76 protein-coding genes are annotated in these 89,974 nt (G+C 72.9%); 54 read left to right on the forward strand and 22 right to left on the reverse strand.

Annotated elements, in window-relative coordinates; genetic code table 11:
- Positions 1-115 precede the first annotated feature (115 nt).
- Positions 116-919 (forward strand): inositol monophosphatase family protein, encoded by an 804-nt coding sequence (locus ACZ58N_RS34700; RefSeq protein ID WP_471168313.1) that lies wholly within the window; start codon positions 116-118, stop codon positions 917-919.
- Positions 920-1,166: 247 nt separating this feature from the next.
- On the opposite strand, the gene ACZ58N_RS34705 is transcribed toward ACZ58N_RS34700, so the two are convergent.
- Positions 1,167-1,334: a hypothetical protein gene (locus ACZ58N_RS34705; RefSeq protein ID WP_471168315.1), complete on the reverse strand. Its 168-nt coding sequence runs from the start codon at positions 1,332-1,334 to the stop codon at positions 1,167-1,169.
- 253 nt (positions 1,335-1,587) lie between these two features.
- Here ACZ58N_RS34705 and ACZ58N_RS34710 point away from each other — a divergent pair, with 253 nt between their 5' ends.
- The 4 genes from ACZ58N_RS34710 to ACZ58N_RS34725 all read left to right on the forward strand — a co-directional run bounded on the left by ACZ58N_RS34710 (position 1,588) and on the right by ACZ58N_RS34725 (position 5,117).
- Entirely contained in the window at positions 1,588-2,241 is a 654-nt protein-coding gene (locus ACZ58N_RS34710) for a response regulator transcription factor (protein WP_281206972.1), read from the forward strand.
- A 5-nt stretch (positions 2,242-2,246) separates the two neighbouring features.
- Entirely contained in the window at positions 2,247-3,494 is a 1,248-nt protein-coding gene (locus tag ACZ58N_RS34715; RefSeq protein WP_471168318.1) for a sensor histidine kinase, read from the forward strand.
- A gap of 383 nt (positions 3,495-3,877) precedes the next feature.
- On the forward strand, positions 3,878-4,174 hold the full coding sequence (locus tag ACZ58N_RS34720) for a DUF4193 domain-containing protein (RefSeq protein WP_249768165.1): 297 nt from the start codon (positions 3,878-3,880) through the stop codon (positions 4,172-4,174).
- 10 nt (positions 4,175-4,184) lie between these two features.
- Entirely contained in the window at positions 4,185-5,117 is a 933-nt protein-coding gene (locus ACZ58N_RS34725; protein ID WP_471168322.1) for a hypothetical protein, read from the forward strand.
- A gap of 30 nt (positions 5,118-5,147) precedes the next feature.
- Here the strand turns inward: ACZ58N_RS34725 and ACZ58N_RS34730 are convergent, their stop codons facing one another.
- Positions 5,148-5,618 carry a DUF3093 domain-containing protein gene (locus ACZ58N_RS34730; protein WP_471168325.1) on the reverse strand — a complete coding sequence of 157 codons (471 nt, stop codon included), beginning with the start codon at positions 5,616-5,618 and terminating at the stop codon, positions 5,148-5,150.
- A 58-nt stretch (positions 5,619-5,676) separates the two neighbouring features.
- On the opposite strand from ACZ58N_RS34730, the gene ACZ58N_RS34735 reads away from it, so the two are divergent.
- The 7 genes from ACZ58N_RS34735 (at position 5,677) to ACZ58N_RS34765 (ending at position 12,340) form a co-directional block, all read left to right on the forward strand.
- Entirely contained in the window at positions 5,677-6,261 is a 585-nt protein-coding gene (locus ACZ58N_RS34735) for a PaaI family thioesterase (RefSeq protein WP_389701331.1), read from the forward strand.
- The gene (dut, locus tag ACZ58N_RS34740; protein ID WP_389701332.1) at positions 6,261-6,806 is read left to right on the forward strand and encodes a dUTP diphosphatase; all 546 of its coding nucleotides are present in this window, start codon (positions 6,261-6,263) and stop codon (positions 6,804-6,806) included. Before ACZ58N_RS34735 ends, dut begins: the two co-directional genes overlap by 1 nt.
- 1 nt (position 6,807) lies before the next feature.
- On the forward strand, positions 6,808-7,590 hold the full coding sequence (locus tag ACZ58N_RS34745) for a DUF3710 domain-containing protein (RefSeq protein WP_471168326.1): 783 nt from the start codon (positions 6,808-6,810) through the stop codon (positions 7,588-7,590).
- 219 nt (positions 7,591-7,809) lie between these two features.
- On the forward strand, positions 7,810-10,479 hold the full coding sequence (locus ACZ58N_RS34750; RefSeq protein WP_471168327.1) for a DUF4118 domain-containing protein: 2,670 nt from the start codon (positions 7,810-7,812) through the stop codon (positions 10,477-10,479).
- Positions 10,476-11,162: a response regulator gene (locus tag ACZ58N_RS34755; protein ID WP_471168330.1), complete on the forward strand. Its 687-nt coding sequence runs from the start codon at positions 10,476-10,478 to the stop codon at positions 11,160-11,162. Before ACZ58N_RS34750 ends, ACZ58N_RS34755 begins: the two co-directional genes overlap by 4 nt.
- A 24-nt stretch (positions 11,163-11,186) precedes the next feature.
- Positions 11,187-11,606 carry an OB-fold nucleic acid binding domain-containing protein gene (locus tag ACZ58N_RS34760; protein ID WP_471168332.1) on the forward strand — a complete coding sequence of 140 codons (420 nt, stop codon included), beginning with the start codon at positions 11,187-11,189 and terminating at the stop codon, positions 11,604-11,606.
- 2 nt (positions 11,607-11,608) lie between these two features.
- Complete coding sequence (locus ACZ58N_RS34765; protein WP_385573227.1) at positions 11,609-12,340, forward strand: DUF3159 domain-containing protein; 732 nt, start codon at positions 11,609-11,611, stop codon at positions 12,338-12,340.
- A gap of 124 nt (positions 12,341-12,464) precedes the next feature.
- On the opposite strand, the gene ACZ58N_RS34770 is transcribed toward ACZ58N_RS34765, so the two are convergent.
- A complete protein-coding gene (locus ACZ58N_RS34770; protein WP_362878018.1) occupies positions 12,465-13,127 on the reverse strand; it encodes a potassium channel family protein in 663 nt (220 codons plus the stop codon).
- On the reverse strand, positions 13,124-13,792 hold the full coding sequence (locus ACZ58N_RS34775; protein WP_471168335.1) for a potassium channel family protein: 669 nt from the start codon (positions 13,790-13,792) through the stop codon (positions 13,124-13,126). Before ACZ58N_RS34775 ends, ACZ58N_RS34770 begins: the two co-directional genes overlap by 4 nt.
- 198 nt (positions 13,793-13,990) lie before the next feature.
- On the opposite strand from ACZ58N_RS34775, the gene ACZ58N_RS34780 reads away from it, so the two are divergent.
- Together ACZ58N_RS34780 and ACZ58N_RS34785 are read left to right on the forward strand one after the other, a co-directional pair.
- Complete coding sequence (locus ACZ58N_RS34780) at positions 13,991-16,066, forward strand: APC family permease (protein ID WP_471168338.1); 2,076 nt, start codon at positions 13,991-13,993, stop codon at positions 16,064-16,066.
- Between the two features lie 118 nt (positions 16,067-16,184).
- The gene (locus tag ACZ58N_RS34785) at positions 16,185-17,516 is read left to right on the forward strand and encodes a class I SAM-dependent RNA methyltransferase (protein WP_471168340.1); all 1,332 of its coding nucleotides are present in this window, start codon (positions 16,185-16,187) and stop codon (positions 17,514-17,516) included.
- Positions 17,517-17,750: 234 nt separating this feature from the next.
- Here the strand turns inward: ACZ58N_RS34785 and ACZ58N_RS34790 are convergent, their stop codons facing one another.
- Positions 17,751-21,638, reverse strand: coding sequence for a caspase, EACC1-associated type (locus ACZ58N_RS34790; RefSeq protein WP_471168343.1), 3,888 nt, complete (start codon positions 21,636-21,638; stop codon positions 17,751-17,753).
- Positions 21,635-22,051, reverse strand: a complete 417-nt coding sequence (locus ACZ58N_RS34795; RefSeq protein WP_471168346.1) for an effector-associated constant component EACC1 — start codon at positions 22,049-22,051, stop codon at positions 21,635-21,637. Before ACZ58N_RS34795 ends, ACZ58N_RS34790 begins: the two co-directional genes overlap by 4 nt.
- A 279-nt stretch (positions 22,052-22,330) precedes the next feature.
- On the opposite strand from ACZ58N_RS34795, the gene ACZ58N_RS34800 reads away from it, so the two are divergent.
- Entirely contained in the window at positions 22,331-23,557 is a 1,227-nt protein-coding gene (locus ACZ58N_RS34800; protein ID WP_471168348.1) for an ATP-grasp domain-containing protein, read from the forward strand.
- A 46-nt stretch (positions 23,558-23,603) separates the two neighbouring features.
- On the opposite strand, the gene ACZ58N_RS34805 is transcribed toward ACZ58N_RS34800, so the two are convergent.
- On the reverse strand, positions 23,604-24,572 hold the full coding sequence (locus ACZ58N_RS34805) for a glycosyltransferase family 2 protein (RefSeq protein WP_471168351.1): 969 nt from the start codon (positions 24,570-24,572) through the stop codon (positions 23,604-23,606).
- 228 nt (positions 24,573-24,800) lie between these two features.
- Between ACZ58N_RS34805 and ACZ58N_RS34810 the strand changes: the two genes are divergently transcribed.
- The 4 genes from ACZ58N_RS34810 to ACZ58N_RS34825 are packed head-to-tail and all read left to right on the forward strand — an operon-like array spanning position 24,801 to position 31,852.
- Positions 24,801-26,081, forward strand: a complete 1,281-nt coding sequence (locus ACZ58N_RS34810; protein WP_471168353.1) for an FAD-dependent oxidoreductase — start codon at positions 24,801-24,803, stop codon at positions 26,079-26,081.
- The gene (locus ACZ58N_RS34815; RefSeq protein ID WP_471168356.1) at positions 26,078-27,910 is read left to right on the forward strand and encodes an aminotransferase class I/II-fold pyridoxal phosphate-dependent enzyme; all 1,833 of its coding nucleotides are present in this window, start codon (positions 26,078-26,080) and stop codon (positions 27,908-27,910) included. The genes ACZ58N_RS34810 and ACZ58N_RS34815 overlap by 4 nt, the downstream gene beginning before the upstream one ends.
- The gene (locus ACZ58N_RS34820) at positions 27,910-30,405 is read left to right on the forward strand and encodes an HAD-IIIC family phosphatase (protein ID WP_471168359.1); all 2,496 of its coding nucleotides are present in this window, start codon (positions 27,910-27,912) and stop codon (positions 30,403-30,405) included. The genes ACZ58N_RS34815 and ACZ58N_RS34820 overlap by 1 nt, the downstream gene beginning before the upstream one ends.
- Positions 30,398-31,852: an SDR family NAD(P)-dependent oxidoreductase gene (locus tag ACZ58N_RS34825; protein ID WP_471168362.1), complete on the forward strand. Its 1,455-nt coding sequence runs from the start codon at positions 30,398-30,400 to the stop codon at positions 31,850-31,852. The genes ACZ58N_RS34820 and ACZ58N_RS34825 overlap by 8 nt, the downstream gene beginning before the upstream one ends.
- A gap of 8 nt (positions 31,853-31,860) precedes the next feature.
- On the opposite strand, the gene ACZ58N_RS34830 is transcribed toward ACZ58N_RS34825, so the two are convergent.
- Positions 31,861-32,592, reverse strand: a complete 732-nt coding sequence (locus tag ACZ58N_RS34830) for an HAD family hydrolase (RefSeq protein ID WP_471168364.1) — start codon at positions 32,590-32,592, stop codon at positions 31,861-31,863.
- 59 nt (positions 32,593-32,651) lie between these two features.
- Here ACZ58N_RS34830 and ACZ58N_RS34835 point away from each other — a divergent pair, with 59 nt between their 5' ends.
- The 4 genes from ACZ58N_RS34835 to ACZ58N_RS34850 are packed head-to-tail and all read left to right on the forward strand — an operon-like array spanning position 32,652 to position 37,403.
- On the forward strand, positions 32,652-34,571 hold the full coding sequence (locus ACZ58N_RS34835; RefSeq protein WP_471168367.1) for an amino acid adenylation domain-containing protein: 1,920 nt from the start codon (positions 32,652-32,654) through the stop codon (positions 34,569-34,571).
- Positions 34,568-34,813: a phosphopantetheine-binding protein gene (locus ACZ58N_RS34840; protein ID WP_471168369.1), complete on the forward strand. Its 246-nt coding sequence runs from the start codon at positions 34,568-34,570 to the stop codon at positions 34,811-34,813. The genes ACZ58N_RS34835 and ACZ58N_RS34840 overlap by 4 nt, the downstream gene beginning before the upstream one ends.
- Before the next feature lie 12 nt (positions 34,814-34,825).
- Positions 34,826-36,154, forward strand: coding sequence for a condensation domain-containing protein (locus ACZ58N_RS34845; protein ID WP_471168372.1), 1,329 nt, complete (start codon positions 34,826-34,828; stop codon positions 36,152-36,154).
- Positions 36,138-37,403: an MFS transporter gene (locus ACZ58N_RS34850; protein WP_471168375.1), complete on the forward strand. Its 1,266-nt coding sequence runs from the start codon at positions 36,138-36,140 to the stop codon at positions 37,401-37,403. The genes ACZ58N_RS34845 and ACZ58N_RS34850 overlap by 17 nt, the downstream gene beginning before the upstream one ends.
- A 33-nt stretch (positions 37,404-37,436) precedes the next feature.
- Here the strand turns inward: ACZ58N_RS34850 and ACZ58N_RS34855 are convergent, their stop codons facing one another.
- Entirely contained in the window at positions 37,437-37,892 is a 456-nt protein-coding gene (locus ACZ58N_RS34855; protein ID WP_389701377.1) for an Lrp/AsnC family transcriptional regulator, read from the reverse strand.
- 124 nt (positions 37,893-38,016) lie between these two features.
- On the opposite strand from ACZ58N_RS34855, the gene ACZ58N_RS34860 reads away from it, so the two are divergent.
- Positions 38,017-39,018, forward strand: coding sequence for an asparaginase (locus ACZ58N_RS34860; protein ID WP_471168378.1), 1,002 nt, complete (start codon positions 38,017-38,019; stop codon positions 39,016-39,018).
- A 100-nt stretch (positions 39,019-39,118) separates the two neighbouring features.
- Here ACZ58N_RS34860 and meaB read toward each other — a convergent pair whose 3' ends face one another.
- The 4 genes from meaB to ACZ58N_RS34880 all read right to left on the reverse strand — a co-directional run bounded on the left by meaB (position 39,119) and on the right by ACZ58N_RS34880 (position 45,495).
- Entirely contained in the window at positions 39,119-40,108 is a 990-nt protein-coding gene (gene meaB / locus ACZ58N_RS34865; RefSeq protein WP_471168381.1) for a methylmalonyl Co-A mutase-associated GTPase MeaB, read from the reverse strand.
- A 12-nt stretch (positions 40,109-40,120) separates the two neighbouring features.
- The gene (scpA, locus tag ACZ58N_RS34870; RefSeq protein WP_471168383.1) at positions 40,121-42,307 is read right to left on the reverse strand and encodes a methylmalonyl-CoA mutase; all 2,187 of its coding nucleotides are present in this window, start codon (positions 42,305-42,307) and stop codon (positions 40,121-40,123) included.
- Positions 42,304-44,166: a methylmalonyl-CoA mutase family protein gene (locus ACZ58N_RS34875; protein ID WP_471168385.1), complete on the reverse strand. Its 1,863-nt coding sequence runs from the start codon at positions 44,164-44,166 to the stop codon at positions 42,304-42,306. Before ACZ58N_RS34875 ends, scpA begins: the two co-directional genes overlap by 4 nt.
- 144 nt (positions 44,167-44,310) lie before the next feature.
- The gene (locus ACZ58N_RS34880; protein WP_471168388.1) at positions 44,311-45,495 is read right to left on the reverse strand and encodes an ROK family protein; all 1,185 of its coding nucleotides are present in this window, start codon (positions 45,493-45,495) and stop codon (positions 44,311-44,313) included.
- A 970-nt stretch (positions 45,496-46,465) separates the two neighbouring features.
- On the opposite strand from ACZ58N_RS34880, the gene ACZ58N_RS34885 reads away from it, so the two are divergent.
- The 6 genes from ACZ58N_RS34885 to ACZ58N_RS34910 all read left to right on the forward strand — a co-directional run bounded on the left by ACZ58N_RS34885 (position 46,466) and on the right by ACZ58N_RS34910 (position 52,500).
- Entirely contained in the window at positions 46,466-47,413 is a 948-nt protein-coding gene (locus ACZ58N_RS34885) for a TauD/TfdA dioxygenase family protein (protein ID WP_471168390.1), read from the forward strand.
- A gap of 42 nt (positions 47,414-47,455) precedes the next feature.
- Positions 47,456-48,013: an NADPH-dependent FMN reductase gene (gene ssuE, locus ACZ58N_RS34890; RefSeq protein WP_471168392.1), complete on the forward strand. Its 558-nt coding sequence runs from the start codon at positions 47,456-47,458 to the stop codon at positions 48,011-48,013.
- Positions 48,014-48,054: 41 nt separating this feature from the next.
- Positions 48,055-49,092 carry an ABC transporter substrate-binding protein gene (locus ACZ58N_RS34895; protein ID WP_471168395.1) on the forward strand — a complete coding sequence of 346 codons (1,038 nt, stop codon included), beginning with the start codon at positions 48,055-48,057 and terminating at the stop codon, positions 49,090-49,092.
- Between the two features lie 11 nt (positions 49,093-49,103).
- Positions 49,104-49,925 (forward strand): ABC transporter ATP-binding protein, encoded by an 822-nt coding sequence (locus tag ACZ58N_RS34900; protein WP_471168398.1) that lies wholly within the window; start codon positions 49,104-49,106, stop codon positions 49,923-49,925.
- The gene (locus tag ACZ58N_RS34905) at positions 49,922-50,977 is read left to right on the forward strand and encodes an ABC transporter permease (RefSeq protein WP_471168401.1); all 1,056 of its coding nucleotides are present in this window, start codon (positions 49,922-49,924) and stop codon (positions 50,975-50,977) included. The genes ACZ58N_RS34900 and ACZ58N_RS34905 overlap by 4 nt, the downstream gene beginning before the upstream one ends.
- Positions 50,978-51,168: 191 nt before the next feature.
- Positions 51,169-52,500 (forward strand): LLM class flavin-dependent oxidoreductase, encoded by a 1,332-nt coding sequence (locus tag ACZ58N_RS34910; protein WP_385682986.1) that lies wholly within the window; start codon positions 51,169-51,171, stop codon positions 52,498-52,500.
- A 243-nt stretch (positions 52,501-52,743) separates the two neighbouring features.
- Here ACZ58N_RS34910 and ACZ58N_RS34915 read toward each other — a convergent pair whose 3' ends face one another.
- The 3 genes from ACZ58N_RS34915 to ACZ58N_RS34925 all read right to left on the reverse strand — a co-directional run bounded on the left by ACZ58N_RS34915 (position 52,744) and on the right by ACZ58N_RS34925 (position 55,181).
- Positions 52,744-53,664: an NADP-dependent oxidoreductase gene (locus ACZ58N_RS34915; RefSeq protein ID WP_471168404.1), complete on the reverse strand. Its 921-nt coding sequence runs from the start codon at positions 53,662-53,664 to the stop codon at positions 52,744-52,746.
- A 70-nt stretch (positions 53,665-53,734) separates the two neighbouring features.
- Positions 53,735-54,469: a DUF2470 domain-containing protein gene (locus tag ACZ58N_RS34920; protein WP_471168407.1), complete on the reverse strand. Its 735-nt coding sequence runs from the start codon at positions 54,467-54,469 to the stop codon at positions 53,735-53,737.
- A 40-nt stretch (positions 54,470-54,509) separates the two neighbouring features.
- Positions 54,510-55,181 (reverse strand): TetR/AcrR family transcriptional regulator, encoded by a 672-nt coding sequence (locus tag ACZ58N_RS34925; protein WP_471168410.1) that lies wholly within the window; start codon positions 55,179-55,181, stop codon positions 54,510-54,512.
- Between the two features lie 98 nt (positions 55,182-55,279).
- Between ACZ58N_RS34925 and ACZ58N_RS34930 the strand changes: the two genes are divergently transcribed.
- The 4 genes from ACZ58N_RS34930 to ACZ58N_RS34945 all read left to right on the forward strand — a co-directional run bounded on the left by ACZ58N_RS34930 (position 55,280) and on the right by ACZ58N_RS34945 (position 58,457).
- On the forward strand, positions 55,280-55,675 hold the full coding sequence (locus tag ACZ58N_RS34930; RefSeq protein WP_362878053.1) for a cell division protein SepF: 396 nt from the start codon (positions 55,280-55,282) through the stop codon (positions 55,673-55,675).
- 474 nt (positions 55,676-56,149) lie between these two features.
- Complete coding sequence (locus ACZ58N_RS34935; RefSeq protein WP_471168483.1) at positions 56,150-57,394, forward strand: AAA family ATPase; 1,245 nt, start codon at positions 56,150-56,152, stop codon at positions 57,392-57,394.
- 122 nt (positions 57,395-57,516) lie between these two features.
- Complete coding sequence (locus tag ACZ58N_RS34940) at positions 57,517-57,849, forward strand: nucleotide pyrophosphohydrolase (protein ID WP_471168486.1); 333 nt, start codon at positions 57,517-57,519, stop codon at positions 57,847-57,849.
- 122 nt (positions 57,850-57,971) lie between these two features.
- Entirely contained in the window at positions 57,972-58,457 is a 486-nt protein-coding gene (locus ACZ58N_RS34945; protein ID WP_471168413.1) for a DUF6099 family protein, read from the forward strand.
- A 229-nt stretch (positions 58,458-58,686) separates the two neighbouring features.
- Here the strand turns inward: ACZ58N_RS34945 and ACZ58N_RS34950 are convergent, their stop codons facing one another.
- Complete coding sequence (locus ACZ58N_RS34950) at positions 58,687-58,950, reverse strand: hypothetical protein (protein WP_471168416.1); 264 nt, start codon at positions 58,948-58,950, stop codon at positions 58,687-58,689.
- Between the two features lie 204 nt (positions 58,951-59,154).
- Between ACZ58N_RS34950 and ACZ58N_RS34955 the strand changes: the two genes are divergently transcribed.
- The 7 genes from ACZ58N_RS34955 to argF all read left to right on the forward strand — a co-directional run bounded on the left by ACZ58N_RS34955 (position 59,155) and on the right by argF (position 68,541).
- Positions 59,155-60,078, forward strand: coding sequence for an LLM class F420-dependent oxidoreductase (locus tag ACZ58N_RS34955; protein WP_471168419.1), 924 nt, complete (start codon positions 59,155-59,157; stop codon positions 60,076-60,078).
- 21 nt (positions 60,079-60,099) lie between these two features.
- A complete protein-coding gene (gene mmuM, locus ACZ58N_RS34960; protein WP_471168421.1) occupies positions 60,100-61,002 on the forward strand; it encodes a homocysteine S-methyltransferase in 903 nt (300 codons plus the stop codon).
- A 128-nt stretch (positions 61,003-61,130) separates the two neighbouring features.
- The gene (locus ACZ58N_RS34965; RefSeq protein WP_471168424.1) at positions 61,131-62,648 is read left to right on the forward strand and encodes a 3' terminal RNA ribose 2'-O-methyltransferase Hen1; all 1,518 of its coding nucleotides are present in this window, start codon (positions 61,131-61,133) and stop codon (positions 62,646-62,648) included.
- The gene (locus tag ACZ58N_RS34970; protein ID WP_471168426.1) at positions 62,645-65,233 is read left to right on the forward strand and encodes a polynucleotide kinase-phosphatase; all 2,589 of its coding nucleotides are present in this window, start codon (positions 62,645-62,647) and stop codon (positions 65,231-65,233) included. Before ACZ58N_RS34965 ends, ACZ58N_RS34970 begins: the two co-directional genes overlap by 4 nt.
- A gap of 438 nt (positions 65,234-65,671) precedes the next feature.
- Entirely contained in the window at positions 65,672-66,139 is a 468-nt protein-coding gene (locus ACZ58N_RS34975) for a hypothetical protein (protein WP_471168429.1), read from the forward strand.
- Positions 66,140-66,194: 55 nt separating this feature from the next.
- Positions 66,195-67,421 carry an arginine deiminase gene (locus ACZ58N_RS34980; RefSeq protein ID WP_471168432.1) on the forward strand — a complete coding sequence of 409 codons (1,227 nt, stop codon included), beginning with the start codon at positions 66,195-66,197 and terminating at the stop codon, positions 67,419-67,421.
- A gap of 109 nt (positions 67,422-67,530) precedes the next feature.
- The gene (argF, locus tag ACZ58N_RS34985) at positions 67,531-68,541 is read left to right on the forward strand and encodes an ornithine carbamoyltransferase (protein WP_471168434.1); all 1,011 of its coding nucleotides are present in this window, start codon (positions 67,531-67,533) and stop codon (positions 68,539-68,541) included.
- Here the strand turns inward: argF and ACZ58N_RS34990 are convergent, their stop codons facing one another.
- On the reverse strand, positions 68,542-68,991 hold the full coding sequence (locus tag ACZ58N_RS34990; RefSeq protein WP_471168437.1) for an ATP-binding protein: 450 nt from the start codon (positions 68,989-68,991) through the stop codon (positions 68,542-68,544). It abuts the gene before it with no gap.
- 257 nt (positions 68,992-69,248) lie between these two features.
- Here ACZ58N_RS34990 and ACZ58N_RS34995 point away from each other — a divergent pair, with 257 nt between their 5' ends.
- Positions 69,249-70,076 carry an enoyl-CoA hydratase family protein gene (locus ACZ58N_RS34995; protein WP_471168439.1) on the forward strand — a complete coding sequence of 276 codons (828 nt, stop codon included), beginning with the start codon at positions 69,249-69,251 and terminating at the stop codon, positions 70,074-70,076.
- A 4-nt stretch (positions 70,077-70,080) separates the two neighbouring features.
- Complete coding sequence (locus tag ACZ58N_RS35000; RefSeq protein WP_471168442.1) at positions 70,081-72,366, forward strand: bifunctional salicylyl-CoA 5-hydroxylase/oxidoreductase; 2,286 nt, start codon at positions 70,081-70,083, stop codon at positions 72,364-72,366.
- A gap of 19 nt (positions 72,367-72,385) precedes the next feature.
- Here the strand turns inward: ACZ58N_RS35000 and ACZ58N_RS35005 are convergent, their stop codons facing one another.
- The 3 genes from ACZ58N_RS35005 to ACZ58N_RS35015 all read right to left on the reverse strand — a co-directional run bounded on the left by ACZ58N_RS35005 (position 72,386) and on the right by ACZ58N_RS35015 (position 75,786).
- The gene (locus ACZ58N_RS35005; protein ID WP_471168445.1) at positions 72,386-72,877 is read right to left on the reverse strand and encodes a GNAT family N-acetyltransferase; all 492 of its coding nucleotides are present in this window, start codon (positions 72,875-72,877) and stop codon (positions 72,386-72,388) included.
- Positions 72,878-73,370: 493 nt separating this feature from the next.
- Positions 73,371-74,171, reverse strand: coding sequence for a PaaX family transcriptional regulator (locus ACZ58N_RS35010; protein ID WP_471168447.1), 801 nt, complete (start codon positions 74,169-74,171; stop codon positions 73,371-73,373).
- Between the two features lie 4 nt (positions 74,172-74,175).
- Complete coding sequence (locus tag ACZ58N_RS35015; protein WP_471168450.1) at positions 74,176-75,786, reverse strand: AMP-binding protein; 1,611 nt, start codon at positions 75,784-75,786, stop codon at positions 74,176-74,178.
- A gap of 128 nt (positions 75,787-75,914) precedes the next feature.
- Here ACZ58N_RS35015 and ACZ58N_RS35020 point away from each other — a divergent pair, with 128 nt between their 5' ends.
- A complete protein-coding gene (locus ACZ58N_RS35020) occupies positions 75,915-77,039 on the forward strand; it encodes an acyl-CoA dehydrogenase family protein (RefSeq protein WP_471168453.1) in 1,125 nt (374 codons plus the stop codon).
- Positions 77,036-77,434, forward strand: a complete 399-nt coding sequence (locus ACZ58N_RS35025; protein WP_471168456.1) for a RidA family protein — start codon at positions 77,036-77,038, stop codon at positions 77,432-77,434. Before ACZ58N_RS35020 ends, ACZ58N_RS35025 begins: the two co-directional genes overlap by 4 nt.
- A gap of 63 nt (positions 77,435-77,497) precedes the next feature.
- On the opposite strand, the gene ACZ58N_RS35030 is transcribed toward ACZ58N_RS35025, so the two are convergent.
- Positions 77,498-78,880 (reverse strand): aminopeptidase P family protein, encoded by a 1,383-nt coding sequence (locus ACZ58N_RS35030; RefSeq protein WP_471168459.1) that lies wholly within the window; start codon positions 78,878-78,880, stop codon positions 77,498-77,500.
- Positions 78,881-79,052: 172 nt separating this feature from the next.
- On the opposite strand from ACZ58N_RS35030, the gene ACZ58N_RS35035 reads away from it, so the two are divergent.
- From ACZ58N_RS35035 to ACZ58N_RS35075, 9 genes are all read left to right on the forward strand, one after another.
- Positions 79,053-81,470: a collagenase gene (locus tag ACZ58N_RS35035; RefSeq protein WP_471168461.1), complete on the forward strand. Its 2,418-nt coding sequence runs from the start codon at positions 79,053-79,055 to the stop codon at positions 81,468-81,470.
- A 91-nt stretch (positions 81,471-81,561) separates the two neighbouring features.
- Positions 81,562-82,698 (forward strand): NAD(P)/FAD-dependent oxidoreductase, encoded by a 1,137-nt coding sequence (locus ACZ58N_RS35040; protein WP_471168464.1) that lies wholly within the window; start codon positions 81,562-81,564, stop codon positions 82,696-82,698.
- 113 nt (positions 82,699-82,811) lie between these two features.
- Complete coding sequence (locus ACZ58N_RS35045) at positions 82,812-83,126, forward strand: (2Fe-2S)-binding protein (protein WP_471168488.1); 315 nt, start codon at positions 82,812-82,814, stop codon at positions 83,124-83,126.
- A complete protein-coding gene (locus tag ACZ58N_RS35050; RefSeq protein WP_471168467.1) occupies positions 83,107-84,642 on the forward strand; it encodes an FAD-dependent oxidoreductase in 1,536 nt (511 codons plus the stop codon). Before ACZ58N_RS35045 ends, ACZ58N_RS35050 begins: the two co-directional genes overlap by 20 nt.
- Positions 84,643-84,729: 87 nt before the next feature.
- The gene (locus ACZ58N_RS35055; RefSeq protein ID WP_471168469.1) at positions 84,730-85,659 is read left to right on the forward strand and encodes a dihydrodipicolinate synthase family protein; all 930 of its coding nucleotides are present in this window, start codon (positions 84,730-84,732) and stop codon (positions 85,657-85,659) included.
- Positions 85,660-86,059: 400 nt separating this feature from the next.
- Positions 86,060-87,064 (forward strand): proline racemase family protein, encoded by a 1,005-nt coding sequence (locus ACZ58N_RS35060; RefSeq protein WP_471168472.1) that lies wholly within the window; start codon positions 86,060-86,062, stop codon positions 87,062-87,064.
- Complete coding sequence (locus ACZ58N_RS35065) at positions 87,061-88,080, forward strand: proline racemase family protein (RefSeq protein WP_471168475.1); 1,020 nt, start codon at positions 87,061-87,063, stop codon at positions 88,078-88,080. Before ACZ58N_RS35060 ends, ACZ58N_RS35065 begins: the two co-directional genes overlap by 4 nt.
- The gene (locus tag ACZ58N_RS35070; protein WP_471168478.1) at positions 88,077-89,102 is read left to right on the forward strand and encodes an ornithine cyclodeaminase family protein; all 1,026 of its coding nucleotides are present in this window, start codon (positions 88,077-88,079) and stop codon (positions 89,100-89,102) included. Before ACZ58N_RS35065 ends, ACZ58N_RS35070 begins: the two co-directional genes overlap by 4 nt.
- A 65-nt stretch (positions 89,103-89,167) precedes the next feature.
- A complete protein-coding gene (locus tag ACZ58N_RS35075) occupies positions 89,168-89,884 on the forward strand; it encodes a GntR family transcriptional regulator (RefSeq protein WP_471168480.1) in 717 nt (238 codons plus the stop codon).
- Positions 89,885-89,974 lie beyond the last annotated feature (90 nt).

Raw genomic sequence — 89,974 nt, forward strand, 5'->3', positions numbered from 1 at the left:
GCACTCGGCCTGCTCGGACCCGCCCACGACCTGTGCGCCGTGGGCTGCTGCCCCGCCCGCGCACCACGACCGGCGGCCGCCGGCGCCGACAGTCCTTACGCCTAGGGGAGAAACGTTGATTTCCGAAGAGCTCAAGGCAGAACTGCTGGACGTGGGCCTGGAGGCGGCCCGGCGGGCCGGGGCGCTCCTGCGGGACGGCCGCCCGGCGGACCTGTCGGTGGCCGCCACCAAGAGCAGCCCGATCGACGTGGTGACCGAGATGGACATCGCGGCCGAGAAGCTGATCACCGGCATCCTCGCGGAGCGCAGGCCCGCGGACGGGCTGCTGGGCGAGGAGGGCGCCGACAGCCCCGGCACCAGCGGGGTGCGGTGGGTCATCGACCCGCTCGACGGCACCGTGAACTACCTCTACGGGCTGCCCAGCTGGGGCGTGTCCATCGCGGCCGAGTACCGGGGCGAGACCGTGGTGGGCGTCGTGGAGGCGCCGATGCGCGGGGAGACGTACCACGCCGTACTCGGCGGCGGTGCCCGGCTGGGCACGACCCGGCTGGCCTGCCGGGCCGCCGCACCGCTGGACCAGGCGCTGATCGGGACCGGCTTCGGCTACGTCCAGGCCCGACGGGCCCACCAGGCCGAGGTCGCGGCGCGCATCATCCCGCTGGTGCGCGACATCCGCCGGGGCGGCTCGGCGGCCCTGGACCTGTGCGACGTCGCCGCCGGACGCCTGGACGGGCACTACGAGCGCGGGCTGAACCCCTGGGACCTGGCGGCGGGTGACCTGATCGCCCGCGAGGCGGGCGCCCTCAGCGGGGGCCGGCCGGGCGAACGGGCCTCCGGGGAACTGGCACTGGTGGCCACGCCGGCCGTCTTCGCCTCGCTCCAGCCGCTGCTGGAGGAGGCCGGGGCCTGGCACGACTGACGTACCGGGCGGCGGGACGTCCCCGGACCGCGCGACGGGCCGACCCGGACCGCATCGGGGAACGAGTCGGCCCCGGCCGCCGAATGTGGCGGCCGGGGCCGGAAGCTCCGGGTCAGGAGGTGCTGCGGTGCTGCGGCTCTCGTCGGTGCGTACTGCGGTGGAGCGGTGATGCGGTGGTGCGGAACTGAGGTCGTGCGGGGTTCCGTGGTCCGTGGGGCGGATGCCCCGGGGTGGGGTGCTGCGGGGGTCAGGCCGCCGTGACGGCGACGCCGTGCTCCGCCGCGAGCCGCTGGAGATCTTCCAGTTCGGCCTGTTCCACGTCCGCGAGGTGGTCGTCGCCCGTCTCCCGGGCCTTGCTGAGGTCCGACTGGGTGTTCCTGATGCGCTGCAGGAGACCCGCGCTGAATGCGTCCATGATGGGTGCGCCCCCTCTTCGTGGGTCGGCGACGGATGAGCGCGTGTCAATCCGCCGTCAAGGAATGGTTGGGGTGTGGTGACGTCCTCCCCGGCACCCTGGGCACAGAAACCTCGTAGGACGAGGGAATCCTCACGTCCACTCCGCCCCCCGCGGGCCCGCAAGGGCGCCTTACAGCCGGTTTACGGAAGAAACCGGCAGGATGGGCGGGCCATACACGTGTGCCCTCCTGGGCTCGAAGGAAGGAAACGACGTGCGCGTACTCGTCGTCGAGGACGAGCAGCTGCTCGCCGATGCGGTGGCCACCGGCCTGCGCCGGGAGGCCATGGCCGTGGACGTCGTGTACGACGGCGCCGCCGCCCTGGAGCGCGTCGGGGTGAACGACTACGACGTCGTCGTGCTCGACCGGGACCTTCCGCTGGTGCACGGCGACGACGTCTGCCGCAAGATCGTCGAGCTGGGCATGCCCACCAGGGTGCTCATGCTGACCGCCTCCGGGGACGTCAGCGACCGGGTCGAGGGACTGGAGCTCGGCGCCGACGACTACCTGCCCAAGCCCTTCGCCTTCACCGAGCTGACCGCCCGCGTGCGCGCCCTCGGACGGCGCACGACGGTCGCCCTGCCGCCCGTACTGGAGCGGGCCGGCATCAAGCTCGACCCGAACCGGCGCGAGGTGTTCCGCGACGGCCGGGAAGTGCAGCTGGCGCCCAAGGAGTTCGCGGTGTTGGAGGTCCTCATGCGCAGCGAGGGGACCGTGGTGTCCGCCGAGCAGCTCCTGGAGAAGGCCTGGGACGAGAACACCGACCCCTTCACCAACGTGGTCCGGGTGACCGTCATGACCCTGCGACGCAAGCTCGGCGAGCCGCCGGTCATCGTGACCGTCCCCGGTTCGGGATACCGGATCTGACGCGGATGGCAGCGACCCCGGCGCCACCGGCGGCGCCACCGAAACCGACCTGGGACCCCGGCCAGCCCGAGGGTCCCTTCCCGTGGCTGCGCCCGACCATCCGGATACGGCTCACGCTGCTGTACGGCGGCATGTTCCTCATCGCGGGCATCCTGCTGCTGTCGATCATCTACCTGTTGGCCGCACAGGCCCTGCGGGAGGGCAACGCGCTCCCGTTCAAGATCGTCGGCGGGCAGAAGGTCGAGGTCTCCAGCAGCACCTGCCCGGGCGTGGTGGGCATCGACCAGTCCTTCGACCAGTTCAACGCCGCCATCGGCAAGTGCATCCTCGAACAGCGCCGGCACGCGCTGGACGACCTGCTGAGCCGGTCGCTGATGGCTCTGCTGGGCCTCAGCATCATCGCCTTCGCCTTCGGCTACGCGATGGCCGGCCGGGTGCTGTCGCCGCTGGGCAAGATCACCCGTACCGCCCGTCGGGTCGTCGGTTCCGACCTGACCCGGCGGATCGAGCTGGACGGGCCGGACGACGAGCTGAAGGAGCTCGCCGACACCTTCGACGAGATGCTCGACCGCCTGGAGCGGGCCTTCACGGCGCAGCAGCGCTTCGTGGCCAACGCCTCGCACGAGTTGAGGACCCCGCTGGCCATCAACCGGACGCTGCTGGAGGTGCACCTCTCGGATCCCGGGGCGCCGGTGGAACTCCAGCAGCTGGGCAAGACGCTGCTGGCCACCAACGAGCGGAGCGAGCAACTGGTCGAGGGCCTGCTGCTGCTGGCCCGCAGCGAGAACCAGATCGTCGAGCGCAAGCCCGTGGACCTGGCGGAGGTCGCCTCGCGCGCCATCGACCAGGCGCGCGGGGAGGCCCAGGCGAAGGGCGTGGAGATCCGTGGCGAGCGCGCGCTCGCGGTGGTGCAGGGCAACGGCGTCCTGTTGGAGCGGATCGCCCTCAACCTGGTGCAGAACGCCGTCCGCTACAACGTCGCGGAGGGCGGTTGGGTGGAGGTCACGACCGAGGCGCAGCACGGCCAGGCGGTGCTCCTGGTATCGAACACGGGTCCCGTTGTTCCCGCGTACGAGGTGGACAACCTCTTCGAGCCCTTCAGGCGGCTGCGTACGGAGCGAACGGGCAGCGACAAGGGTGTGGGGCTGGGTCTGTCGATCGCGCGCTCCGTGGCGCGCGCTCACGGCGGGCGCATCCAGGCGACGCCCCGCGAGGGCGGTGGCCTGGTGATGCGTGTCACGTTGCCCCTTTGATCCACTCGGGGTCGCGTTCGCTGTGAGCGGAACGGACTGGAGGGATGATGGATGGGAGTTGTGTGATCGATCACATTGTCGAGTGTCGGGTCATGTGCGTTCAGTGACCCCTGGGCGGCCGGAAAGCCCGGGAAGTCCGGGTTTCCGGCCCCCCTGATGGCGGGAAATACACGGGGTGGCGTTTGTGCAAGACGGCCCCCGGACCGTGTACGGTCCCGGTCGTCATCCCAGCTACAAGCCCTTCGGGCGTGCGGCTGGGTGTCGATTGAGTAACAGACCTTGATGTGAGGCAAAATCTCCGCCTCAGGTCGGGCACAAGTCCGGCCTCTCGCGCGTTACGTGCGCTGAGACACCGCTAAATCCCAGAGGGGGAGAGCGAAAAAATGGCAACGGACTACGACACCCCACGCAAGACCGACGACGACGTCGACAACGACAGCATTGAGGAGCTGAAGGCCCGGCGCAGCGAGAAGTCCTCGTCCAGCGTCGACGTCGACGACTTCGACGGGGCCGAGAGCCTCGAACTGCCCGGCGCGGACCTTTCCAACGAGGAACTGGCCGTCCGGGTCCTTCCCAAGCAGGCCGATGAGTTCACCTGCATGAGCTGCTTCCTGGTGCACCACCGCAGCCAGCTGGCGCGCGAGAAGAACGGTCAGCCGATCTGCCGCGACTGCGACTGAGGCCTCGGCCGTGACGGGCTCGACGCCATTTCGGAAGCGACGCTTTCGTAAATCGGGTGGTCAGGCGGAGACGCAGGCGGCAGCCACGGACCCGGAAACGGGTCCTGGGGCCTCCGGCGGCTCGGCCATCGAGAGGACTGCCGTGCCCAGCGACACCGCCCCCGCGGTGCCGTCGGACACGGACGTCGGCGACAAGCCCCGACGCGTCTCCGGGGTGCGTCCGGTGCAAGCCGTCAAGAACGGTGTACGCAGGGGCGGCGAGAGCGCGAAGGCCGTCGCCCTGTACATCGCGGACCGGGTCATCGAGAACGCACCGCGCGTTCCGGTACGGGACCTCGCGACACTGCGCGCGCAGTTCCCGGGTATGGGTCCCGATCAGCTCGCCGACAAGCTGATCGCCGGGGCCGCCAACGCCACGTCCACCGTGGGCGCGGGCATCGGGGCCGCGGCGATGCTGCCGGTTCCGCCCGCGATGCCGGCGGAACTGGCCGCGGAGATCACGGGCGTGGCGGTGATCGAGCTGAAGCTCATCGCCGAACTCCACGAGGTCTACGGACTCCGCCCCCCGGGGAACCTGAAGGACCGCAGCCTCGCCTACCTCACGTCGTGGACGGAGGAGCGCGGGGTCGACCTGACCAAGCCGACCACGCTGAACGTGGCGCTCGGCGGTCAGATGAAGCGCGAACTGCGCCAACAGATCATGAAGCGGATGTTCCGCAACCTGCCGAACCTGATGCCCTTCATGGTGGGCGCCGCCGTCGGCGCCGTCATGAACCGCAAGGACACCAGGAAACTCGCCGAGAAGGTGCGTGGGGACCTGCGCGGCCGCGCCGTGCCCTGGAGTGCCCTCACGGCCCTGCCGCCCCTGGAGCGGCCCACTGAGCCCCTTCCCGAGGCCGCCAGGATCGCACTCGAAGGCCCCCCGGCACGCGGCGACGACTGAGGCCGCCCCGGAGGGCGCCGGCCCGCCCCCTCAGACCCCCGCAGGGGTCTCCTTCGCCGCGCGGATCGCCGCGGACAGGGCCTGCGGCTCGCGGGTGGAGACGTAGACGTACGGGGTCGGGTCCGTCGGGTCCGTGACCTCGACGCGGACCGCCGTGGGGACGTAGCTGCGCATCAGCATGAACGCGCGGGTGTCGGCTTTGTACGTGCGCCAGGCGCGGGCTTCCTCCGCCTCCAGGACCTCGGGCTCGCCCAGGGCCGTCACCGGGATCCGGGCGGTGCCCGCCGCCAGCGCACCGTTCACCACGCGCACGCGGGCGGAGCCGTACTGACTCACCAGCAGTCCCGTCAGCGCCGAGCCGCCGATCAGCCCCACGAGCAGGGGCGTCGTCCCGAGCGGGAAGAGCATCAGCGCGCACGCGATGCCCGCCAGCACGACGATGCCCCACCAGGAGCGGGGGGCGGACAGGCGTTCGTCGTGGTGCGCGGAGGAGAGCTGCATACGGGCAAGCCTGCCACGAGGCGACCGGCGGGTAGCCGCGCGGGTAAGGTCTGCGGCTGTGAGTGGACGAAACACAGCGTTGACGCCCCCGGCGGATGCCGCCGCACCGGTCCGGCACCCCGACGCGCCGGCACCCGGCGAACTCCTCGGCGCGCACTACGAACACTGTTTCGGGTGCGGCGGCGGACAGCCGCACGGCCTCCACCTGGAGGCGCGCGCCGGCGAGGGCGTGCGCGTCACCGCCGAGTTCACCGTCCGCCCCGCTCATCAGGGAGCCCCCGGACTCGCCCACGGCGGCGTCCTGGCCACCGCGCTCGACGAGACGCTGGGCTCCCTGAACTGGCTGCTGCGGCTCATAGCCGTGACCGGCCGGTTGGAGACCGACTTCCTGCGGCCCGTCCCCGTGGACACCGTGCTGTATCTGGAGGCCGAGGTCACCGCCGTGGCCGGGCGCAAGATCTACTCCACGGCCGTGGGCCGGATCGGCGGCCCGCAGGGCCCGGTCGCGGTCCGCGCGGACGCCCTCTTCATCGAAGTGAAGGTCGACCACTTCATCGACAACGGTCGACCCGAGGAGATCCGGGCGGCGATGGCCGACCCGGACCAGGTCAGGCGCACCCGCGCCTTCGAGGTGAACCCCTGATGTCCCAGAACACCCATGCGCCCCGCCATGACGTCGACGTGCTGATCCGCCGCGTCGACCCCGAGGTGCCCCTGCCCGCCTACGGTCACCCCGGCGACGCCGGCTGCGACCTGGTCACCACCGTGGCCGCGGAACTGGAGCCCGGGGAGCGGGCCGTGCTGCCCACCGGTGTCTCCATCGCCCTGCCCGACGGGTACGCCGCGTTCGTCCACCCCCGCTCCGGCCTGGCCGCCCGCTGCGGGCTCGCGCTCGTGAATGCCCCGGGGACGGTGGATGCCGGGTACCGTGGGGAAATCAAGGTGATCGTGGTCAATCTCGACCCTCGCGAGAGCGTCAGGTTCGAGCGTTTCGACCGCATTGCCCAGCTGGTTGTCCAGCGGGTCGAGAAGGTGCGCTTCCACGAGGTGGAGGAGCTTCCCGGCTCGGCCCGGGCCGACGGGGGGTTCGGCTCCACCGGCGGTCATGCGGCCGTGGCCGGATCCGGCGCTGGTCAGCAGGGTGGGAATGGCTACGCTTCGGTCGTAACCGACCGGGAAGGACAGTGACGTGTTCGGACGTCGCAAGAAGAACGACTCCGTCAAGGACGGCGGCGCGGCCGAGCAGGTCGACGGCGTGCGCGCCGATGAGCCGGACGACGCGGGCGAGCTCGACTCCGCCAAGCCGCGCAGGATGAACCTGCCCCCGGCCCCCCGGCCCGACGGCCCCTGGGACGTCGCCGAGGTGCTCGGCGAACCGACCGACGGCCGCGTCGACCTGGGCGGCATCCTCGTGCCCGGCGTCGAGGGCATGGAACTGCGCGTCGAGGTCGCCGGTGACGCGATCGTGGCCGCCACCGTGGTCCTCGGGGACAGCGCGGTGCAGCTGCAGGCCTTCGCAGCCCCCAAGAAGGAGGGCATCTGGGGCGAGGTCCGTGACGAGATCGCCACGGGCATCACCCAGCAGGGCGGCATCATCGACGAGGTCCAGGGCCCCCTCGGCTGGGAACTGCGGGCCCAGGTGCCCGTACCCCTGCCGGACGGCCAGACCGGCGCCCAGCTGGTGCGCTTCATCGGCGTCGACGGTCCCCGCTGGTTCCTGCGCGGTGTCATTTCCGGCCAGGGCGCGGTGCGCCCCGAGTCGGCCGGCGTGCTGGAGCAGATCTTCCGGGACACCGTCGTGCTGCGCGGCGACGGCCCCATGGCCCCCCGCGACCCCATCGTCCTGAAGCTGCCGAACGACGCCCAGATGGTGCCGGACGGCGTGCAGACGGCCGAGGACCAGGAGGGCTCCCGCTTCTCCGGCGGCATGGGCCAGCTGGAGCGCGGCCCGGAGATCACCGAGGTCCGCTGATCCCACGAGCAGTCCGCCGACGACGGGCGGGTCGCGTTCCTCCGGGGGCGGGGCCCGCCCGCGCGCGTTCGCGGCGGTCCGCCCCTCCGGCGGCGCGGGTCGCCGCAGGCCGTGGCCGGCCCGCGCGAGGGGGCGCGCCCGCGTCAGGGATGCGTCAGGGATGGGCGGACGGCGGCCCATCGGTGCGTGAACCACGTGGAAGTCCCCGAGAATGAGCGCATGGGACGCGGCACGCTAAGGATCTATCTCGGCGCGGCGCCCGGTGTGGGCAAGACGTACGCCATGCTCTCGGAGGGACACCGCCGGGTGGAACGCGGCGGTGACTGCGTCGTCGGCTTCGTCGAACACCACGGGCGACCACGCACCGAGGTCATGCTGCACGGCCTCGAACAGGTCCCGCGCGGGGAGCTGGTGCACCGGGGCGCCGCCTTCACGGAGATGGACGTGGACGCGCTGCTCGCCCGCCGCCCGGCCGTGGCGCTGGTGGACGAACTGGCCCACACCAACGTGCCCGGTTCCCGCAACGCCAAGCGCTGGCAGGACGTGGAGGAACTCCTGCGGGCCGGCATCGACGTGGTGTCCACGGTGAACATCCAGCACCTGGAGTCGCTCGGGGACGTCGTCGAGTCGATCACGGGTGTCCGGCAGCGGGAGACCGTACCGGACGAGGTGGTGCGGCGGGCCGACCAGGTCGAGCTCGTCGACATGTCCCCGCAGGCTCTGCGCCGGCGGATGGCGCACGGGAACATATACAAGTCCGACAAGGTCGACGCGGCCCTGTCCAACTACTTCCGCCCGGGCAACCTCACCGCGCTGCGCGAGGTCGCGCTGCTGTGGGTGGCCGACCGGGCCGACGAGTACCTCCAGCAGTACCGGGGCGAGCACGACATCCGCTCCACCTGGCAGGCGCGCGAGCGGATCGTCGTCGGTCTCACCGGCGGACCGGAGGGCCGTACCCTGATCCGTCGCGCCTCCCGGATGGCGGCGAAGGGCTCCGGCAGCGAGATCCTCGCCGTCTACATCGCCCGCAGCGACGGCCTGACCTCGGCCTCCCCGAAGGAACTCGCGGTCCAACGGACCCTGGTCGAAGACCTGGGTGGAACGTTTCACCATGTGATCGGGGACAACATCCCCGCGGACCTCCTCGCCTTCGCCCGCGGGGTCAACGCCACCCAGATCGTCCTCGGCTCCAGCCGCCGCAAGGCCTGGCAGTACGTCCTCGGTCCCGGGGTCGGCGCCACCGTCGCCCGCGACTCCGGTCCCGACCTGGACGTCCACATCGTCACCCACGAGGAGGTCGCCAAGGGGCGCGGACTGCCCGTGGCCCGCTCGGCCGCCCGCCTCGGCCGGCCCCGCATAGTGGCCGGATGGCTGGTCGGGGCGCTCTGCCCGGTCCTGCTGTGCCTCCTCCTCACGCACATCGACGCCGATCCCGGCCTCGCCAACGACATGCTGCTGTTCCTGGCGCTGACGGTGGCGTCCGCGCTGCTCGGCGGCCTGTGGCCGGCCCTCGCGTCCGCCGCGATCGGCTCGCTGCTGCTGAACTGGTTCTTCGCCCCGCCGCTGCACCGGCTCACCGTCTCGGACCCCCGGAACATCATGGCCATCGCGGTCTTCTTCGGGGTCGCCGTGTCCGTCGCCTCCGTGGTCGACCTCGCCGCCCGCCGCACGCACCAGGCCGCCCGGCTGCGCGCCGAGTCCGAGATCCTGTCCTTCCTCGCCGGGAGCGTGCTGCGCGGCGAGACCGCCCTGGGCGCGCTGCTGGAGCGGGTGCGCGAGACCTTCGCGATGGAGTCCGTCGCCCTCCTGGAGCGGCAGGGCGACGTCGAACCCTGGACCCGGGCCGGTAGCGTCGGCCCCAACCCGGCGGCCCGGCCCGAGGACGCCGACGTCGACATGCCGATCGGCGACCACATGGCACTCGCCCTGTCCGGGCGGGTCCTGCCCGCCGAGGACCGCCGCGTGCTCGGCGCCTTCGCCGCCCAGGCCGCCGTCGTACTGGACCGCCAGCGGCTGGTCGGCGAGGCCGAGGAGGCCCGCAGGCTGGCCGAGGGGAACCGGATCAGGACCGCGCTGCTCGCCGCCGTCAGCCACGACCTGCGCACACCACTCGCCTCCATCAAGGCCTCCGTCAGTTCCCTGCGCTCCGACGACGTGGAGTGGTCCGAGGAGGACCGGGCGGAACTCCTTGAGGGGATCGAGGACGGCGCCGACCGGCTCGACCACCTGGTGGGCAACCTGCTCGACATGTCCCGGCTCCAGACGGGGACGGTTACCCCCCTGATCCGGGAGATCGATCTCGACGAGGTGGTCCCGATGGCGTTGGGCGGCGTACCGGAGGACAGCGTGCTGCTCGACGTGCCCGAGACCCTGCCCATGGTGGCGGTGGACCCCGGGCTGCTGGAACGCACCGTGGCCAACGTGGTCGAGAACGCCGTCAAGTACAGCCCGGCGGGGCAGCCCGTGCTCGTCGCCGCCAGTTTCCTCGGCGACCGGGTCGAGGTGCGGGTCGTCGACCGCGGGCGCGGGGTCCCCGACGAGGCCAAGGACCGCATCTTCGCCCCCTTCCAGCGGTACGGGGACGCCCCCCGCGGCGCCGGAGTGGGCCTCGGCCTCGCGGTCGCCCGGGGGTTCGCCGAGGCCATGGGCGGCAGCCTCGCCGCCGAGGACACCCCCGGCGGAGGACTCACCATGGTGCTCACCCTGCGCGCGGCCGGCCGGGACCGGCCGCCGCCGGACGCCCCGGCGGGGCGGGCCGGAGACGGAACCGGAGACGGAACCGGAGACGGAACCGGCGCCGGAGCCCCGCGCGCGGACACGGCAGCACACCCCGAACGCGTGGACACGGCAGCAGCACACCCCGAACGACAGAAAGCAGGACCTCAATGACCCGGGTGCTCGTGGTGGACGACGAACCGCAGATCGTCCGAGCCCTCGTGATCAACCTCAAGGCGCGCCGGTACGAGGTCGACGCGGCCTCCGACGGCGCGGGAGCCCTTGAGCTCGCGGCCGCCCGCCACCCCGACGTGGTCGTCCTCGACCTGGGGCTGCCCGACATGGACGGCATCGAGGTGATCAAGGGGCTGCGCGGCTGGACCCGGGTGCCGATCCTCGTCCTCTCCGCCCGTCACACCTCCGACGAGAAGGTCGAGGCGTTGGACGCGGGCGCCGACGACTACGTCACCAAGCCCTTCGGCATGGACGAGCTGCTGGCCCGGCTCCGCGCCGCCGTCCGCCGGGCCGAGCCCGCGGCCGGCGCGGGCGGGGACGAGGTGGTCGTGGAGACCGAGGGGTTCACCGTGGACCTCGCCGCGAAGAAGGCGGTCCGCGCGGGGCGCGACGTGCGCCTCACCCCCACCGAGTGGCACCTGCTGGAGGTGCTGGTGCGCAACGGCGGCAAGCTGGTCAGCCAGAAGCAGCTCCTCCAGGAGGTCTGGGGGCCCTCCTACGGCACGGAGACCAACTACCTGCGGGTCTACATGGCGCAGCTGCGCCGCAAGCTGGAGGCGGACCCCTCGCACCCGCGGCACTTCATCACCGAACCGGGCATGGGATACCGCTTCGAGAGGTAGCGGGGGCGCCGGTACGCTTCCTGTATGAGTGCTGAACCGCGTCCAGACAAGCCCCAGAAGCCGGCGAAGCCGGCGGGCCGGTTCCGCCGGATGATGGAGCGGCTTTCCACCTCCCAGGAGGAGCTGCATTCGGCGGAACTGCAGGAGGACGCAGAAGCCGCGGGGTGTACGCGGATCTGCGACTGCCACGACCGCCAAATAGTCAAGGTGACCGGCACCCTGCGGACCGTCACCCTGCGGCCGCGCGCGGGCGTACCCGCACTGGAAGCGGAACTGTTCGACGGCTCGGCCGCGCTGGACGTGGTGTGGCTCGGCCGTCGCTCGATCGTGGGAATCGAGCCCGGGCGGCGCATGATCGCCTCCGGGCGGATCTCGATGAGTCATGGGCGCCGGGTGCTCTTCAACCCGAAGTACGAACTCCGACCGCTCGGACAGGAGCACTGACGGTGACGTCACTCGACAAACCCACCACGCCCGAGGGCCCGGTGGGGGACGACCAGAAGGCCGTGACGCAGGCGGCGCTGTTCGACGCCTTCGGCGGCATCCGCGGGACCGTGGAGACGATGCTCCCCGGCCTGCTGTTCGTCATGATCTACACGATCAACAAGGACGTGAAGTCGTCCGCCATCGCGGCGGGCGCGGTCGCCGTCCTCCTCGTGATCGTGCGGCTGCTGCGCAAGGACACCGTCAAGCACGCGTTCAGCGGTGTCTTCGGCGTCGGCGTGGGCGTGGCCTTCGCCCTCTTCACCGGCGACGCCAAGGGCTTCTACCTGCCCGGCATGATCTACGGCGCCGGACTGGGCGTCGCGTTCACCGTCTCCGCGCTGCTCGGCTTCCCGCTGCTCGGCGTGGTGCTCGGACCGGTGTTCAAGGAGAACCTGTCCTGGCGCACCCGCAACCCCGGGCGCAAGAAGGCGTACACGAAGGCCAGTCTGGCCTGGGGCCTGATCTTCCTCGCCAAGTACGCGATCCTCTTCCCGCTGTACTGGTGGGGCGACGCGACCCAGCTGGGCTGGGTGCTCATCGCGCTCAAGCTCCCGCCGATGGTGCTGGCCGTGTACTTCACGTGGCTGTTCCTGGCGAACGCCCCGGCGCCGATCGACGTCATCGCCGAGTACGAGGCCCAGGAGGCGGCCGAGAAGGCCGCCAAGGCCGCCGCGCGCGAGCGCGGGGTCTGACCTCCGGGCCGGGCGGCGGAAGTACGCCGAAGGGGCGGAGCAGCCTGACGGCCGCTCCGCCCCTTCGGCGTACCGGTTCCGGGCACCGGCTCCCGGCGCTGGTTCCCGGCGCTGGTTCCGGGCGCTAGTTCCGGGCCTGGAGGAGGTCCTCCAGCTGCTCCTCGCGTGCCTGGGCCGCCACGAACAGCAGTTCGTCGCCGGGCTCCAGGGTCTCCTCGCCGTGCGGGGTGAGGACGCGGTTGCCGCGGATGATCGTGACGAGCGAGGTGTCCTCGGGCCAGGTGATCTCGCCGATCTGGGTGCCGGCGACCGAGGAGTCGGGCGGCAGGGTCAGCTCGACCAGGTTGGCGTCGCCGTGGCTGAAGCGCAGCAGCCGCACCAGGTCGCCGACGCTGACGGCCTCCTCGACGAGCGCGGACATCAGGCGGGGCGTGGAGACGGCGACGTCGACGCCCCAGGACTCGTTGAAGAGCCACTCGTTCTTCGGGTTGTTGACGCGCGCCACGACCCGGGGGACCCCGTACTCGGTTTTCGCGAGCAGGGAGACGACGAGGTTGACCTTGTCGTCACCGGTGGCGGCGATGACCACGTTGCAGCGCTGCAGGGCGGCCTCGTCGAGCGAGGTGATCTCGCAGGCGTCGGCCAGCAGCCACTCCGCCTGCGGCACCCGCTCCACCGAGATGGCGGTCGGCGCCTTGTCCACGAGGAGGACCTCGTGGCCGTTCTCCAGCAGCTCGCCCGCGATGGAGCGGCCCACGGCGCCGGCTCCGGCGATCGCGACCCTCATGCGTGTGCCTCCTCAGGCCCCTCGGCGAAGGCCGCCTCCACCTTGTCGATCTCGTCCGTGCGCATCATCACGTGGACGAGGTCGCCCTCCTGGAGGACGGTCTGTGAAGTCGGCAGCATCGCCTCGCCCAAGCGGGTGAGGAACGCGACGCGGACGCCGGTCTCGTCCTGGAGCCGGCTCACCTTGTGACCGATCCAGGCGGTGGAGGTGTGCACCTCGGCGAGCTGCACACCGCCGCTCGGGTCGCGCCACAGGGGCTCGGCGCCCGACGGCAGCAGCCGCCGGAGCATCTGGTCGGCGGTCCACCGCACGGTCGCGACGGTGGGGATGCCGAGCCGCTGGTACACCTCGGCGCGCTTGGGGTCGTAGATGCGGGCGGCGACGTTCTCGACGCCGAACATCTCACGGGCCACGCGCGCGGCGATGATGTTGGAATTGTCACCGCTGCTGACGGCCGCGAAGGCTCCGGCGTCCTCGATCCCGGCCTCTCGCAGCGTGTCCTGGTCGAAGCCGACACCGGTGACGCGACGACCGCCGAACGATGCTCCGAGCCGACGGAATGCGGTGGGGTCCTGGTCGACGACAGCGACCGTATGCCCCTGCTGTTCCAGGGTCTGCGCGAGGGCGGAGCCCACTCTTCCGCAGCCCATGATGACGATGTGCACGGCCGTCCTTCCGGCTGACAGCGACTCGCTGGTTTCCAGCCTCATTGCATGCTCTGGCTAAACAGGGTCTCAGACCATGGCCCAAGCTACACACGGGCGGTCACCAGTGTGACCATTTGGGGTCCAGGCGGTGCCTCATTGCCCCGAGAACGGGCGGGGGGTTCGTCAGCCCGATTTCGAACGCTTACGATCCTCTGCGTGTCCAAACTGACCGACGTGCCCAAACGGATCCTGATCGGCCGGGCGCTGCGCAGCGACCGCCTCGGGGAAACGCTCCTCCCCAAGCGGATCGCCCTGCCCGTGTTCGCATCCGACCCGCTCTCCTCCGTGGCATATGCCCCGGGTGAGGTGCTGCTGGTCCTGTCGATCGCGGGTGTGTCGGCGTACCACTTCAGCCCCTGGATCGCGGCCGCCGTCGTCGTCCTGATGTTCACCGTGGTCGCCTCGTACCGGCAGAACGTCCACGCGTACCCCAGCGGCGGTGGTGACTACGAGGTCGCCAACACCAACCTCGGGCCCAAGGCCGGCCTCACGGTGGCGAGCGCCCTGCTCGTCGACTACGTGCTCACCGTGGCCGTGTCGATCTCCTCCGGAGTCGAGAACCTGGGCTCGGCCGTCGATTTCGTCATCGAGCACAAGGTGCTCTCGGCGATGGTCATGATTCTGCTGCTCACGCTGATGAATCTGCGCGGAGTCAAGGAATCCGGAAACCTCTTCGCGATTCCGACCTACATCTTCGTCGGCGCCGTCTTCATCATGATCGCTTACGGCGCCTACCGCGGTCTCGTCCTCGACGAGACCATGAAGGCACCCACGGCCGACCTGGAGATCAAACCCGAGCACCAGGGACTCGCCGGATTCGCCCTCGTCTTCCTGCTGCTGCGTGCCTTCTCCTCCGGCTGCGCGGCCCTCACCGGCGTCGAGGCCATCAGCAACGGCGTCCCCGCCTTCCGCAAGCCCAAGAGCAAGAACGCCGCCACCACCCTGGCCCTCATGGGCGTCCTGGCCGTCACCATGTTCTGCGGCATCATCGGCCTGGCCATGGCCACGAACGTGAAGATGGCGGAGAAGCCCGCCACCGACCTGATCCAGGACGGCGTCCCGGTCGGCTCCGACTACGTCCAGCACCCGGTGATCTCCCAGGTCGGCGAGGCCGTCTTCGGCAACGGCAGCTTCCTCTTCATCGTGCTCGCCGCGGCCACGGCGCTCGTCCTCTTCCTGGCCGCCAACACCGCCTACAACGGTTTCCCGCTGCTCGGCTCGATCCTCGCCCAGGACCGGTACCTGCCGCGCCAGCTGCACACCCGCGGCGACCGGCTCGCCTTCTCCAACGGGATCGTCCTCCTCGCGGGCGCCGCCATGCTCCTCGTGTGGGTCTACGACGCCGACTCCACCAAGCTCATCCAGCTCTACATCGTCGGAGTCTTCGTCTCCTTCACGCTGAGCCAGATCGGCATGGTCCGGCACTGGAACCGCCACCTGCGCAGCGAACGCGACCCCGCCGCCCGCCGCCGGATGCACCGCTCCCGGGCCATCAACACCTTCGGCGCCTTCTTCACCGGCATGGTGCTGGTCGTCGTCCTCGCCACGAAGTTCACCCACGGCGCCTGGGTCGCCCTGCTGGGCATGGTGATCTTCTACGGAACGATGAGCGCGATCCGCAAGCACTACGACCGGGTCTCCGCCGAGATCGCCGCGGCCGAAGGCCCCAGCGACGACAGCGTCCGCCCCTCCCGGGTCCACTCCATCGTCCTGGTGTCCAAGGTCCACAAGCCCACGCTGCGCGCCCTCGCCTTCGCCAAGCTGACCCGCTCCGACACCCTCGAAGCCCTCAGCATCAGCGTCGACCCGGTCGAGACCAAGGCCCTGCGCACCGAGTGGGACCGGCGCGGCATCAACGTCCCGCTGAAGATCCTCGACTCGCCCTACCGCGAGATCACCCGGCCCGTCGTCGAGTACGTGAAGGGCCTGCGCAGCGAGAACCCGCGCGACGCCGTCAGCGTCTACATCCCCGAGTACGTCGTCGGCCGCTGGTACGAGCACCTCCTGCACAACCAGAGCGCGCTCCGGCTCAAGGGTCGGCTGCTGTTCACGCCGGGCGTGATGGTGACCTCCGTGCCGTACCAGCTGGAGTCCTCCGAGCTCGCGAAGCGGCGGGCCAAGAAGCGGCAGGACTGGAACGCCCCCGGCGCCGTCCGCCGCGGACCGGTCGACACCCCCCGCCCTCCGCGCACGCCCCGGCCGCCGCGGTCGAAGGACACGGCGGGGAAGTAGCGCACCGAGTCCCCACCCGCTCGTGGTGAACGGCCGGACGAGATCCACGTAAACTGGTGGGTCGGTCGTCCGGCCGTTTTCCTTTTGCCTTCCCTTGATCTCCTGGAGCCTCCCCACCATGACCGAGCAGAACGAGAAGCAGTCACTGGTCGGGGAGGAGTTCGAGGTCGAGGTCGGACCCGTCGCGCACGGAGGCCACTGCATCGCGCGCAACGCGGACGGCCGGGTCCTGTTCGTCCGCCACACGCTGCCCGGCGAGAAGGTCATCGCGAAGGTCACCGAGGGCGACGTCGACTCCCGCTTCCTGCGCGCCGACGCCATCACCGTTCTCGACGCCTCCAAGGACCGCGTCGCCGCACCCTGCCCGTACGCCGGCCCCGGCAAGTGCGGCGGCTGCGACTGGCAGCACGCCAAGCCGGGCGCCCAGCGCCGCCTCAAGGGCGAGGTCGTCGCCGAACAACTCCTGCGCCTCGCCGGACTCACCCCGGAAGAGGCCGGCTGGGACGGCACCGTCATGCCCGCCGAGGGCGACAAGCTCCCGGCCGGACAGGTCCCCCAGTGGCGCACCCGCGTCCAGTTCGCCATCGACGACGACGGCAACGCGGGCCTGCGCAAGCACCGCTCGCACGACATCGAGCTGGTCGACCACTGCATGATCGCGGCGCCGGGAGTCTCGGAACTCGGCATCGAGAAGCAGGACTGGCCCCAGATGGCGTCGGTGGAGGCGATCGCGGCGACCGGCTCCCAGGACCGCCAGGTCGTCCTCACCCCCCGCCCCGGCGGCCGTCTGCCCCTCGTGGAGCTCGACAAGCCGGTCTCGGTGCTGCGCGTCGAGGAGAAGGACGGCGGCGTCCACCGCGTCCACGGCCGTCCCTTCGTGCGCGAGCGCGCCGACGGCCGCACCTACCGCGTCGGCATGGGTGGCTTCTGGCAGGTCCACCCGCAGGCCGCCGACACCCTGATCAAGGCCGTCATGCAGGGCCTGATGCCGCGCAAGGGCGAGATGGCCCTCGACCTCTACTGCGGCGTCGGCATCTTCGCCGGCGCGCTGGCCGAACGCCTCGGCGAGACCGGCGCCGTCCTCGGCATCGAGTCCACGAAGCGCGCCGTCGAGGACGCCCGCCACAACCTGGCGGACTTCCCCCGGGTCCGGATCGAGCAGGGCAAGGTCGACGCGATCCTCCCGAAGACCGGCATCACCGAATGCGACCTGGTCGTCCTGGACCCGCCCCGCGCGGGCGCCGGCAAGCAGGCCGTCCGCCAGGTGGCCGGCCTCAACCCGCGCCGCATCGCGTACGTGGCCTGCGACCCGGCAGCCCTGGCCCGCGACTTGGGCTACTTCAAGGAACAGGGCTACAAGCCCCGCACCCTCCGCGTCTTCGACCTCTTCCCGATGACGCACCACGTGGAGTGCGTGGCGATCCTGGAGCCGGTGGCGAAGGGCGCCTGAGCTGTCGGCTCTTGGCTTGCGGTCTCCTCGAACCATTTCCGGGCGAAGAGCGCGTGGTCAGGACGGTCGCCGGCGCGAGCTGCCGAGTGTGACGGCCCTGCCGTCGGTTGCGGCTGGGTACGGAGGGCCGGCCGCGGAACACCGAGCGCGGCCCGGTGGCGATGGTGAACGGCCGGCGGCGGAACGCGTCCATGACGCGGGCCGCCACGTGCCGGCCTTCCCTGCGGGGTGGGGTCAGGTGAAGAGGGGGTCCAGCATCGTCCCCCCGGCCCGTACCCGCCACGCCGGCAGCCGCACCACCCTGTCGACCGGCGCGGGTTTGGCGCCCCGGCCGCCGGACGGCAGTCCGATCAGCAGGTCACCTCGGGCGTGGGTGAGCCGCAGATGCCGGGCCGGGTCCTGCCCCGGCAGGGGCCCTGTGTCGATGAGCACCGCCGTGTTCTCGCCGTCCACGGTGAACAGGAGGTCCACCGTGTGGCCGCCGATCACCGCCGCGCGTTCCAGATCGGTGACGCCACGGGTGCCGAGATGATCTTGGACGAGGTCGGCGAGTTCCTCGCGGAATCCGGACGGCGCCGGGGGACCGGACGGCGCGTCATGGTCGGGGGAGGCACCCGCGCGCAACACCGTCGAACGGTCCGCGAGCAGGGCCGGCAGGCCCGCCTGCCCCTGCCAGAAGCCGAGGCTTCCCACCGTGATCAGCTGTGACTTCGCCCGGGTGATCGCGACGTTCCAGAGGTTGACCTGGCTCGCCACCCAATGCGTCGTCTTCTGAGGCGTGTTGGTCGTGGCCACCGGGCTCAGGACCATGACGTCGCGCTGGCCGCCCTGGAAGGCGTGCACGGTACCGACCCGGACACGGTCGTCACCGGCCCACATCCTGGCCAGCGTTTCCTTCTGCGCGCGGAAGGGAGTGACGACGCCGACCGTGGCGGTGGCGGGCAGCCGTGCCAGCAGTTCGTCGACCGTCCGCCGCACCTGGTCCGCCTCTGACTGGTTGCGCCAGGAACGGCCGTCGCTGCCGGTCGCGGACTCGCCGTACGGCACGTCCACCCAGCCGAGCACCGGAACGGGATCGGCGGCACCCACCGGATCGACCGGCGGGACCAGCCTGCGGATGTCGGTGAGGACCTGCAACTGGCCCGCGTAGCAGTAGCCGTTGACCACGTCCGCGATCCGGGGATGGCACCGGTAGTGCTCGTCGAGCAGCAGGGCGTTCTCACCGTGCTGCGCCGCGGCGTGGTACGAGGCGTACACGTGATGGGTCAGCCGGTGGTCCTCCAGTTGGGCAGCGGTCAGACCCGCCCGGACCCTGGCCTGCCGTTCCTGTTCGGGGCTGATCCCGGGAATGTGCCCGAGTTGCATCGGGTCACCGATGAGCAGGGCCCGCTTCGCCCGGAAGAGCAGCGGCAGCACCGACGGGATCGAGCATTGGGTCGCCTCGTCGATCACCACGAGGTCGAAGAGCTTCGGGGCGAGTTCGAGTTGGCGTACGGAGTGCGTGCTGATGGCCCACCCCTTCACGTGCGCCATCAGGTTGCGTTGGCTCTTCTGGAAACCCGAGCGCCTGCGCAGCGCCTGGAGCCGCTGGTTCATCAGTGACCGGCCCCGCACCATCGCCTCGGAGGCCACGGAATGCGCCAGTTCGCCGGACACGGCGGACGACGCCGAGGCGTTCTCCAGTCCGTCCTGCTTCAACGCGTCCTCGTCCCACGCCAGATGTGCCGGTACGAGCTCCCGCAGGGCCCGCTCCAGCGCCATGGTCTCCGCGAGTTCGAGCAGCAGTTGAGGAGGGGCGGGGCGCTGCGCGGCCCATGCCGGCCACGCAGCCCCGGGCGCGCCGTCGGAAGAGCGCGCCAGGGCGGCGAGGGCCCGTCCGCGCCGCCACCCGCCGAAGGTCGGTCGGCCGGCCCGCGCGGCCCTTCGGGCGCGGTTCTCCCAGCGGGCGAGCGCGTCCGGGCCCTCGGCGGTCCAGGCCCCTTCCAACAGCCCTACGGGCAGGGAGAGCCCGTCAGCCCGCCGGGCCCGCTCACGGACCAGCTCCAGTAGACGGGTCTCCTCGTCGATCCGCTCGGCCGCCTCCGCCCGGAGCGCCGCCGTACGCAGGTGGCGGTTGCGCAGTTCACCGGCCACGGTCGCGGCGGCGCGGGCGGGGGTCGCGATCGGCTCGGCCAGCAGGTCGGCCAGCTTCTGGGCCTCCCGTTCGAGGGCGTCCTTGTTCCCCGTACGCATCAGCAGTCCGGGTGAGATCGCGTCGCAGCGCTCGGCGACCACGTTGACGGCCTCGTTGTTCGTGGACGCCACCAGTACGGACTGCCCGGCGGCGACGGCCGTCGTCACCACCGCCGTGACCACCTCGCTCTTGCCCGTACCGGGAGGGCCGGTCGCGACCGTGAGACGGCGGGTCATCGCCGAAGAGATCACCCGCTCCTGGCTCTCGTTGCAGGGACCCGGGGAGACCACGGTCACGGCTGCCGCGTCACCTTCCCCGCCTTCCCCGCCCGCGCCGTCCGCGCCGGTCAGGAGGGCATCCAGTGCGGTCCCCGCGATCTCGCCGGTGCGGCCGGACATTTCGAGGAGGTTGCCGATCAGGCCCTCGGTCGCGACCCGCTCCATACCGGAAGGCGCCAGCAGCACGGCGGCGTTGTGCGCACCGGGCCGAAGGGAATCCATCACGGAGCGCTCGCTGAGCGAGGAGAGGTCCAGCGGCTCCAGCTCCGGAATGTGGAGTTCGCTCAGGAGCTCGCGCACCGCCCTGACCATCTGGGTACCGTTGCCCTCCTGCCAACTCGGCTGCCAGTGGGCCAACAACTCGGTGGCCTCGTCGTCGGAGAGCAGCTCGGTGATCACGCCGGTGTGCAGGGAGGGCACCCCGCTCGGACGCAGCAGGTCGCGGCCCTCCTCGTCGGTGGTGAGCTCCATCGGCTGGATCAACAGCGGTGCGATCCGCACCGCTGCCCGTCGCCGGTTGTCCCCGCCGCGTTCGGGAAGGGTGATGGCGGGATACCCGTACCAGTACTCCTGGAGACCGTTCCTTCCGGCCCGCGCATCCCCGCCCCCGGGCGGGGGCAACTGCCCGGGGGCGGGGAAGGAGTGCCCCAGCCCGGACTGGATCGTCTCCGGGCCCTGGACCAGCAGGAAGTACGCGGAGCCCCGACCGCCGTCCCGGTCGGGCAGGAGGCCGGACGCCGCCTGAGCGCCGAGGCAGTGCGCGTAGTACCGCAGCAGCCGCTGCGGGTCGACGCCCTCCCCGGTGTCCTGGGCGATCAGTCGCCGCGCCTTCAGCAGGGTGGGGGAGGCTTCGGGACCGGCGGTGTCGTGGGCGGATCGGGGAGGTGCGGGGAGGCTGACCGCACGCGCAACGGAGCGCGCGAACGGCAACGAGTGGGTGGCCCGGAACGTCGACTTGGTCGGTCGTTGTTCCTCGGGAACGGCCTTGCGCACCATCTGTGCGGTCAGGTAGACGAAGAGATCGTCCGGGGTGATCCATCCCCCCTCCTTGATCCGCCCGCTCCGCAGGCCCTCCACGATCTCCCCGGTGAAGCGGGAGGTACCGAGGGAGGATCCCTCCGGCGCCATCGCGGAAGCGGCCTGGAGGGCGTCGGAGGCGGTGATGAAGTACACGCCGGTCGGTCGCAGGAGTGTGCTGGGCGTGGGACGTCCACCCTCCGGCGTGCCACCCTTGGCGGTCCATCCCTGGACGACGGACCCGCTGGAGCAGCAGTCCAGGAGCACCAGCTTGGACGAGGCCCTGCACGACTGGAGCATCCGCTCCAGGAACTCGGCCGGGACCGCGGTGCCGGGCAGGTTGTCCGGGTCGGCGTCCCGGGTCAGGAAGTACAGCTGTCCGTCGGACTCGCAGAACTGCCCGTGCCCGCTGAAGTAGAGCAGTGCCGTCTCGCTGGGCTGCCGTTCCTCAAGGAACTGCTCGACGGCGTACAGCATTTCGGCTCGGCTCGGCTCGGCGACCATGGCGCAGTCGTTGTACATGCCGATCTCGGTGCTCTCCAGGACGGCCCGCATGTAGTGCAGGTCGGCCCGGACGGGCGGCAGGTCGTGGTAGTGGTCGCTGTCGTACGTGGATACGCCGATCAGCATGGCGTACCGGTCGTTGTCGCTCACGGTGCGGCCGGGCCCGCCTCGTCGGCGTCCTCGTTCGGGGCCCCGGTCGTGTCGTCCGCGAGGAACCTGCCGATCAGTTCGCCGTCCGTCCGGGCCTGCCTGCCGGAGACGCGCAGCGTCGCCCCGTCCGCCCGGGTGATGATGACGGTCCGCTGCGGTGCGCGTGCCAACCAGACCTGGATGCAGGCGGCGACGAGCGAGCCACCGCCGAAGACCAGCCCGATCAGGTCGGTGACCGGGCCGCCTTTGAGTGCTCCGTCCTGGGGCCGGGGCCGCGGGATGTCGAGCGCGGCCCCCGGATCGGCCTCGGCCAGGGCGGCGAGCAGTTCGCGCGCCTCCCGACGGGCACGCAGCGGGTCCTCGTCGACGACGCTGATGCGGTGGCCGGCAGCGGCCGGATCGGTGGTGGTCACGTTCTTCGTCCCCCTACGTCTTCTCCGTGCGGCGTACACACGGACGGGCGAGCGTACCGAAGGCCCTTGCGAACGGACCCGCCATTTCTGAAAAGGCCCTGGTGATTGGCCTGAAAGGGCCGGCTGTTCCACGTCGCCTCGCAGTGGCGCAGGTACAGGCGGCGCCCGCTCGTCCTCGACGGTGGTCGGTGTCGTGGACGGTTCCGGTCGGACGAGGTGAACGGGCACGGGGTGCCGGAGCGCTTCGGGAGGCGCGGGTGGGGCCGGTAGCGTGGGGCAATGCGCAAACTTCCGTTGATCGCCGTCGTGTTCGACCGTGGGTCCGCCAGTGCCGTCGAAGTGCTGGCTTCCGCACGCAAGTTGTGTGGTGTCGTATTCGTTTGTGACGACCCCGGGGTCGCGGCGGGGCTCGCGGAGGTGGGTGAGGTGCTGGACGTCTCCGGGCTGGACGCGGAGGAACGGGTCAAGGCCGTCGCCGAGTCGGGCGTCGAGGGGATCACCACCTTCAGCGAGTACCGGTTGGCGTGGACGGCGGAGTTGGCCGAGGCGTGCGGGTTGGTCTTCCACAGCCCGGAGGTCGTCGAGGGGCTCGTCGACAAGGAACGGCAGCGGGCGCGGCTGCGCGAGGCCGGGGTGCAGTCGACGCGGTGCGTGGCCGTGCGGACGGTGGAGGAGGTGCCGCGGGCCTTGGCGGACGTCGGGCTGCCGGCCGTGATCAAGCCGCGGAGCGGCGCCGGGAGTGTGGACACCTGCCGGGTCGACACCCACGAGCAGGCCATGGAGAGGGCGGGCCGGTTCCTGGGTGGTGGGGGAGCGGAGTTCGTGGTGGAGGAGTTCCTGGCCGGGGACCCGGAGGCGGCCGGGCCGGGCTTCGGGGACTACGTGTCGGTGGAGTCGGTCAGTTCGGGCGGGGTGGTGGCCCATGTGTGCGTGACGGGCAAGTTGCCGCTTGCCGAGCCGTTCCGGGAGACCGGCATGTTCCAGCCGGCCTGTCTGTCGCGGGAGCTGGAGCGGGAGGTGTACGCGCTGACGGAGGCTTCGCTGCGGGGGCTCGGCATCACCGACGGGGTGACGCACGTGGAGATCAAGCTGACGCCCGACGGTCCCCGGTTGATCGAGGTCAACGGTCGGATGGGTGGTTACGTCGGCGCGCTGCTGAGGAGGTCGGCCCGGTTCGACCTGCTGCGGGCCGCGCTGCGGGCGGCGCTCGGGATGCCGTTGGAGGTACCGCAACCGTCCTTCGGCGGGGTTGAGTTCGTGTACTTCGTGACGCCGCCGGCGACGGAGGGCGGGCAGATCCTCGCCGGTGTGCGGGGGCTCGACGAGGTCGCCGCGCTGGAGGGGGTCTGGCAGGTCAAGGTGGATGCGGAGGCGGGTCGGGAACTGCGCTGGCGGGCCGGTACGGAGGGTCACCTCGGCACGGTGCACGGGGCCGTCGCCGACCACGCGGCGCTGCGGGAGACGGTGGCCGCGGTCGACGCGGCGATCGTGTTGGAGTACGTGTAGCCGAACCCCGCACCCGCCCCGACCGCCCCGACCGCCGTCCCGCCCCCTACAGCGGGATCGTCGGGTCCAGGGGGTCGCGCAGCCGGCGGGTCACCAGGGGGCGGACCGCGGGGGCCCAGGGGGTGATGCGCCACCACGTGGTCGGGAGCATCGTGCGGAACAGGCGGAAGTTGCGGCGGGCTGTGGCCGTGGGGCGCAGCGGGACGCAGGAGACCAGGAGCGCCGCGCGCAGGGCGCGCAGGTGGGTGGCGGGGCGGCGCGAGGCCAGCAGGGTTTGGGCGAAGGCGTTGCGGTAGGCCCACCACATCATCTCGTGCTGCTCCGCGCCGATCTGCTGGCGCGTGTTGGGTTCGCCGGCGTGCGGGTCGGCGGAGTGCGCGAGGTCGGCGGAGAGGTGGTGGACGTACCGGTAGCGGTCCGCGATGCGCCACAGGAGGGTGCCGTCGAGGCCGAGCCCGTGACTGAAGTCGAACGGTAGCCGGTTGGGGAGTTCCTCCTCGAAGGCGTCGAGCAGGTCGGCGCGTCGGGCGAGGGTGCAGGAGGCGCTGACGGGGACCTGGTCCTCGACGGTGGCGGAGCGGATCAGGAACTCCAGGGAGTCCATGGGGCCCTCCTGCCGGCGGTAGCAGGTTTCGGGCTCCTGGTAGTGCCATGTCATCGCCGTGTAGACGAAGCCGGTGCGGGGCTCGCGATCGAGGACCTCCACCGAGCGGGCGACGGCCTCGGGGGAGATCCAGTCGTCGGAGAAGAGCAGTTTGACGTATTCGCCTTCGGCGAGTTCCACGGCCCGCCGCCAGTTCCGGACTCGCGATATCACGGAATCGTTCCGATAGGCCCGGACGCGCGGATCGGATTCGGCCAATTTCGCGATGACGTCCCACGTGGAGTCGGTGCTCGCGTTGTCGACGACGATGACTTCAATGTCGCCATAGGTCTGTTCGAGGGCGCTCCGCACCGCTCGCTCCACCTCCTGCGGGCGGTTGTACACCGGCACGCAGACGCTGACCCTGGCCATTCGCGACACTCCTCGACTCGTGGGGCGTCATCTAACCACAGGGGCGTCAACCCGCCCCGAACGAACCAGCCTTGGTGATCCGTCCAGAAATGATCTTGAGGTCTTGACCTTTCGTTCACCGCGTGTTTGGTTTGGTCCGTACTCGGTTCGCACTTCTCCGTCCTGATTCGACCTAAATGGACGGATGGTTGTGTGCGGACCGTTGTCCATTTCTTGGGGGAAAGTCTCTTGCCGTCTGCTGATAACTCCTTCGGCTTCGTATTCTGTGGCGGCGGACCCGCCGGACTCGGACCGATCGTCACCGCGGCGAGGAACGGCCGGCTCGGCGAACTCCTCGATCGGGGAATCGCCCTCGTGGAGCCCGGACCGCTCGGCCCCGGTGGCCTCGCGCACTACCGCATCGGCGCGAACTCGCTCGGCGGCCCCTTCCTGGAGTGCCTGGACGGCGTCGGGGACGACTCGCCGTTCGCCGCGCTGCGCGACCTGCCCGAAACGGCGCTGCTGCGCGGGCACGCCGATGCGCATCCGCCGCTGTCGGTCGTCGCGCCGTTCCTCACCCGCCTCGGCGCGGTGGTCCGCGCACTGCTGGAGGACCACCCGCGTTGCGCGTACGTCGCCGACCGGGTCGAGGCGATCGGCCTCACCGATGACGACGGCGTCCTCATCACCACCGGCGAAGGCCGGCAGCTGCGGGGCCACCGCGCCGTGATCGCCACCGGCGGCCGACCGCTCGCCGGGTTCGACCGGGCGGAGGTCGTGCCCGGGCTGAGCCTGGCCCCGCACCAGGACCGGGTCTTCCACTCCGAGTCGTTCATCGATGCCCGCCGCCGACTGCCCGCCGCGCACGGTCGGGCCGTGGTCGTGGGCGGCTCGCACAGCGCTTGGTCCGTCGTCGACCTGCTGGCGTCCGACGCGGCCGAGATCACCCTGATCCACCGCAGCGACCTGCGGCTCTTCTACAGCGGCGCCGAAGAGGCGCGGGCCGACGGCTACGCCTTCGACCCGGTCCTCGACGTCTGTCCGGCCAACGGGCGCGTCAACCGCTACGGAGGCCTGCGCGGACGGGCCCACGAGCTCGCCGCCGCCGCCCTCGGCCTGCGGGGCCCGGGCCGCGCTCCCGTACGCCTGGTCCGGGCCGGGGACCCCGGGGCGCTGGACGTCGCCCGGCAGGCGCTCGCCGAGGCCGACGTCATCGTCATGGCCAACGGGTTCGAGGCGAACCTGCCGCGACTGAGCCACCCGGACGGCTCTGTCCTCACCGCCGCGACCGGCCCCACCGGCACCGAGGTCACCGCCCAGGGACACCTGGTCGACGTCCACGGAGTGCCCCACCCGCGCCTGATCGCGTACGGGCTCGGTGCCGGTCTCGCCCCCTCCGCCGAGGTCGGCGGCGAGCCGAGCTACACCCGCCGGGCGGACGGTGTGTGGCTCTACCAGCACGACATCGGCGAGATCGTTCTCGCCGACCTGTTGCACCACGTGACGACTACGGGGGAGATCCACGCATGAACAGGCCCACCAAGGCCGTTGTCCTGGCCGCCGGCCTGGGCCGCCGACTCGGACTCGACACCGCCAAGCCGCTGCTGACGGTGGCCGGCAAGTCCATCCTGATCCGTACCCTGGAGAACCTCGCCGCGGCCGGCGTGCGCGAGGCCGTGCTCGTCGTCGGCTACCTCGCCGACGAGGTGCGCACGACCGTCGGCGAGCGCTTCGCCGGCATGGACGTCAGCTACATCGAGTCCGACGCGTTCCGCACCACCAACAACGCCTACTCGCTGTGGCTGGCGCACAAGCACCTCGACCAGGACGTGTACCTGGTCGAGGGCGATGTCGTCTTCGACGGCGAACTCCTCGACGCGCTCGTCGGGGTCGAGGGCGACGTGGTCACCGCCGTCGCCCCGTTCCGGCCGACCATGAACGGCACCGTCGTCACCCTCGGCGAGGACGGCACCGTCGCGGAGATGCTGCTGCCCGCGCAGCAGGGCCCCGAACTCGACCTGGCCGCGACCTTCAAGACCGTCAACGTGCACCTGCTGCGCGAGCGTTACCTGCGCGAGGAGTTCGTACCGGCGCTGGAGGCCCTGATAGCCGACGGCGGGCACGGCGCCTACTACGAGTTGGTCATCGCCGACACCGTCACCGCCGGACGCTTTTCGGTGCGCGGCGTCGACTGCGGTGCGGTGCGCTGGTACGAGGTCGACGACCTGACGGACCACGGCGCCGCCGAGTACCTGTTCTCCGCCTCCGACGAGCGTCTCACCCTGCTGGAGAACCTGCACGGCGGCTACTGGCGCTACGACCTGGTCGACCACCGCCTCCTCTACAACCTGTACTTCCCCCCGACCGAGCTCGTCGACGAACTCGCGCGGGACTTCCGCGATGCGCTCGTGCACTACCCGATGGGCCACCAGGCGCTCCAGCGGCTGCTCGGCGCGGTGGTGCGCCAGCCGTCCGAACGGCTCGTCGTCGCCAACGGCGCCTCCGAACTGATCAAGATCCTGGGCGGGTTGCTCGGTCGGGTCGGGCTCGTCGTACCCGGCTTCAACGAGTACGAGGCCGTCTTCGACGAGGCCGACATCCACCGCATCCACCTGCCGGCCCCGGCCTTCACGATGGACGCGGCCCTGGTCGCGGAGGAGGCCCGCCGGGCCGGTGTCGCCGCGGTCATCATCACCTCGCCGAACAACCCCACCTCCATGGCCGTCCCCCGCGCCGACCTCGTCGACCTGGCCCGGCGCCTGGCCGACCACGACATCCGCCTCGTCGTGGACGAGTCCTTCGTCGACTTCTGTGCGCCCGGCCACAGCCTGGAGCCGGACCTCGCCGAACTCACCGGCCTGACCGTGGTCAAGAGCATGAGCAAGGTCTACGGCATCGGCGGGCTGCGCCTGGGCTACCTGCTCTCCGCGGACCTGGACTTCGTCGCCGCCGTCCGCGCCGCGCTGCCCATCTGGAACGTGAACGGCTTCGCCGAGTGCTTCCTGCGACTGCTGCCCCGCTACCGCGACGCGTTCACCGCCAGCTGCGCCCGGGTCCGCGACGACCGCGACGCGATGGCCGCCCTGCTCGCCGGGCTGCCCGGCGTCGACGTGTACCCGCCCGACGCCAACTACGTGATGGTGCGGCTGCCCGAGGGCGTCTCGGCCCTCGACGTCGTGCGCCGCACCTTCGCCGATCACGGCATCCTGATCAAGGACTGCGGGGGCAAGTCCATGCCGGACGGGGACCGGTATCTGCGGCTGTCCTGCCGCACCCCCGACGAGAACGCGGCGCTCACCGCGGCCCTCGGCGCCGTCCTCGCCGGACGCCCCGCCCCGATGGCGACGGGCGCCCCCTGATGGCCGCCGCGCCCCCGCCCGCCGCGCCGTCGGCCGGGCCCGCGTCCCGGCGCGAGGAGATCCACGCCGCCCTGCGGTCCGTACTGGCGCCCACGGACCGTCTGTTGGTGCTGCACTCCTCGCTGTTCGCGTTCCGCACCGAGGTGCGGGGGCTGCGCGGCGACCTGCTCGCCGCGTTGCGCGCGCTGGTCGCCGAGGGGGTCACGGTGGCGCTGCCCGCGGTCACCTTCGAGTTCTGCCGCACGAAGGAGTACCACCACCGCACGTCCGCCCCCGACACGGGCGTCCTCGTGGAGTGGTTCCTCGGCCTGCCCGAGGTGCGCCGCACCCCGCACCCGGTGTACTCCTTCGCGGTCGCCGGCCCGCTCACCGACGAGCTGATGGCCTGCCCCCCGGACACCGCCTTCGGCGCCGGCACCGTCTTCGAGGTGTTCGAACGCCACGACGCGCGGATCGCCACCCTCGGCGCGTCCTGGAACTCCTGCACGCAGGTCCACCGCTACGAGGAACTCGCCGCCGTGCCCTACCGGCACCCGATGACCGTCAGCGGCACGGCGGACTTCGGCGCGGGGCCCGTCCCCGTCGACCTGGAGATGATCGTCCGCGACACCGCCCTGCGTTCCGCCCTGGACTTCACCCCGCTCTTCGACCGGCTGCGCGCCGACGGGGCGATGACCACCGGCGAACTTTGGGGCGCCGCCGTCGAGTCGGTCTCCACACGTGACCTCGCGCGGGTGTCCGACGCCCTGATGGCCGAAGACCCGTGGGCCCTGTTGCGCGAGGCACGCGTCATCGAGCACCGGGCCCGCACGCTGGCGGCCGAACCCGTACGGCTGGCCCTGCTGGGGTCGCGCAACCTGGAGATCCTGGCCGCCGAGATGGCTGCCGAGGCCCGGAACGTCCTGGGCGACGCCCCGTACGCCCTGCACGTGCCCGAGTACGGGACGCTCGGCCGAGAGGTGCACGACCCGGGTTCGGCTCTGCGCGCCTTCGGCCCGCACGCGAGCTTCTTCACCGACCGGCTGGAGGACGTCCTCGGTGTCGACGAACCCGGCACCGTCGACGGCGAGCGGCTCGGCGCCGCCCTGGAGCACTACACCGACCTGGTGCGTGCCTACGCCGCGACCACGGACCGGCCCGTGTTCGTGGTCTCCTTCGCCGAGGTCCAGCCGTACGCGGTGGACGCCGCCCCGGTCGTGCGGGAGGCAGGCCGGCTGCTGCGCGAAGCACTGGACGACCTCGACCACGTCCACGTCGTCGAGCCCGCCGCGGTCATCGCCCGCGCCGGCGGCGGCCCGCTGGTGGACCAGCGGCTGTGGCTGGTCGGCCGGGTCCCGTACGGTGCTGCCATGAGCCGGGCCCTGGCCCGCAGGTTCTGGGGACTCACCCTGTCGGTGACCGGCCGCACCGCGCGGGTCGTGGTCACCGACCTCGACAACACGCTGTGGCACGGCATCCTCGGCGAGGACGGCCTCGACGGCATCCAGATCGGCACCGACCACCCCGGCAACGCCCACCTGCGGCTCCAGCGCGCCCTGAAGTCGCTGCGCGCACAGGGCATCGCCCTCGCGGTGTGCAGCAAGAACGACGAGGACCTCGCCCTGCGCGCGCTGCGCGAGCACCCCGCGATGGAACTGCGCGAGGAGGACTTCGTCGCCACCGAGATCGGCTGGCGTCCCAAGGCGGAGGCCATCGTCGACATCGCGGACCGCCTCAACGTGGGCCTCGCCAACGTCCTGTTCCTCGACGACAACCCGGTGGAACGGGCCCGCGTCCGCGAGTTCCTCCCGCAGGTCGTCGTCCCCGAACTCCCCGAGGACCCCGCCGGATACGCCGACGCGCTGCTGGACAACCCCTTCACCACCGTCTTCGGCGTCACCGACGCAGACCTGCGGCGCACCGAGCAGTACCGGGCCCGCGACCGGGTGGAGCGCCGGCGGCGCGGCTTCGACCGGGTCGAGGAGTTCTACGCCTCCCTCGGCACCGAACTGCACATCACGCCCCTCACCGAGGGCAACGCGGCCCGCGCCGCGCAACTGTGCGCCAAGACAAATCAGTTCAACACCACGACGCTGCGCCACACCCGCGCCGAGCTGCGCCGACTGGCCGACGCGCCCGACACGGACGTGTTCGTCCTCGCCGTCGCCGACCGGTTCAGCGCCCGCGAGGACCTCGGCCTGCTGGTGCTCTCGCACGAGGGCCCGCACACCACCGTGGACGGCTACCTGCTGTCCTGCCGGGTCCTGGGCCGAGGCGTGGAGGCCGGCGCCCTCGGCTGGCTGGCATCCGCCACCGCGGCGCGCGGCGGCACGCGGCTGTCCGGGCGGGTGACGCCCACCGAACGCAACGCGCCCTGCCGCACGGTGTTCGCGGACGCGGGCTTCGCCCCGGGCGGGTCCGACGGCAGCTGGCACCTGGACCTGACCGGCGACCACACCGCGCCCCCGTGGCTGCGCGTCATCGACCACACCGAGGCGGAGAACCACCGTGCATGACTTCGAGCCGGGCGACGTGGCCCACGGCAGTCACACCTTCACGGCGGCCGAGTTCGCCGCCTTCGCCGCGGTCACCGGCGACCACAATCCCGTCCACCACGAGGCGGAGCACGCCGCCGAGGCCGGCTTCGACGGCCCGATCGTGCCCCTGGTGATGGCGCTCGGACCGGTGTCCGCGCTGATCGGCATGGTCATCCCCGGGCCCGGCGCCGTCATCCTCGACACCGCCTTCCGGCCCGTGCGGGCCGTCGCCTTCGACCGGCCCGTCGACTACTCCCTCACGGTGGAAGCGGTCAGCCCGGGCACCGGAGTGCTGTCCTGCCGGGTCGTCGCGCACCAGGGCCGCGAGGTCGTCCTCGACGGGGAGGTCCGCACGACCGTACGGGCCCCCCGCCCCCGGCCCGACGACACCACCGGTGGCCGGCTGATCCGCGCGGGCGAGGCCCGGACCGCCGTGGTCACCGGGGCGGCCGGGGACATCGGCTCGGCCGTCGCCCTCGAACTGGCCCGCCGGGGCTGGGACCTGGCCCTCCTGCACCGCGGCGGGGCCGAGGACCTCGTACGCCGCTGCGAGGAGGCCGGCGCCGTCGTGCACTCCCTGACGGTCGACCTGGCCGAGCCCACCGACCGGGCGAAGGCCGCCGCCGAACTCGCCGCGCTGGAACCCGTCGCCCTCGTGCACGCGGCCGCCGCGCCGCTCGCCGCCGGACACCGGGACCACCTGGAGATCGGCTACGCCGCGCTGCGCGACCTCGCCGATGCCGTGCTCGACGGGATGCTGGCGCGCCAACGGGGCAGTGTGGTCCTGCTCGGCTCCGAGGCGGGCCGCTACCACCCGCGCGGCTGGTCCGACTACATCGCGGCGAAGGCCGCCGCCGAGAGCGTCCTGCGCGGCATCGACCGCCGGCACGGGGCGTACGGGGTGCGGGCCGTCGTCGTCGAACCCGGCTACGTCCAGGGCCGCTACTCGGCCGCCGTCCGGCCCGCCGGGATCGCGCTGATGCCCGAAGAGGTCGCGGAAGCCGTCGCCGACGAGATCGGCGACACCCGGGGCCCGGCCCGCCGGGTCCGGCTGACCACCGACGGGATCACCACCGTCGATCTCGACGGCAACTCCGGGTCCGGCGCCCCCGAGGCCGCCGCCGGGACGGCGACCGCGGCGTCGGCCGGCGCGCCCGCCGATGCCGCAAGGAGGCCGTCGGGTCCGTCGGGTCCGTCGGAACTGGAGGAGCGGGTCGAGACCGCCGTCCGCGGGGTCCTCGGGACGACGGCGGACGTGCGCGGCGGTGGCGTCGGGCTCACCGCGGGCTGGGACTCCCTGCGCCAGATCCAGATCGTGCTCGCCGTGGAGGCCGAGTTCGGGATCCGGCTGCCCGCGGCGAGCCTGACGAGCGCGGGGCGCTTCGACCGGCTGTGCCGTGCCGTGGCCGAGCGGACGGGTGCCTGAGCGTGCCGTCAGTGCCAGCAGCCGCAGCCGGCCGGTCCGGCGGCGAACGGGGTGTCCGCGTCCGGCTCGGCGTCGACCGCCCTCGGCGGCGGGGACAGGGTGAAGTCGCCGGCCGGGTCGACGTCGTCGAACGAACCGAACAGATGGGTCGAGGGGAACCAGTCGCCGAACGGCGCGCGCGATGCGCCCACACCTATGAACTGGCTGCCGGTGGCCACCGCGGCCCGCAGGTCCCACGGCCCGTCGCCGACGCACACCACGCGCTCGAAGTCGCCGCCCGCGCGATGGACGGCCTCGCGCACCAGGTGCTCCCGGTACGTGTGCTCGCTCGCGGTGGACACCGGACCGCTCGCGCCCAGCGGCGCCAGCTTGGCCGCCGTGACCTCGCGCATGCCGCCGGTCGCGAAGGCCACCTCGTACGCCTCGTCCTCGGCCAACCGCTTCAGGAACGCCTCCGCGCCCGGCAGTTGTTCCACACCGTCCGCCGCGGTCGCCGCGACGAAACGTTCGTGCAACAGGTCGGCGAAGCGCTGCGTCTCGGCCGCGTCGGGGAGGCGGCCCTCATTCGCGCGGAACACCTCACGGAAGATCCACGAGTCGGTGTGATGGCGGTAGCCGCCCCACCGCGCGTCGATCTCGGTGAGCCCGCAGTCGCCCAACGCCCCGAGGAACGCCGCCTGATGGGCGGAGACGCTGTGCAACAGCGTGCCGTCGATGTCGAACACGATCAGGGTGGTCATGGCCTGCTCCCTCGGTCGAACGCACTGAAGATCCAAAAGGGTAGGGGAAGGGACTGGACATGTCGCTGAAGGAGAGTGGATCGGCCGTCCGGGCGATCGTGCTGGACGCGTCGGCCGTCACCGCGGCGCGGGCCCTGGCGGCATCGGCGGACACCACGACGGAGCGGATCCTCGGCACGGCGTGCGCCGCGCTCGTGGCCCGGATCTGCCGCCTCGACGGCCCGGACGGTCGCGCCGGCGTCGGCGCGCCCTCCCTCGCCCCGCCCGCGGACCTCCTGCCCGACGGCGGCGCGCGGTTCGTCCTCGGCCCGGAGGTCACCCCGCACCTGGCCGAGGTGGTCGCCGCCCGCGCGGGCCGGTTCGTCGCCGCCGCGCTGGCCGGGCCGACGCGCCCCCTCGACGCGCTCGAACTCGTCGACGACGCCGACTGGGCGCTCCTGTCGCGCTGGTCGCGGCCCCGCACCGCGCCCGACGCCACCGGGGGAGGAGCCGGGGAGGACGCCGCCGCACACCTGATGTTCATCGACCGGGCCCGCCGCCGGCCGGACGCCGTGGCCGTCTCCTCGCCGGGCGCGACGCTGACCTACGCCGAACTCCTCGCCCGCGCCGCCGGCATCGCGGACGCGCTGACCGCCCGGGGCGTGCGCCCCGGGGAGCCCGTGGGCCTGCTCTTCGAGCGCGGCGCGGACTCCGTCGCCGCGACGGTCGCCGTCGCCCTGGCCGGTGCCACGGCCGTACCGCTCGACCCCGGCTACCCCGAGCCGAGGCTGCGGCTGATGCTCGCGGGCCCGGGCGTACGCCTCACCCTCGCGGCCGGCCCCGTCGACCTGCCGGTCGGCGAGGTCCTCCCGGTCACCGGGATCGCCCCGAGGTCCGGCGCCCTCGCCGAGATCCCCCGGCCCGGAACCGCGCCCGCCACCGTCATGTACACCTCCGGGTCGACCGGGCAACCCAAGGGCGTACGCCTCACCCACCGGGGCATCGCCCGGCTCGCCCACGACGAGCGCCTCGACTTCGGACCCGGCGACCGCGTCCTGCACCTGGCCCCCGCCACCTTCGACGCGGCGCTCCTGGAGGTGTGGTGCACCCTGGCGCGCGGCGCCCGACTGGAGATCGCCCCGCCCGGGCCGCTGACCCTGGCCGAACTCGCCGAGGTGATCACCGACCGCGGCGTCACCGCGCTGTGGCTGACCGCCGGCCTGTTCCACCAGATGGTGGAACACCGTCCGGAGGCCTTCGTGGGCGTACGACGGCTGTTCACCGGCGGCGACGTCGTCTCCGCGCACCACGTGAACGCCGTCCTGTCCCGCCACCGGGGCCTGTCCCTGGTCAACGGCTACGGTCCCACCGAGAACACCACCTTCACCTGCTGCCACCTGCTGGACGCGCCCCTGCCCGAGGGCACGCCCACCGTGCCCGTCGGAACCCCCGTGCACGGCACCCGCGTGCACGTCGTGGACCGGGCGGGCCACCCCGTGCCGCCGGGCGTACCCGGCGAGCTGTGGGCCGCCGGTTCGGGCCTCGCCGACGGCTACCTGGACCTGCCGGAGCAGAGCGCGGAACGTTTCCCCGTGCCCACCACCGGCCGGCTGGCGGGCACCCGCTGCTACCGCACCGGCGATCTGGTCCGCTTCCGACCCGACGGCTCCCTGGAGTTCCTCGGTCGGGAGGACGGCCAGGCCAAGATCAACGGCCACCGCGTCGAACCCGGCGAGATCGAGCAGGCCGTACTGGCCCAGCCCGGGGTGCGCGGTGTCTGCGTCCTGGTGGAGACCGACCCGCTGGGCGGCAAGCGCCTGGCCGCCTACATCGCCGGCGACGACCGGAGCCTGGCCAAGAGCGTGCGCGCGGGACTGCGCGCCGTGCTCCCCGGCCACCTCGTGCCCGCCCGCTACGTCGTCGTCGACAGACTTCCGTTGACCGCCAACGGCAAGACCGACCGGAACCGGCTGCGCGCCGGGGAGAGCGAGTCCCGATGAGCACGACCGCACGCGAGACCACCCGAGGGATCTGGACCGAGGTCCTCGGCATCCCCGTCGACGACGAGGCCGACTTCTTCCTGCTCGGCGGCCACTCCCTGCTGGCCACCCAGATGGTGGCCCGTCTGGAGGCGGCGCTGGGCGTCAAGGTCACCATGCGCGAGGTCCTCGACCACCCCGAGTTCGGCGAGTTCGCCGACCTGGTCGCCGAACGCGCCGACACCGCAGCCCGAACCGTCTAGGAGCCACCGCACATGTCCGCACCCCTGCCCCTGCCCACCCTGAGCTACCAGGAGGGCCGGCTGCTGATGGACGAGCGGGGCCGCGCCCTGGGCGTGCCGTCCGTCCGCACCATTTCCCAGGCCTACCGTGTCCGCGGCCGGCTCGACCTGCCGTTGCTCGACCGTGCCCTGGAACTGCTCTCGCAGCGGCACGAGGCATTGCGCACGCGCTTCGAGGGGCCGCGCGCGCAGACCGTGCACGCCGACGTCGTCGTGCGCGCCGTGACCTTCGACGCGGCGGGCGACGAGGCGGCGGCCCTCGACCGGGTGCGGACCGAGGCGGAGGTGCCGCTGCCCGCGGAGCGGCCCGAGCGGCTGCGGGTCGCCGTGGTGCGCGTGTCCGAGGACGACCACTTCGTCGTCCTCGTCTTCGACCACCTCGTGGTCGACGGCTGGGCCCGCGGCGTCCTCATGGAGGAACTCTCCACCCTGTACGCGGACCTCGCCGCCGGCCGGGCGCCCTCCCTCCCGGCGGTGGCCTACTCCTACCGGGACCACGTCCGCGACCAGCGCGACCTGCTGACCGGCCCGGACAGCGAGCGGATGCGGGAGTTCTGGCGCGCTCGCCTCGCAGGCGCCGGCGCGATACCCCGCCTGGACGTTCCCAAGCGTCCCGCCGGCGCCGCCCCGGAGGGCGGCTACGAGACCCGTGACCTCCCGCCGGCCGTCGCCGCCGGCATCCGCGGGTTCGCCGCCCGGGAACGGGTCACACTCTTCATGCTGGTCCTGTGCGGCCTGTTCGTGGTGCTGCGCGAGCACACCGGCAAGGACGACCAGGCCGTCGCCGTGAACGTCTACAACCGTGAGAGCGCCGGCCGCGAGAACCTGGTGGCCCCGCTGGCCGAACTCCTGGTCGTCCGCTCGGACCTGGCCGGTGCGGACACCTTCCGGGCCGCGCTGCGCCGCGTCCGCGGCGACAGCCTGGACGCGCAGGAGCACGGGGAGATCCCCTTCGCCGAACTGGTGAAGACCTTCAACCCGGACGAGTACGCCGACCCCGACGCCCCCATCGGTGTCGTCCTCAACATGCTCTACGCCCAACTCCACGGCGGCGGGATCGACTTCGCGCCCGCCGCGACCACCGTCGTCCCGCTCTCCGACGAGGGCTTCCGCCCCCGCAGCGAACTGATGCTCGTCGGCGAGGCCGGCGCCGACACGCTGTCGCTGTCGGCGTACTACCAGGCCGACCGGCTGCCGGCGGAGTTCGTCGTCGGGCTGCTCGACCGGCTCGTCCTGCTGTTGGAGAAAGTCGTCGCCGACCCGCTGCTGCCGTTGGAGGTCCGCGGTGTCCGAGCGTCGTGACGAGACGCTGCTGAGGGCGGCGTTCATCGTCTCCACCGGTGGCGACTGGGTGTTCCGCTTCGCCCTGCCGGTCCTGGTCCTCCAGCTGACCGGCTCGGCGTTCCTCGCCGCGTTCACGTACGCGCTGGAATTCGTGCCGTTCGTCCTTGTCGGCCTCTTCAGCGGAGTCGTCGCCGACCGCGTCGACCGGCGCAACCTGATGATCCGCTGCGACGTGTGCTCGGCCGCCGTGGTCGGGGCGATCGGCCTGCTGTGCCTGCTGGACAGCCCGCCGGTGTCCGCCGTCTACGTGGCCGCCTTCGTGCTGGCCTGCATGCGGCCGCTGTACTTTCCCGCGTTCCAGGGCTTCCTGATGGAACGGGTGCCGGCCGAACGCCGACCGGTGATGAACGCCTGGGTACAGGGCTCGGAGAGCCTGCTCAACATGCTCGGTCCGATCGCCGGCATCAGCGTCGTCGCCTTCCTGGGCCCGGCCGCGGCCAGCGGCGTCAACGCGCTGTCGTTCGGGCTGTCCGCCGTGCTCATCGTGCTGACCACGGCCTCTCCCGTGACCCGGGCGACCACGGCCCTGCGCGAGGCGGTGCGGGGCATGGCCCCGGACCTGCTGACCGGCTTCCGGCTGTTGTTCGCCGATCCGGTGCTGCGCTCGGGCACCATCCTGCTGACCCTCACGAACTTCGCGGTGCACGCCGTCGAGGCGAACCTCGTGTACGTGGTCACGGAGGCGACCGACCAGTCGAAGTTCGTGCTCGGCGTGGTCGTCGCGGCGCAGGGCGCCGGCGCGGTCGCGGGCGCGGCGGCCGTTCCGCGGCTGCTGAGGCGCTACCGGGAGGGGACGCTGCTGTCCGTCGGCATGGGCGCGCTGGCGCTGGCGCTGCTGACGCCGGCCGTCTCGGCCGACGTGTGGGTGCTCGCCCCCGCGTGGGCCCTGGCCGGGGCGGCGACCTCGCTGATCGTGGTGGGCTGGTTCACCTACCGGCAGACCGTCATCGACGCCGAGTTCATGGGCAGGGTCGTCGCGGTGAACCGGGCCGTCTCCTTCACCGCGATCCTCCCCGCCTCGCTGCTGGGCGGTTGGATGGCGGCGGAGCTGGCCCCCGGCTGGCTCTTCGCCACGGCGGGGGTCGTGCAGGCGCTCGCCTGGCTCGCGACGGCCGCGGGACTCGTGGGCAAGGCCGGCCGGCGCGACGGCGACGCCGGACCGGACGGGACCGGGTCGGCCGGGGAGCCCAAGGCGGCCGTCGGCTGACGGCGGTCCGCCGCCGCGCCGATCCGACGGGTCTCAGCGGTTGACCGGGAGGCCCGTGGGTTCCTTGATGCGCTTCATGATGATCTGGGAGTTGACCTCGGTGACGCCGGAGAGGGCCGTCAGTTGCTCGATCCACAGGCGTTCGTACGCGCGCAGGTCCGCGACGGCGATGCGCAGGAGGCAGCCGGGGCTGCCGAAGAGGCGGTAGGCCTCGATGACGTCGGGGATGTCCTGGAGGGCCGCCTCGAAGGCTTCGACGGCCGCGCGGTCGCGGCGGACCTCGACGGACACCAGTACTTCGAAGCCGCGGCCCACCGCCTCGGGGTCGATGACGGCGCGGTAGCCCTGGATCACCCCGTCCTCCTCCAGTTGTCGGACCCGGCGCATGCAGGGGGAGGGGGTCAGCCCCACTCGTTGGGCGAGTTCCTGGTTGCTGAGCCGGCCGTCCTTCTGGAGCTCGCGCAAGATTTCTCGATCGATCGCGTCCATGGCGCAATTATCACCCAGTGAATGTTACGGGTGGGGTTGAAGAGGCAATCTCATTGCGCGTAGATCTCTCTATCATTGCCGTGAATGGAATGTCTGTGCGAGATCTCGTGAGGGAAGGGTGGCCATGGGACGCATCGTCGTCATCAGCACCGGCGGAACGATAGCCAGCCGTTGGATGGGCTCGGGCTTCGCCGCGGAGGCCGACGGGCGTGAGGTGATGGCCACCGCCCCGCTGCCCGAGGGCATCACCGTCGAGGTCGTGGACCTGTTCAAGGTGAACAGCCCCCGGCTCACCACCGCCCACCAGCTCACCCTGCTGCGCACCGTCCACGAGGTGCTCGCCGACCCCGGCGTGGACGGCATCGTCGTCACGCACGGCACCGACACCCTGGAGGAGTCGGCCTTCCTCCTCGACCTCCACCACCACGACGCCCGCAGCGTCGTGTTCACCGGCTCGCAGTTGCCGATGGGTTCCGCCGACGGGGACGGTCCCGGGAACCTCTACGACGCGCTGCTGACCGCCGCCACCACGCGCGGACTCGGTGTCCTGGTCAGCTTCGCGGGTCGGGTGCACGCCGCCCGCGGCACCGTCAAGACGCAGGCCGTGGACCTGGACGCCTTCGCCGACCCGTCGAAGGAGCTGCTCGGGAAGATCGGCTTCGGCAAGGTCACCATGCTGCGCGAACCGCAGCGTTCGGCGCCGCTCGCGCTGCCCGCGATGCCGGAGCTGCCGCCGCGCGTCGACATGGTGATGCACCACGCCGACGGTGACCCGCTGCTGCTGAACGCCGCCGTCGAGGCGGGAGCCCGGGGCATCGTCCTGGTCGGTACGGGCGCCGGCAACGCCACCCCCGAGATCGTGGACGCGGTGGCCGCGGCCATCGCCCGGGGCGTGCTGGTCGCGCTGACCACGCGGGTCGCGGCCGGGCCCGTCACCGAGATCTACACGCACGGCGGCGCCGTCGACCTGGTCGCGGTCGGGGCCGTCCCGACCGGGACGCTGCGGGCCGGGCAGGCCCGGATCGCCGTGCTGTCCGCCCTGCTCGCCGGTTCCGACCAGGCCGAGCAGACCCGGATCCTGCGTCGGACGCTGGGCGTCGAGGACGCGGCCCTCACCTCCGCCTGAGCGCACGAACGAGCACGAACGAGCCGCCGCCGACCCCGGAACACGGGGATCGACGGCGGCTCGCGGCCCGATGGCCGGATTTCGGGGCGGTCGGCCGCCCTCAGGCCAGGTTGCCGAAGGCGCCGAGGATGCGGTCCGCCGCCGAGGTGGCCGTCACCGTGCCCGCCCTGACCTCGGCTTCGAGGGTCGGCGCGAGGTCCCGTACGGCCGGGTCCGCGCGCAGGCGCTCCAGCAGTGCGTCGCGGACCATCGACCACGTCCACTCCACCTGTTGCGCGGCCCGCTTGGCCGCCAACCGGCCGCCCGCCTCCAGGAGCGTCCGGTGTTGTTCGAGGCGGTTCCACACCTCGTCCAGGCCCACCGACTCCCGCGCGCTGCACGTCAGGACCGGCGGGGTCCATGCCGCGTCGGCCGGGTGCATCAGCCGTAGCGCGCCCGCCAGTTCGCGGGCGGCGGCCTTCGCGTCCCGCTCGTGGGGGCCGTCGGCCTTGTTGACGGCGAGGACGTCGGCCAGTTCCAGGACGCCCTTCTTGATGCCCTGGAGCTGATCGCCGGTACGGGCCAGGGACAGCAGCAGGAAGGAGTCGACCATGCCGGCGACCGTGGTCTCCGACTGGCCGACGCCGACCGTCTCGACGAGGACCACGTCGTAGCCCGCCGCCTCCATCACGATCATCGACTCGCGGGTGGCCTTGGCGACCCCGCCCAGCGTGCCCGCCGAGGGGGAGGGGCGGACGAACGCCGCCGGGTCGACGGAGAGGCGTTCCATCCGGGTCTTGTCGCCGAGGATGGAGCCGCCCGTCCGGGTCGAGGACGGGTCCACGGCGAGGACGGCCACACGGTGGCCGAGCCCGGTGAGCATCGTGCCGAACGTGTCGATGAACGTGGACTTGCCGACGCCGGGCACCCCGCTGATGCCGATCCGCCGGGCGTGCCCGGCATGCGGCAACAGCCGGGTCAACAGGCTCTGGGCCAGGGCGCGATGGTCCGCCCGGGTGGACTCGACGAGGGTGATGGCGCGCGCGATGTGCGCGCGCTTCCCGTCGAGCACGCCCTTCACGTACACGTCGATGTCGATCTTCGGGGGCATCCGCGCGGCCGCCTACAGCTCGTGGCCCAGTTCCGCGGCCAGCCGCGTCACCAGGTCGTGGGCCGCGTCCGGGATCACGGTGCCCGGCGGGAAGACCGCCGTCGCGCCCATCTCCAGCAGGGTCGGGACGTCCGCGGGCGGGATGACCCCGCCGACGACGATCATGATGTCCTCGCGCCCCTCCTCGGCGAGCTGCTGCCGCAGCGCCGGTACGAGGGTCAGGTGACCGGCCGCCAGCGACGACACGCCCACCACGTGGACGTCCGCCTCGACGGCCTGCCGGGCCACCTCCGCCGGAGTCTGGAACAGCGGGCCGACGTCCACGTCGAAGCCCAGGTCGGCGAAGGCCGTCGCGATGACCTTCTGGCCGCGGTCGTGTCCGTCCTGGCCCATCTTGGCGACCAGGATGCGCGGACGCCGTCCCTCCGCCTCCTCGAACCGGTCGACGAGCGCACGGGTGCGCTCCACGGACGGGGATTCGCCTGCTTCCATGCGGTACACACCCGAGATCGTACGGATCTGGCCGGCGTGACGCCCGTACACCTTCTCCAGGGCGTCGGAGATCTCGCCCACCGTGGCCTTGGCGCGCGCCGCGTCCACGGCCAGCGCCAGCAGGTTGCCCTCGCCGCTGCCGGCCGCGTTGGTGAGGGCCCGCAGGGTGTCCTGCGTGACGGCCTCGTCGCGTTCCTCGCGCAGTCGGCGCAGCTTGGCGATCTGCTGGCTGCGGACGGAGGAGTTGTCGACCTTGAGGACGTCGATCTCCTCGTCGGTGGCCACCCGGTACTTGTTCACGCCGATCACCGGCTGCCGGCCGGAGTCGATGCGGGCCTGGGTGCGGGCCGCGGCCTCCTCGACGCGCAGCTTCGGGATGCCCGCGTCGATGGCCTGCGCCATGCCGCCGGCGGCCTCGACCTCCTCGATGTGCTGCCACGCCCGCCGTGCGAGGTCGTAGGTCAGCTTCTCCACGTAGGCGCTGCCGCCCCACGGGTCGATGGAGCGGCAGGTGCCCGACTCCTGCTGGAGCAGCAGCTGGGTGTTGCGCGCGATGCGGGCCGAGAAGTCGGTGGGCAGCGCGAGGGCCTCGTCGAGGGCGTTGGTGTGCAGGGACTGGGTGTGTCCCTGCGTCGCGGCCATCGCCTCGATGCAGGTGCGGGTGACGTTGTTGAACACGTCCTGCGCGGTCAGCGACCAACCCGAGGTCTGCGAATGGGTGCGCAGCGAGAGCGACTTGGCGTTCTTCGGGTCGAACTGCTTGACCAGGCGCGCCCACAGGAGGCGGGCCGCGCGGAGCTTGGCGACCTCCATGAAGAAGTTCATGCCGATCGCCCAGAAGAACGACAGGCGCGGGGCGAACGCGTCCACGTCCAGCCCGACGGCCTGTCCGGCCCGCAGGTACTCCACGCCGTCGGCGAGGGTGTAGGCGAGTTCCAGGTCGGCCGTCGCACCGGCTTCCTGGATGTGGTAGCCGGAGATGGAGATCGAGTTGTAGCGGGGCATCTTCTGCGAGGTGAACGCGAAGATGTCCGAGATGATCCGCATCGACGGCTTCGGCGGATAGATGTAGGTGTTGCGGACCATGAACTCCTTGAGGATGTCGTTCTGGATGGTCCCGGCGAGCTTGTCGGGGGAGACGCCCTGCTCCTCCGCCGCCACGATGTAGAGGGCGAGGACCGGCAGCACCGCGCCGTTCATCGTCATCGACACCGACATCTTGTCCAGCGGGATCCCGTCGAACAGCTGGCGCATGTCGTAGATCGAGTCGATCGCCACGCCCGCCATGCCGACGTCACCCGTGACGCGCGGGTGGTCGCTGTCGTAGCCGCGGTGCGTGGGCAGGTCGAAGGCGACCGAGAGGCCCTTCTGGCCGGAGGCCAGGTTGCGCCGGTAGAAGGCGTTCGACTCCTCGGCCGTGGAGAAGCCGGCGTACTGACGGATCGTCCAGGGCTGGTTGACGTACATCGTCGGGTAGGGGCCGCGCAGGTACGGGGCCACGCCCGGGTAGGTGCCGAGGAAGTCCAGGCCCTCCAGGTCCCGCCCGGTGTACAGCGGCTTCACGGCGATGCCCTCGGGGGTCTCCCACAGCAGGTCGCCGGTGGCGTTGCCGGTGGACTCCTTCACCGCGGCGCGCCACTGGTCCTCGGTGATCCCGGTGGACGGGCCGCCGCCGAGCGCGAGTTCGGAGAAATCGGGGATGCTCATGACGAGACTCCCATCCGGTCGAGTACGGAGGACAGCACGGCGACCGCGTCACAGCCGGCGAAGACGTACTCGTCCACGGCCTGTTCGGAGGTGCCGGGTTTGCCCGCGAGGAACACGGTCGTCGCGCCCGCCGAGCGCAGGGCGGCGGCCACCGCCTCCGCCTGCTCCTCGTACAGCGCGTCGCTGGAGCAGAGCACCGCCATGCCGTCGGCGCCGCTCGCCGCGTAGGCCGCGGCGGCCGTGTCCGGATCCACCGATACCGGGTCGTGGACGGGCTCGATGCCGCCCGCCTGGAACAGGTTGGAGGCGAAGGTGGCCCGCCCCGTGTGCGCGGCCGCCGGGCCGAGCGCGGCGAGGAAGATCCGCGGCCGGGCACCGGTCGCGGCCAGGTGGGCGTCGCTGCGGGCGCGCAGCGCCTCGTACGCCTCGTCGCGTCGGACCCGCGGCAGACCGCCCGTCGGGGCCGTCGGCAGCGGATCGCGCACGACGGGCTTCTCCGACAGCAGCGGGAACTCGCTGACACCGGTGATGGGCTCGCGGCGGGTCGCCAGCTTCTTCGAGCGGGCCGCCCAGGTCGCGGCGAGCCGCTCGGCGACCAGACCCGAACGCAGCGCGGCCTCCTGGCCGCCCGCCTTCTCCACGGTACGGAAGAACTCCCACGCGGCGTGGGCGAGTTCGTCGGTCAGCGTCTCGACGTAGTACGAACCGCCGGCCGGGTCGATCACCCGGGCCAGGTGGGACTCCTCCACCAGCACGGTGGAGGTGTTGCGGGCGATCCGCCGGGCGAAGGCGTCCGGGAGGCCCAGCTCGCTGTCGAAGGGGAGGACGGTGACGGAGTCCGCGCCGCCCACACCGGCGGCCATGCAGGCCACCGTGGTGCGCAGCATGTTCACCCACGGGTCGCGCCGGGTCATCATCACGGGAGAGGTGACGGCGTGCTGCCGCTGCGCCCCCGCCTCGGGGCTGTCGCAGGCCTCGGCGACCCGGGCCCACAGGCGACGGGCGGCGCGCAGTTTGGCGATGGTCAGGAACTGGTCGGCGGTGGCGGCGTAGCGGAACTCGATCTGTCCGAACGCCTCGTCGGCGGTGAGGCCGGCCGCGGTCAGGGCCCGCAGGTAGGCGACGCCGGTGGACAGCGACAGGCCGAGTTCCTCGGCGGCGCTGCCGCCCGCCTCGTGGAAGGGCAGGGCGTCGACGGTCAGGGTGCGGACGCCGGGCCAGGACGCGGCCGTCTCGCGGGCCAGGGTGGCCGCCGCGGGCAGGTCCAGGGCCTCACCGGTGCGGGCCTCGTGGCCCAGCGGGTCGATGCCGAGGGAGGCGCGCGCTTCCCGGGGGGCGACGCCGCGCTCCGTGTACAGGGCGAACAACGCGCGGGCGGCCGCCGGGTATTCGGCGCCCGCGTCCAGGGCGACCGGGGCGAGGTCGAGGTAGACCCCCTCCAGGGCCCGGCCCAGGTCCTCGGCGGGCAGGCCGCCCGGGCCGACGGTGAGCCACAGGGAGGTGGTGCCGTTCTCCAGGTCCGCGAGGGCCGCCTCGTTCACCCGTACGGGGTCGCTGCCCGCGATCCGCTGGCGCACGTCCCAGCCGGAGGCGGTGGTGCCCTCCGGGGTGCCGCCGCGGACGAAGGGCGCGAAGCCGGGGAAGCCGGTGCCGTCACCGTCGTCCGGGGGCGCCGTGTACAGCGGGCGGGTGATGAGCCCGTCCTCTAGCTTCGTGGAAAGGGCTGCTTCCGCGGCCTCGCCGGATACTTCCTTGCCCGACTTGCGCAGTACGCCTTCAACCAGGCGCTGCCACTGCTCATGTGTCGCGTCAGGAAACTCGGCGGCCAGGGAGAGCCCGTCGTCAGGCTGGACCGTCATGGCTCGAATGCTAGGGGGGCCGCTCAGGCGAGACCATAACCGCCGGATGTGATCTCGCACTCGCAGGTCAGACGGGGGTCGGTGCGGCGCGCGGCCCGGTCCGGACCGGGTTCCGGCGGGTTCCGGCCACCTCCGGCACGCCCGTCAGCCGGAGGTGAGGCGGCCCGGGTCCTGGAACAGCGGACTCAGCAGGACGGTCGCGGCGGCCTGGGGGAGCACGGCCGGTCCGGCGTGCGGGGCGATGATGCGCCCGGGCTCGTCGCAGACGTGGGACCGGTCGGTGGCCGCCCCGCGGATCTCGTCCAGGTAGCCCTCGTGCAGGACGCTGGACAGTTCGGTGACGACCATGACGGCCGGGTTGAACACGTCGAGGAGCAGCGCCGCCGCCCGCCCCACGGCCCGGGCGCGTTCGCGCAGCAGCCGGTCCGCGCGGGGGTCGCCGGCGGCGGCGGCGTCCACGAGCAGCGGGACGGACGGATCGGGGACGATCCCGCGCCGTACGGCCTCGGCGCCCAGCGCGGTGTCGGACGCGGTCGCCTGGAGGCAGCCCGTACGACCGCACGCGCAGGCGGCCCGGGATTCGGGCACCGGGAGGTGGGCGACGTCGCCCGCGGCGGATCCGGGGCCCTGGTGGACGGTGCCCTCGATGCCGAACGCGGCGTCGACCACGTTCCCGATGAAGAGGTGGACCAGGCTCCGGCGGGCCGCCGCGGGACCGTAGAGGATCTCGGCGCGGGCGACGGCCCGGGCGTGGTTGTCCACCCGTACCGGCAGGCCGAGCGTCCGCGACAGGTTCGCGGCCAGCGGCATCCCCTGCCATCCGAGCGCCGGATGCCGGACGACGGTCCCGGTGTCGGGGCGTACCCAACCGCCGAGGGCGGCGCCGACCCCGAGCAGGGGACGGCCGGTGTCGAACCGTGCCAGGAAACCGGCGAGTTCGTCGGCGACGCGGGCCGGGAGGCCGGGGTCGGTGGGGTCCGCGTGGGGGAACGCGCGCCGGGCGAGGACCTGCCCGCGCAGGTCGACGAGGCTGAAGGTGGAGGACGGCACCCCGATGTGCAGCCCCGCGGCCACCGGCCCGCCGACGGCCCCGGTGTGCAGGTCCAGCGGGATCCGCGGCCGTCCCGAGGAGGTCGGGCCGACGGGTTCGGGCAGCTCGCGCAGCAGGCCGCCGCGCAGCAGCCCGGTGGTCTGCCGGGACACGGCGGCGGGGCTCAGCCCGCACAGCTCGGAGATCCCGCTGCGCGCGACGGGCCCGTGCTCCAGCACGGTCCGCAGCACGGTGGCGGCGTTGGCGGCCCCGCGCCGGTCGCCGGTCCTGCCTGTCACGGGGCCTCCTCGGGGCGGGACTGTCCGTTTCCCCGATCATGCCGGACCGGATCCCGGGTATCGGGCGGTCCGTGGCGGCCGCATTGCGGGACCGTGAAATCAGGCCACCGTTTCCAGCCGTGGAGGGGTGTCGCAAGCACTCCGCGGAGGCGGTGAAAGGCCTGGTCAGATCGGGTGTGGAGGGTTCGGGGCGGGTCGGTTCCGCCGCCCTGGGCCGGGGGTTGACCGGGGGCGGGGGCGCTGACAGGCTCCGGGACATGTCCGCGAACGAACGCCTCGCCCCGCGGCTCCGCACCTCCGGCCTGTGTACCGCGCCGGGTGGGTGTCCGGGCCGCTGTCCGGCCCGCCGCCGCGCCTGAGCTTCCCGCCCGGGCCCCCGGAGCGCCGGCCCGCCCCACCGGGAGCCGGTCCACCCGGCCGGCCCGCCACCTCGGTGGCCGGACCGGCCGTGACAGGTCGGCCCGGGTCCGACGTGGTCCGGTCGACCCCGGTCCGGTCGATGTCCGTCCGGTCGAGTTCGCCACGAGCCGGGTCCCGCTCCGTCCGACCCGGTCCGTGCCGTTCCCCTCGGGCGTGATCCGGCCGGTGTGATCCCGGCCGGACCCCACCCGTTCCGGCCGGTGCGGTTCGGGCGGTCCACGGTTCCCGCGGGGCCTGCCGGCTCCGCCCGCCGCGTACGGGCCCGTCCGCCCCGAGCGGCGGGTGCCCCCGTCCGGGTCCGGTGGCGATCGACCCCGCGCAGCGCCGCGCGGGACGCCGCCCGCCCACCGGGGCTGCCCCGCCACCGCCGGTGCCGGTCGCCTCCGCGTCGGCACCCGCCGGATTCCCGCACGTCATCCCGCCGTCCCGCCGCTCCGTCGCTCGTCCTCAGCTCCGTACCGCCATGCCCCGTGGCACTCGACGCTTCTCGTAACGCCATTTCTTCCGCTGCGGAAATAATCCCCCGCACGCCTTTGAACAGGGAGTTCCCATGACCACTGCACTCCGCACCACCGTGACGAAGATCGGCGGCCGCATCGGCGCCGAGATCGGCGGCGTCCGGCTCGGCGGCGACCTCGCCCCCGACACGGTGGCCGAGATCCGCTCCGCGCTCCTCGCCCACAAGGTCGTCTTCTTCCGCGGCCAGGACCACCTCGACGAGGCCGGTCACGAGGCCTTCGCCCAGCTCCTCGGCGCGCCCGTCGCGCACCCCACGGTGCCCTCCGCCGACGGCCGCTACGCGCTCGGCATCGACTCCCACCACGGCGCCCGCGCCAACCAGTGGCACACCGACGTCACGTTCGTCCCGGCCTACCCGGCCTTCTCCATCCTGCGCGCCGTCACCATTCCCCCCTACGGCGGGAACACCCTGTGGGCCAACACCGCGACCGCCTACTCCCACCTTCCCGAGTCGCTGCGCGTCCTCGCGGACGGCCTGCGCGCCATCCACTCCAACGCCTACGACTACGCCGCCCTGCGGCCGGACGCCCTTCCCGAGGCGCTGGCCGAGTACCGCGAGGTCTTCACCTCCACCGAGTTCCTCACCGAGCACCCGGTGGTCCGCGTCCACCCCGAGACCGGCGAACGCACCCTGCTCCTGGGCAACTTCGTCCAGCGCATCCAGGGCCTCACCGGCCGCGACTCCCGTGTCCTGCAGGACCTCTTCCAGGCGCACATCGAGAGCCCCGAGAACACCGTCCGCTGGCAGTGGCAGGACGGCGACGTCGCGATCTGGGACAACCGCGCCACCCAGCACTACGGCGTCGACGACTCCGACGACCACGAGCGCACCCTGCGCCGCGTCACCGTCGACGGCGACGTCCCGGTCGGCCCCGACGGAGTTCCCTCCCGCCTGATCAGCCCGGAGACCGTCCCGGACCCGGCGTTCGGCATCGCGTCCGGCGCCTCGAACGACGACCGGGTCGGCGCCTCCGCCTGATCCGAGGACGAAACCCCCGTACGCCGCCGCCAAGGAGCCCCCGTGCCCAGACTGCTCGCCCTCACCGGTAGTCCCTCCGTCCACTCCCGCACCGCGGTCGTCGCCGACCACGTCCTGCGCCGCCTCTCCCACGCCGGCTTCGAGACCTCGCACCTCGCGGTGCGGGACCTCCCCGCCGCCGACCTGCTGGCCGCCCGCCGCGGCGAGCCGGAGATACGCCGCGCCCTCGAAGCCGTCGCCGCGGCCGACGGCCTGGTGATCGCCACCCCCGTCTACAAGGCCTCGTACACCGGCCTGATCAAGGCCTTCCTCGACCTGCTCCCGCAGGACGGACTGGCCGGCAAGACCGTCCTGCCGTTGGCCACCGGAGGCAGCCTCGCCCATGTCCTGACCATCGACTACGCCCTGCGGCCGGTGCTCGCCGCCCTCGGCGCCCGGCACGTCACCGCGGGCCGGTTCGTCCTGGACTCCTCCGTCGAGCGTGGCAACGGCCCGGACCGGCTGCTGCCGGAGGCCGAACTCGATCTCTTCCAGGCCGTCGACGAGTTCGCCGACGCCCTCGGCGGCGTGGGGGCCGCCGCCCTCACCGCCGCCCCGTAACCCCCGCACCCGCACCCCGTACGAACCGACAAGGACCAGCCATGCCCGCAGCCTTCACCTCGAAGACCACCTCCCGGCGCCAGTTCCTCACCCTGCTCGGCATCTCGGCGGCCGCGGTGAGCTGCGGCACGGCCACCGCCAACGGCGGGTCCGGATCCGGCAAGCAGATCACCGCCCTGAAGTACCAGGGAGCGGTCGGGGCGGTCACCCTGCCCGAGCTCGCCGCCGACCTCGGATTCCTGGGCGGCCTCACCCTGGACTGGGTGGGCAACACCATCAGCGGCCCGCAGGACATCCAGTCCGCCGCGACCGGCCAGACCCACTTCGGCGGGGCCTTCAACGGGGCGGTCGTCAAGCTCGCCGCGGGGAAGGCCCCCGTCAAGGCCATCATCTCGTACTACGGCTCCGACAAGGACACCAACCTGGGCTACTACGTATTGGAGGACAGCCCGATCCGGTCGGCCCGCGACCTCATCGGCAAGAAGGTCGGCATGAACACCCTGGGCGCCCACGCCCAGGCCCTCCTCGACATCTACCTGGGCCGCGGCGGCCTCTCGCGGGCCGACTCCGACAAGGTCGAGGCCCTGGTCGTGCCCCCGGTCAACACCGAACAGTCCCTGCGGCAGAAGCAGATCGAGGTCGGCGTGCTCAGCGGCGTGCTGCGCGACAAGGCCCTCGCGGCCGGTGGCATCCGCCCGCTGTTCAGCGACTTCGACCTGCTGGGCGCCTTCAGCGGCGGCACCTACGTCATGACCCAGCGCTTCATCAAGGAGAACCCGGACACCGTACGCACCTTCGTGACGGGGGTCGGCAAGGCCATCGAGTGGTCCCGTGCCACCCCCCGCGAGCAGGTCATCGCCCGGATGACCGAGATCGTCAAGAAGCGGGGACGCAACGAGGACACCTCGACGCTCCAGTACTGGCGCTCCTACGGCGTCGCGGCGCCCGCCGGCCGGATCGAGGAGAAGGAGTTCCAGCTCTGGATCGACTGGCTCGGTGACCGCGGCGAGGTCAAGAAGGGTCAGCTGAAGGCGGCGGATCTGTTCACCAACGAGTTCAACGGCAACGGAAAGGGCTGAGGACCCCCACCATGGCGAAGATCGTCTTCGAATCGGTCACCAAGACCTTCCCGACGAAGGACAAGAAGGCCAAGGCGGAGTTCACCGCCCTCGACGGCATCGACCTGGAGATCGAGGCGGGCGAGTTCGTGGTCGTCGTGGGCCCCAGCGGCTGCGGCAAGTCCACCCTCCTCGACCTCCTCGGCGGCCTGACCCGGCCGACCTCCGGCCGGATCCTGCTGGACGGGAAGCCCGTCACCGGGCCCGGCCTGGACCGGGGCATCGTCTTCCAGCAGTACGCGCTGCTGCCGTGGCGCACGGCGCTGGGCAACGTCGAGTTCGGCCTGGAGGCCACCGGCGTCCCGCGCCGCCAACGAGCGGCGAGAGCACGTGAGTTCCTGGACCTGGTCGGTCTGACCGGCTTCGAGGACCGGCACCCGCACGAACTGTCGGGCGGCATGCGCCAGCGCGTGGCCATCGCCCGCTCGCTGGCCTACGACCCGGACGTCCTCCTGATGGACGAACCCTTCGCCGCGCTCGACGCGCAGACCCGCGAGTCCCTTCAGGACGAACTGCGGCGGATCTGGCAGGCCACCGGCAAGACGGTCGTCTTCATCACCCACGGCATCGAGGAGGCCGTGTACCTCGGGCAGAAGGTCGCCGTCATCACCTCCCGCCCGGGACGGATCAAGGAGGTCGTCCCGGTCTCCTTCGAGGGTCGCGCGAGCGGCGCCACCGGTGAGGACCTTCGCTCCAGCCCCGAGTTCGCCCGCTACCGCCACGAGATCTGGACCCTGCTCCACGACGAGGTGGCCCGCGCCCAGCAACTGGAGAAGGAAGAGGCCACGGTATGAGCACCGGAACCGAAGCCGCGGCGCCCGCGGCCGCGCAGAGCGCCGCCCCGAACGCGGCGGCCGTCGCCGAGGCATCCGTACCGGTCGCCCGGCCGGCGTCCTCCACGCCGGACCGGCCCGTGTCGGAATCGCCTTCCGGCAGGGGTGCGGCCACCGACAGGGGTGTGCCCGCCGGCGGGGGTGCGCCTCCCGACGGAAGTGCTCCCGCCGGCCGAAGGGCTGCCCCGGACGAACGCGCGGCCCCGGTGAAGGCCGCGGCGAGCGCCCGGAAGGCGTCCGGGCCGGCCACCGTGCTCCGGTGGCTGCGGGCGGCGCTGCTCCGGTCGGCCGCGGTCCTCGCCCTCCTGGCCGTGTGGGAAACGGCGCCGCGGCTCGGCCTCGTCGACGCCACGTTCCTACCGCCGATCTCCGAAGTCGCCGTCGCATGGTGGGAGTTGCTCGGGGACGGGCAGCTCGGGGAACACGTCCGGGCCAGCCTCACCCGATCGTTCGGCGGCTTCGCCATAGCCGTCGTCGTCGCCGTCCCGCTCGGGCTGCTGATCGGCTGGTACCGGCCCGTCGCGGCGTTCCTCGGCCCCCTGCTGGAACTGTTCCGCAACACGGCGGCGCTCGCGCTGCTCCCGGTCTTCGTCCTGCTGCTGGGCATCGGCGAGACCTCGAAGGTGTCGATCGTCGTCTACGCCTGCGTGTGGCCGATCCTGCTCAACACCATCAGCGCCGTCGGCAACGCCGATCCCACGCTGGTCCGGCTGGCCCGCTCGATGGACCTGTCCACGCCGAGGCTCTTCCAGAAGGTGATCCTGCCGTCGTCGGTCCCGGCCATCTTCACCGGCATCCGCCTCGCCGGCGCGGTCTCGATCCTGGTCCTCGTGGCCGCCGAGATGATCGGTGCCAAGGCGGGCCTCGGCTACCTGATCAACGCCTCGCAGTACAACTTCGCCATCCCGCAGATGTACGCGGGGATCATCACGATCTCCGCGATCGGCGTGGCCTTCAACCAGATCCTGGTCACGATCGAACGCCGCCTCAGCGTCTGGCGCGTCCCGGCCTGACCCGCGCTCCGGGGCCGGGGCCGGACTCCCCGCACCCCGGGGTCCGGCCCCGGCCCCGGCCCACCTTCCGGAGCCCCCGCCCGCACCCGGGTCCGGACCCGGTCCGCAGCACCGGGTCCCAACCGCGTCCCGGCACCCACGACCCGCCCGGCGCCCCGCCCCGCGCCCACCACCGAACACAGGGAACAGACATGTCCGCACCCCGCACCCTCCACCTCAACGCCTTCCTGATGAACGCCGGCCACCACGACGCCGCCTGGCGGCACCCGGACAGCGCTCCCGAACGCGTCACCGACCTGCGCTACTTCCAGGAACTGGCCCGCACCGCCGAGCGCGGACGGCTCGACTCCATCTTCTTCGCCGACGGCCTCGCCCTCTGGGGCAAGGCCCGCTACAACGCCCTCGGCGGCTTCGAGCCGCTGACCCTGCTCTCGGCCATCGCGGCCGTCACCGAACACATCGGGCTGATCGCGACCGTCTCGACGACCTTCAACGAGCCGTTCCACACCGCCCGCAAGTTCGCCTCACTCGACCACATCAGCAACGGCCGCGCCGGCTGGAACATCGTCACCTCCGGCACCGTCGACGAGGCCCGCAACTTCAACCGGGACGAGCACCTGGAGCACGGCCTGCGCTACGAGCGCGCCCGCGAGTTCCTCGACGTCGCCACCAAGCTCTGGGACAGCTGGGAGGACGACGCGATCGTCCTCGACAAGGAGCGCGGCATCTACGCCGACACCGACAAGCTCCACCCGGCCGCCCACCGCGGCGAACACTTCGGCGTCGCCGGCCCGCTCAACGTGCCGCGCTCGCCCCAGGGCCACCCGCTGCTGGTCCAGGCCGGATCCTCCGAGGCCGGCAAGGAGTTCGCCGCCCAGTACGCGGAGGCCGTCTTCACCGCCCAGCAGACCCTCGCCGACGGTCAGACCTTCTACAAGGACCTCAAGTCCCGGCTGGCCCGCCACGGCCGTGCCGAGGGCGACCTCCTCGTCCTGCCCGGCATCGCTCCCGTCATCGGCTCCACCGAAGCCGAGGCGAAGGCATTGGAGCAGCAGCTCACCGACCTTCAGGTGCCCGAGTACGGCCTCGCGCAGCTCTCCGGGATGCTCGGCGTGGACCTGACCGGCGCCGATCTCGACGGCCCGCTGCCCGAGCTGCCCGAGGAGCGCGACATCAACGGCAACAAGAGCCGCTTCACGCTCGTCGCCGAACTGGCCCGCCGCGACGGGCTCAGCCTGCGCGAGCTGATCGCCCGCCTCGGGGCCGGTCGCGGCCACCGCGTGTTCGCCGGGACCCCCGAGCAGATCGCCGACCAGCTGGAGGAGTGGTTCACGCAGGGCGCCGCCGACGGGTTCAACATCATGGCCCCCGTCCTGCCCACCGGACTCACCGACTTCGTCGACCACGTCGTGCCGATCCTCCAGCGCCGCGGTCTGTTCCGCACCGAGTACACCGGTGCCACGCTGCGCGAGAACTACGGCCTGCCCCGGCCCGCCAACCGGTACGCGAAGGGAACGGTCTGAGCGATCTCCTCCGGCGGCCGGGCCGGGCACCGGTCGTCCCCCGACGGGCGGCGCGCGGTCCGGCCGGTCCTCCACCGACCTTCCACCGGTCCTCCGTCGGCGTTCCACCGGTCGTCCGTCGGCCTTCCATCGACGCCCGGTCCGCCGGAGCGCGACCGCGTTCCGGCGGACCTTCGGGTGCCGCGCCGTGGGACGCCGTGGGACGCCGTAGGAGTCCGCCGGCCGCCCGCTCGTCCGGCCGCCTCAGACGGTGAGGACGATCTTGCCCCTGGTACGGCCCCTGGCACTCAGTTCCCAGGCCTCGGCGGCTTCCGCGAGCGGCAGGGCGTGCTCGACGTTGACGGTGAGCCGGCCCGCATCGGCGAGTTCCGCGAGGGCCGTGAGGTGGGCCGCGTCGGCCCGCGCCCAGATGTGCTTGGCGCCCTTGGACCCGGCGTCGTTGTCGGCGATGGAGATGACGGGGCCGCCCTCGCGGACCACCGACTGGAGGAGTTCGACTCCGCCCTCCCCGTAGAAGTCGAGCCCGGCGTCCACGCCCTCGGGGGCCAGCGCGCGGATCCGGTCGGCGACGCCCTCCCCGTACAGGACGGGTTCGGCTCCGAGGCCGCGCAGGTAGTCGTGGTTGTGGGCGCCGGCCGTGCCGATGACCCGGGCGCCGAGGGCGACGGCGATCTGTACGCCCAGCGATCCGGTGCCGCCGGCGGCGGAGTGGATGACGACGGTCTGACCGGCGCCGACACCGGCGCGGGTGATGGCCTGGTACGAGGTGAGACCGGCGAGCGGCAGGCCCGCGGCCTGCTCGAAGGTCAGCCCGCGCGGCTTGCGGGCGAGGGTGCGGACGGGGGCGGCGACGAACTCGGCGTAGGTGCCGAGCTGCACCCATTCCTTGCGGACGTAGCCGTAGACCTCGTCGCCCACGGCGTAGTCGTCGGTGTCCGGGCCGACCGCCTCGACGATGCCGGCCACGTCCCAGCCGGGGATGACGGGGTGGCGCACTTCGAGGACCTGCCCGAGGAACCCCGCGGCGAGCTTCCAGTCGACGGGGTTCACCCCGGCCGCCTTGACCCGGATCAGCACCTCGCTGGGGCCGACCTTCGGTTCCGGGGCGTCGACCAGCTCTAACCGGGCGGGGGTTCCGTACGCGTTGTATGTGATTGCCTTCATGGTCATCCCAACCCGGGTGCCACGGAGGCTATTCCGCTTTCCGTCCGGCGCGCAGCCGGGCGAACGCCCTTCAGGCGGGCAGGGTGTTGCGGTGGGAGCGCCGACGGGCGGCGCTGAGCAGGGCCTGGATCTGGGCGCCCGACTGCTCCACGTCGTCCAGGGGGGAGGGGAAGGCCAGTCGGACGTCGCGGTGGCCGCGCCGCTCCTCCAGCCGCAGGGTGATTCCGTACCGGTCCAGGGCGAGCGGCAGCGCACGTACGACCGCCGCCGAAGGCAGCGGCCGGACCAGCCGCAGCAGCAGGGTGACCAGCTCGGGGTGGTCGTCGAGGAGGTGGGTGAGCATGCCCGCCTCGTAGGGGGCGAGCGGATCGGGCCAGGCCTGGTCCAACTCCTCCAGCCCGATGTACGAGGTCCCCTCCGAGGTTTCCAGGATCGCCCGGCCGTACTCCACGCAGGTGCTGTCCCCGGGCGCCGAGCTCTCGTCGGCGTACGGGGTGAGCAGGTGACCCAGTACCGTGACGCGCCCGCGGACCCGGTCGCGCACGGGGGTGGGCGCGATGTCGGTGAACTCCAGACGGATGGCGGGACGGTCGTCGAACGCGGGGGTGGAGTGTCCCGCCGCCGGCCCGGCCGGGTGCAGGTGGAACCGACCGAGCACGTCGCCGCCGTCCAGTTGGCGCACCTCGCTGCGCACCCCGTCGACGACCACCGTCATCGAGTGGGCGGCGGCCAGGATGGACCGGACCCGTTCGGCCTCGGTCGGCCGGGCGGGGGGCGTGGCGGCGGGGGCACCGGGCAGGCGCATGCGGATCTCTCCCTCTCGGAGCGAGTTAGGTATGCCTAACCTAACCTATTCGGTTGTCCGGGAGTACCCCGCGGGCGAGTCGCCCGAGCGCCTCGGTGATCCGTTCGGGCGGGAAGCCGAGGGTGTGCCGCTGGAACTGGTAGACCTCCGGTGCCAGCGGACTCAGCAGGACGTCCGCGCCGGCCTCGGGATCGGCGACTCCCGCGGCCCCGAGCAGCCCCCGCACGTGGGCGCGCCAATGCCCGTACGTGGCCGAGGCGAATCGGCCGGGGCCGGGCGGGATGCCCAGGGCCAGCGGAAGGTGTTGCTCCAGGTGGTCGACCGCCGCGGCGTAGAAGGCCGCCAGTCGTAGGGCCGGGGGAGCCCCCGGCCCCAGCGGGGGAGGACCGTAGGCGAGGCGCTCCTGAAGGATCCGTTCGTGCTCGTAGAGGAGCGCGGCGGCGACGGAGGTGGGATCGGGGAAGCGGCGGTAGAGGGTGGCGCGGCCCACCCCGGCGGCCTTGGCGATCTGATCCATCGTCACGCTGCGGGGTTCGCGTTCTGTGAACAACTGCTCGGCGGCGGCCAGGATCTGAACCCTGTTGCGCACGGCGTCGGCCCGCTGCCGGGGCAGGGCGATCGGCGCCCGGGGGTCGGGGCGGGAGGCGGGCCGGCGGGCGGCACCGGCACCCGCGATGTCGCGTACCGTACGGACCTCGTCGCCATTGGTCATGACGGCGACCCTACGTGCTTCGTGTCGGTGTTGGGCTGAACGGGTGAAACGCGAGAGGATGGGCGGATGCACATGAAGCGCACGGCCGAGGCGGCCCGGTGAGCAGGTACGACGTCACGGACGAACAGTGGGAGGGACTCGCGCAGGTGGTGCCCCTGCGCAGTCGCAACGAATGGCCCTCCCGGGTGGACCACCGCACCATCCCCAAGGGTCCCGGGGCCGCGGCGGCGGAACAGCGGCGCTTCGTGGTGATCCGGGTCCAGATCTTCGCCGACGCGCGGGAGGTCGCCGAGTACCTGATCGCGCAGATCCCCGTCCTGCTGGACCTCACGGGCGCGGACGGCGAAGTGGCCAAGCGGATCCTCGACTTCAGCAGCGGCGTCGTCTTCGGACTGGGCAGCGGCATGCACCGGGTCGACCGGAACGTCTTCCTGCTGGCCCCGGTCGGCACCGAGGTCGAGGGAATCGCGGCCGCGGCCGTCCCCCGATCGTAGGAAGGTCGCGGCGACGGAACGGTTCGCCGCGTCCACGGGTGGTCCGACGGCCCGTACCGTCCCGTCATGGACGTCACCCTGGACGCGCGCCGACCCCCGGTCGCCGCGACCGACACCCCCACACGCCCGACCCCTCGGCCCGATGCGCCTGTTCACCCGCACACCCGGCCCGAAGCCCCCGCCCGCTCGGCCACGGCCCCGGACGCCCCACCCCCTTCGGCGGTGGCGACGGACGCCCCGCCGCGGTCGGTCGTGGCGGCGGACGCCCCACCCCGTTCGGCGGTGGCGACGGACGCTCGCGTGCGCCCGGCCGCCGTGACGGGGAGCCCCACGCGCCCGGCCGATGCCGGCGACGCCGGTCCGGGCCCGGCCGGTGCGACCGACCCCGGCGTGCGCACCGGTGTCGGCGCCGATTCCGGCACGCGCCCGGCCGGCGCCGGCCGGGCGCCCTCGGTCGTCGGGGCGGGCGCCCGGGTGCGTACGGCCGCACCGACCGCCGGCCCCGGACGCGCGGACGCGGCCGGGTCCGGGCCCGCCGGCCCGACACACCTGCGGCCGACCGTCACCGAACTGCGCCTCTCCGCCTTCGCGGCGCACCGGGCCGCGGTGTTCCCGCTCGGGCCCGTCACCCTCTTCGCCGGGTCGAGCGGCAGCGGCAAGTCCCAGGCCCTGGCCGCCTACCAGGCCCTGGCCGGACTCGGATGCGGCAGCCCGCTCGACGACGTGTTCCCGGACCCGGTCGCCCGGGTGCCCGAAACGGCCGTCCCCGACGCCGACGGGCGGCGCGGGTTCCGGATCGGCTGCACCGTCGACGGCCCGGTCGGGCCGGTCCGCCTCGACCTCGCCGTACAGGCCGAGCCCGAGCTGCGCGTCGTCGGCGAACGGCTCTCGCAGGACGGCCAGATCCTGCTCAGCACCGCCCTGCGCGACCCCCGCCGACGATCCGTCCAGGCCGGCTGGTTCACCGGGGGCGCCGTCGGCGTCACCCGCGCCCCGCTGCCCGACGACCGGCTCGGCACCGCCCTGCTGCCCCTGCGGGTCGCCGGCTCCACCGCGGGACAGCGGCGCGTCCTGGCCGCGGCCGAGCAGGTGGTGGTGGCGCTGCGCTCGGTGTTCCCCTGCGACCCCCGCCCCGAGCGGATGCGCGGGCCCGTCACGCCCGGCGAGGGCCGGCTGCGCGGCGACTGCGCCAACCTGGCCGACGTCCTGCGCCGGACCCGCCACGAATGCGGCACCCGGCACGCCCTGCTCGCCGCGGCGGCCCGCACCGGGTGCGCCGGCCCGGTGGCCGCGCTCGACGTACGGGTCTGCGAGGGCGAACCGGGCGGCGGCGACGGCGCCTTCGGCGCGTTCCAGGCCGCCCGGACGGGGCTCGTCACCGGCCTGCTCGACCGCGGCCCCGGGCGCCCCGCCACCGAACTCGGCCGGCTCGCCGCGGGCGAACTCCGCTTCCTGGCCCTGGCCCTGGTCCTGCTCACCGGCCCCGGCGTGCTGGCCGTGGACCCCGCCGCCGAGCTGCTGTCCGCGCGGCAGGCGCTGACCGTGCTCGCCGACGACCTCGACCGCGGGCTGGACCGGCGCCAGAGCGCCGAGGTGCTGCGGCTGGCCCTGCTGTCCGGCGCGCGCGGCCACATCCGGCTGGTCGGCGCCATCGGCGAGGACACCGCCGGAACCGCCCGGGATCTTCCGGGCGTCTCGGTGGTAGACCTGTCCCCATGAACGCCGTACCCATGGACGACAGCCAGGACTTCCCCGCGGACTGCTCCGAGGACTTCACCACGGGCTCCCGGGAGGGCGCTCGGGAGGGCTCTCGTGAGGAGCGGGAGGAGCGGCTCCAGCGGTTGCAGCGGCGGCTCGCCGAGTTCGCCGCGGCCCGGGGGTGGGGTCCGTACCACACGCCCAAGAACCTGGCCGTGGCCCTGAGCGTGGAGGCGTCGGAACTGGTCGAGATCTTCCAATGGCTGACACCGGAAGAGTCCGCCGCGGTGATGGAAAAGCCCGAAACCGCACACAAGGTGGCCGACGAGGTGGCCGACGTGCTCGCGTATCTGCTGCAATTCTGTGAGGTCCTGGGGGTGGACGTGCTGGACGCGCTCGCCGCGAAGATCGAGAGGAACGAACTCCGTTTCCCGGTGGCCGGAACCTCGACCACTGATCGTCACTCTTCGGAGTGATGGCGTCGTCCACAACCACGTTTTGTGTCCACAGATTTCCGAATACCCCTGGCTTTACTGGCTCGTTGCCTTCACTCTGGGTAGTGGAGAACGGCGGATGTCGTGCGGACGGGGGACGGCATATGGATGCGGTACGGCTCATCGCGGCCGGGCGGCACGCGCTGGCACAGAGCGGGGCTGCGTGGGACATCGTGAGCGAGGCCTGGCAGGCCCAGGCGCTCGCCCAAGGAGTGGGGAGCTGGCTGGCGGTCATGGGACCGCCGGAGCTCAGAGCGGAGGCACGAGGACTGGGCGAAGCGGGAGGCAGAGGCTGCGGGGTGATCGACCGGGCCGCACTACGGGGCGAGGGCACGGCGCCCCAGCAGCCGCCGAGGGCGGCGCAACTGACCGGTATGTCGGACATACGCCCGGCGCTCCTGGGGCTCCAGGCGCTGCTCGGTGAGGTCGGCATAGCGCTCGTCGGAGTGGCCTGCGGAACGGACGACGAGAGCCTGTACTGGCAGTCCATGGAATCCATCGACGCGGCGGACGAATCGAGCGACCGGGTTCGGGCCCTGCTGCGCCGGATGACCGTCCGGGAACGAGGATCGGCCTCGGGCGTCGCCTGAGACCACGGGGCGACGGCCGGCGGCCGGGCCGATCGGGGCGCGGAGGCCGCGCGCGTGCGGGCCATCGGGCGGATGGCAGGGGCCACGCTGCCGGGTGCCACGCTGTCGGATGTCGGATGTCGGGTGTCGGGTGCCGGCGCGGGTTGCCGGTGCGAGCGCGCGCACGGGGATTCGAGTGGGGTCCCGCCGCGCGCGCGATCGGGACCCCGTAAGGGCGGAGCGACCGGCCTCAGGGGCGCTCGCCGTCATGCGTTTCGTGGCCGGGAGGCGGCGGGGAGGCCGGGGAGATGCGGTCCGCGGAGTGCTGGAGGTCCGCGTCGAGCTGCGACAGGTCGGCGTTCAGCGCCTCCATCAGCTCCTCCATCTGCTGGAGCAGACCCTTCGGCGCGCCGCCCCCGGCGGGTACCGCGGACTCCTGGCGTGCCTCGTCGTGTGCTGCCCGTCCGGTCGATCCGGTCTGGTGGCGGGTTTCCGGCACGGCCTCGTGGGACATGGCGGCCTCCTCGGCCCTGGCCCCTCCCAGCGGGAGGGCGCGGTGGACGCACCGGACGGTGAGCCGCCGGCGCGCGGGCCGGCGGTCCGGCTCCGTCCGAGCCAACGATCCCCATCCGTGCTGGTCACTGGCGGGTCGGAGGGCGCCGCGTCCGGTTGACGCAGATTCACCCGGCAGGGGAGGGGGACGGGCAGGATGGGGGGCATGGATCTTCGCATTTTCACCGAGCCCCAGCAGGGTGCCGACTACGAGACCCTCCTGACCGTCGCCAAGGCCACCGAGGACCTGGGCTTCGACGCGTTCTTCCGCTCCGACCACTACCTGCGGATGGGCTCCGCCGACGGCCTGCCCGGCCCCACGGACGCCTGGATCACCCTCGCCGGCCTGGCCCGCGAGACCAAGCGGATCCGGCTCGGCACCCTGATGACGGCCGGCACCTTCCGGCTGCCCGGCGTCCTCGCCATCCAGGTGGCGCAGGTCGACCGGATGTCCGGCGGCCGGATCGAGCTCGGGCTGGGCGCCGGCTGGTTCGAGGAGGAGCACAAGGCGTACGGGATCCCCTTCCCCGCCGAGCGGATGTCCCGACTGGAGGAACAACTGGCCATCGTCACCGGCCTGTGGGCCACCGCTCCCGGCGCCACGTTCAACCACCGGGGCAAGTACTACCAGGTGGAGAACTCACCCGCCCTGCCCAAGCCCGCCCAGGCCAAGGTGCCGGTCCTCGTCGGTGGGCACGGCGCCAAGCGCACCCCGCGCCTCGCCGCCCGCTACGCGGACGAGTTCAACATGCCGTTCGCCTCGATCGAGGACAGCCGCCGGCAGTTCGCCCGCGTCAGGGACGCCGCCGCCGAGGCGGGCCGCAAGGCGGACGAACTCGTCTACTCCAACGCCCTCGTCGTGTGCGTGGGCAAGGACGACGCCGAGGTGGCCCGTCGGGCCGCCGCCATCGGCCGTGAGGTGGAAGAACTCAAGGCCAACGGCCTGGCCGGCTCGCCGGACGAGGTCGTCGAGAAGATCGGCACGTACGCCGCCATCGGTTCCTCCCGCGTCTACCTCCAACTCCTCGACCTCGACGACCTGGACCACCTGGAGTTGATCTCCGCCCGGGTGCTGTCCCAGCTCGGCTGAGACCGGAAGGAATCCACCGACATGCCCCGCGCCACCGGCCCGCTCGCCGCAGCCCTGGCCCACCGCGCCGTGCTCCTGGACGGCGGACTGAGCAACCAGCTCGCCGACCAGGGCTGCGACCTGTCCGGCGGCCTCTGGACGGGTCGGGTCCTCGCCGAACGCCCCGACCAGGTCGAGGCCGCCCACACGGCGTACGCGCGGGCCGGTGCCGAGGTACTGACCACGGCCGGCTACCAGATCGGCCCCGACCACCCGCACGCGGCGACCCTGCTGCGCCGGGGCGTCGCCCTGGCCGACGCCGCGGCGCGGACGGCGGCCCACCAGGTCTGGGTGGCCGCTTCGGTGGGCCCGTACGGGGCGGTCCTCGCGGACGGTTCCGAGTACCGGGGCCGGTACGGCCTCACCGTACGCGCACTGGCGGCCTTCCACCGCCCCCGGATCGAGGCGCTCCTGGCGCCCGGCCCGGGGGCGCCGGACGTGTTGGCCCTGGAGACCGTCCCGGACACCGACGAAGCCGAGGCCTTGGTGGACGTACTGGCCGGCACGGGGGCCCGCGCCTGGTTGAGCTACACCGTCGCGGCCGGCCGCACCCGCGCCGGCCAGCCCCTCACCGAAGCGTTCGCGCTCGCCGCCGAGGCCCCCCAGGTGATCGCGGTCGGCGTCAACTGCTGTGATCCGGCCGAGGTGCTGCCCGCCCTCGAAGCGGCCGCAGAGGTGACGGACAAGCCGCTGCTGGCCTACCCGAACGACGGCTCCGTCTGGGACGCCGCCACCCGGACCTGGCACGCCCCGCCCCCCGGCGACGCCTGGCCCACCGACGCCTGGCAGCGTGCCGGAGCGCGGCTCCTCGGCGGTTGCTGCCGCATCACCCCGGACCGCATCGCGCGACTGCGCACCGCCCTCACCGCACGGGGCCGGCCCTGACCCGTCCGTGACCGGCGGAGCGGCCCTGCCGAAGGCCGTCCGACCGGCCGGAGGGCAACCGGCGCGGCGGCCCGGGCCGGGACGAAAAGCAGTGGGCCGCGAGCGTCCCGCGACACATACTGAAGCGCATGTTCCTGACGATCAGCGCGACCGGCACGACCGAGAAACCTGCCACTGACCTGGGCTTCCTGCTGCACAAGCATCCCGGGAAGGCGCAGTCGTTCTCCACCTCCCACGGCACGGCCCACGTGTTCTACCCCGAGGCCACGGCGGAGCGTTGCACGGCCGCGCTGCTGCTGGAGGTGGACCCCGTCGCACTCGTCCGGCGCGGTCAGGGCAAGGGGCGCGGCGGAGCCCCCGACGCCGCGCTCGCGCAGTACGTCAACGACCGTCCCTACGCGGCCTCCTCGCTCCTCGCCGTCGCCCTCAGCGGGGTCTTCCGCACCGCCCTGAAGGGGGTGTGCGCCGCCCGGCCCGAACTGCCTTCCCGGCCGCTCCCGTTGCGCATCGAGATCCCGGTCCTGCCCGCCCGCGGCGGCGCCGAGCTGGTGCACCGCCTCTTCGACCCGCTCGGCTGGCGGGCCGTACGGACCGAGCCCATCGCGCTCGACGAGCGGTTTCCCGCCTGGGGCGACAGCCGCTACGTGCGCCTCGTCCTGGAGGGCGAGCTGAAGCTCGACGACGCCCTGCGCCAGCTGTACGTCCTGCTGCCGGTGCTCGACGACGCCAAGCACTACTGGGTCGCCCCCGACGAGGTCGACAAGCTGCTGCGCGCCGGGGACGGCTGGCTGGCCGCGCACCCCGAGCACGCGCTCATCACCGCCCGCTACCTGGCCCGCCACAAGCGGCTGACCCAGAACGCCCTGGAGCGGCTGGAGCTGGCCCGCCTGGCCGAGGCCGACGGCAGTGAGGTGGAGGAACTCGACAACGCGGTCGACGAGTCCCGGGACACCGAGGACCGGCCGGTGCCGCTCGCCGTGCGGCGGCGCGACGCCGTCCTGGCCGCGCTGCGCGCCGCCGGCGCGAGCCGGGTCCTCGACCTCGGCTGTGGTCAGGGCCAGTTGGTCCAGGCACTGCTCAAGGACGTCTCGTTCACCGAGATCGTCGGCGTCGACGTGTCGATGCGGGCGCTCGGCACGGCCGCCAAACGGCTCCGGCTCGAACGGATGGGGGAGCGGCAGGCCTCCCGCGTCCGGCTCCTGCAGGGCTCGCTCGCCTACACGGACAAGCGGCTCGTCGGCTACGACGCGGCGGTGCTCAGCGAGGTCATCGAGCACCTCGACCTGCCGAGGCTGCCCGCGCTGGAGTACGCCGTCTTCGGCTCGGCCCGCCCCCGGACCGTCCTCGTGACCACCCCGAACGTCGAGTACAACGTCCGCTGGGAGTCCCTGCCCGCCGGGCACGTCCGCCACCGCGACCACCGCTTCGAATGGACCCGCGAGGAGTTCCGGACCTGGGCCGGGGAGGTCGCCGGCCGGTACGGGTACACCGTCGCGTACGTACCCGTGGGCGACGACGACCCCGAGGTCGGCCCGCCGACCCAGATGGCGGTCTTCACCCAGGCCCACGGCGCCCCGGACACCGCCACCACCACCAGCACCACGACCACCACCACCGAGACCCCGAAGGAGGGCGAGGCGGCATGAGCGTCACCGAGACCCCCCGCGACGCGCGTCGCGTACTACCCGTCACCGACCTGTCCCTCGTCGTGCTGATAGGGGCCACCGGATCGGGCAAGTCCACCTTCGCCCGCAAGCACTTCAAGCCGACCGAGGTCCTCTCCTCCGACTTCTGTCGGGGCCTGGTCGCCGACGACGAGAACGACCAGAGCGCCAGCCGGGACGCCTTCGACGTCCTGCACCACATCGCCGGCAAGCGCCTCGCCGCGGGTCGTCTCACCGTCGTCGACGCCACCAGCGTCCAGGCCGAGGCCCGCCGGGGGCTCGTCGCGCTGGCCCGCGAGCACGACGTACTGCCCATCGCCATCGTCCTCGACATGCCCGAGGCGGTCTGCGCCGAACGCAACGCCGCCCGCCCCGACCGGGCCGCACTGCCGCGCCGGGTCATCCAGCGGCACCGCAGCGAGCTGCGCCGTTCGCTGCGCGGACTGGAGCGCGAGGGCTTCCGCAAGGTCCACGTCCTGCGCTCGGTGGAGGAGGTCGAGTCGGCCGAAGTGGTGCTGGAGAAGCGCTACAACGACCTCACCCACCTCACAGGCCCCTTCGACATCATCGGTGACATCCACGGCTGTTCCTCCGAGCTGGAGACCCTGCTCAGCAAGCTCGGCTACCGCGACGGCGTCCATCCCGAGGGCCGCACCGCCGTCTTCGTGGGCGACCTCGTCGACCGCGGCCCGGACAGCCCCGGCGTCCTGCGCCGGGTGATGGGCATGGTCGGGGCGGGCCACGCCCTGTGCGTCCCCGGCAACCACGAGAACAAGCTCGGCCGGTACCTCAAGGGATCCAAGGTCCAGCGCACCCACGGCTTGGCCGAGACCATCGAGCAGCTCGACCGCGAGCCGGCGGAGTTCGTCAAGGAGGTAAGGGAGTTCATCGCCGGCCTGGTCAGCCACTACGTCCTCGACGGCGGCCGGCTGGTGGTCTGTCACGCCGGGCTGCCCGAGAAGTACCACGGCCGCACCTCCGGCCGGGTCCGCTCGCACGCGCTCTACGGCGAGACCACCGGCGAGACCGACGAGTTCGGCCTGCCCGTGCGCTACCCGTGGGCCGAGGACTACCGGGGCAAGGCCGTCGTCGTCTACGGCCACACCCCCGTCCCGGACACCAGCTGGATCAACAACACCATCTGCCTCGACACCGGAGCCGTCTTCGGCGGCCGGATGACCGCCCTGCGCTGGCCGGAGCGCGAACTGGTCGACGTCCCGGCCGAGAAGGTCTGGTACGAGCCGGTCAAGCCGCTCGCCGCGGAGGCGCCCGGCGGCCACGAAGGCCGCCCGCTCGACCTCGCCGACGTCCACGGCCGCCGCGTCGTCGAGACCGGACACCTGGGCAACATCACCGTCCGCGAGGAGAACGCGGCCGCGGCCCTTGAGGTCATGAGCCGTTTCGCCGTGGACCCGAGGCTGGTGCCCTACCTCCCGCCGACGATGGCGCCGACCGCGACCGCGAAGGAGGACACCCGCGACGCAGCCGCCGACGGATCCTTCCTGGAACACCCGGCCGAGGCCTTCGCCCAGTACCGCGCGGACGGCGTCGAGCGGGTCGTGTGCGAGGAGAAGCACATGGGCTCCCGGGCCACCGTCCTGCTGTGCCGCGACGCCGACGCGGCGCGGGAGAGGTTCGGCGTGGACAGCGGAGTCACCGGTTCCCTCTACACCCGCACCGGCCGGCCCTTCTTCCAGGAGGCCGAGGTCACCGAGGAGTTCCTCGGTCGGCTGCGCGGCGCGGTCGACGACGCCGGGCTCTGGGCGGAGCTCGACACGGACTGGCTGCTCATCGACGGGGAACTGCTGCCCTGGTCGCTGAAGTCCACCGGCCTGCTCCGCAACCAGTACGCCGCAGTCGGCGCGGCCTCGCGCACCGTCCTCCCGGACGCCGTGGCCGCCCTGGAGGCGGCCGTCGCCCGGGGCGTCGACACCGGGCCCCTGCTGGAGCGGCAGCGGGGCAGGTCCGCCGACGCCGCCGCCTTCACCGAGGCGTACCGGCGCTACTGCTGGCCCACCGACGGGCTGGACGGCGTACGGTTCGCGCCGTTCCAACTGCTCGCGGCGGCCGGGCGCTCCCTGGCCACCGTGGCCCACGACGAGCAGCTGGCCTGGCTGGACCGGCTCGCGGCGGCGGACGAGAGCGCCGGCACCGGGCTGCTGCGCCGCACCGGCCGGGTGTTCGTGGACACCGGCGACGAGGCGTCGGTGAAGGCGGCCACCGACTGGTGGCTCGACCTGACGGCGACGGGCGGCGAGGGCATGGTCGTCAAGCCGCTCCAGGCCTACGCCCGTGACGGCAAGGGCCGGTTGGTCCAGCCCGGCGTCAAGGTCCGGGGCCGCGAGTACCTGCGGATCATCTACGGTCCGGAGTACACGCGCCCCGACCACCTGGAGCGTCTGCGCGGCCGGTTCCTCGGGCACAAGCGCTCCCTCGCCCTGCGCGAGTACGCGCTGGGGCTGGAGGCCCTCGACCGACTGGCGGCCGGGGAGCCGCTGTGGCGGGTGCACGAGGCCGTCTTCGCCGTGCTCGCCCTGGAGTCGGAGCCGGTCGACCCCCGCCTGTGAGGGCGCCGGGCACCGGCCGGTGACACGGGCGGGGCCCGGACCCGGTCCGACCCCCGCCCGTGTCACCGGCGTTCGGCGAGGACGACGGCCCACCGGGGCGCGGCGGGAGTACGGCCGAGGGCCGGCCGGGCCGTGCACCGTTGGGCCGGTCCCCCCAGCGGTCCCCCGTCGGCGGAGCGTACGACCACGACGTGCGGCGCTGCCGGGGGTCGAGGCGCCCGGACGGGTGGGCCGGATCTGCGCCCCGGCCCTTACGCGGCCCGCCCCGGCCCCGTACACGCGATGCCCGCGAAGTAGGCCGTATGGGGGAACTTGCGCGTCGAACGCCGGGGAAACCCCCGGCGGGATCGTTCATCCAGGGCAGCGGAATGTCCGCGACCCTGGAAGGACGGAACGTCACTTATGAAGATGACCGCGCGCGGAAGCCTTGCGGCACTCATGACCTGTATGGCCGCGGCCGGTGCGGCCTCACCGGCCGTCGCCCAGTCGGTTCCGGTGGGTGTCCCGCTGGAAGCCGTGGAGACCACGCTGGGCGTGGCCACCCCCCGCGTGGCCACCTCGGTGCCCGTCCCGGTCGTCGGCGCCCCCGAGGCGCCCCGCCACCACACCGGCGACCTGCTCCCGACCCCACTGATCCCGGTGGTGCCGATCGGCACCGACCTCGGCGGCACCAACGTCACCTCGCCCGTGCCGAACCTGGCGGGCGCGCCCGAGACCGACGGCGAGGGTTCCCTGGAGTCCCCGGCGACGACCCTGCTGGCCCGCAGCCCGGGTGCGATCGTCGGCGCCCCGCTGACGATGCCGGACGGCAGCAACCACGGGATCCCGAACCTGACCACGCCCAAGTTGGGCCTGACCACCCCGGAGCTGATCGGCGCTCCGACCGCGCTCCTCGGCCTGCGCTGAGACCGCCCGGCCGTAGCGCGTTCGAAAAGCAGCCCGGTCTGGGAACGTGTAGGGCATGGGATTCCATGTCGACTCCGAGACCGGGCGGCTTCGCCGCGTCATCCTCCACCGGCCCGATCTGGAGCTGAAGCGGCTCACACCAAGCAACAAGGACGCCCTGCTCTTCGACGACGTGCTGTGGGTGCGCAGGGCCCGTCAGGAACACGACGGCTTCGCCGACGTGCTCCGCGACCGGGGCGTCGCCGTGCACCTGTTCGGTGACCTGCTGCGGGAGTCCCTCGGCATCCCCGAGGCGAGGAACCTCGTACTGGACCGGGTCTTCGACGAGAAGGAGTACGGGCCGCTCGCCACCGGCCACCTGAGAGCGGCGTTCGACGGGCTCTCCCCGGCCGACCTCGCCGAGGCGCTCGTCGGCGGCATGACCAAGCGGGAGTTCCTGGAGCGGCACCCCGAACCGGTGTCGGTGCGCTTCCACGCGATGGACCTCGACGACTTCCTGCTGGGGCCGCTGCCCAACCACCTGTTCACGCGGGACACCTCGGCCTGGATCTACGACGGGGTGTCGATCAACGCGATGCGCTGGCCGGCCCGACGGCGCGAGACCGTGCACTTCGAGGCGATCTACCGGCACCACCCGCTGTTCACCGGTTCCGGCGCCTTCCACTACTGGTCGCAGGGGCAGTCCGACTACCCGTCGACGATCGAGGGCGGGGACGTCCTCGTCATCGGGAACGGCGCCGTACTGATCGGGATGAGCGAGCGCACCACCCCGCAGGCGGTGGAGATGCTCGCGCGGGGCCTGTTCGCCGCCGGGTCGGCGACCGTCATCGTCGCGCTCGACATGCCCAAGCGGCGGGCCTTCATGCACCTCGACACGGTGATGACGATGGTCGACGCGGACACCTTCACCCAGTACGCGGGGCTCGGCATGCTCCGCTCCTACACGATCCGGCCGGGGGAGGGGGGCCTCGGCCTCCGGGTGAGCGACCACGCGCCGGAACACATGCACAAGGCGATCGCGGAGGCCCTCGGGCTCGGCAAGATCCGCGTGCTCACGGCCACGCAGGACGTGCACTCGGCGGAACGCGAGCAGTGGGACGACGGCTGCAACGTGCTGGCCGTCGAACCGGGGGTGGTCGTCGCGTACGAGAGGAACGTGACCACCAACACGCACCTGCGCCGGGAGGGCATCGAGGTGATCGAGATCCCCGGCAGCGAGCTGGGTCGTGGCCGCGGCGGGCCGCGGTGCATGAGCTGCCCGGTCGAGCGGGACGCCGTCTGAGGCCCGCCTGCCCGGCTCGCGCGTCCACCCACTCCAGGCTCTGTATATCAATACAAGGGATCGTATAGACTTCCATCACCCCATGTCAGCGTCACACTGGAGAGTCCCCATGGCCACCGACCTCTTCGGCCGCAGTTTCCTCAAGGAGCTCGACTTCACCGCCGCCGAGTTCCGCGGTCTGGTCGAGCTGGCGGCCGAACTCAAGGCGGCGAAGAAGGCCGGTGCGGAGGAGCGGCGCCTGGCGGGCACGAACATCGCGCTGATCTTCGAGAAGACCTCCACGCGCACCCGCTGCGCCTTCGAGGTCGCCGCCGCGGACCAGGGCGCCGCCACCGTGTACCTGGACCCCTCCGGCTCCCAGATGGGGCACAAGGAGTCCGTCCGCGACACGGCGCGCGTCCTCGGCCGGATGTTCGACGGGATCGAGTACCGGGGTGACAGTCAGGACGCGGTCGAGGAGCTCGCCGCCCATGCCGGCGTGCCCGTCTTCAACGGCCTGACGAACGACTGGCACCCCACGCAGATGCTCGCGGACGTGCTCACGATCACCGAGCACGGCACGAAGCCGCTGGAGCGGACCGCGCTGGCCTACCTGGGCGACGCGCGCTTCAACATGGGCAACTCCTACCTGGTGACCGGCGCGCTGCTGGGCATCGACGTACGGATCGTCGCGCCGAAGGAGTACTGGCCGGCCGAGGCCGTCGTGGCCCGGGCCCGGGAGCTGGCCGTGGCCTCCGGGGCCCGGATCACCCTCACCGAGGACGTCGCGGAGGGCGTGGCGCAGGCCGACTTCGTGGCCACCGACGTGTGGGTCTCCATGGGTGAGCCCAAGGAGGTCTGGGCCGAGCGGATCCGGGCCCTGGTCCCGTACGCCGTCACGATGGACGTGCTGCGGGCGACGGGCAACCCGGAGGTGAGGTTCCTGCACTGCCTGCCCGCCTACCACGACCTCGGGACCGAGGTCGCGCGCGACGTGCACGAGCGGTACGGCCTGGACTCGCTGGAGGTCACGGACGAGGTGTTCGAATCCGCGCACTCCGTCGTGTTCGACCAGGCCGAGAACCGGCTCCACACGATCAAGGCCGTCCTGGTGGCCACGCTCGCGAAGCCGCTCGCATAGTCATGCGCGGGGCCGCGGCACGCAGGCGTCCGTGCCGGCCGCGGCCCGCGCCACGAGGGTGAACCAGACGGCCTTGCCGTGCGCGGTACGGCGGTGGCCGCAGGCGGAACTCAGCGTCCGGATCAGCAGCAGGCCGCGGCCGTGCTCCTGCCAGGGGTCGGGGTGGGCGTCGTCCGGGCGGGCCGTCAGATCGCCCGGCGGGTACGGGTCCCCGTCGTGGACCTCGACCTGGCAGCCGTTCGCCAGGAGTTCCACGACCAGCTCGATCCCGGCGCCCTGGGCGGTGTGCTCCACGGCGTTGGCGACCAGCTCGGCCGTCAGCAGTTCCGCGGTGTCGCTGTCGGCGGCCGGCTCGGCCTCCGTGAGCGCGGTCCGGACCAGGGCCCGCGCGAGGGGCACGGCGGCGGTCGTGTGCGGGAGGGCGATCCGCCAGGCGGCGGGATCGGGCACGGCGTGCCTCCGTCTTCGTCGGTGGGCGATGGCTCGTGGGGCGGATCGTCCCGGCGCAGGGGGGTGCCGGGTTGCGGGAAGGGGAACTCCCGCTTTCAACCATACGAACCCTCGTCGGCGCCCCGTAGGGCACCCCGACCGAACGGCGTGCAACCACGGTCACCGGGCGGGCGGGACCTTCGTCACGCCCGCTCCGCCGCCACCCGTCTGTCGCGTTTCCGTGACGGTGGTCAAGAGTCGGTGATACCGTCGGTTCCGTGAGCCCCTTCACCGGTTCCACACCAGCGACCGAACGGTGGCGCCACCTGCGGGTGACCCGGCAGGACGGCGTGGCCACCGTCACCCTCGACCGCCCCGAGAAGCTGAACGCGCTCACCTTCGGCGCCTACGCCGACCTGCGCGACCTGCTCGCCGAACTGTCCCGGGAACGCTCCGTGCGCGCCCTCGTCCTGGCCGGTGAGGGACGCGGCTTCTGCTCCGGCGGGGACGTGGACGAGATCATCGGCGCCACCCTCGCCATGGACACCGCCGAACTCCTCGACTTCAACCGGATGACCGGCCAGGTGGTTCGCGCCGTGCGCGAATGCCCCTTCCCGGTGATCGCCGCCGTGCACGGGGTGGCCGCCGGCGCCGGCGCCGTCCTCGCGCTCGCCGCCGACTTCCGGATCGCCGACCCCACCGCCCGCTTCGCGTTCCTCTTCACCCGGGTCGGGCTCTCCGGCGGCGACATGGGCGCCGCCTACCTGCTGCCCCGGGTCGTCGGCCTCGGCCACGCCACCCGGCTCCTCATGCTCGGAGAGCCCGTACGGGCCCCCGAGGCGGAACGCATCGGGCTCCTCAGCGAACTCGTCGACGAGGGCAAGGCGGACGCCCGGGCCGCCGAACTCGCCGCCCGCCTCGCCGCCGGCCCCGCCCTCGCCCACGCCCAGACCAAGGCCCTGCTGACCGCCGAACTCGACATGCCGCTGGCCGCGTCGGTCGAGCTGGACGCCAACACCCAGGCCCTCCTCATGCACGGCCAGGACTACGCGGAGTTCCACGCGGCCTTCACCGGGAAGCGCCCGCCGCAGTGGAAGGGCAGGTAGCCGGATGACCACGAGCGCCCTGCGGGTGGCCGTCGTCGGAGGGGGACCCGGCGGCCTGTACACCGCCGCACTCCTCGCCCGGCAGGGCCACTCCGTCGAGGTCTGGGAGCGACGCGCCCCCGAGGACACCTTCGGCTTCGGCGTCGTCCTCTCCGACGAGACCCTGGGCGGCATCGAACGGGCGGACAGCGTCGTCCACACCGCGCTGGGCGCCGAGTTCGTCCGCTGGGACGACGTGGACGTCGTGCACCGCGGCCGGCTCCTCACCTCCGGCGGACACGGCTTCGCCGCGCTGGGCCGGCGCCGACTGCTGGAGATCCTGCACGAGCGCTGCGCCGGCCTCGGGGTCCGGCTCCGCTTCCGTACCGGGGCCCCCGACGCCTTCGCGCTCGCCGAGACCCATGACCTGGTCGTCGCCGCCGACGGGGTGCACAGCGCCACCCGCGCCGCCGGTGCCGCCCACTTCCGGCCCACCGTCACCGAAGGACGCTGCCGCTACATCTGGCTCGCCGCCGACTTCGCCTTCGACGCGTTCCGCTTCGAGATCGCCGAGACCGAGCACGGCGTCATGCAGCTGCACGCCTACCCGTACTCCGCCGACGCCTCCACCGTGATCGTCGAGATGCGCGAGGAGGTGTGGCGAGCGGCCGGGTTCGACCTCTGCGACGAGGACGAGTCGGCGGCCCGCTGCGCCAAGACCTTCTCCGACGCCCTGCGGGGACGGCCCCTGCGCGGCAACCGCTCCGCCTGGACCCGCTTCCCGACCGTGACGTGCGGGCAGTGGTCGCACGGGAACGTCGCCCTCGTCGGCGACGCCGCGCACACCGCCCACTTCTCCATCGGCTCCGGCACCAAACTCGCCGTCGAGGACGCCCTCGCCCTCGCCGACGCCCTGGCGGCGGCGCGGGCCGACGGGCGCGGCGTACCGCAGGCCCTCGCCGCGTACGAGGAGGACCGGCGCCCCGCCGTGGCCAGCACCCAACGCGCGGCAGCCGCCAGCATGCGCTGGTTCGAGGAGATCGACTCCTACGTCGCCCAGCCCGCCCGACAGTTCGCCTTCAACCTGCTCACCCGGAGCCGCCGCGTCACCCACGACAACCTCCGGCTGCGCGACCCCCGCTTCACCCGGGCGGTGGAACGCGACTTCGGCTGCCCGCAGCAGGACCCGCAGGACCCGCTCGGCACGGGGACGCCGCCCATGTTCACCCCGTTCACCCTGCGGGGGCTGACCCTGCGCAACCGCGTCGTCGTCTCGCCCATGGACATGTACTCAGCGCGCGACGGGGTGCCCGGGGACTTCCACCTCGTGCACCTCGGGGCGCGGGCCCTGGGCGGCGCCGGACTCGTCATGACCGAGATGGTCTGCGTGAGCCCCGAGGGCCGCATCACGCCCGCCTGCGCCGGCCTGTGGACGGCGGACCAGGCCGCCGCCTGGAAGCGGATCGTGGACTTCGTCCACACCTCCGCGCCCGGGGCGGCCCTCGGCGTCCAACTCGGGCACTCCGGCCGCAAGGGCTCGACGCGCGTGATGTGGGAGGGCATGGACGAACCCCTCCCGCAGGACAACTGGCCGCTCGTCGCGGCCTCCGCCCTGCCCTACAAGCCGGGCGTGTCCGCCGTCCCGCGCGCCCTCACCACCGACGACCTCGGCGCCATCCGCTCCGAGTTCGCGGCGGCGGCCGTACGCGCCGCGGACTGCGGGTTCGACCTGCTGGAGCTGCACTGCGCCCACGGATACCTGCTGTCCGGGTTCCTCTCCCCGCTCACCAACCACCGCGACGACGCCTACGGCGGCCCCCTGGAGAACCGGCTGCGGTTCCCCCTGGAGGTCTTCGACGCGGTCCGCGAGGTCTGGCCACCGGACCGCCCCATGACCGTCCGGCTCTCCGCGACCGACTGGGCCCCCGGCGGAACCACGCCCGAGGAGGCCGAGCGGATCGCCGCCGCCTTCGCCGCCCACGGAGCCGACGCCGTGGACGTGTCCACGGGGCAGGTCGTGGCCGACGAACAACCCGAGTACGGGCGCTCCTACCAGACCCCGCACGCCGACCGGATCCGCAACGCCCTCGGCGTCCCCGTCATCGCGGTCGGCGCCATCTCCTCCTGGGACGACGTCAACTCCCTGCTCCTCGCAGGCCGCGCCGACCTGTGCGCGGTCGGCCGCCCCCACCTCTACGACCCGAACTGGACCCTGCACGCGGCCGCCGACCAGGACTACGCGGGCCCGGCCGCCCCCTGGCCCGACCCGTACCGCGCGGGCAGCCGCAAACCCCCGACGGGCCGGGGCTGACGACCCGGGGGGCGCGCGCTCACACCACCTCCAGCAGGACCCGGTCGTCGCACGGGACGTAGCCGAGGCGCCGGTACACGCCGTTGCTGGTCGGGTTCGCCAGGTCGGTGAAGAGGAGCACCTCGCGCGCGCCGGCCGCCCGCGCCTCCAGGGTCGCGGCGTGCGTCACCCCCGCGGCGTACCCCCGACCGCGTTCCCGCGGCGGCGTGTACACCGGGCCGATCCGGGAGGCGGAGCCGATCGGGCGGGAGAAGGCCGCCACCGACACCGGGGCGCCGGCGTGCTCCCACAGCAGGAACCCGCCGTACGAGATCCGGTCGCGCAGGGCCGCCGGGGAGGCCGTGCCCGGGCTGCCGACCTCCCGGTTGAACTCCGTGATCCACTCCAGCAGCAGCGGCAGGTCGCCCTCCCGCGCGGGCCGGACCCGCCCCGGCGGCAGCGGGTGCGGGGCGGCCAGGGTGCCCAGCCGGTACAGCCTGGTCTCCTCCACGACCCGGACCGGCGCCCCCACGCCCCGGCCAGGATCGACGCGTCCGCGCTGCGGGCGTCGACGCCGGCGACCCCCGCGAGCAGCGGATCCGTGGCGAGGGCGGCCCCCAGTGCCGGTAAGGCCTCCGGGGGCAGCGTGCCGAGCAGCAGCGGGAACGGCGGCGTGCGCAGCAGACCGCCTGCGACGGCCCCGTCGGGGCCGGTCCACCAGCCGAAGACGGGATCGGCGGGGCCGTGGGCGTGGGGGCCGCGCCGCTCCAACGAGTCGGCGACGGTCAGCAGGATGGTGTTGACGACGGGCTGCGCGGCCACGGCCGGGCGCGCGACGGCCAGGAAGGCCGCCAGATCAGTGCTGAAGGTCCAGGTCATGGCCCATCGTGCCCGGCCCGGAGGGGCGGGCGCACCGGAGTTTTCACCGGGCCCCGGCAGGCTCCCGCCGCGGCCCGGTCGCCCGCGCGGCCCACGGCCCGGGCCGGCGCGCGGCCCACGGGCCGGGCCCCCGCCCGAGCGACCCACTACTCCCGCACGAACAGTGCGCCCGTCCCGTGCAGCCGCGCGTGGAGCTCGGCGAACACCGCCGCCGCCCGGTCGCCCGGCCAGTCGGCCGGCAGCAGCTCGCGGGGCAGTCCCGGGTCCGCGTAGGGCAGCCGGCGCCAGGTGTCCAGCGCCAGGAGGTACGTCCGGTAGGCCTCCTCCGGGCCGGGCCCGGTACCGGGTTGCAGGGCCCGCAGGGCCGGTTCGTGCAGGTCGAGGAACTCCTCGTGCTGCTTGGCCAGCGCGGCCAGGTCCCACCAGCGGGCCACGGCCTCGGCCGTCGGGGCGAAGCCGAGGTGGCCGCCGCGGAACAGTTCCACGTACGCCGTCAGGTGCAGGCGTTCCAGCGTGCGGCCGGTCTCCCCGGCCAGGTGCGCCGGGGCGATCCAGACGCCGGGCGCGACGGCCCCGAAGCCCAGCCGGGCCAGCCGGGACCGCAGCAGGTGCCGCTTGTGCCGTTCCTGCTCCGGGACGGAGAACACCGCGACGAGCCACTCCTCCGAGACGGGGACGCGGCCGTAGATCCGCCGGTCGCCGTCCTCCAGCAACCGGCGGGCCTCCTCGGACAGGACGTACCCGGCCGCGCCGTCCGCGGCCCGCGCGGGCTCCAGGAACCCGCGCCGTTTCAGCCGGGACACCGACGAACGGACGGAGGGCGCGTCGACTCCGGCCGCGCCCAGCAGGCGGACCAGGGCGGACACCGGTACGGGGCCCTCGAAGGACCGTCCGTAGGCGCCGTAGAAGGTGACGATCAGGGATCGCGGAGTGTGCTGCTCGGCCACGGGTTCACTCTAGATCGCGCAGCCGAAACCGTTGGAGTTTGCCGGTCGCCGTCCGCGGCAGCGCCGGCAGGAAGACGAAGGAACGCGGGCACTTGTGCGGGGCCAGCTCACCGCGCACGAAGGTCCGCAGCTCCTCCTCGCCCAGCACCACCCCCTCCCGCAGCACGGTGTACGCCACCACGACCTGCCCGCGCCGCTCGTCGGGCCGGCCGACGACCGCCGCCTCCACCACGTCCGGGTGGCGCAGCATGGCCTCCTCGACCTCCGGGCCCGCGATGTTGTACCCCGAGGAGATGATCATGTCGTCGGCGCGGGCGACGTACCGGAAGTAGCCCTCCGGATCACGGACGTAGGTGTCGCCGGTCAGGTTCCAGCCGTCCCGTACGTACTCGCCCTGCCGCGGGTCGGCCAGGTAGCGGCAGCCCACCGGCCCGCGCACCGCCAGCAGCCCCGGCTCGTTGTCCGCCACCGGCCGCCCCGAGGGGTCGACCACCCGGGCCTCCCAACCCGGCACCACGCGGCCGGTCGTGCCGGGCCGGATGTCCTCGTCCGCCGCCGAGATGAAGATGTGCAGCAGTTCGGTCGCCCCGATGCCGTTGATGATCCGCAGGCCGGTGCGCTCGTACCAGGCCCGCCAGGTCGCCTCGGGCAGGTTCTCGCCGGCCGACACGCAGCGGCGCAACGCGGACAGGTCGTAGGCGCCCGCGTCGTACGGGCCCAGGGTGTCCAGCATCGACCGGTAGGCGGTGGGCGCGGTGAACAGCACGGTCACCCCGTGTTCGGCCAACGCGGGCAGCAGCACCCGGGGCGCCGCCTGCTCCAGCAGCAGCGCGCAGGCGCCGGCCCGCAGCGGGAACACCACCAGCCCGCCGAGCCCGAAGGTGAACCCGAGCGGGGGACTGCCCGCGAACACGTCGTCGGGGCGGGGCCGCAGCACACCGGCCGAGAAGGTGTCGGCGACGGCCAGCAGGTCCCGGTGGAAGTGCATGCAGCCCTTGGGGCGGCCGGTGGTCCCGGAGGTGAACGCGATCAGCGCCACGTCGTCGGCGGAGGTCTCCACCGCCTCGTACGGCTCCGGGTGGGCCTCGGCGAGCCGCAGCAGGTCGTCCGGGGAGTCGCCGCCGTACGCGGTGATCCGCAGGCCCGGCACCTCCGCCTTGGCCAGGTCGTCGAGGGCGCTCACATGGCACACCGCGTGCCGCACCCGGGCCATCGCGCACACCGTGGCCAGTTCCTGCGCGCGCTGCTGGGCCAGTACGGTGACGGCCACCCCGCCCGCCTTCATGACCGCCAGCCAGCACGCGGCGAGCCAGGGCCCGGTGGGGCCGCGCAGCAGCACCCGGTTGCCGGGGACCACCCCCAGGTCGACGGTGAGGACGTGGGCCAGGCGGTCCACCCGTTCGCGCAGTTCCCCGTACGACCACACCTCGCCCGAGCCGCTGCGGAAGGCCGGCCGGTCCGGCCCGAACCGCGCGATGGTGGCGTCGAGCAGCTCGGCCCCGCAGTTCAGCCGGTCGGGGTAGGCCAGTTCGGGCAGTTCGAACAGCAACTGCGGCCAGGCGTGTGCGGGCGGCAGGTGGTCCCGGGCAAAAGTGTCGGCGTGAGCCGAAGGCATGAGCTCCAAGGCGGGTTCGCCCCCTTGCAACGTCCGGATTGAGGTGGAGCCGGCCCGTGCGGTCGCGTCACGAGCGTATCGTGATGGTGACGGCAGTCAACAGGACGCGATAGAACTGGGGCATTCGGATGACCGGATTCGCGCTCGGGGCGGAACAAGAGGAAGGGTGCGCCCGGCTGCGCACCCTCGCACGGGAACGGCTCGCGCCGCTCGCCGAGAAGGGCGAACCCGGCCGGGTGAACCGGCCTCTGCTCGCGGCCCTCGGCGAACTGGGCCTGCTGGAGAAGGTGTTCGACTCCGGCGCGCTGGAGCTGTGCCTGCTGCGGGAGTCCTTGGCCTACGGCTGCACCGAGGCGGAGACCGCCCTGGCCCTCCAGGGGCTCGGCGCGCACCCGGTGCTCGCCACCGGCAGCGAGGCGCAGCGGGAACGCTGGCTGCCGGGCGTCCGGGCGGGCACGACGGTGGCGGCCTTCGCGCTCAGTGAGCCGGGCGCCGGCTCGGACGCGGCGGCCCTGGCCCTGGCGGCCGAGCCGGACGGGCCGGGGTGGCGGCTGACCGGCGCCAAGTGCTGGATCTCCAACGCCCCCGAGGCCGACTTCTACACCGTCTTCGCCCGCACGGGCGAGGCGCCCGGCGCCAAGGGCATCACCGCTTTCCTCGTCCCGGGCGACCGGGAGGGCCTCACCGGTGAGGCCCTTGACATGTTGTCGCCGCACCCGATCGGCTCCCTCGCCTTCGACGGCGTGCCCGTCGGACCCGAGGACGTCCTCGGCGAACCCGGACGGGGTTTCCGCGTGGCGATGGGCACCCTGAACCTGTTCCGGCCGAGCGTGGGCGCGTTCGCCGTCGGAATGGCCCGGGCCGCCCTGGACGCCACCCTCGCGCACACGGCCGACCGGACCGCGTTCGGAGGGGTCCTGGCCGACCTCCAGGCCGTCGCGCACCGCGTCGCCGAGATGGCCACCCGCACCGAGGCCGCCCGGCTGCTGGTCTACGCGGCCGCCGGAGCCCACGACCGGGGTGCCCCCGACGTGCCGCGCCGGGCGGCGATGGCCAAGCTGCTGGCGACCGAGACCGCCCAGTACGTCGTCGACCACGCCGTCCAACTGCACGGGGCGGCCGCCCTGCGCCGCGGTCACCTGCTGGAGCACCTCTACCGGGAGGTGCGGGCCCCCAGGATCTACGAGGGCGCCAGCGAGGTGCAGCGCACGATCATCGCGAAGGAGCTCTACCGGGAGGTGGCGGCCCGATGAGCCCGGAACGCGTCAACCCTCCGGAGCTGTCCCCGGCGACGGGTTTCTCGCACGCGGTCGTCGCCACCGGCGGCCGGCTGGTGTTCCTGGCGGGCCAGACCGCGCTCGACGGTTCGGGGAAGGTGGTCGGCGAGACCCTGCCCGAGCAGTTCGAGCAGGCCCTGACGAACCTGCTGACCGCCCTCGCCGCAGCGGGCGGCGCCCCGGCCGACCTGGCCCGGGTCACCGTGTACGCGGCGGACGTGGCCGACTACCGGGAACACGCGGGCGAACTGGGGCGGGTGTGGCGGCGGTTGGCGGGCCGCGACTACCCGGCGATGGCCGTGATCGGCGTCGTGCGGTTGTGGGACACCGAGGCCCTGGTCGAACTGGACGGCATCGCCGTGCTGCCCTGATCCGGGTCGGGCGCCGGCCCCCGCCCCGGCCCGGGGTGGGCGCCCCGCCCGGGGCCGGTTCCGCTACGCGTTCGGTCCGCCCTCCAGGAGGGCGCCCATCCACTCCTCGATGCCCGCCACCGTGCGCGGCAGCGCCGAGGACATCAGGCGGGCGCCTTCCGAGGTGATGACGAGGTCGTCCTCGATGCGCACACCGATGCCGCGCAACTCGGCGGGCAGGGTCTCGTCGTCGGGCTGGAGGTAGAGGCCCGGCTCCACGGTGAGGACCTGACCCTCCTCCAGGACCCCGTCCAGGTAGGCGTCGGCCCGGGCCCGCGCGCAGTCGTGGACGTCGAGTCCGAGCATGTGGCCGCTGCTGCACAGGGTGTACCGCCGGTGGAGGTCGCCCCGCGCGTCCTTCAGGACCCCCCAGTCGGCCAGTCCCTCCGCGATGACCCGCATGCCGGCCCGGTGGAAGTCCCGGAAGCTCGCGCCCGGGCGCAGCGCCGCCATGCCGGCGTCCTGGGCGGCCAGGACCAGTTCGTACACCTGCCGTTGCACCGGGGAGAAGCGTCCGGACAGCGGGAGCGTGCGGGTGATGTCGGCGGTGTACAGGGTGTCCGTCTCGACGCCCGCGTCGAGCAGGAGCAGGTCGTCGCCGTTCAGTCGGCCGTCGTTGCGGATCCAGTGCAGCACGCAGGCGTGGGCGCCCGAGGCGGCGATCGTGTCGTAGCCGGTGCCGTTTCCCTCGGCGCGGGCGCGCAGACCGAAGACGCCCTCGATCCAGCGCTCCCCGCGTTCGTGGGCCAGGGCCTGCGGCAGGGCCCGCACGACGTCCTCGAACCCGGCGGTGGTGTGGTCCACGGCCAGTTGGAGCTGACCGACCTCCCACGCGTCCTTGACCAGCCGCAGCTCCGACAGGGCGGTGGCCAGCTCGTGGTCGGTGGCGGCGTCGCGGGCCGGCGGGGTGCCGAGGGAGTCCAGGTGCGCGCAGCGGATGCCGGTCAGGAGTTCCGCCTCCGCCAGGTCGGGGCGGCGACCGACCCAGAACTCGCCGTAGCGGCGGTCGCGGTAGAACTCCTCGCCGCCGCCGGCCCGGGGTGAGCGCGGGCGCAGGTACAGCACGGCCTCGTGGCCGCTCGGACCGGAGGGCTCCAGCACCAGTACGTGCCCCACCTGGTCCTCGCCGGTCAGGCCGGTGAGCCAGGCGTAGGCGCTGTGCGGTCGGAAGCGGTGGTCGCAGTCGTTGGAGCGGACCTTCAGCTCGCCCGCCCGGACGACGAGCCGCTCGCCCGGGAAGAGCGCCGAGAGGCGGGCCCGGCGTGCGGGGGTCACGGCGTGGGCGGGGACGCGTGCTGCGGCGGACAGCGGTGAGGCCGCCCAGTCCGCCGCCATGAAGCGGGACAACTCGCCGGATACCGGCAGGTCGTGACTGCCGATGTGGAGGCCGGAGGGGTGGTCGGTCATGGAGGCTCCCTCAAGAAGTACCGAACTGGTGGGCGCATAGGTCTTGTCAGTGCAATTTCACATTACTATGTTACAGCTCACACCTCGGCACGTTAATCCCCGTCAAACGCCGTGTGACGCAGGGCAGTTCACGCATCAATTCCCCCACCTCCCTCCCATCCAGGAGTTCCCGGTGTCCCAGCACAGAGCCGTGCGCACGTCCCTCCTCTCCGCCGCCGTGGCGGTCACCCTCCTCGCCACCGCCGGCCAGGCCGTGACCCAGGCGTCCGAGCGGGGCACCCCCGCCGCCGCGAGCGGCGCCTCCGCGCCCGCCACCTTCGGCCCGGCCGCCCCGGCCGCCGCACCGAACCCCTTCGACGAGGTCGACCGCCTCGCCAACGCACAGGAGCCGGTGGCGGCGCCCGCCCTGGCCCCCGGCGGCAAGGCCGCGACGGGCGGTCGGGTGCCCGGCGCCGCGCCGGCCGCCTCGTCGCCGGTCTCCGCCGCCTCGTCGGAGCGTTCGGAGAAGAACCGCGCGTCGGCCTCCGCCGATGCCGCGCCCCTCGCGCGGAGCGTCGCGGCGGGCGTCCCCTGCACCCTTGACGGGATCACGAACCTCGGCCCGGAGCAGTTCGCCGACTTCCTCGGCGACCAGGCCGTCCTCGCCGACGGCTGTCTGAGGGGCCTCATCTGGACGTGGGACGCCCGGCTGACACCGGTCATGTCCGACGCCCACGTCCAGGCGGTCTCCCGCCGGATATCGACCCTCGCCGCGGCCCACGACGGCCGCAACTCCTCACACCTGGAGGAGATGTTCACCTACCTGCACGCCGTCGCCTACCACGACTACGCGCGCTCCGAGATCGACGTGACCGACGCCCCGACGGTCAACGCCATGCGGCAGGCGATCGCCGACTTCGGCGCCGCCGCCCGCACCTTCGACGTCACGCGGACCAACGCCAACACCCTGCGCGAGGCCCTCTACGCGGCCAGCGCGCCCGGCCTGCGCCACCACCAGCTCGGCCTCATCAAGAAGGTCCTGGCGACCATGGACCCGGCCCACCCGGCCACCCACCACGACGCCGCCTGGGCGGGCGCCGCGCTGGCCGCGCTCTCCGTCAACTACCTGGGCGTCTACCCGGGCAACCAGGACGCCGCCTTCCACACGGCGGTGGCGGGGGACCCCTCGTACCGCGCCGCGTTCAAGGCCTTCGCGACCCACACCCACCTCAAGGGCACCGCGAACGCCTGGGTGGTGCGCGACGCGCTCAGCGAGTACGCCCGCTTCGGTGAGATAGCCGGCCTGCGCGCCGGCATAACCGCCGACCTCGGCGGGATGCTGGACCAGGTCAAGCGGGACTTCGGCAACGGCAGCGAGCAGTGGGCCAAACTCGTCTCCTGGCTCAATTACTACGACGCCTGCAAGCCGTACGGGGTGTGCAAGGAGGACATCGAGAAGCAGATCTTCCCGTACACCTACACCTACGACAACGGCGCCATCAAGGTCCGCACCGGCCTCGACCGGGCCACCGTCGACCAGCTGTACTACGCGAGCAAGCAGGTCAAGGCCCAGTACCACCGCGTCCTCGGTACCGACCAGCCGCTCGCCGGCGACCCGAACTCCACGCTGAACATCGTGCTGTACGGCTCCCGGGCCGACTACGAGAACTACCACCCGATCCTCACGGGGTACGACACCAACAACGGCGGCATCTACATCGAGAACGGCGCCACCTTCTACACCTACCAGCGCCGCGTCCCGCAGGACTCCTCCCTCACCCTGGAAGAGCTCTTCCGCCACGAGTACACGCACTACCTCAACGGCCGCTACGCCGTCCCCGGCTTCTTCGGCGAGGGTCCCTGGTACGAGGGCGACCGCACGACCGCCATGGACGAGGGCACCGCCGAGTTCTTCGACGGGGCGACCCGCGACAACGGCATCGCCGTCCGCAAGTCCCTCGTGAAGAGCATCATCGCCGACACGGCCGGCGGTGGCCCGCGCATGACCGTCGAGCAACTGCTCAACGCCACCTACGACGGCGACGGCTTCCGCTTCTACAGCTACGCGGGGACCTTCTTCGAGTTCCTGTGGACCGAGAAGCCCAGCCTGCTGCGCGAGATGTACACCCACCTGCGCGCCAACGACGTGGCGGCGTACGACTCCTGGCGCCACCGGATGGGCGCGGACACCTACCTCCAGCGCGACTACACCCGCTTCCTCGACGCCCAGATCGCCAAGGTCGACCAGCTCCACGTGCCGAACACCACGTTCACGCCGAACGACCGGCTGCGCGACTCCGCGCTCGCCTCGGTGAAGTCGACGTTCGCCACCGCCACCTACAACACCCCGGACTGCGTGGAGAACGGCGACCCCGGCAAGCGCCGCTTCACGTGCACGGGTCGGATCAGCGCGAACCTGAAGAACTGGCGCAGCGACGACCAGAACTTCAAGGACATGTCCGAGACGGTCGACTACTTCATCCTCGACCGGGCCGGTGCGGCCTCCAACAACCTGGCCGACATGAACTGCTCCTTCGGCCCGGTGGAGATCTGGACCAACCGGACGGCGGGGACCTCCCCCTACAGCTGTGAGGGCCCGCTCCGCAGCTGATCCGGGCCCGGGTCGGTCCCCAGCCGTACGGGGGGAGGGACCGGCCCGGGTCACCCTGGGAAACCTCAAAAGAATGTGACATATTACTGCCGTGTTCCAGACCCACTCCCCGGACGTCGTCATCATCGGCGCCGGTGTCGTCGGAGCCGCGTGCGCCTACTACGCGGCGTGCTCCGGGCTCTCCGTCGCCGTCGTCGACCGCGGCTCCGTCGCGGGCGGCACGACCGGCGCCGGGGAGGGCAACCTGCTGGTCTCCGACAAGGAGGCCGGCCCCGAACTCGACCTCGCCCTGCTCTCCACCACCCTGTGGCGCGAACTCGCCGCCGTCCTCCCGCCGGAGACGGAGTACGAGGCCAAGGGCGGCCTGGTCGTCGCACCCGACGACACCACCCTCAAGGCCCTGCGCGGCTTCGCCGACGGCCAGCGCGCCCACGGGGTCGTCTCCACCGAGATCGGACCGGACGCCCTCCACGAACTGGAACCCCACCTCGCCCCGGGCCTCGCGGGCGGCTTCCACTACCCGCAGGACGCCCAGGTGCAGCCGGCCCAGGCCGCGGCCCGACTGCTGGCCGCGTCGGGGGCCACCCTTTACCTGGGGGAGGAGGTCACCGGGATCCTCCTCGCCGACGGCGCGGCCCGCGGCGTCCGCACGCCCCGCCGCACCCTGCACGCCCCGGCGGTGGTCAACGCGGCGGGCACCTGGGGCGGCCACGTCGCCGCCCTCGCCGGTAGCACCCTCCCGGTCCTGCCGCGCCGCGGCTTCGTCCTGGTCACCGAACCCCTGCCGCGCGTGGTCCGCCACAAGGTCTACGCCGCCGACTACATCGCCGACGTCGCCAGCGGATCCGCCGCCCTGCAGTCCTCGGCCGTGGTGGAGGGCACCCCGGCGGGGCCCGTCCTCATCGGCGCGACCCGCGAACGCGTCGGATTCGACCGCAGCACGTCCACCGAGGCGCTGCGCCGCCTGGCCGGCCAGGCGGCGGCCCTCTTCCCGGTCCTGGCCGACGTCCGCGTCCTGCGCACCTACCACGGCTTCCGCCCCTACCTCCCCGACCACCTCCCCGCGATCGGCCCCGACCCCCGGGTGCCCGGCCTGCTGCACGCCTGCGGCCACGAGGGCGCCGGCATCGGCCTGGCCCCCGCCACCGGCGCCCTGATCGCCGCCGCCCTCACCGCCACCACCCCGGCACTTGACCCCCACCCCTTCCGCCCGAACCGCTTCACGTGACGGCCCGCCCGACCCCGGCCCAACCCACCCGCACCCCGCCCGCCCGCACCCAGCCCACCCGCACTCCGCCCGCCCGCCCGGCCGGAGCCACGGCGCCGGCACCCGAGGAGCCCCTGATGCGCACCCCCCGCTCTCTGGTCGGCGGCAGTCCCACGGCCACGTACGTCCTGCGCTTCGACGGCCGCGAGCTGACCGCGCAGGCCGGCCAGAGCGTCGCGGCGGTGCTCTGGTCCGCGGGCATCCTCGCCTGGCGCACCACCCGCGACGGCGGCGCACCCCGGGGCGCCTTCTGCGGGATCGGCAGTTGTTACGACTGCCTCGTCACCGTCAACGGCCGCCCCAACCAACGCGCCTGCCTCGTCCCCGCCCGCCCGGGCGACGCCGTCACCTCCCAGGAAGGAACCGGCCGTGCCGAACTCGCCGTCTGAGGAAGCCCCTTCGCCCCCGGACGGCGCTCCGACCCCGCCCCCCGCCACCGCCGGCCGGGCGACCGCCGACCTTGCCGTCGTCGGCGCGGGCCCCGCCGGCCTGGCCGCCGCCGTGACGGCCGCGGACCTCGGCCTGCTCGTCACCGTCCTCGACGCGGGCGAGCGCCCCGGCGGCCAGTTCTACCGCCACCCCGCCCCCGGCCTCGGGGCCGCCCGGCCCGAGGCCCTGCACCACGACTGGCGGGCCTTCGCCACCCGCGAAGCCGCCCTGCGCGCCCACGAGTCGGCCGGTCGCATCGCGTACCTCTCCTTCCACCACGTCTGGACCGTCGTCCCGGACGCCGGAGGCTGGACCCTGCACGCGGTGGCCGGACCGGGGGAGGAGCCCGCGACCGTCCACGCCCGGACCGTCCTCCTGGCCACCGGCGCCCACGAGCGCCAATTGCCCTTCCCCGGTTGGACGCTGCCCGGGGTCATCGGGGCGGGCGGGGCCCAGGCCATGCTCAAGGGCGGACTCGTCCTGCCCGGCCGCCGCGTCGTGGTCGCCGGGAGCGGGCCGCTGCTGTTGGCCGTGGCCGGCTCCCTCGCCGCGGCCGGGGCCACCGTCCCCGCGGTCGTCGAGGCCGGCGCGTACACCGCGTACGCCCCCCACGCCGGCGCCCTGCTGCGCAACCCCGGCAAGCTCGTCGAGGGCGCCTCGTACGGGGCCGCCCTGCTGCGCCACGCCATCCGGCTGCGCACCCGGCACGCCGTGACCGAGGCCCACGGCGGCGACCGGGTCGAGGCCGTCACCATCACGCGTCTGGACCGCGACTGGCGTCCGCTGCCCGGCACCTCGCGCAGGATCCCCTGCGACGCCGTCGCCGTCGGCCACGGGCTCGTGCCCCAGCTGGAACTGGCGACCGGCCTCGGCTGCGCCACCCGCCGCTCCCCGGACGGCACCGTCGCCCTCGACCTCGACGAGGAGCAGCGCACGTCCGTCCCCGGCGTCTGGTCCGCCGGTGAGACGGGTGGCATCGGCGGTGCCGGACTGGCCCTGACCGAGGGGGAGATCGCGGCGCACGCGATCGCGGGCCGGCCCGCCCCGGCCGGGCTCGTCCGCCGCCGTTCCCGGCTGCGGGCCTTCGCCGGGGCGATGGCGGCGGCCCACCGCTCCGGCGAAGGCTGGACGGACTGGCTGCGCGACGGGACCGACGTGTGCCGCTGCGAGGAGGTTCCGGCCGGCCGGATCCGCGAGGCGGTCGGGGAACTCGGCGCGCGGGACGCCCGTACGGTCAAACTCCTCACCCGGGCCGGCATGGGCTGGTGCCAGGGCCGGATGTGCGGCCCGGCCGTGGCCGCGCTGGCGGGCGAGGAGCCGGCGCCGGACCGCAGACCGCTGTCCTGCCCGGTCCCGCTGTCCCACCTGGCGGCGCTGCCGCCGTCCTGCCCGCCGCCCCCCTCCGGTTCCGGGGGCGACGGCGCCCCCGGGGCCGGTCCGCGTCCGGGAGCGGCTGCCACCGTCGACGGCTCCTGAGGCCTTCCCGACCCGGCCGCTCCGAACCCTTGTGGCCGCATCACACCCACTAGTAAAATGTCACACACCACACTAGGGAGTCACTTCATGAACCACGCGCCCACCCCCGCGCCCAGCACCGACACCCGCACCCGCCCCTGGCACGGAATCATGGTGGCCACCACCCTGCCCCTGCGCGAGGACGACCTCGGCGTCGACTACGACGCCTACGCCGAACACGTCCGATGGCTGATCGCCAACGGCTGCGACGGCGTGGTCCCCAACGGCTCCCTCGGGGAATACCAGACCCTCACCGACGAGGAGCGGGCCCGCGTCGTCCGTACCGCCGTCGAGGCCGCCGGTGACGGCAGCCGCGTCATGCCGGGCGTCGCCGCCTACGGCAGCGCCGAGGCCCGCCGCTGGGCCGACCAGGCCGCCGAGGCCGGAGCGGGCTCCGTCCTGCTCCTGCCCCCCAACGCCTACCGCGCCGACGAGGACGCGGTACGCGCCCACTACGCGGAGGTCGCCCGCGCGGGCCTGCCCGTCGTCGCGTACAACAACCCCATCGACACCAAGGTGGACCTCGTCCCCTCCCTCCTCGCCCGGCTCCACGCCGACGGCTCCGTCGTCGCCGTCAAGGAGTTCAGCGGTGACGTCCGACGCGCCTACGAGATCGCCGAACTCGCCCCGGGCCTCGACCTGCTCATCGGCGCCGACGACGTCCTCCTCGAACTCGCCCTCGCCGGCGCGGTCGGCTGGATCGCCGGATACCCCAACGCCCTGCCCGCCGCCTCCGCCACCCTCTACCGGGCGGCCGTCGCCGGCGACCTCACCACCGCGCTGCCGCTATACAAGTCCCTGCACTCCCTGCTCCGCTGGGACTCCAGGACCGAGTTCGTCCAGGCCATCAAGCTCTCCATGGACCTGGCCGGCCGCCCCGGCGGCCCCACCCGCCCGCCGCGCTTCCCCCTCACCGGAGACGTCGAGGCCGCCGTCCGCGCCGCCACCGAGAAGGCGCTCGCCGAAGGCCTCTCCTAAGGGCTGTCCCGTAATCCCCGGTGGATCGGCGCACGGCGTCGGATGCGGTGCCTCGCAAGGCGGAGGAGCGCCCGCATACTGGGCGTATTCGGGCGTTTCGACAACGCGGCGAGGTGCCGTAGCCGGCGTCGTGCGCCCGCCGGGGATTGCGGGACAGCCCTTAGGACCTGTCGTCAAACTCCCGTCTGCCTCGCGGGCGACGACGGGACTTTGGCGACAGGTTTTGGGGGCACCCGGGCCGACACGGGCGTCGGCCCCCGGCTCGGGCCCGCCCGCCACCGGCCCTGTCCGCCCGTCCTGCCGCCCGCTCGTCCGGGCGTTCCGCCCGTCCGCCCGTCCTGTCCGTCCTGTCCGTTCTGCGCGTCTTGCGGGCGGGCAGGCCCAGCCCTCAGGGGAACCCATGCGCACGCGCCACATCTACCACGCGGTGGACTCGCACACCGAGGGCATGCCGACCCGGGTCATCACCGGCGGAGTCGGGGTGATCCCCGGCGCCACCATGGCCGAGAAACGGCTCCACTTCATGGAGCACACGGACCACGTCCGCACCCTCCTCATGTACGAGCCGCGCGGCCACGCGGCGATGAGCGGCGCGATCCTCCAACCCCCGACCCGCCCCGACGCCGACTTCGGCGTCCTCTACATCGAGGTGTCCGGCCTGCTGCCCATGTGCGGCCACGGCACCATCGGGGTGGCCACCGTCCTGGTCGAGACCGGCATGGTCCCGATCGTCGAACCGGTCACCACCGTCCGGCTCGACACCCCGGCCGGCCTGGTCCGCGTGGACGTCCGCGTCGAGGACGGTGCGGCCACCGCCGTCACCCTCACCAACGTGCCCTCCTTCTGCGTCGGCCTCGACCTGAAGGCGGAGGTCCCCGGCTTCGGCACGGTCACCTACGACCTCGCCTACGGCGGGAACTTCTACGCCTTCGTCGAACTGGACGCGCTCGGCCTGCCCTTCGACCGGGCCCGCAAGGACGACCTGCTCGCCGCGGGCCTCGCCGTCATGGACGCCGTCAACGCCTCCCCGGACCGGCCCGTCCACCCCGAGGACCCCTCCATCACCGGGCTCAAGCACGTCTACCTCGCCGCCCCCGGCTCCGACGCCCGCCGCTCCCGCCACGCGATGGCCATCCACCCCGGCTGGTTCGACCGCTCGCCGTGCGGCACGGGAACCAGCGCGCGCATGGCCCAGCTCCACGCCCGCGGCCTGCTGGAACTCGACACCGACTTCGTCAACGAGTCCTTCATCGGCACCGAGTTCACCGGCCGGCTGACCGCGCGGACCACCGTCGCCGGACGACCCGCCGTCATCCCCACCATCACCGGCCGGGCCTGGATCACCGGCACCGCCCAGTACTTCCTCGACCCGACCGACCCCTTCCCCGGAGGGTTCCTGCTGTGAGATCCGTACGGACCACCGACTACCACGCCGCGGGCGAGCCCTTCCGGATCGTCGACACCCGCGACACCGGCATGGCCCCCGCGCCCGGGGACACCGTCGCCGAGCGCTGCGTGACCGCCATCGGACCCGGCGGCTCCGGCACCGCGCCGCGCCCCGGCCCGCTGGACGACGTACGACGCCTGCTCGTGCGGGAGCCGCGCGGACACGCCGGAATGTACGGCGGGTTCGTCGTGCCCCCGGACGACGACGGCGCCCACTTCGGAGTCCTGTTCTGGCACAAGGACGGCTACTCCACCGCGTGCGGCCACGGCACGATGGCGCTCGGCGCCTGGGCCGTGGACACCGGCCGGGTGCCGGCCCCGGCCGACGGAGAGGTCCAGGTGCGCATCGACGTGCCCTCCGGGCGGGTCCGCGCCACCGTTCACCGCGCCGACGGCCGCACCACCGGCATCACCTTCCGCAACGTCCCTGCCCGGGTCGGCGCCCGCAAGGTGTCGGTCGCCACCACCCTCGGCATCGCCGAGGTCGACATCGCGCACGCCGGCGCCTGCTACGCCTCGGTCCGGGCCCGGGACCTCGGACTGGAAGTCACCCGCGCCGCACTGCCCGAGCTCACCCGGGCGGGGCAGGAGATTCGGGCGGCGCTGGCCGGCCACCCCGCCACCTGGCACCCCGACGGGCCGCTGCTCTCCGGGGTGTACGGGGTGATCCTCCACGAGGAGCTGCCCGACACCCCGTTCGGCCCCCACCAACGCAACGTCACGGTCTTCGCCGACGGCCAGATCGACCGCTCACCCTGCGGCTCCGGCACCTCGGCCCGGCTCGCGCTGCTCGCCGAGGACGGCCGGCTCGGCGCGGGCGAGGACCTGCTGCACGAGTCGGTCGTGGGTTCCGTGTTCACCGGCCGCATCCTGGAGGGAGGGGTCACCGAGGTCACCGGCGCGGCCTACCGCACCGGCGAGCACAACTTCACCGTCGACCCGTACGACGCCCTCGGCGCGGGATTCACCCTGTGATCGGGCACGGGTCCGGGGCGCCCGCGAAGCCCGGGAGCGCGCGCACCGGGGCCGCGCGGACCGGCTCCGACGGCTCCGGGCCCGTCCGGCTCGGGGCCGAGGAGATGGCCGGGCTCCTCACACCGGCCGGGGCCGCCGACGCCCTCGCGGCGGTCCTGCTCGGCGGCCTCGACCCGGAGACCTGCCCCCGACGCACCGCCCTCGACGTCCCCGGCGGTGAACTGCTGCTGATGCCGGCCGCGTCCGGAGCGTACGCCGGGGTGAAGATCGCCGGCGTCGCGCCGGGCAACCCCGCCCGCGGCCTGCCCCGCATCACCGGCAGCTACCTGCTCCTCGACGGGCCCACACTGCGCCCGCTGGCCCTCCTCGACGGTGCGGCCCTCACCACCCTGCGCACCCCGGCCGTCTCCGCCCTGGCCCTGCGTCACCTCGTCCCGGTGGGGAAGCCGCTGCGGCTGGTGCTGTTCGGTTCGGGACCGCAGGCGTACGGCCACCTCGAAGCGGTGCTCGGGGTGCGGGAGCTCGCCGAGGTGGTGGTCGTCGCCCGGGATCCGGCGCGGGCCGCGCAGCTGGTGGCGCACGCCGGCTCCCTCGGCGCGGCGGCCCGTACCGGCGTGGCCGGGGACGTGGCGGGCGCGGACCTGGTCGTGTGCTGCACCACGGCCCGCGAACCCCTCTTCGACGGGCGGCTGGTGGCGCCGGGCGCGGTGGTCGTCGCCGTCGGATCGCACGAGCCCGACGCCCGCGAGACGGACACCGCGCTCGTGCGCCGGGCGGCCGTGTACGTGGAATCGCGTGCGGCGGCCCTGCGCGAGGCGGGCGACCTCCTGGTCCCGGAGGCGGAAGGGGCGATCGGGCCCGGTCATATCAACGGCACCCTCGCCGACCTGGTCACGGGCCGGATCGCGGTCGGCGGACGCCCGGGTTGTCCACAGCTCTTCAAGAGCGTGGGCATGGCCTGGGAGGATCTTGCCGTGGCGGTCGCGTTGTTCGAGGCCGCCGGGGCAAGCGGCGAAACGTGACATTGTACGCTGTGCCTCTGCTCGTCGGGGGCGGTGATCGTGTCGGGGGTCTCGGAGGAAATGCAATGGGTGACCTGAAGCAGCACAGTCTCATCAAGGCCCAGGAACGGCTCCGGGACCAGGTCGGCCACGCGCTCCGAGCCGCCCTGATAGCGGGTGAGCTGCGCCCCGGCAGCGTCTACTCGGCCCCCGGTCTCGCCGCCGAACTCGGCGTCTCCGCCACACCCGTCCGCGAGGCGATGCTGGACCTGGCCCGCGAGGGCCTGGTCGAGCCCGTCCGCAACAAGGGCTTCCGGATCACCGAGGTCAGCGAACGCGACCTGGACCAGTACACCGAACTGCGCACGATGATCGAGGTCCCGACCATCGGCAGGATCACGAAGATCGCCACGGCCGAGCAGTTGGAGGCGCTGCGGCCCGTCGCCGAGGAGATCGTCACCAACGCGCGGGAACACAACCTCATCGGCTACCTGGAGGCCGACCGTCGCTTCCACCTCGGCCTGCTGGCCCTGGCGGGCAACGACCGTCTGGTGGAGACGGTCGGCGACCTGCGCAAGCGTTCCCGGCTCTACGGACTGACGGGCCTCGACGAGGCGGGCAAGCTGGTCTCCTCCGCCGAGGAGCACATCGAACTGCTCGACCTGATGCTCACGGGCGACGCCGAGGCGGCCATGGATTGCATGCAGCGCCACCTCGGCCACGTCCGCTCCCTGTGGGCCCAGGGCCGCGACGAACCGGTCGGCCGCACCCCGGGCGGTCTGGGCTCGGGCCTCCCGGCCTAAGGGCTGTCCCGTAATCCCCGGTGGATCGGCGCACGGCGTCGGATGCGGTGCCTCGCAAGGCGGAGGAGCACCCTCATACCGGGCGTATTC

This window comes from Streptomyces sp. NPDC040432 (genome assembly GCF_055595445.1).

Excerpts from the sequence above, each read along its gene's own strand:
- ACZ58N_RS34950 (WP_471168416.1), bottom strand. The coding sequence starts at position 58,950 with ATGTCCCACGAGGCCGTGCCGGAAACCCGCCACCAGACCGGATCGACC.
- ACZ58N_RS34920 (WP_471168407.1), bottom strand. The coding sequence starts at position 54,469 with ATGCGCCTGCCCGGTGCCCCCGCCGCCACGCCCCCCGCCCGGCCGACC.
- ACZ58N_RS34955 (WP_471168419.1), top strand. The coding sequence starts at position 59,155 with ATGGATCTTCGCATTTTCACCGAGCCCCAGCAGGGTGCCGACTACGAG.
- ACZ58N_RS35060 (WP_471168472.1), top strand. The coding sequence starts at position 86,060 with ATGCGCACGCGCCACATCTACCACGCGGTGGACTCGCACACCGAGGGC.
- ACZ58N_RS34760 (WP_471168332.1), top strand. The coding sequence starts at position 11,187 with ATGAGTGCTGAACCGCGTCCAGACAAGCCCCAGAAGCCGGCGAAGCCG.
- ACZ58N_RS34980 (WP_471168432.1), top strand. The coding sequence starts at position 66,195 with ATGGGATTCCATGTCGACTCCGAGACCGGGCGGCTTCGCCGCGTCATC.
- ACZ58N_RS34835 (WP_471168367.1), top strand. The coding sequence starts at position 32,652 with ATGTCGCTGAAGGAGAGTGGATCGGCCGTCCGGGCGATCGTGCTGGAC.
- ACZ58N_RS34820 (WP_471168359.1), top strand. The coding sequence starts at position 27,910 with ATGGCCGCCGCGCCCCCGCCCGCCGCGCCGTCGGCCGGGCCCGCGTCC.
- ACZ58N_RS34900 (WP_471168398.1), top strand. The coding sequence starts at position 49,104 with ATGGCGAAGATCGTCTTCGAATCGGTCACCAAGACCTTCCCGACGAAG.
- ACZ58N_RS34720 (WP_249768165.1), top strand. The coding sequence starts at position 3,878 with ATGGCAACGGACTACGACACCCCACGCAAGACCGACGACGACGTCGAC.
- ACZ58N_RS35025 (WP_471168456.1), top strand. The coding sequence starts at position 77,036 with ATGAGCCCGGAACGCGTCAACCCTCCGGAGCTGTCCCCGGCGACGGGT.
- mmuM (WP_471168421.1), top strand. The coding sequence starts at position 60,100 with ATGCCCCGCGCCACCGGCCCGCTCGCCGCAGCCCTGGCCCACCGCGCC.
- ACZ58N_RS34805 (WP_471168351.1), bottom strand. The coding sequence starts at position 24,572 with ATGGCCAGGGTCAGCGTCTGCGTGCCGGTGTACAACCGCCCGCAGGAG.
- scpA (WP_471168383.1), bottom strand. The coding sequence starts at position 42,307 with ATGAGCATCCCCGATTTCTCCGAACTCGCGCTCGGCGGCGGCCCGTCC.
- ACZ58N_RS34965 (WP_471168424.1), top strand. The coding sequence starts at position 61,131 with ATGTTCCTGACGATCAGCGCGACCGGCACGACCGAGAAACCTGCCACT.
- ACZ58N_RS35000 (WP_471168442.1), top strand. The coding sequence starts at position 70,081 with ATGACCACGAGCGCCCTGCGGGTGGCCGTCGTCGGAGGGGGACCCGGC.
- ACZ58N_RS34785 (WP_471168340.1), top strand. The coding sequence starts at position 16,185 with ATGACCGAGCAGAACGAGAAGCAGTCACTGGTCGGGGAGGAGTTCGAG.
- ACZ58N_RS34975 (WP_471168429.1), top strand. The coding sequence starts at position 65,672 with ATGACCTGTATGGCCGCGGCCGGTGCGGCCTCACCGGCCGTCGCCCAG.
- ACZ58N_RS34885 (WP_471168390.1), top strand. The coding sequence starts at position 46,466 with ATGACCACTGCACTCCGCACCACCGTGACGAAGATCGGCGGCCGCATC.
- ACZ58N_RS34915 (WP_471168404.1), bottom strand. The coding sequence starts at position 53,664 with ATGAAGGCAATCACATACAACGCGTACGGAACCCCCGCCCGGTTAGAG.
- ACZ58N_RS34730 (WP_471168325.1), bottom strand. The coding sequence starts at position 5,618 with ATGCAGCTCTCCTCCGCGCACCACGACGAACGCCTGTCCGCCCCCCGC.
- ACZ58N_RS34925 (WP_471168410.1), bottom strand. The coding sequence starts at position 55,181 with ATGACCAATGGCGACGAGGTCCGTACGGTACGCGACATCGCGGGTGCC.
- ACZ58N_RS34855 (WP_389701377.1), bottom strand. The coding sequence starts at position 37,892 with ATGGACGCGATCGATCGAGAAATCTTGCGCGAGCTCCAGAAGGACGGC.
- ACZ58N_RS34905 (WP_471168401.1), top strand. The coding sequence starts at position 49,922 with ATGAGCACCGGAACCGAAGCCGCGGCGCCCGCGGCCGCGCAGAGCGCC.
- ACZ58N_RS34715 (WP_471168318.1), top strand. The coding sequence starts at position 2,247 with ATGGCAGCGACCCCGGCGCCACCGGCGGCGCCACCGAAACCGACCTGG.
- ACZ58N_RS34910 (WP_385682986.1), top strand. The coding sequence starts at position 51,169 with ATGTCCGCACCCCGCACCCTCCACCTCAACGCCTTCCTGATGAACGCC.
- ACZ58N_RS34970 (WP_471168426.1), top strand. The coding sequence starts at position 62,645 with ATGAGCGTCACCGAGACCCCCCGCGACGCGCGTCGCGTACTACCCGTC.
- ACZ58N_RS34755 (WP_471168330.1), top strand. The coding sequence starts at position 10,476 with ATGACCCGGGTGCTCGTGGTGGACGACGAACCGCAGATCGTCCGAGCC.
- ACZ58N_RS34845 (WP_471168372.1), top strand. The coding sequence starts at position 34,826 with ATGTCCGCACCCCTGCCCCTGCCCACCCTGAGCTACCAGGAGGGCCGG.
- ACZ58N_RS35075 (WP_471168480.1), top strand. The coding sequence starts at position 89,168 with ATGGGTGACCTGAAGCAGCACAGTCTCATCAAGGCCCAGGAACGGCTC.
- ACZ58N_RS34895 (WP_471168395.1), top strand. The coding sequence starts at position 48,055 with ATGCCCGCAGCCTTCACCTCGAAGACCACCTCCCGGCGCCAGTTCCTC.
- ACZ58N_RS34705 (WP_471168315.1), bottom strand. The coding sequence starts at position 1,334 with ATGGACGCATTCAGCGCGGGTCTCCTGCAGCGCATCAGGAACACCCAG.
- argF (WP_471168434.1), top strand. The coding sequence starts at position 67,531 with ATGGCCACCGACCTCTTCGGCCGCAGTTTCCTCAAGGAGCTCGACTTC.
- ACZ58N_RS34750 (WP_471168327.1), top strand. The coding sequence starts at position 7,810 with ATGGGACGCGGCACGCTAAGGATCTATCTCGGCGCGGCGCCCGGTGTG.
- ACZ58N_RS35055 (WP_471168469.1), top strand. The coding sequence starts at position 84,730 with ATGAACCACGCGCCCACCCCCGCGCCCAGCACCGACACCCGCACCCGC.
- ACZ58N_RS34800 (WP_471168348.1), top strand. The coding sequence starts at position 22,331 with ATGCGCAAACTTCCGTTGATCGCCGTCGTGTTCGACCGTGGGTCCGCC.
- ACZ58N_RS34770 (WP_362878018.1), bottom strand. The coding sequence starts at position 13,127 with ATGAGGGTCGCGATCGCCGGAGCCGGCGCCGTGGGCCGCTCCATCGCG.
- ACZ58N_RS35030 (WP_471168459.1), bottom strand. The coding sequence starts at position 78,880 with ATGACCGACCACCCCTCCGGCCTCCACATCGGCAGTCACGACCTGCCG.
- ACZ58N_RS34840 (WP_471168369.1), top strand. The coding sequence starts at position 34,568 with ATGAGCACGACCGCACGCGAGACCACCCGAGGGATCTGGACCGAGGTC.
- dut (WP_389701332.1), top strand. The coding sequence starts at position 6,261 with ATGTCCCAGAACACCCATGCGCCCCGCCATGACGTCGACGTGCTGATC.
- ACZ58N_RS34875 (WP_471168385.1), bottom strand. The coding sequence starts at position 44,166 with ATGACGGTCCAGCCTGACGACGGGCTCTCCCTGGCCGCCGAGTTTCCT.
- ACZ58N_RS34815 (WP_471168356.1), top strand. The coding sequence starts at position 26,078 with ATGAACAGGCCCACCAAGGCCGTTGTCCTGGCCGCCGGCCTGGGCCGC.
- ACZ58N_RS34860 (WP_471168378.1), top strand. The coding sequence starts at position 38,017 with ATGGGACGCATCGTCGTCATCAGCACCGGCGGAACGATAGCCAGCCGT.
- ACZ58N_RS35015 (WP_471168450.1), bottom strand. The coding sequence starts at position 75,786 with ATGCCTTCGGCTCACGCCGACACTTTTGCCCGGGACCACCTGCCGCCC.
- meaB (WP_471168381.1), bottom strand. The coding sequence starts at position 40,108 with ATGCCCCCGAAGATCGACATCGACGTGTACGTGAAGGGCGTGCTCGAC.
- ACZ58N_RS34830 (WP_471168364.1), bottom strand. The coding sequence starts at position 32,592 with ATGACCACCCTGATCGTGTTCGACATCGACGGCACGCTGTTGCACAGC.
- ACZ58N_RS35020 (WP_471168453.1), top strand. The coding sequence starts at position 75,915 with ATGACCGGATTCGCGCTCGGGGCGGAACAAGAGGAAGGGTGCGCCCGG.
- ACZ58N_RS34945 (WP_471168413.1), top strand. The coding sequence starts at position 57,972 with ATGGATGCGGTACGGCTCATCGCGGCCGGGCGGCACGCGCTGGCACAG.